Source organism: Parabacteroides chinchillae (assembly GCF_900108035.1).
Taxonomy (GTDB): domain Bacteria; phylum Bacteroidota; class Bacteroidia; order Bacteroidales; family Tannerellaceae; genus Parabacteroides; species Parabacteroides chinchillae.
In genome coordinates this window covers 1-115,343 of the sequence record NZ_FNVS01000004.1, presented here as the reverse complement: position 1 = coordinate 115,343, position 115,343 = coordinate 1, and the positions used below count along the sequence as shown (strand labels likewise).

Below are 115,343 nucleotides of genomic sequence, written 5' to 3'. Positions count from 1 at the left end.
TTATACAACGCTAAAAAGGAAGAGATAAAACCATATTATTATCTCGATTTTCATGGAGATTTTCTAACAAGAGACATGTATCCCGACGGCGGTTTTTCCGATAAAGAGATGTCTGATATTATAACAAAGCGTAAGTACATATACAGTCAATATTGCTTCTATCAAGCATCCGGCAGACTGTTTTTTAAACTTGCCGGGAAACAAGATGATTTTTGTACTATAAAATTAGCAAACAATACGATGCAGTTGTTCAATAGCCTATTTGACGGATATCTGCCAACAACTTATAATCCGTTTATTGGATCAGATGGACAATGCCTGTATTTTATTATTAAAGAAAAAGACCTGGTAAAGCATTATCAAAAAAACAAGTGCACGTATCCGAATATCAAAAGGCTATTGCCCTTCTTGTCCGAAAATAAAAGCAATTGGATAATGCTCTCAATTAAAATAAAAAACAGCTTATGAAAACAATTATCTTATTAGCGTTCGTTTCGTTTTTGCTTATTTCATGTGATAACAATAAACAACAACAGAGCGTCTTGTTAGGGCAGTTTACAACGGCTAAAGAGATGCATCCTGAATGGGAAACACTGTTCACCGAGAAGTATTCCGTCACACCGTTGGAAACAAAAGCTGATTGCCTCATTGGACAAATAGACAAAATAAAAAAACTGAATCGACACTATTATATATTGTCCTCCAATGGTCAGTCGATATTTCATTTTAATGAGCAAGGAAAATTTGTTTCTTCATTAAATAAAATGGGGCAAGGCCCGGAAGAATATCATCATATAGAAGATTTTGATGTTTATGAGATAGATGGACAAATGGAAGTTTGGGTTTCCGATAATACAAGCCTGAAAGTATATGATGCTTCTGACTTTACATTCAAATATAAAATAGCTTATCCGTTTATCATTCACAAGTTCAGAAGGCTTGAGAACTCTCACATTCTTTTGATTACCGGACAAAATGAAAATATTCTCACTCTGACAGATAAGGATGGCAATATAATTTCGGAATACCTCAAAAAAGAAATTCCATTTATCATGTTTCGCCCCGTTCAGTTTGTTGCTTACAAGAATAAATATCTTTTTCAGCTAGGTATTTCTAACTCATTTGTTCTATTTAATCCTCAAACGGAGACTTTCCGGAAGTGCATCCTGACAGAAGAAAAGTCCTATCTTTCGGAGAAGCAATTATTGGATCTGTTTAACAGATTTGGAATAGATTTTATCATGGAAGCAAACAAAGGCTCTTATATCAATAATATCTTGTCGTTAAATGATGTAGTCTGGATACAAACATCCCAGAATGGAGAAAATTACATAACAAAGGTAACTAAGGATCAAATTGTTTCAACCGTATTTTCTTATGGTTCTGTTCTCTCAACAATAACAACAGGTGATAGTGATGATAGCATTTTATTATATATAACTCCTGATCAGATCTCAGATAATACAACAGGTTTCATAAATAGGTTAGGAAGTAAGATTGATTCTCAAACAGAAGACAATCCTTATATCCTTGAATTCTTTAATTAGAATTATATCTTCCGGAAAAATATATTCTAGATAATATATACAAACTTTGGATATTGAACATAAGATTATTCTCGACATGGGTGCACTCTTGGAATAGCGATTTTTGTTTATCTTTAACCTGTGATTATAATTAAGAAAGGTTCGAAAAGTATGCAAATTAGTAATATATACAGATACTTCATTTTTATCATTATTGCGGGTTTGTTGTCTTGTTCTTCTGAAGAAGACAAGCGTTTGGTAGCAGCGTTGAAGTTTGCAGGTGATAATCACATAGAGTTAGAAAAGGTGTTGACACACTATAAAGATGATACTTTAAAGTTGAAAGCTGCCCGTTTCCTTATCGAAAACATGCCGCAGCACTATAGCCTGGAGATTCTGCATGCTGATGAGTTGGAACAGCTGAAAATAAAAACAGTTAGAGAAAACAAGCTGGACCAGGGTGATGCCTATCGCATAGTAGAGATACAGAATAAATTGTCAAAAGCGCGCAAAGTATACGATTGCCAGGTTATTAAAGCCGACTATCTGATTGAAAACATAGACTTTTCTTTCAAAGTCTGGCAGGAACGTCCTTGGGCTAAATATTATTCATTCGATGATTTTTGTCGAATGATTTTGCCTTACCGTATAGAGCATGAACCATTGGCATCGTGGAAGAAAGAGTATTATGAACGTTTTTCGCCTGTACTGGATTCTTTGTACCAGGGCACAGATGTGATAGAGGCAAGTAATGCACTTTCTGCTTTTCTTGGGAAAGAATGGCTTCCTAATAACCTGTTGATGCCTTTTGAGTTGCCTCGTTACCGAGCTTCTTTTTTACTACGAGAACGGTTGGGTGGTTGTAAGGAAGTTGTCGACTTTGCTATTTATGTTTTACGCTCATTAGGAATACCTGCAAATCTAGACATGCTTTATTTCTATTATGATTTGTCTTTTACTCATTATTGGGTGTCTGTTAAGGATACGACCGGCCAATTAGTTACAACTGATTTTGATATTAAAGGCATAAAACGAGGAAGAAATGATGATGATATTCGCCCCAAACGGAAAATATACAGGCAGTGTTATGAAGAACAATCTGCTAGTTCTGCAAAAGGAATCGGATTCCGAGGACTACATAAGATTATAGAGAATAATTTGATTCAGGATGTAACGGCTGAATATTATGGAGAAAATACGCTGTCAATAGAAATTCCTCATATGGAAGGCGAACAGAATCTTTATTTATGTGCTTTTGGGCGTAAAGGTTGGGTTCCGCAGGCGGTTGCTCCTATAGAGAAGGGAAAAGCCGTATTTAAGAATATGGGAACCGGTTTGTTGTATTTTTCGGCAACATATACGAAGGAGGGCCTGAAAACCACAGGCAACCCTTTCTTCTTCAACGGACGCGCTTTGCATTATTATACGCCGGACACTTCGCAGATGCAGACCGTCAGACTCATTCGCAAAACACCTTTGGCAACCCGGATAACGGCTCATCTGGATAATGTGCTCGATGTCTCTATGGTGTGTGCAAGGAATGCAGCGTTTGAGCCTTCTCTCCTGCTTCATAAAATAACGGATACCATCCGGACGAATTATAATGTCGTGCAGATTCCAGACATGAAGTTCAGGTATGTACGCTGCACGGCTTCTCCAGGCAAGAAACTGGAGTTTGCCGAGCTGGCGTTTTATGCCGACGATAAGATGGAGCACGAGTTGCCTTATCTCTTCCCGGATAAGAAGCTCCCCGCTGAGGTTAAGAACATAAAAGACAACGACCCGCTGACATTTTATACGGCAGAGGAAACAGGCAGTTCGCTGTTGCTCGATTTCTCAAAAGAGGTCACGGCAAAGAAACTCATGTTTATTCCCCGGAATGATGACAACTTTATCCGCATAGGAGATGAATATGAGTTATTTTTTTTTAATGGTGATAAAGGCTGGACTTCATTGGGAAAACAAATAGCGGAAACGAATTATTTGTTGTATAATGTTCCTCGAAACGCTGTTCTTTGGTTAAGGGATTTAACGCGGGGACAAGAAGAAAAATTATTTATTTATAAAGACGGGGAACAAAAGTTCTATCTTTAAGTAAAATATAGAATGTTTATAGCTCTTAAAAAGGAGTCTCTTTTTTGTGTGTATTTATAATAGTTAAAATAATACGAATATTTCGAAACTGTAAGAGTAATAATGTTATAATAATTCTTATATTGAACAGCATTATTCAGGTATGAAAGTAAAACTATGATTCTTTTAGAAAAAATATTGTGTTTCTATTTATTCTGATTTGTATTGGCTGTACTCAAATGCGGGATCAATATATTTTGTATCAGCCTCAGGGGAAGTTAAAAGGTGCTGTAATATTATCTTCAAAAGAAAATTTAAATGTTTTTTATGATATAGCTGTAGTTGGAGATTACATAGCCTGTTTGGACTTTTTTAATGATGGTATTTTACAGATATATGATAATAGTTTATTTCCTGAATTTTTATAATCTCATTACATCACGTTCGAATGTTTCTTTGTTATTCAGAGCTTTGTTACGCAATTTACTACGGTAATTATAGATGGTGGCGAGTGAGTAACCAAGAAAGTGAGCGATTTGATTACTATCGGTTATACCAAGGCGGATTAATGCAAAAATGCGAAGTTCGGTTGTGAGCAATTCTCCTGACTTAGGGTATATATGTGCGTCTTTTTCCAGCAGTTGATTAAAGGCCGATATGAAATGAGGGAATAATTCAAGAAACGACTTGTCAAACTCCATATAAAAAGCCTTACGTTCATCCCGCAGGAACTGTTCTGATTTGATGGCTTTAAACAAGTCTTCTATTTTTGATGCCATTGCCAGTTTGGCTAGGGAACGGCGGTAAGATTCCAACTTATCTAAATAAATAACGCAACGGTCTAAATATCGGGCGATGTACATTTCTTTGATTTTTCCGGTTTGTTCTAATTCTTTATTAACAGTTCGCATTTGTTTGTTGGCAATACTTAGGTCCCGACGCATGGCCGACAGCTTTTTCATCCAACGGTATAGATAAAAAATGGCGGCAATCAGGAAAAGTGATAACAAACTCACAGAAATGAGTAATGCACGTGATATGGCACGTTTTTTTTCTTCTTGTAATTTGTAGGCTTTGTCAATAATAGGGAAAAATTTAGTGACTTCAATGAATCTTAAACGTGCGTTGCATGTTACGGCATCTTCCATTGAACAAGTGAGGTATTTGTATGCGCGACTGGTATTATTTTGTTCATATACTTGTAATGCCAGTTTCTGCAAAGATGCATATTCTTTGACGGACGACTGTAAATCTATTATGGCTGTTTGTGCAAGAAACTGAATTGTTTTTTTCGTATCTTTTTTTACTTCAAAGGCTTCGGCCAGCGTATAATATATAAATCCTTTTTGGCGATTGTCGGAAGCTGTATGCAATGCACGTTCCAATACGATAATGGCGGAATCAGGATTTCCGTTTATAATCATTTTCTCCGCTCTTACAATATCCCTGTCTACACCGGGCTTGACTGTGGCTATAATGGAATCCCGGTATAAATCGGTTTTTTGTAAATACTTTATTTTCTCTTGCTGACTGGTTGTATAATCTGCCATCCAACCGTAACAAGCTCTTGATGTATGATAATAATAAATCAACTGAGTGGTATCTAGCTGTAATGGTTTTATCTGGTTTAATTGTGCAAAAGCTTCGTTGTACATTCCCATAACTCCCATAACTTCTGCTTTGTTAATGATGATTTCATTTTCCAATTCGGGATGGTTTAAAAAGGGCAATATATTTGCTTTTTTTTCTACGTAACATAAAGCTGAGTCTGCCTGATAATGTAAGTATGCATTGAATAAAGTACCGTATAGATTGTATTTTTCCATGTTATCGGAAGAACGGAAAAGACGTTCTTTTAAATCCTGAATCTCTTTTTCTTTTTGAATATGATAGGATGATTTATGGATAATAACGCTGTCCATACATCTTAAAATCGGTTCATTTTCATCCACTATGGAAAAAACTGAAATTGGAAATGAGCAGAACAGAAAAATAAGGTAATAGATTGAGTTTTTCATACGGCGTTTGTTTATAATAACACTACTATACAAATATATAGGTTTATGTAATTAAAATGAAATATTTTATACATATTTTTTTTCATTTGTGTTTATATTTTTTATTGGTTTTGTTTACTGTTTTATATTGAATGCCAGATGTATAAATGCTATTTTGATTTATATATTTTTTTTAATTCCCAAAAAATGCATGTCAACCTTCTATTTTTGTCAAAATAAATTCTTTGTTAAATATTTTAATCTATATACACATGAAAAAGACGCCCAGACTTATTTTTACTTTACTATTTATGGGACTGTTTCAGGCACTATCTGCTACAGTTGTTAAAAAAGTAGCTCCAGCCTGTTGGTGGGCTGGGATGAAAAATCCAGAGTTGCAAGTGTTATTGTATGGAGATAATATAGCATCTGCCGATGTCTGTATTTCTTCAAAAGATATTATACTGAAAGAAGTTGTTAAACAGAAAAATCCTAATTATCTACTTCTCTATATGGATTTGGCGGATGCGGTTCCGCAAACTTTTGATATTACGCTGAAACAGGATAAAAAACAAATTGTTGTTCCTTATGAAATCAGGCAACGTAAAACAAAAGCTGCAGAAATAAAAGGCTTTAATAGCAGTGATGTGCTTTATCTGATTATGCCGGATCGTTTTGCCAACGGTAATCCTTCTAATGATATTGTACCGGGAATGTTAGAGTCAGCGGTAGACCGTAAAAATCCATTTGCCCGTCATGGTGGTGATCTGAATGGTATCGAAAAACATCTTGACTATATTTCTAATTTGGGTGTTACAGCAATTTGGCTCAATCCGATACAAGAAAATGATATGAAAGAAGGTTCATATCACGGATATGCCATTACCGATTATTATCAGGTAGACCGTCGCTTAGGAAGTAATGATGAGTTTCGTATATTGGTGGAAAAAGCTCATGCTAAAGGATTGAAAGTGGTTATGGATATGATTTTTAACCATTGTGGCAGTGAGAATTACCTATTTAAAGATATGCCGTCAGAAGATTGGTTTAACTATAAAGGACAATATACGCAAACCTCGTTTCAAACAATAACACAGTCTGACCCGTATGCATCCGACTATAGTAAAAAGCTGGCTATAGACGGTTGGTTTACGGAAGTGATGCCAGACTTGAACCAGCGTAACCGCCATGTTGCAACTTATCTGATCCAAAGTAGTATCTGGTGGATCGAATATGCAGGAATCAATGGTATTCGCCAGGATACGCATCCGTATGCCGATTTTGATATGATGTCTCGCTGGTGTGAAGCTGTAACCCTTGAATATCCCGATTTTAATATTGTAGGTGAAACGTGGCTTGGCAGTAACGTTCTAGTTTCTTATTGGCAAAAAAACAGTAAACTGGCGGCTCCGCGTAATTCAATGCTTCGCACTGTGATGGATTTTCCTTTGATGACGCTGATGAACAGGGCTTTTGATGAAGAGACTACCGATTGGAACGGTGGGCTGTTTCTTCTGTATGAATATCTTTCGCAGGATATTGTCTATGCGAGTCCGATGGATTTGCTGATCTTTCTGGATAACCACGATACCTCTCGTTTCTATCGGAAAGAAGACGATACCAGAAATCTTAACCGGTACAGGCAGGCTCTTACTTTCTTGCTGACAACAAGGGGTATTCCTCAAATCTATTATGGAACAGAGATTTTGATGGCAGCAGATAAAGCAAATGGAGATGGATTATTGCGCTGTGATTATCCCGGTGGTTGGCAAGATGATTCGAAGAACTACTTTGATGCGGCAAGCCGTACCCTGCTTCAAAATACTGCATTTGCTTATATGCAAAAACTGTTGCAATGGAGAAAAGGCAATGAAGCAATTACTAAAGGTTCTCTAAAGCACATAGCTCCTAATAAAGGTATATATGCTTACGAACGGAAATTTGGAGATAAATCGGTGGTTGTATTTCTGAATGGTAACGACCGTAAGCAGACCATTGGCCTTGCTCCTTATCGTGAAATATTGCCAAGGACATCTGCAACCGATATTATTAGCGGAAGAAAAGTGGAATTAGGAGAAGAATTAGATATGGAAAACCGGGGCGTATTGGTTTTGGAGTTCTAAATTATTTCATAGAAACTTATATTTATTGAAATCTTGATTTGATATAATTGATTGTTAAATAGCAAGATGTGATGATGGCCCATTTATATTTTTATTCTTGTCTCTAGTAATAAATAATTAAGCAATTACATTTATAAAATTAGAGAGAAAAAAGATTAGTAGTTGTTGGCTAATTAGTTTAATACAATAAAAAATTATGAAAATAAAAAAGAATCTTTCTCTTTCTGTGTTCTTGTGTATTTCGTTTATAGCAGGTGCACAACAGAAGTTGATTTCGCCGGATGGTAATTTGGAAATGACTTTCCAATTGAATAAAGAAGGCTGTCCGGTCTATGAATTGGTTTACAAACAAAAGCCAGTTATCAAACAAAGTAAATTAGGGTTGGAACTGACGGAACAGGATGGTGATAAGTCTGTTGCCAAAACTAATATGATGAATGCTTTTGAAATAAAGGACATCCAAAACTCCACTTTTGATGAAACCTGGAAACCAGTCTGGGGGGAAGAAAAAGAAATCCGCAACCATTATAATGAGATGGCGATTACACTGGATCAACCAGTAAATGATCGGTGCATGATTGTCCGTTTCCGTTTATTCAATGATGGTTTGGGATTCCGCTATGAGTTTCCTCTGCAAAAAAATCTTAATTACTTTGTAGTTAAGGAAGAACATACACAGTTTGCTATGGCAGGTGACCATACGGCGTTTTGGATTCCGGGTGATTATGATACACAGGAATATGATTACACTACATCCCTTTTGTCTGAAATACCTGGATTGATGCAAAAAGCTGTTACTTTTAATACTTCGCAGACTCCTATTTGGCCAGCTAGTGTGCAAACGGCTCTTATGCTGAAAACCAGCGATGGACTTTATATCAATTTGCATGAAGCAGCTTTGGTTGATTATTCGTGTATGAATTTGACTCTGGACGACAAGAACCTGATATTCGAATCTCATTTGACACCGGACGCACAGGGTAACAAGGGATACCTGCAAACTCCGTGTACTTCTCCCTGGCGTACAATTATAGTAAGTAATGATGCTCGTACTATTTTGGCTTCTCGTATCACACTAAACTTGAATGAACCTTGCAAGCTGACGGATGTATCTTGGATCAGGCCGGTGAAATACATTGGCGTCTGGTGGGATATGATTACAGGCAAAGGAACCTGGGCTTACACAGACGAACTTTCCAGTGTCAAATTGGGGCAAACAGATTATTCCAAAACAAAACCGAATGGTAAGCATTCTGCTAACACTGCCAACGTAAAACGGTATATAGATTTTGCAGCAGCTAATGGATTCGATGCTGTATTGGTTGAAGGTTGGAATGAAGGTTGGGAAGATTGGTTCGCTAAAAGTAAAGATTATGTTTTTGATTTCGTAACCCCTTATCCTGATTTTGATGTAAAGGAAATACATCGCTATGCGGCTTCCAAAGGTGTTAAGATGATGATGCACCACGAGACTTCCGCTTCTGTTCGTAATTACGAACGCCACATGGATAAGGCTTATCAATTTATGGTAGATAACGGGTATAATTCCGTAAAAAGTGGTTATGTAGGAAATATCATCCCACGTGGCGAACATCATTACGGACAATGGATGAACAACCATTACTTGTATGCAGTGAAGAAAGCTGCCGATTATAAAATAATGGTCAACGCACATGAAGCAACCCGGCCGACAGGGCTCTGCCGTACTTATCCCAACTTGATCGGTAATGAGTCGGCTCGTGGAACGGAATACGAATCGTTTGGCGGAAACAATGTAAATCATACAACGATTTTGCCGTTTACCCGCTTGATCGGAGGGCCGATGGACTATACTCCCGGTATCTTTGAAACACATTGTAATAAGATGAACCCAGACAATAATTCACAGGTACGTTCTACATTAGTTCGTCAGTTGGCGCTTTATGTAACAATGTATAGTCCTTTACAGATGGCTGCTGATATCCCTGAAAACTATGAACGCTTTATGGATGCTTTCCAGTTTATTAAGGATGTTGCTATTGATTGGGATGAGACGAAATATCTGGAAGCCGAACCGGGTGATTATATTACCATTGCCCGTAAAGCAAAAAATACAAACGACTGGTATGTGGGATGTACCGCAGGGGAAAACGGACATACATCTAAACTCTCTTTTGATTTTCTGGACCCGGGCAAACAGTATGTTGCAACTGTTTATGCCGATGCAAAAAATGCAGACTGGAAAAACAATCCGCAGGCTTATACTATCACGAAAGGCGTGCTGACAGATAAGAGTAAACTCTCTTTACGTGCTGCCAGTGGAGGAGGTTTTGCCATCAGTATTAAAGAAGCTAAAAGTAAAGCTGAAGCAAAAGGACTGAAAAAATTATAATCGGAGATCTGAAATAATATGTTTAACTTTAAATTCATAAACATGAAAAGTAAAATTCTATTCATGCTAATCATGAGTCTGCTCTTTTCCGTAAGCATGTTTGCCCAGCAAACATTTATTAAGGGGATTGTGAAAGACGCAACCGGCGAACCGGTTATTGGTGCCAACATTGTAGTGAAAGGTACGACCAACGGAACCACAACCGACATGGATGGTAACTTTCAGCTAAACGCAAAGAAAGGCGATATCCTTGTCATCTCTTTCATTGGTTATCAACAGCAGGAACTACCGGCGACAGCTTCGATGATCATTACGTTAAAGGATGATACACAAGTACTGCAGGATGTAGTTGTTATTGGCTACGGACAAGTGAAGAAAAATGATGTTACGGGGTCGGTAATTGCTCTTGATGCTGACAAAATGGTAAAGGGTGCAGCTTCTTCGGCAACAGATATGTTGACTGGTAAGGCTGCCGGTGTCAGTGTTGTCAGCACAGGCGGTGCTCCGGGTGCAGGAGCAACGATTCGTATTCGTGGCGGTTCTTCCATGTCTGCCAGCAATGATCCGTTGATCGTAATTGATGGGGTGCCAGTGGATAATACAGGTATTGACGGTATGTCCAACCCGTTGTTAACGGTTCACCCAAGCGATATTGCTACATTTACGATCTTAAAAGACGCTTCTGCAACGGCTATTTATGGCTCTCGTGCTTCTAACGGTGTTATTTTGATTACTACAAAGACCGGAAAAGAAGGTAAAATAAAAGTAGGCTATAACGGGACATTTTCTGTCAATACCCGTGCCGGGAAAGTGAATGTGATGGGTGCCGACGAATTCCGTGATTTTGTGATCAGTAAATACGGAACTTCAAGCCCTCAGGCTGCTGCCTTGGGTGAGTACAATACGGATTGGCAGGATGAAATATTCCAAACAAGCCTTAGTACAGACCATAACATTAGCGTATCAGGAGCTGTTCCTCACATGCCTTACCGTGTGTCGGTTTCGTATACTACGGATAATGGTATTTTGAAGACTTCTAACATGCAACGTACAACAGGTGCCATTAACCTGAATCCGAACTTCTTCGATAAAAAGTTGAATATTCAGTTAAATGTAAAAGGTATCTATAATAAAAATCGCTTTGCAGATACAGGAGCTATCGGTTCTGCTACTCAGTTTAACCCGACGAAACCGGTTTATGCAACTTCTAATCTTCCATTTGGCTATGGATACTACATGGATTATTCGGAAATAGAGAATCCCGACGGGTCAATGTCTACCACTCCGATCGGTATTGCCATTCCTAACCCATTATCGCAGTTGGAAGAAAAATTTGATGAATCGGACGTATACAGAAGCATTGGTAATGCACAGATAGATTACCGCTTCCACTTCCTCCCTGACTTAAGAGCCAATTTGAACGTAGCTTATGATGTATCTAAGAGTGATGGCAATAAGGTAATCCTCGATAACTCTTCTATCAGCTATAACACTGGCAACTATAAAGCAGGCTGGGGTGAAAATGAACATTATTATCAGTTGAAACGTACGCACCTGTTGGATTTCTATTTGAATTATGCAAAAGAATTCGGCATTAACAATATAGATGTAATGGCCGGTTACTCCTGGCAGCATTTCTATTCGAAGACTGAAAATGCTTATCCCTATTCTGCCGCAATGGCTGAAAAAGAGGGGAAGACGGATTATAAAGACAGTAAAAGCTATGAAACAGAAAGCTATCTGGTATCCTTCTTCGGACGATTGAATTATACATTGCTAGGTCGTTACTTGTTGACATTCACGCTGCGTGATGATGGTTCTTCTCGTTTCAGCCAGGATAATCGTTGGGGTGTTTTCCCTTCTGCTGCTTTAGCCTGGAAAATGAAGGATGAAACTTTCCTGAAAAATGTTTCCGTACTTTCTGACTTGAAGCTTCGTTTAGGTTGGGGTATTACCGGACAGCAAAACCTGGGTAACGGCGATTATCCTTATATGGCCAGATACCAATATAGCAAAGCCGGTGCCAACTACTTCTTTGGCGATACAAAAGTAAATTTGCTTGCTCCGCAAGCCTATGATGCAGACTTGAGATGGGAAGAAACAACAACTTGGAATGCTGGTCTTGACTTTGGTTTCCTGAATGGTCGTGTCACGGGTAGTTTTGATACTTATTTCCGTAAGACCAAAGATTTGCTGAATAAAGTAGCTGTTCCTGCAGGAGCTAACTTTAGCAACGAATTACTGACTAACGTAGGTGAATTGGAAAATAAAGGTTTTGAAATTACCTTGAATACACATCCGATCGTAACGAAGGACTGGAGCTGGGATTTGGGATTCAACCTGTCTTATAACAAAAACAAGATCACGAAACTGACTATTAACGACGATCCGAACTATGTCGGCGTTAAACATTCGGGCATTGACGGTGCAACCGGTTATACGGCGATGATTCATCAGGTAGGTCGTCCGTTCAACTCCTTCTACGTATACGAACAGGTTTACAATGCGGAAGGCAATCCGATCGAAGGTGCTTATGTGGATCAAAACAATGACAATAAGATCGATGAGAAAGACTTGATCTGTTTCAGAAAAGCTGCTCCCGATGTATTTCTGGGTTTGACTTCACAGCTCTCTTATAAGAAATGGGATTTAGGTTTTGGCTTACGTGCCAGTTTCGGCAATTATGTTTATAACAATATCCAGTCCAACCGTGAAGCTTGGGGCGGATCGCAGATGTACGATCAGACCGGCTTCCTGAAGAACCGTATCAAAGGTGCCGATAAGACAAACTTCCAGATTTCACAGCCTTTGTCAAGTTATTATGTACAGAATGCCTCCTTCCTCAGGATGGATAATATAACATTGGGATATACGTTCGATAAAATCTTTAAAGCAGGCCAGACAGCCCGTGTTTATTTAACAGTTCAGAACCCGTTCGTGATCACCAAGTATGACGGCCTGGACCCTGAAATCGGCAAGACAAGCACTACTGAGGATAATACAGGTATGGATAATAACATCTATCCAAGACCCCGCGTATATATGATTGGTTTAAACGTTAACTTTTAAAATATAGGACATCTATGAAAACATTAACATATAAACATATTCTTCCCGTAATGGTATTGGGCTTGACACTGAGCACAAATTCCTGTATAAACGATTTGGATACAATACCTTTGTCAAAGGATGAATTGGTGTCGGAAACGACCTTTGGCAGCGACCTGGCACCTTATACCGGTTCATTGGCTAAAATTTATGCCGGTTTCGTGATTGGCGGTAATTCCGGGGGCGATGCTGATCAGGACGTTGCCGGTATCGATGGCGGAAGCCAGGCTTCATTTCTTCGTTGTACCTGGAATATGCAGGAGCTGACAACGGATGAAGCCCATTGTGCATGGAACGATCCCGGCATTCCTGATTTCAATAATGTGACGTGGGGGGCTTCCAATCCATGGATCAAAGGTTCTTATTACCGTTTGTACTATCAGATCAATGTCGCCAATGCTTTTTTACGTGAAACGACGGAAGATAAACTTAGAGGACGCGGCTGTAGCGATCAGACAATTAACTCAATATTGAGTTATCGTGCTCAAGCCCGTTTTCTTCGGGCTTTAGCGTATGCTTATACTTTGGACTTTTATCGCAATGTTCCGTTTGTGACGGAAGAAGGTAAAATAGGCAATGTCTTGCCCGAACAAATTATGGCGGCCGATCTTTTTAATTATATCGAAAAGGAATTGAAAGAATGCCAAGAAGGACTATCCGAACCTACGGTTGGTTTTAGCACCACTTACGGCGAAGCCAATAAAGCGGCAGCCTGGTCGCTTCTTTCACGCCTTTATCTGAATGCCGAAGTGTATATCGGACAGCCTAAATATACGGAGTGTATCGAGTATTGCAACAAAGTTATCAATGCCGGTTATGCATTAGGCTCAGATTATCTGGAAATATTCAAGGCTGACAACGACCATTCTGCCGAAATGATTTTCCCGCTTCGTTATGAGGGAGACCAGACGATGACTTGGGGTGGCATGACCTTCCTTTTGTGTGGCCTCGAACCAAAAGAACTGATGGACGAAATTAATGCAAAAGACGCCTGGCAGGGTGTTCGTGCCAAATCTTCTTTGTTGGCAACTTTTGAGAAAGAGAAAGCTTCTGACCAGGATTCACGTAAAGCGTTGCTGCATCCTGAACTGACAAGCAGCAACGAAATTGTAGATCCGTTCTCATTTAAAGACAATGGCATACCAACTGTAAAATTCTACAACGTCAATAAAGACGGTTCTCTGCCTCCAAGTAAAGAGGCATGGGTGGACTTCCCGATGTTCCGTCTGGGCGAAATTTATCTGAACTACGCCGAAGCCGTATTGCGTGGCGGTACGGGAGGAGACAAAGCTACAGCCCTGAAATATGTGAATGCCATCCGTGAGCGGGCTTACAAAGACAAATCGGTTGCTCCTATCACACAATCCCAATTGACATTAGACTTCTTGTTAGACGAAAAAGGACGTGAATTTTTCTATGAAGCTCATCGCCGTACCGACTTGATACGCTATGGCAAATTTACGGGAAGCGACTATTTATGGCCTTGGAAGGGAGGCGTTGCTCAGGGAACCAGCGTGAAAGATATGTACAAAGTATTCCCGCTTCCGTCTGACGACATCGGTTCTAACACAAATCTGAAACAAAATGACGGTTATTAATTCACAGTTTTTCAATCTTTAAATACAGATTATAATGAAAAAGATTCAGATATCATTAATTGCGTTTCTTAGTATATGGAGCTTGGCTTTCACTGCCTGTTCAGATACGACAGATCCGGTAATTGGAGCTACGACACCGGCTACTTTGGTAGCTCCTTCGCCCAGCGAGTTTGTGTTGGCACTTGAAAACGCGGATGAAACGATGACGACGTTAACCTGGAACAAAGCCGATTTTGGCGCTCAGGTAGCTATCACTTACGACGTGCAGATGGATATGGCCGGCAATAATTTTGAAAAGATGGTTTCGTTGGGTACGACCAATGAGACAAGTATGGCTATCAAAACAAGCGATATCAACAAGCAACTGCTGAATCGCGACCAGCCGGCCGGAGAACCTGCCTCTGTAGAAATCCGCGTTGTTTCTTCAATCGGAACATTGTCCGGATTGTCTAATTACGAATCGGGTCTGTCCAATGTGGTACAGCTGACTGTTACGCCTTATTCCGGGGAAAAAGTATATCCAATGCTTTATACTCCGGGCAACCACCAGGGATGGAAACCTGAATCGGCCGCTCCTTTGTACTCTTTGAACAGCGATGGCATTTATTCCGGATATGTATATCTGGACGGTGAGTTTAAATTCACCAGCCAGTCTAACTGGGACGGTACCAATTATGGCGCCGGAGCAGCCGCCGGACAGATTTCGGAAACCGGTGGCAATATCACTGTCCCGGCCGCTTATTATTTTGCTAAAGTAAATACCAACGACTTGACGTATTCTCTCAGGCCGATGGCCTGGGGTGTAATAGGCGATGCTACTCCTACAGGTTGGGATAGCGACACGAAGCTTATTTATGATCCGGGCGATATGACCTTGAAGTTGGACATCAAACTGAAGGACGGTACGCTCAAATTCCGTGCAAACGATGACTGGGCAGACAATTTCGGAGGTTCGTTCGATAATCTGGTGGCAGGTGGAGATAATATCACCGTGACGGCCGGTTCATATACCATTGTGCTGGACTTTAGCAAGCCTGTTTATAGTGCCCGGTTGATAGCAAAATAACCCGCAGGGCACCCCGTAGGGGGTGTGCCAAAAGCAGGAGGTAAGGAACGCGTGTTTTACAGTCGTCAGAACACGAAGAAGGCCCTCCGTTTGTGGAGGTAACTCATCCGACAAGCTTTGGAGGAGATACAAAAGAAGGGACTGCCCGGCAAATGGCCGGGCAGTCCCTTCTTTTTTCTTGCGATGTATATTTACTAAAGCGTAATTGGAGTACCGTTGTAGAAGTCGAGAATTTTTGTGCGGAAAATAAAGTCGTACTTAGCCTGCGCCTGTTCGGCAAGGCTTTGGGCATACTTTGTTTTTGCTTCGTTGAATTCGAATACGGTACTTTTTCCGGCATTGTAGCGCTCTGAGGCATATTTGAATGCTTCCTGGGTTGCCAGGACCGACTTGTCCGACGAACGGTATTTCTCCTGAGCGGCAGTGGCGTCATAGAAAGCCTTTTGTATCTCTTTATAAAGTACCTTTTTGGTGCTTTCCATCATTAACTCGCGGTTGCGGATATTGATACGTGCCGAGCGCACATTGTTGCGCACCTGAAAACGGTTGAATAGCGGAATACTTAATGTAAAGCCTACTACTTTCTGTCCGTTTTGCTTCATCTGATCGCCAAAAGAAGGATTGACGATCTGTTCTTCCCCTCCGCTTTTGGTATGATAGTAACCATTGCTGTAGCTGGCTCCAAAGTTTAATTTCGGATAATAACCCGCACGGGCTACGTTGAGCATCTTTTTCTGGCTTTCCAGTAAAAATTCCTGTTGCTTGATCTGGGGCTTGAAGGTAACGGCGTTGGCAAAGATTTGTTCCGGTGGAACAATGCTTGACATGTTTGCTTCGATCACATCGTCTACTAACGGATTGGTGATGTCGAAACTTTTGTCTTCGCGCTCCAGCTCCAGGCTTTGTGCCAGATCGAGCAGTGCCAGGGCTACGTTGTTGCGTGCTTCGGTTAGCGTTACTTCATCTTTTGCAAGCTGTGCTTTGATGTCGTATAGCTGCGAAAGGGGTACCTTCCCGGCATTTACCATGGCTTCTGTTTTATTGATCTGTTCTTTGTCCAGGTCGACCTGCAGCAGGGCTATGTTGAGCAGTTCTTTATTATAGAGCACTTGCACGTAATATGATGCCACCTGTATGGAGATGTCCTCTTTGGCTTTGTTGAGGTCTTCTATGGCAGCTTTCAGATCCAGCTTGCGGGCTGCTATGTCATTGGGTATTTTCAATCCGTCGAAGATCGGCATATCCAGGTTGATCCCAACAGAAGAATTGGCTGCACTCTGGTCTACGATCAATCCTGATTTTGTACTCGAACGGCCAAACTGGAAACTTTGTCCCATATTGGCGTTTACTGCCGGGAGCCAGCTGAATTTACTGGTGTTCAGGTCTACCTTCCGGGCTTCCTGCTCTTCTTCCTTTTGTTTCAGGTCGATATTGTGCTCTATGGCGTACTGGATGCATTCTTCCAGTGTCCATTGCTTTTTAGTTTCTTGCGCTTGTATTCCCGAAGAAAGGAATAATGCGGCAACCAGGGGTATTATTTGTTTCATGTCTTTAGCTGTTTTATTTTTTATCTTCTATAGCAGCACCGCGTATTTTATCCTTTTCAGTCAGCCCCTCCTTAATCTCGATTTTGATACCGTCGGAAAGACCTACTTTGACAGGTTGTTCTTTAAATATTTGTTCCGGCTGTTCCTGCTTTACGATTTGAACGAAAGCAGAGTCTCCTCTGAATTGTACGGTACTTTCCGGTACGGTGACAACGTTTTCGGCACGCTTCAATACGATCTCGGCATTGGCACTGTAGCCTGCACGTATAAACGCGTCTTCGGGGATTTCGGCCGCAGCTTTAATTTCGAACATGATGGCTCCGTTTTCTTCTACTCCTTTAGGCGACACATATTCCAGCATAGCGTCGAACTTGCGGCTCTCCAATGCTCCGACCGTCAGTTTGATAGGCATGCCCTCGTGAATACGTCCTACTTCGGTTTCGTCCACCTTGCCTTTGAAGATCATATCATTCATGTTGGCTACAGATGCGATGGTGGTACCATCGTTAAAGGTGTTGGACTGGATAACGGAGTTTCCCACCTTGATAGGAACATCCAGTATCATACCCGTGATAGTGGATCGTACCTGTGTTGTGCTGGAAGCGGCGAATTTCTTTGAAATACCTTCGCGGATAATGTCCAGGGCATCCTGTGCATTATCAACTTCTTCTTCTGCTTTCTTGTAGTTGGCAAGAGAGGTCTGATAATCTTCTTTGGAAATGACTCCCTGGTCAAATAGTTGTTTATCGCGTTTGTAAGTTTCGTTAATCTGCTCCATGCTGATCTTTGCAACCCGTACGCGTGATTCGGCACTGTTCAGCTGAACCATTTCTGGGATAACCTTGATCTTGGCAATAATCTCACCTTCTTTTACCATCTGTCCGGCTTCCTTTAATACTTCGGAAATGATACCAGACATCTGGGGCTTGATAAGGACTTCGTCACGTGGTTCGACCTTGCCGGTGGCTACGGTTTTTGTCTCGACTGTATCTCTTTGGGGGGTTACTATTTCGTATTTGGTGATAACCGGCCGCGATTTCTGCCATAAGAAATAGAATGTACCGATAACAGCTACTCCAATCAGTACGAGGACTACGATTCTGACAATCTTTTTCATGTGATTTCTTTATTTTATTGTTTTATTTATTTTCAGTTTATTCTTCCCGTATAGCATCTATCGCTTTGATCTGCATTGCACGCCATGCAGGAATCAGTCCTGCCAGCAATCCGCTGAATAAAAGGATAATTGTTGCTGCTATTGCTGTATTGATGTTGATTTCCGGGTTTGTAAAGAATGTATCGCTATTGCTGCCTCCCGATTCCAATACCCGGTTTACCACATCCAGCAGGAACACGCCCAGTGCCAGCCCGATTAATCCTGCTAAAGCTGTCAGTACAAGACTTTCACTCATTACTTGTGTGATAATATTGGCTGGTTTGGCTCCAAGTGCACGCCTCACGCCGATTTCTTTTGTCCGCTCTTTTACCGTTACCATCATGATGTTGCTTACTCCGATGATACCGGCAAGCAGGGTTCCCATACCAACCAGCCATACAAGGATGTCTATACCCAGAAACAACATATTGAATGTTTCCGCCTGTTTGGCTATACTGAAACTACCAACGGCTTGCGGGTCGGTAGGAGAGATTTCGTTTTGAGCCTTTAGCAGTGTTTTTACGTCATCCATGATCTTGTCGCATGAATAGCCGTCTTCGCCGGTGATACACAGAAACCAGAACTTGTCTCCGTTGTTCGTTACTTGCTGCAAGGTGCTGAAAGGAAGCATAACACTTTCTTCTGTGCGGCCTCCGATACTGGCACGTGGCTTGGCTTTTATCACGCCTACTACCTGGTAATAAATTCCGTTTACACGGATATATTGTCCGGTCGGGTCTTCGCCTGGCTTGAATAATACTTCGTAAACGCGGGTACCTATCAGGCAGACTTTGCGTTTTTCCTGAAGGTCTATTTCATTGAGTAAACGTCCGTAATAAATATGTTGTGTTTCGATATTAAAGTAATCCGGATATACGCCGCGTACGTTGTAACTTCCTGCTTTCTGGCCTTTCACTACATTATTGTTTCCCTGAGGCCCCCAGTGCATAGGGGAAATATATTTGATGCCTTGTACCTTTTGCTTGATGGCTTCGAGGTCGCGGTTGCGCATACTCCAGTTACGTCCTTTACGGTATCCTTTGTAAGGTTCGGCTGTACGGTCTGTGTAAAAAAAACAAGAATTGGTAGCGAAACCATTTACGTTTTTGAATATACCATTTTGCATTCCTTTACCTGAACCTAATAGTAATACAAGCATAAGGATTCCCCAGAAGACGCCGAAGCAGGTAAGCAAACTTCTTGTTTTGTTGCGGGTGATGGTGATCCATATCTCTTGCCAGCGGTCTATATCAAACATGATTCTTTCGTATTGAATGATGAATTACTTTATTCTGTTCTCATGGCTTCGATAGCCGTTATTTTAACTGCTTTGCGCGCCGGGAAATATCCGGCCAGTACACCTGCCAGCACAAGCAATCCGGTTGCTGCGCAAGCGATACTCAGGCTTACGGTGGGGTTGCGGAATATACTCATGTCGTCTCCCGAACTGGATCCTCCTATATTCATTGCTTCCATTGCGTAATTAATGCCTTCGGTGACACCGATGCCAAGAACCATGCCGATATAGCCGAATAGGGCTGTGATCAGAATGGACTCTACGATGATAAGCTTCAATATGGAAAAGGGTGTGGCTCCGATAGCTTTACGTATGCCGAACTCTTTTGTCCTTTCACGTACGGTAATCAGCATAATGTTGCTTACGCCTACGATACCGGCAGTTAATGTTCCGATACCTATAATCCATAGGAAAAGAGTTATGCCGTTCATCATACCGTTTAGCATCAGAAATTCTTCTGCTGTATTCCACATGTAGAGCGAACCTTTGTCGTTCGGGTCAAAATGGTGGCGCTTGCCCATGCTTTCACGGAAGCGGGTTTCGAAAGCCTCGTTTTCCTCTTTTGTTTTCAATCCTTTCAAAGAGAAAGAAATTTGTCCGATTCCATAACCGGAATTGTATAACGTTTGTCCGGTGGAAAATGGGATATAAGCTGGCGAATCGTTGCTGTTATTTTCATCTTTATAAACGCCTACCACTTGGTAGACAATCTTTCCGGCATTGATATGTTTGCCCAGCGGATTTTCCGATTTAAACAGAACTTCTTTCATACGAGGACTGATTACGATCACTTTCCGTTTTTGCTTAATGTCTATATCGTTGATAAAACGCCCGTTGCCGGCTAGCATTTGTATGTTGTCGATGATGGAATGCGCTGGGAAGACAGCACGCGTGGAGTATGTCCCATATTCTTCGCCTACCGACAAGGTGTCTGTATGGTAAACAACAGCGCTGACAAGGTCTATTTCCGGATGATCATACCTTATTTGTATCAAGTCTTCGTCTTTGAATTTGATACTCCGGTTTGTTGGCATGCCTTTATAGGGCATAGTGGTGTAGCCTGGCCATACCGAAACTCTGTTGGTAGACATATTCCGGAAGTTATGTAAGATACCGTTCCGAAGCCCGTTTCCGGCACCCAGCAAGATGATAAGCATAAAAATACCCCAGGCGACGGAAAATCCTGTCAGGAAGGTACGCAGCTTATTCTTTTGGATAGTTCCGAATATTTCCCTGAAATTGTCGAAATCAAACATGGGCTTTACCTTTTTCTATTGTTTCTATTAAACCGTCTTTTACGCGGATTATTTTGTTTGTAGCGTCAGCTACGGATTGTTCATGGGTGACAATGATCATGGTCATACCCGAAAGATTAACCTGGCGAAGTAGTTCCATAACTTCTACAGTTGTTTTACTGTCAAGTGCTCCGGTGGGTTCGTCGGCCAATATTACCTGAGGTTTGGCAATAAGAGCACGGGCAATGGCTACACGTTGTTTTTGCCCTCCCGACATTTCATTAGGCATGTGTTCGGCCCAGTCTTTCAAACCTACCATGTCCAGATACTCCATGGCCATTGCATTCCTTTTCTTTCTGTTTATGCCTTGGTAATATAGGGGCAATGCTACGTTTTCCATAGCATTTTTGAAAGATATAAGATTAAACGACTGAAAGATGAATCCTATCATCTGGTTGCGGAGTTCGGCTGCGCGTGTCTCGCTTAGATTTTGGATTAACTGACCGTTCAGGGTATATGTACCGCTATCGTACGTATCTAATATCCCAAGAATATTTAGCAGGGTAGATTTGCCTGATCCGGAAGCTCCCATGATAGACACCATTTCTCCTTTTTCTATATCTAGGTCGATTCCTTTCAAAACGTGCAACGGTGCTCCGTTGAAATACGTTTTGTTAATTCCTTTCAGTTGGATCATCATATTTTGTTATGTAGTTATTTTTATTAGACGTACAGTTGACTGAAAAAGTTACATATCCAGGCAAATATTTTTATTTATGTGAGCAAATATAGAAATCCTTAAAATACCTTGTATCGCAAGGTACTATTAATTATATAATATTAACAAAGCTTTTTGCTTTGTCTCAGAAACATAAAATAATTCATCGGGATGTTTTTTTTATTTCATCCCGATCATTTTATAAAAACATCCCGATGAATTAGAAAAGCTGTTTATAGATATAATTTTTATTTTAGTTAAGTTTGTAGCGATAAGCAACAACAACTAAACAAGTAGTTCTGTTTTCTATAGAAAAAGATCGAAAAGAAATGAGGCTCGTTTATATTTATCATAGCGGCTTTGCTATTTTAGCAGAAGGATTTTCTATTGTAATAGATTATTACCGTGACACATCAAATGATTCTGATGAAGGCTATGTTCATGACTGTTTGTTGCATCGCCCCGGAAAATTATATGTGTTATCGTCCCATTTTCATCCCGATCACTTTAATCCGGAGGTTCTGAAGTGGAAGGAACAGAAAGAGGATATTCAATATATCTTTTCCAAAGATATTTTAAAACGCAGGAGAGCGAAATCTGAGGATGCTTTCTATATCCGGAAAGGAGAAGTTTATCAGGATGATAATTTGACAATTAAAGCTTTTGGGTCTACAGATGTTGGTGTTTCATTTTTGATTAAGGCGCAAGAGCGGATAATCTTTCATGCCGGCGACTTGAATAACTGGCATTGGAAAGATGAATCGACGCCGGTTGAGGCAGGAGAAGCCGAAAAATATTATTTGCAGGAACTGGATATTATCGCAAAAGATACGGATAAGATGGATCTGGTTATGTTTCCGGTTGATCCACGTTTAGGTACCGATTTTATGCGGGGAGCCCAGCAATTCATCGACCGTATACAAACGGATGTATTTGTACCGATGCATTTTTGGGAACGCCCGGCCGAAGTGGAAGTTTTTGCTCCCTATGCCGAATCGAAAGGCGTTCGTTATGTGCTGTTATCCGTTTGTGGAGAAGGAACCGATTTTTAGTTATTTAAAATATGGATATTATGGAAATAAAAGGTAGATTTGATCATTTTAATATCAATGTTCTGGATTTGGACAGAAGTATTTCATTTTATAGTAAAGCATTGGGGTTGAAAGAACATCATCGCAAAGAGGCAGAAGACGGTTCTTTTGTATTGGTCTATATGACCGACGGGCAAACAGGTTTTTCGCTTGAATTGACGTGGTTGCGTGACCGTACGGATCCTTATGAATTGGGAGATAATGAAAGCCATTTATGTTTCCGTGTAGCCGGAAATTATGATGAAGTTCGTAAATATCATAAAGAAATGGATTGCGTATGTTATGAAAATACGAGTATGGGACTGTATTTTATTTGTGACCCAGATGACTATTGGATTGAAATTCTTCCGTTGAAATAATAAACATACAGAGAAGAAAAATGACGGATTTGTCCATTATAATATAACAATGTTACGTAGCATAAGTTTGCTATAAAACACGACAAATATGACATTTGGAGTAAATTTTTTTGAAAAACGTATTGCAGCTTATCATAATCCTCTTATATTTGCTTCCAATAAAAAAAGAAATCATTATTAATCGTAAATATAAAATCATGGAGAAGCCTTATGTAGTAGGTATTGATATAGGTGGTACCAATACAGTTTTCGGTGTAGTAGATGCGAGAGGTACAGTTTTGTACAGTAGTTCAATAAAGACTGGCAAATATGCTGATATTGAAGATTATGTAGCAGCTTTAGGCCAGGGACTTATGCAGGTTATAGAACAAGCCGGCGGTCCTGAAAAGATTAAAGGTATTGGTGTAGGTGCTCCTAATGGTAACTATTTTAATGGCTGTATAGAGTTTGCCCCGAACCTTCCCTGGAAAGGCAAAATTCCTTTGGCTCAGTTAATCAGCGAACAAGTTGGCGGTATACCTGTTGCTTTAACAAACGATGCTAATGCTGCTGCTATCGGAGAAATGACTTATGGTGCAGCCCGTGGTATGAAAGATTTTATCGTGATTACATTAGGTACTGGTGTAGGTAGCGGTATTGTTGTTAACGGAAATCTGGTATATGGCCATGATGGTTTTGCCGGTGAATTAGGCCATGTCATTGTACGTCGTAATGGTCGTCAGTGCGGTTGTGGTCGTCAGGGATGCCTTGAAGCTTATACATCAGCAACAGGTGTTGCCCGTACGGCACGCGAATATCTGGAAATCCGCAAGGATGAAAGTTTATTACGTGAACTCGATCCTTCTGATATTACTTCAAAAGACGTGTATGATGCAGCAATGAAGAATGACAAACTGGTACTTGAAATCTTCGAAACAACAGGCGCTATGTTAGGCGAAGCATTTGCTAATTTTGTTGCATTCTCTAGTCCGGAAGCAATTATCCTGTTTGGTGGTCTTACAAAAGCAGGTGATCTGATTATGGAACCAATCAAACATGCTATGGAAGCAAATATGCTGAAAGTATTTGAAGGTAAAACTAAAATATTATTCTCACAGTTGAAAGAAAGCGATGCTGCTGTATTAGGTGCCAGCGCTTTGGGTTGGGAAGTAAAAACTCAGGATCCTTCATTATAATAATAATTTATATCTGCGTACTGCGCAGATATTACAAAGCAAGCCGCATCTTGTATTTATATAGGGGTGCGGCTTGTTATTTATCATCCGTTTAGTATGAAACATCCGTTAGATAAATTTGCTTATTGTCCGGTTTGCGGAGCAAAAACATTTCTGCAGCATAATGAAAAAGCGAAAAAATGTACGGCCTGTGGTTTTATTTATTATTTCAATCCGTCTGCTGCTGTTGCCTGTTTTATCCGTAATAAAAAAGGTGAGTTGTTATTAGTACGGCGCGCTAAAGAACCTGCAAAAGGAACACTCGATTTGCCCGGAGGTTTTGTTGACTTACATGAAACGGCCGAAGATGCTGCTTGTCGCGAGGTAAAAGAAGAAACCGGATTGACCATAACCAATTGCAAGTATTTGTTTTCATTGCCGAATATTTATCCGTATTGTGGCTTCGATGTGCATACGGTGGATATGTTTTTTGAATGTCATGTCGATAATTTTGAATTGGCCTCTGCCGAAGACGATGCTGCCGAGATTATTATACTTTCCCCGGAGAAGTTAAATCCGGACGATTTTGGACTGTGTTCTATAAAAAAAGGTGTGGATCGTTATATTCATTTTTGTAAATAACTTGCTTCTTATTTGCAGCTTATTCTCTATATTTGCAATTTAGAACAAACAGGTACTATAAGTGTCTGTCCTTAAAAGCAAATGAGTGATGAAGAGAATACTTATTCCGCTATGTCTGGTACTGGGAAGTCACGTGGCAAACGGGCAACGGTCGTATCAGTTCGAAGTGCCCGACCGTTTATTCGTAGAAGGCAAAGAATTGTTTAGTTTAAAAAACTACCCTGGCTGTATTGATAAGCTGGAGGCTTATAAACAGCATTCGACGGATGCCGATTTGATTCAGGAAGCCGATTATATGTTAGTGTATGCCGCTTACGAACAGGGCCGGCCAAATGCCGACGAATTATTAAAAGACTATCTTGAGACCTATCCTTCGTCTCGTCACAGTGATGAAATCAATTATCTGATTGCTTCCGTTCATTTCGGACGCGGAGAGTATCAGAAAGCCATTTTTTGGTTTGGCGAATCCAATATAGACGTATTAAATCCTGAACAACAGGAAACTTATAGTTTTCGTTTAGCTTATTCCTTGTTGCAAATGGGCGATATGGCAAAGGCGCGAGGTTATTTTGCCCGTATCGAACAAGTCGGGGCCAAGTATCGCGAAGCAGCTGCGTATTATATGGCTTATATCGATTATGCAACGGCTAAATACAATACCGCGCTTGCCGAATTTTCACGATTGAAGGAAATTCCTGCCTATCGTGAGCAATCGTTGTATTATATCACACAGATATATTTTATCCAAAGCAAATATGAAAGAGTTGTAAAAGAAGGGGAGCAACTTCTCTCTTCTTATCCGGATAGTAAGAATAATGCGGAAGTATATCGCATGCTTGGTAACTCTTATTACCATATGGGAGACCAAAGCAAAGCCATCGCTATGTTGAGTAAATATGTTTCATCAACCGATGTGCCTTTGCGCGGAGACTTATATATCCTGGGAGTATGTTATTATGATAAAGGCAACTATAGTAGTGCAGTTAATGCTTTGGGACGTACGGTTGGCGAGAATGATGCACTGACTCAGAATGCTTATCTTTATTTAGGTCAGTCTTATCTGAAACTGAATGATAAGAACAATGCCCGTATGGCGTTTGAGGCAGCTGCCACATCTTCTTATGATCAGCAGATTAAGGAAACAGCCATGTATAATTATGCACTGCTGATCCATGAAACAGCCTTTACCGGTTTTGGGGAATCGGTTACGATCTTTGAAGATTTTCTGAACGACTTTCCGAATTCAAGATATGCTGATAAAGTGAACGACTATTTGGTAGAAGTCTATCTTACTACTAAGAATTACCAGGCGGCTCTTACTTCGATTAATAAAATCAAACATCCGAGTATTAAAATATTAGAGGCAAAACAGGATATTCTGTTCCAGTTGGGAACGCAGGCTTTCGCCAATGTGAAATTGGATGAGGCAATAGATCTGTTCAGCCGTGCCATAACATTGGGAGCTTATAATATGGAAGCTCGCAATGATGCTTATTTCTGGCGTGGCGAATGCTATTACCGCCAGGGTGAATATGAAAAAGCCATATCTGATTACAGGACATATTTGAATAATGGCCAACGTAATACGGATATGTATGCTTTGGCTTATTATAACCTGGGATATAGCTATTTCAAATTAAAAGAATATGATAATGCATTGAGCCGTTTCCGTCAGTATGTAGATATGGAAAACAGTAATAATACGGCTTCACTGGCTGATGCGTATAACCGTATTGGAGACTGTTTATTCCATAACCGTCAATTTGCATTAGCCGAGGACAATTATTCCCGTGCGGCCCAGTTGGAACCTTCTGCCGGAGATTATTCAATGTATCAAAAGGCTTTCGTATTGGGTTTGCAGAAAGATTATCAGGGAAAGATTAGTATTCTGGATCGTTTGATACGTGAATTTCCGGAATCACAATATATAGATGATGCTTTGTTTGAAAAAGGACGTTCGTATGTATTGCTGGATAACAATAAGGCAGCTGCACAGACGTTCGAGTCTTTGATTCAAAAGTTTCCGCAGAGCAGCTTGTCACGCAAAGCAGGCGTACAGTTAGGTTTGATTTATTTTAATGACAATCAACCCGAGAAAGCAGCTCAGGCTTATAAGATGGTTATAAGTAACTATCCCGGAAGTGATGAAGCAAAAGTTGCTTTGCAAGATTTGAAATCCGTATATATTGAATTAAACGACATTAATTCGTTTGCCAATTATGCCAATTCTTTGGGAGGTAATGTCCGTTTTGAAGTAAGCGAGCAGGATTCATTGACTTATCTGGCTGCAGAAAAGTTGTTTATGCGTGGTGATAACGAAGGCGCACGCAGAAGCCTTACTAACTATTTACAAACATTCCCGCAAGGCGCATTCAGTTCAAACGCAAACTTCTACCTGGCAAGTATCGCATTTGCAAAGAAAGAATATGACGAAGCAAAACACTTGTTTGGCCTGGTTGTTGAGAGTGGCGATACGAAGTTTATGGAAGAATCGGTTGCCCGTAAGGCTGAGATAGAATATCTGAGTAAAGATTATCCGGCTGCTCTGGAAACTTTCAAACGTTTGCAGAGCATAGCTGAAAATCCGGAAAATAAACAGGCTGCAAAACTTGGAGTTATGCGCTCCGCCCAGTTTACCGGCCAACCGAAAGAAGTTCTTTTGGCTGCAGAAGAATTATTGAAAGAAACCAAGCTTTCGCCGGAAGTGAGCGCAGAAGCCCGTTATGCCCGTGCTAAAGCATACATTTCTTTGAAGCAGGACAGTAAGGCGCTTGCCGACCTGAAAGAGATTAGTAAAGATACACGTACTGTTCATGGTGCGGAAGCTAAATATTTGTTGGCTCAATTATATTATGATACCAATGATGATAAGAATGCGGAAAAGGTTCTTGAAGATTTTGCTAAGAACGGGACACCGCATCAATATTGGTTGGCACGCGGCTTTATCTTGTGGGCTGATATTTATATCCGCCAAGGAGACGATGTACAGGCACGCCAGTATCTGACTAGTTTGCAAAACAACTATAAAGGTAACGACGATATTGCCGGTATGATTGAAGACAGATTGGGTAAATTAAAGAAATAAAAGATTACGATGAAGACGATATATAGTGTAAAAACGTTGTGTGTGCTTGCTATAATGGGTACTGTAACCACAGTCGGCGCACAAGAGAATAAAACGGATAAGGATAAAAATCTGAACCGTGAAATGACATTGGAACGTGAATACGACCCTTCTGTACAGGATGCGAATAAGGTAAACACATTGCCTGTTGTAAAAGAGCCTGTTGTCCGTAAAATACCTATTGATTATGCAACCTTTACGGTCCCGGCCGATCCGGCTAAAGAAATAGGCTTGTTGCCTTCGGGTAATATTATGACGCAAATGGCTTACAACAAACGTCGCGGCTATTTTAATTTTGGCGCCGGGACGTATTTGAATCTGAATGGAGATATAGGCTATCATATATTGAGTACGGATAAAGACAAACTGAACGTTTGGTACTCACATCGTTCGACAAACGGAAAAGTAAAGTATATTCAGGAAGATGAGAAAGTAAAAGCCAAATTGAATGATAACCTGGCAGGCATCAACTTCAGGCATAATTTTGAAAAACTGTCTTTGCTGTTAGGTGCGAAGTATGGTTATTCGGCATTCAACTACTACGGGTTACCTATGATTGACCCTGTTCAATCGATTGCGCCGATAGAAAGATATGAACCCGATCGTACTACCAACCAGGTAAACCAGACCATTCAGTTTAATGCAGGTGTGGAATCGAAGGAAAATGCTCCTTTTGGTTATCTGCTTGATCTGGGTTATACCAATTTTTCTCATAAATATGCACTGAGCAAAGACCAGAAAGGTCCGACAGAGAATACGTTTGACGTGAAATTTGATCTGAATGCCGGTTTTGGAGGTAATCAGAAGATCGGATTAGGCGGTAATTTTGAATACTTTAATTACAGCCTGCCCACGAATGGCACACAGGAATATTTATTCTTCGAAAATCATGCGGAAGGACGTGTCTCTCCTTACTATAAGGTGGAAGGAGACAATTGGAACCTGAAATTGGGAGTGAATGTCATGTTTGTGACCGGCGGCGACAGTAAAATGATGGTTAGCCCGGACGTCGCCTTTGATATGGAGGTGGCGGATAAGACCGTATTATATGCCATAGCCGGCGGAAAGCTATACTCTAACAGTATGTATGATATGTCGTTGATTAACCGTTATATGGATCCTACGGAAGAGGTTACTCCATCCCGTAACTGGCTGGATGCAACGTTAGGTATCAAGAGTGGTGTTGCCAATGGATTTTGGTTTGATGTGTTTGCCGGATATAAAATTACAAGCGATGATGTGTTATTCCTGCCTTCCCGTCTTTACCGTGAGGGTGAGTTCGGCAACTATACGAAGCCGATGGGCGGTATAGACACAAAACATTTCTTTGCAGGAGCAAACCTGAAATATAACTATCAATGGCTGGATGTTTCATTGAAAGGCGTTTATAATAACTGGAAAGCCAAATACGGCAGCAGTTGGGATGGAGCTTCGGGAGATTTGGAACATGCATGGGGTAAACCGGAGATGGAGATTAATGCGGGTGTATCGATTCATCCGTTCAAACCGTTGACTATTGCCTTAGACTATTATTTAGCTACCGGACGTTATGTAGAGCTTTTTGGATACAAGTCTGTAAAGATGGATAATATTAATGAGCTTAATTTGACGGGAACATATAATTTTAATGATACTTTTGGTGTGTATGTTAAGTTGAATAACGTTTTATTCCAGAAATATGAGGTACTTTACGGCTATCCGTTGCAAAGCTTTAGCGCTATGGCTGGCGTAAATATTAATTTCTAGTAAACGGGATAAAACAGGATGGGTGATATAAATATAAAACAGATAGAAAATCTTCGGTTACGCACACGGGTTCTCGAAATCCTTTCTATGATCGGATTGGCAGGAGTTGCTGTTTTGGTGTTTAAGGAGAAGTATGATCTTGCCTATTATTGGATAGGAGCTGTTATAGCGCTTTATATTTATAAATATTTCACGGGAGTTAGTTTGAGGAAAAAAGAATTTCTTTCCAATATTGTGGAAGCCCGGACAAATGAACTCCGTTCCCAGCGGGATACGATACAGGCAGAATCCCAGAAATTGTCGCAAGCATTAACAGCCTTAGCGGATGCACAGGACGAGTTATTGCAAAAAGAGCGGATGGCTTCTATCGGACAATTGACACAAGGGCTGGTAGACCGTATTCTGAATCCGTTGAACTATATTAATAACTTTGCCAGCCTTTCCGTAAATCTGGCAAAGGATATTAAGGCCAATATGGAAAATGACCTGAAGAATGGTAACCACGACAACTTTAATGATTCGGCTGAACTACTTGTCTTATTAGGTAGCAACCTGGATAAAATTTACAAACACGGAGCTAATACTGTACGGATAGTAAAGGCTATGGAAGAGCTTTTGAAAGATCGCTCAGGCAATCGTAAGACTGTGGATGTGAATGAACTTTGTAAAGTTAACCTGGATATATTAAAACGAAACTATAAAGAAGAAATAGAACGTAACCAGATTCTTATTCATTTTTCGGAACTGTCTGCCCCGCTGACTATGGAATTGAATATAGATCAGATAGGAAAATCTTTACAACATATTCTGAATAATAGTATGTATGCTGTAATGAAGAAATCCGGTTCGTCCGAATATATACCGGCTGTTTCGTTATTTATGGGTATTAAGGCCGATAATCTGCAAATAATTATACGTGATAATGGAGTAGGCATAGATGACAATATCAAACCAAAAGTCTTTTCTCCGTTTTTTACAACGAAAACAACGGCGGAAGCTGCCGGGACGGGGTTATATCTCGCCCGTGAAGTTGTATCGAACCATAAGGGTAAGATTGAAATTGCTTCAGAAAAAGATCGTTTCACGGAAGTAACCATCACAATGCCTATTTATCAGTAAAAAAGGAGGGAGCATGGTATGGGAAGCTTAAATGATGAAATAAAGGTACTTCAAGGCAAGATCAAACGGTCGGAACGTTTGACTACTGCAGGACTGGTTGTATTTGCAGCTATTCTGATTGCAGAGACGGCCGGTGTTTTTGAGGTAGGGCATGGCATCATGCCGGCTATTGCCATTGCGCTTGTTATCATACAGATATATAAATCGAACTATCGTAAGAAGTTAAAGCAGAAAGAACAGTTGGCGAAAGAGGTGGAGGTACGTACCCAGGAAATACGCTCGGAACGTGATGCTGTTCAGGAAGAATCCCAGAAGCTGGCGGCTGCCTTATCTGCTTTGGCTGAGGTCCAGGATGAACTGGTGCAGCAGGAGCGGATGGCTACTGTGGGACAGCTCACAAAAGGATTGGTAGACCGTATTCTGAATCCATTGAATTATATCAATAATTTCTCCAGCCTGTCCTCTACATTAATAAAGGATTTGAGGGAAAACCTGGAAAAAGAGAAAGAACGGCTTTCTAAAGATACGTATAACGACTCTTTGGATTTGCTGGATATGATGGAAGGCAATCTGGGTAAAATATCGGAACATGGCTTTAATACAGTACGCATTGTAAAGGCAATGGAAGAGTTGTTGAAAGACCGCCGTGGCAATACAACACAAACGGATATAAACAACTTATGCCGTATTACCCTGGATAAACTGAAGAAATCATATGAAAAAGAAATAGAAGAAAAGAAAATCAATATTATTTTCGACGGTTTGAATTTGTCTTTGATGATGGAGGTTAATATGGAGCAAATGAGCAATGTGCTGTTCGGTTTACTCCAGAATGCTTTATATGCCGTGTTAAAGAAAACTGAAAAGGTGGCTTTTAATCCGGAAATACTTCTGAAACTAAAGGTCGACGGAGACAAATTGCAGATAACCATACGTGACAATGGTATTGGTATTGCAGATAATATAAAAGAACGGATTTATTCGCCGTTTTTTACCACCAAACCTACCAGTGAGGCTGCTGGCATAGGACTTTATATATGCCGAGAAGTGGTGCTGAACCATAAAGGAACGGTAGAAGTAAAAAGCGAACAGGGCGATTACACTGAGTTTTTGATAACAATTCCGGTTTATCAGCCTCGTCCGGCCACACATGATAACGACGAAGACGAATAATAGTATATGGAAGATCAGAGTAAGGAAATAGAACATCTGCGATTGCAGATAAAGAACCTTGAGAAGCTATCTTCTTTAGGCATGTTAAGCGCTGGTATTGCCCATGAAATACAGAATCCGCTTAATTTTGTTATTAATTTCAGCAAACTGTCCGGCAAGCTTGTAGATGACCTGGAAGATATACTGGAAGAAGAAAAAGAGATTCTTTCGCCCGAAATATGGGGGAAGTTGACTTCTATTCATGAAGAGTTTACGGACATATTGAATGATCTGCATGAAAACCTCCATAAGATAGAAGAGCACGGTAATCGCGCTACGAGTATTATACGCGGCATATTGCTTTATTCAAGAGGGAAGGAAGATGAGTATGTGCCAACCAATATCCAGCAGTTGGTGAAGGAGTATGTATGGCTCTCATACCATTCGATGCGTGCCAACTATAAAGGATTTAATATAACGATACGTGAGTCGTATGATGAATCTATTCCGATGATGAACCTTATCCCGCAGGATTTCAGCCGGGCCGTTCTTAATATAATGAATAATGCCTGTTATGCTGTATATAGTAAGTCTAAAATATCCTCGTTGGATTACCAACCTACTATTTCCATAGACCTGAAGAAGGTGGGAGATCAGGTACGCCTTAGTATTGAAGATAATGGAACAGGGGTGCCCGAAAATATTCGCAATGCGGTATTTGAAGCCTTTTTTACAACAAAACCTGCCGGTGAAGGGACAGGGCTAGGTCTTTCCATCACCAAATCTATTATAGAAGAGAAACATCACGGAACTATTCAACTGGAAACGAAAGAGGGCGAGTTTTCCCGTTTTGTCTTCCTTATCCCATTAACGAATAAATAAACTGCGGTATGGCAATTAAGATATTAAGTGTAGACGACGAACTGGACCTGGAGGTTTTGTTAACCCAGTATTTCCGGCGTAAGATACGGAAGGGCGAATATGAGTTCGCTTTTGCCCACAATGGATTGGAAGCACTGAAGTTGATGCTTGACCAACCGGATTTCGATATTATATTAAGTGACATTAATATGCCGGAAATGGATGGTTTGACCCTGTTGACCAAGATTAACGAAATGCGCAATCCGGCTTTGAAATGTATTATGGTTTCAGCTTACGGGGATATGGAAAATATCCGTACTGCAATGAACCGTGGTGCGTTTGACTTTGCAACGAAGCCTATCGATATGGAAGACCTGGAACGTACTATAGAGAAAGCCGTAGAGCAAATCGCCTTTATAAAAGAGGCGCAGAAAGAGCATAATCAGCTGGAAGCTATACAGTATGACCTGACGGTTGCGCGCGATATACAGCAGTCGATTTTACCGAAACAATTCCCTCCGTTTCCACAATATTCGCAGTTTGATATTTATGCTACGATGAATGCGGCGAAAGCCGTAGGAGGGGATTTCTATGATTTCTTTCTGATAGACGACAATCATTTGGGCTTTTCCATAGCGGATGTCTCCGATAAAGGCATTCCTGCTGCCATATTTATGGCTATCAGCCGTACGGTTTTACGGGCTACGGCTTTGCGCCAGTTATCCCCGGCAAGGGTATTGCAGCAATCGAATGAATTGCTTTGCAGGGAAAGTGTCAACAATATGTTTGTGACTGTATTTTATGCCATCCTTAATATTCATACCGGCGAACTTGTTTTCTGCAACGGAGGACATAGCCGTCCGGTATATATTCAACATGAAGGAGACGTTTCGATGTTGCCGCTGACCGGAGGTTTGGCTTTGGGGGTAATGGAGAATGCAACCTATCAGGAGAAGACGATCCGCCTGAAAGCCAACGACAGCCTGTTTTTGTATACGGATGGCATAAGCGAGGCTATGGATGGCGATTATAACCAATATGGCAACGAACGTTTGATTAAGGTATGTCGTTCTATGAAAAATATGTCGGCTAAAGAGATGGTCGAAACTATGAACAAGTCTGTTTGCGAATTTGTGAATGGAGCTTTACAGAGTGACGATATAACCATGCTGGCATTAACGTATAAAGGTGAATAGTTGCCTGTCATTCCAAGGGCAGCCGTAGATCAAAGGCACTGGTAAACCCGGAGATTGAAACGGTTTTCCGGCGAATTGGATCGGGCTAATACTTATTTTAGGGGGTTAATGGTTATACATATCCTTATTGTAAAAGTTCAGAATCTCTATCAGCATATCGTGAGCTTGATGAGCGGGGCTGTCCGGGTTTAATTCCATTGCTGATAAATAGTTGTTGAGTGCTTGTTGGAAATTTCCATTTTTGCGATAGGCGTTTCCCCGAAGATAATAGGCCTCGTCAGACATTGGGTTTGTTGCAATGAATTCATCCAAAAGTCGAAGGGCATCATCTGTTTCACCATTGAATATAAGCTCTTTAATTTTTTTCATCTTCTTTTTAAGTCTTGATAGTTGGGTTTGCAAAACTACGAAAAATTGTTAGTAATGTACTTTTACTGTAATTATTTATGTATGTTTGCACTCGATTTCCAAAAGAAGTGAAGATATTATGCAGAAAAATTTGGTAATAGTGGAGTCACCTGCTAAGGCAAAGACCATTGAAAAGTTCCTTGGTAAGGATTACAAGGTCATGTCTAGCTATGGTCATATCCGCGATTTGAAGACAAAAGAATTTAGTATTGACATTGAACATAACTACACTCCTCAGTATGTTATTCCGGCTGATAAGAAAAAGCTGGTAGCAGAATTGAAGACAGAGGCTAAATCAGCGTCACAAGTATGGCTGGCGTCCGATGAAGACCGCGAGGGGGAAGCTATATCATGGCATTTATATGAGGTGTTGGGACTAAAGCCACAAAATACCAAACGTATCGTTTTTCATGAAATTACCAAAAATGCTATTCTGCATGCTATTGAAACACCACGCGATATAAATATAGATTTGGTAAATGCTCAACAGGCACGCCGTGTGTTAGACCGTATTGTAGGATTCGAACTGTCTCCGATTTTATGGAGAAAGGTGAAACCGGCTTTGTCTGCCGGACGTGTACAGTCTGTGGCTGTCCGTTTGATTGTAGAGCGTGAACGCGAGATTAACGACTTTGTTTCCGAAGCGGCTTTTCGCGTAATAGCAAACTTTATCTTGCCTGACGGGACTACTATCCTTAAAGCTGAACTTAATAAACGCCTGAAAGACAGAGAAGAAGTGAAAGCTTTTCTGGAATCTTGTAAGAGTACTTCTTTCAGTATAGATGATATAACTACCAAGCCGGTAAAAAAATCGCCGGCGCCTCCGTTTACTACTTCCACTTTACAACAGGAAGCAGCCCGTAAATTAGGATACTCCGTATCGCAGACAATGATGATAGCACAGCGTTTGTATGAATCGGGATTGATTACTTACATGCGTACCGACTCCGTGAATTTGAGTGACTTGGCTTTGGGTACTACAAAGGAAGCTATTTTTGATACATATGGCGAAAAATATTATAAGTTCCGCCAATATCATACAAAGAGTAAAGGTGCACAGGAAGCTCACGAAGCTATCCGGCCTACTTATATCAGTAATGAAGATATAAGCGGGACAGCTCAGGAAAAGAAATTATACGAATTGATCCGTAAACGGACTATTGCTTGCCAGATGGCCGATGCAGAATTGGAACGTACCACTATATCTATAGGAATAGGGGATAAGAAGGAAAAGTTTGTTGCAGTAGGCGAGGTAATTGCATTTGATGGTTTTTTGCAAGTGTATCGCGAGAGTTCGGATGACGAAGGCGAAAAAGAACAAGAGAACGGGTTGTTGCCTCCTGTTTCTTTGCATGAGTCATTGGTCTTAAAAGATATGGTTGCTACGGAACGCTTTACCCAGCGTCCTCCCCGTTATACGGAAGCAAGCCTGGTTCGTCGTTTGGAGGAATTGGGCATTGGCCGTCCGTCAACTTATGCTCCGACAATCCAGACGATTCTGAATCGCGAATATGTAGTGAAAGGTGACAAAGAAGGTACACAACGTTCTTACTGTGTCATCTCTCTGTTCGATAATAAAATCAAAGAAGTTGATAAGGTTGAAACTGTAGGGGCTGATCGCAATAAGCTGATGCCTACGGATATAGGGACTGTAGTGAATGATTTTCTGATGGAATATTTCCCCTCTGTTCTCGACTATAACTTTACGGCAAGCGTTGAGAAGGAATTTGATGCTGTTGCGGATGGCGAATTGGATTGGACGAAAGCAATTGATAAATTCTATAAAATGTTCCATCCCATTGTAGAATCTACCTCGGCAGTGAGAACAGAACATAAGGTAGGAGAGCGTGAGTTGGGGATTGATCCGAAGAGTGGTAAGCCTGTCTTTGTTAAGATTGGCCGTTATGGTCCGGTGGTTCAGATCGGACAGGCCCGTACAGATGATAAAGATGCCCCTAAACCTCAATTTGCTACTTTGATGAAAGGGCAATCTATAGAGACTATAACTTTGGAAGAAGCACTGAAACTATTCGATCTTCCTCGTAAGATAGGAGAATATGAAGGAGCAGAAGTTGTTGCGGCAGTGGGACGTTTCGGACCTTTTATCCGTTTTAAAGGTAAGTTTGTATCTATTCCTAAAAATCTGAATCCTCTTACGATTACGATGGATGAATCGATTGAGTTGATAGAAGCCAAACGCAGTAAGGATGAACAACGCTTCATGAAGAAATTTGATGAAGAACCTGATCTGGAAATATTAAATGGCCGTTATGGTCCTTATATCGCTTATAAAGGCTCTAATTACAGGATTCCTAAATCGGTTGAACATCCCGAAGAGCTGACTTTGGAAGAGTGTCAGAAAATTATTGCTGAAGCAGCCGATAAACCTGCTACGACGAAAAGGCGTACGGCAAAGAAGAAGTCTTGAAAAAGCTTACCATACCGCAATACAACTTCTATAAGCATAAATATGGTGATGAATTGCTTATAGATGTTGTGCGTTTGGACTTTATAAAGAAATATATGGTGGAGCACCCTGCTCATACCTTGACATATTTTGATATTACTTTAATAACAAAGGGAGAAGGGGTGTTTTGCGTAAATGGGACAGAAATGCTATTCAGGGAGGTTTTCCCTTTATTTGTTGTCAGTAATCGCCTTGTATTTTCTATTTTTGCCTTCATCAACTTATAAATAAATGTAAAGTTATGAAGAATGAAATACAAAAAGAGGGTATTGCAGAATTGATTATTTCTCTGGAGAAACAGGCTTTAGAGATTTGGAATAACGGTAATCCTGACGCTTATCTGGCACTTTCTGATACGGATGTGGTGTATTTTGATCCGATGTTGGAGCGGAAAATGGAAGGACTGGATCAGTTGACTGCTTATTATGAACGGGCGAGAGGCATGGTACATGTTGACCGTTATGAAATGATCTGCCCGGTTGTTCAGGCAACAGAAGATATGGCTGTCCTGACATTTAACCTTAACTCGTATGAGGGAGATAAAGTTTACAAATGGAATTGTACAGAGGTTTATCGCCGTAATTCTGTCAATGAATGGAAAATAATACAAACCCATTGGTCGCTGGTAAAGCCGTTAGGAGATAGTATGTAAATTGAAATAGGGTTATAGGCGCGGTGTTATGCGTCTATACCCGTAAACTCTTTAAGTGCATACCCTATCAGGAAGCTTAATGCGGCAACACTGAAACTCAAGACGGCCATTTCGGTAAAACGTTTGCGGAAACTTTCACTTCGGGCTACCGAATAGTAGTAGTTAAACAACGCTATGATGGTTAATGCAATGGCTAACATAATACCCAAAGCTATAATAACATGGCTGATAAAAATGAAAGGCGCTACTAATGCTGCGACAGTGAAGATATATGCAATTCCGGTATAAACAGATGCTTTTACCGGATGTTTGCCGTTTCCGTCGGATTTGGTGGACAGGTATTCGGATGAAGCCATTGAAAGGGCTGCGGCAATGCCTGTGATACTACCGGTCAAAGCTATCAATTTTGAGTCACTTAATGCCAGCGTAAAGCCTGCTAAAGCGCCGGTGAATTCAACCAAAGCATCGTTTAATCCCAGTACTACAGATCCCATATACTCCAGGCGTTCTTCGTTGATCAGCCCGATCAGTTGTTGCTCGTGCTCATCTTCATCTTTTGATATTTGTATGAGATCAGGGTAATCCTGAAAAGCAGCATAATTGTCTTTGGCATTTTCTTCTCCCAACTCCATTAGCTTGATGGCAAAAGTGATGCCCAGAATACGTGCCAGCCAATAAAATTTGAAGATTCTCCATTTGTCTGGTTTGACTTCTGTTTCCGTATATTTTTTCAGAATGCTGTAATGTCCGTTTTCTTCGGCAGCAATGCGTAAGAGAATGTTCTTGTTTGCAGCATCTTTTTCTATAGCTGCCAGCCGGGTATAAACAATACTTTCTGTGGCTTCATTTTTCTGAAGCCGCAGAAGTGTTTGTTTGGTATGTGTGCCTATTTCCATAGTCCGGAAATTACATTCTTTCCGGAACATCAATGCCTAGTAATGACATACCTTCTTTTACAATCTTTGCAACATTGGCCGAAAGCATTAGGCGGAAGTTTTTCAGTTCCGCATTCTCTTCGCGAAGGATCGAGAAATCGTGATAGAATTGGTTGTATTCTTTTACTAAATCGTAGGTGTAGTTTGCGATACAAGCCGGACTATATAATTTTCCTGCTTCTTGTACGATGTTTGCAAAGTCTGCAATCATCTGGATCAGATTCTCTTCTTTTTCGGAGATCGTAATGTTGGTAGGCAGTTGAGCCGGCAATACGATACCTTGTTCTGTTGCCTTACGAAGTACGGAACGTATACGTGCGTAAGTATATTGGATAAAAGGACCTGTGTTACCATTGAAGTCAATGGATTCCTTTGGATTGAAGGTCATGTTTTTACGAGGATCAACTTTCAGAATGAAATATTTTAATGAACCTAATCCTACGATACGGGCAATATTTTCAGCTTCTTCGGGTGTCATCTCATCCAGCTTGCCTAGCTCTTTTGAGATTTCGCGGGCTGTATTTATCATTTCCTCCATCAGATCATCGGCATCAACAACGGTACCTTCACGACTTTTCATTTTGCCTTCCGGTAATTCTACCATTCCATAAGAGAAATGAACCAGGCCTTTTCCAAATTCAAATCCTAATTTATCCAATAAGATTGAAAGAACCTGGAAGTGATAATTTTGTTCGTTGCCTACTACATATATCATCTTGTTGATAGGGTAGTCGTCAAAGCGTAGTTTGGCAGTACCAATATCCTGGGTCATATATACGGATGTTCCGTCTGCACGAAGTAATAATTTTTCGTCTAGTCCGTCTTTGGTGAGATCGGCCCATACTGATCCGTCTTCACGACGATAGAAGATACCTTTGTCGAGTCCTTCCATCACTTTGCCTTTGCCTTCGAGATAGGTTTGGGATTCGTAGTATATTTTGTCGAAGTTCACTCCCATCATTTTATATGTTTCATCGAAGCCTGCATAGACCCAGTTGTTCATCATTTCCCACAAGTTACGAACTTCTTTGTCTCCTGCTTCCCATTTACGGAGCATTTTACGGGCTTGAGACAATAGAGATTTATCGAACCATCTAGATAATGTGTTAATAATATTTGTTTTTAAAAGATGATGATTGCTGTTTAAATTTTGATCAAGAAAAATTGTTATTGCTTGTTTGAAATTAGGATTTTCTTCAATGTTATAACTTCTAAAAAAGAAGTAGAGTTTGTTGGATATGTTTTTTATAGTCCTAGGAGAATATATGTCTAGTGTTTTAACACCAGGCATATAATTATTAAGATTGTTAATTTTTTTTTGTATTTGTTGTTTCCATTTTTTTGCAAATAATACATAGAAATCGCCAATCAAGTGGTCGCCTTTCTTTCCGGTGCTTTCGGGTGTTGCCCCATTGCCCCATTTTTGCCAGGCAAGCATTGATTTGCAGATATGGATACCTCTGTCGTTTACGATATTTGTCTTTACAACCTTGTTGCCGTTTGCTTTCATAATTTCAGATAAGCTGAAACCTAACAGATTGTTGCGAACGTGTCCCAGGTGAAGGGGTTTGTTTGTGTTTGGCGAAGAATATTCTATCATTACCAACGGAGACTGTTCTGTAACCGGAACGATGCCGTATGAAGGTTGTCCGTTTATCGTGTTCAACAGGTCAATCCAGCATGAGCAGGCAATTGTCAGATTAAGGAATCCTTTTATTACATTAAATTCATCTATGGCCTTTTCATTCTTTACCAGATATTCACCTATTTCCTGCGCTGTTTGTTCAGGAGATTTTTTAGACATGCGTAGAAATGGAAATACTACTAAGGTAAGATGCCCTTTGAATTCTTTTTTTGTCTTTTGTAATTGCACTTGGCTGGTTGGTACTTCAACACCGTACAGCTCTTTAATGCCGGCTATAACTGCCTCGGTAATCTGTTGTTCGATAGTCATAATCGTATATTACGTATGTTCGGATTTGTTTTTGTTTGCAAAGGTATAAAAAAAAGCCGTCCCTGCTATTGGGTACGGCTTTTTGCTATAAGAAAGGAGATTATTCTTTCTTATTTAATAAGTTCTGAAAGTTCAGCACCTGCTTTGAATTTCACAGTTTTGCGTGCCGGAATGTCAATTGGCTGTTTTGTTTTTGGGTTAACGCCTTTACGTGCAGCTTTTTCACCTACAGAGAATGCACCGAATCCCAGAAGGGCTACTTTACCTCCGGCTTTCAATTCGCCAGATACTGTTTCTACAAAAGCTTCTACAGCTTTTTTTGCATCCACTTTGCTTAAACCAGACTTTTCTGATACAGCATTAATAAATTCTGTTTTGTTCATGATGGTTTGATAGTTAATATATTAAACAAATCTTCCTAATAGTCCAAACTTGCTGCCAAATGTAATTCTAATTTAATATACAACAAAGAAAAATAATGTTTTTTTTATTGATTTACTATGTTTTAGTCGCAAAGACATCGAAATGTAAGTAAAATATATTTACCTTTGCCTTTAAATAGACACATTTTATGATGAATCAAAACGGAACGGGATTTTTTAACAGCATCCCGACAGTAACTAAAAATATTATAATAATTAACCTCCTTTTCTGGGTAGCAAGTCTTGTTTTGCCAAAGGTTGGCATTGATTTAGTTAATTTGTTGGGCTTGCATTTTCCCGGTGCAACCGACTTTAAAGCCTATCAGTTTATTTCATACATGTTCATGCACGATACTCATTCGTTTGCACATGTCTTTTTCAATATGTTTGCTGTGTATATGTTCGGGCGTATATTGGAAAATGTTTGGGGACCGAAACGCTTTCTTGTCTTTTATTTAGTTACGGGAATTGGTGCAGGCCTTATACAGGAACTAGTATGGTTCTATAATTTGCGTGATGTCCTGTTTGCTAGTCAGGATATGATAAATATAGGTGGCGCACAAATCATACCGAAGAGTGAATTCCTGAATTTCTTTGTAACGATTGGTGCTTCCGGTGCAGTGTTTGGTATCTTGCTTGCATTTGCCATGTTATTCCCGAATGTACCATTATATTTGATGTTTATCCCGATACCAATCAAGGCTAAATACTTTGTTGTATTTTATGGTTTAGCCGAATTATTCCTGGGCGTTGCCAGCTTTGGTGGTGATACGGTTGCCCATTTTGCCCATTTGGGAGGTATGTTGTTCGGATATATATTAGTTCGGTATTGGAAGAAGAAAGATGCAGACAATGGACGGTATTTTTACTAATTTGAAGCGTACGTTTCAATCAGGTAATATCCTGGTGAAACTTATATATATAAATATAGGATTGTTTGTCGTTATTCGGCTGGCCAGTGTGTTGTTTATGCTGTTTAATATAGGAAATACTTCTTTCCTGCAGTATTTACAGATGCCGTCATCTCCGGAGCTTTTGCTTTATAGGCCGTGGACAATCATCACATACATGTTTACCCATTTCGATTTCCTGCATATCTTGTTTAATATGCTTTGGCTATATTGGTTTGGGGGATTATTCCTGAATTTTTTTAGCGAACGCCAATTGGGGGGGCTGTATGTCCTGGGAGGTATAGCCGGAGCCATATTCTTTATGATAGCATATAATATTTTTCCTTATTTTCAAACCGTAGCTGCAACCAGCTATCTGATGGGAGCTTCAGCATCGGTTATGGCTATCGTATTTGCCGTTTCGTTTTACAGGAAAGATTTAGAGATAAATTTATTGTTAATAGGTCGTGTACGTCTTATCTATTTAGCTATATTTACATTGGTAATAGACTTTATGGCTATTACGTCTGATAATGCAGGAGGGCATATAGCTCATATTGGCGGAGCTTTGTTTGGTATTTGGTTTGCTTCCCGTATTCGTGTGGGGAAAGATTTGACGGCTCCTATGAATCGTGTAATAGACTGGGTTGTTAATCTTGGCAAACCTAAACCGAGAATGCATGTGACTTATAAACGTTCTGAGACAGATTATGAATATAATGCCCGTAAGCATCAGGAGTCAGTTGATATAGATGCTATACTGGATAAACTGAAACGTTCAGGGTATGAAAGCCTTTCTGCAGACGAAAAGAAAAAGCTTTTTGATGCCAGTAAGAAATAATGAACCGGATGAAAACGCTACGATTGTTTTTGCAATTTTTGTTTGTGATCGCTAATATCATAGTGGTTGTTTTATTTATATTAGCGGCTTATTCGGATAGATTTTCTCCGGAGAAGAGTTTATTGTTTTCTTATTTGGGATTGGCATTTCCTGTACTCTGTGCATTGAATATCTGTTTTATATTATATTGGTTATTCTTATGGGAATGGAAATTCTTATTGATAGGTGTGGTATCTTTCCTTATTTGTTGGACTCCTGTCAAAAATTATTTCCCTTTTCACTCTCCGGTGAAACCTGTTCCGCAGGAAAATGTGTTAAAGGTGTTGACTTATAATGTAATGGGGTTTGGGTATAAAAACCATACCAAATATAGCCCTAATCAGATAATCGAGTACATAGCCAATTCGGATGCCGATATTGTCTGTTTGCAGGAATATGCCGAGCATAAATCGGAGAAATATCTCACTCGTAATAAGATTTTCAGCGCATTAAAAATGTACCCGTACCGTTCTGTTTTTACTTTGAGTAGCAATAAGCTTATGACGTTCGGTATTGCTGTTTTTTCCAAATACCCCATTTCGGAATCACGGCGGATTAAATATGATAGTAATTTCAACGGCTCCTCTGTGCATCAGGTCAAGGTTAAAGATAAAAATATCACATTGATAAATAATCACCTGGAATCATTTAAGCTTACCTCTGAAGATCGTTCCCGTTATTCTGCTTTTATTAAAAATATAGGCTCTGATACTTTTGACGAATTGCGTGGTGCTATTCAGCAAAAGTTAGGCCCTGCATTTATTATTCGGGCTAAGCAGGCTAAAACAGTGGCAAGTGAAGTAGAAAAGGCTAAGAATGGTTACATTGTTGTGTGTGGAGACTTTAATGATACGCCTATTTCATACGCTCACCGTACTGTTCAAGGGCCTTTGGTAGATGCTTTTTCTGAATCGGGAAGAGGTATAGGTGTTTCTTATAATCAAAATTTCTTCTGGTTCCGTATCGATAATATCCTTCATTCATCTAATATGAAGGCAATGAATTGTACGGTTGACAAAGTGAAATATTCAGATCATTATCCGATGTGGTGTTATCTGCAACTTGACAAATAACAGCCACACCGTATTATTTATTCGTCATCTTTTGCTGCATCAAAGACTTCCCCGAACAAGTTCTCTACAAAGAAGAATGTCGCATTGCAGAATAATGACGGATCTTTTATAATTGCAATTTTATTGCTTTTGCCATTGTTTGCAATTACATCTTCTGCTACATACGTCTTGTATTTTTTCTCGTTCTTGGGATCATATTGATATACGATGTTAGATATCACTATTTTGTATTGTTCTTCTTCGCAATTAATGTGCATTCTGTATTTCAGTACCGTTTTATCGTTATCGTTCAGAAGTAGTTCTACTTTAGAACTTACGGATATAGAGCCTTTGCCTTTATTGGAAGATACGTTGGATAAAAACACATCTTTTCCATAGCTCTTTTTGGCCCATTTGTTTATGGCATTGAACAAATCGTCTTTGCTCATTCCTTGCATGTCTACTTTGTCGCTGTAGACAACTTTTCCATCTTTCATGGGTGCGCAATCGCTTACAGAACCTTTATGTCCCTGTGCCATACATAACACAGGGAATAACATACATATAAATAATAATACTTTTCTCATCTTTTATTGTTTATTTGATCCATACATTTGTAATTTCGCCTAAAATGGAAACTTGTTGTCCATCCGGAGTTTCTCCTTGTTTTTTACATTCTATTATCATCCATGCGTTGTCGCTGGCATCATCTTTGTTAAGGAAAGATATCTTGTAGATCCCTTCGTTGCCGATTGCTTTATAAACATGGCTGTTAGGGTCAATGGAGAAAGATGCCACCTTTCTGCCAAATATCGTGCTGATTCCTTTCCATGCGGCATTCGTTTCGGTCAATTCGGTTGCACTCTCCGGCACGATAGTTATTTTGCTGTCTGGGAGTAGCTGAAGTATGGTGCTTGGTATTTGATCCGGTTTTACGGAGATAAAGCCTTTCATAGGTTTGCTGGCAGTTGCTGGCTCTGCAGTCATAGCCGGACTAAGAGGGGTTGCAGGAACTACGGAGGCGGTAGGCGCAGTTGGTGCTACTGGTGTTGTAACTGCAGATGCTATCTGTTGCGGGTTTGTCTGAAGATTGAGTGCAGCCAATGCACTGTCCATTGTTTTGTTTACATAGTCTATTGTTGATTTGCGGAATTTGGCAAATCCCCGTACTAACGTACCTTTCTTGTTGATTGCATTTTTGTCCGTAATTATTTCTTCTGCAGTATATTTCTCAGGTTCCCGTTGATAAGAAACGTCGTAGGTATATCGGATGGCAGTTATTTTCATGATACAATTATGTCCTTTGCATTCGATAGTCATTTGGAAAGACATAAGTGCACGGTCTAGCGAAATGGCTGTACTTGTGAAAATAATGTAATTATTGCCTATTGCAGCTATTTCTCCCTTTCCTTTATTGGTATAAACAACCCGTTCTTTTTCATTGTTAAAATATTCTTGTGCCCATTTTAACAAAGTGTCATATATTTGGTCTTGCGACAGAGAAGGCGCGTTAAACTCTTTCGTGAATACTACTTTGCCGTCTATTTCGGGAACAGCACCAGCCAGATATTGTTGATCTTTCTGGGCTGATAATAAAGCCGGAATAAATAATAATAACAATAATAGTCGTTTCATGGTTCTAATTTTCTTTATATTTTACAGACAAAGATATACATTTGCGTTCGAAATAAACTATGAGAGTGACAAATAATTAATCTAATTGGTCTTTATCAAAGAAAAAAAGTCTATATTTGCACCCTGTGAAAAAACAAAAATAAATAATGTAATAACATAAACATAAGATTCAAATGCAAAACAAAGGATTTGTGAAGGTCTTCGCGGTGTTACTTACGCTTGTTTGCTTGTTCTATTTGTCATTCTCGTTTGTGACAAGATATTACAACAATAAAGCCGCTGAGTATGCAGGTGGAGATCCTGCGAAAGAGACTGCTTATCTGGACTCTTTATCTACTCAGAAGGTATGGCTGGGCTATACATTGAAGCAATGCCGTGAAATGGAAATCAGTTTAGGTCTTGACCTTAAGGGAGGTATGAACGTCGTTCTCGAGTTGAATGTTGCCGATGTTATCCGGTCGCTTTCAAACAATAATCAGGACGAAAACTTCAATAAGGCGTTGGATCTGGCATATGCTCACCAGGCTACCAGCCAGAAAGACTTCATTGATTTATTCGCAGAAGAGTATAAAAAGTTGGACAACGGTGCACGTCTGTCTGCTATTTTCAGTACTTTCGAGTTAAAAGATAAAATCACACCCCAGAGTTCTGATGCTCAGGTAATCGCTGTTTTGAAAAATGAATTGCAGAGTGCTATCGATAACTCATTTAATGTATTACGTACCCGTATAGACCGATTCGGTGTGGTTTCTCCAAACATCCAGCGCCTTGAAACGGCAGGACGTATCCTTGTTGAACTTCCGGGTGTTAAAGAACCGGAACGTGTACGTAAGTTGCTTCAGGGTAGTGCAAACTTGGAATTTTGGGAAACTTACCAGTTGCCTGAAATCTACCAGCAGTTAATTGCTGCCGATAATATATTGGCTACCGTATTAAGTAGCGAAACATCCGATTCTACTGCAGTAGTTGCCGAAACGGCTACCGTTGCAACCGAAGACGCTGCAACAAGTGATGCCGATTCTCTTTTGGCTCAGATTCACCAGGAAAAACCGGACGCTGCAGCTAGTGCCAATATGGAAGAGTTCGCAAAACAACATCCGCTGTTTGCCCTTTTGCAGGTTAACCAGTATAACGGACAGCTTGTTCCGAGCGCTATTGTTGGTATAGCTAACGTAAAAGACATTGACAAAATCAACGAATACCTGAACATGAAACAAGTAAAAGATGTGTTACCTCGTAACCTGTCTTTGAAGTGGGGTGTTAAGGCTATTGATGAAAAAGAACAATATTTCTATTTGTATGCTATCAAACAGACTAACCGTGACGGTTCTCCTGCTTTGGGTGGCGATGTTGTAACGGATGCTAATGCCGATTTCTCTCAGGAGGCAGGCCGTAACGAACAGCTAGTTAGTATGACTATGAATGCCGAAGGCGCAAAGGCTTGGGCGCGTTTGACAAAAGATAATATCGGCAAAGCCGTTGCTATCGTTCTTGACGATATGGTTTATTCAGCTCCGAATGTACAAGTGGAAATTACCGGTGGACGTTCACAAATTACAGGTAATTTTACTCCGGAAGAAGCAAAGGACTTAGCTAATGTGTTGAAATCAGGTAAGATGGCTGCTTCTGTGCAGATCGTACAGGAAGATGTTGTTGGTCCGTCTCTTGGTCAGGAAGCTATCAATTCAGGTGTTATTTCATTTGCATTGGCACTTGTTTTATTGATGATTTATATGTGTGCATTCTACGGAATTATTCCGGGTCTGATTGCCGACGGTGCTTTGATATTGAATATCTTCTTTACGATGGGTATTCTTGCTTCATTCCAGGCTGTCCTTACTTTGCCGGGTATTGCCGGTATGGTGCTTACGTTGGGTATGGCAGTAGATGCTAACGTGTTGATTTATGAGCGTACAAAAGAAGAACTTCGTGCAGGTAAATCGTTAAGCAAAGCTATTGCCGATGGTTATAGCAATGCATTTTCTGCCATCTTCGACTCAAACTTGACATCAATCATCACAGGTGTGGTATTGTTCTACTTCGGTACCGGTCCTATCCGTGGTTTTGCTACCACAATGATTATCGGTCTGTTTGCATCATTCCTTACGGCAGTATTCTTAACACGTATTGTATATGAAGCTCTGTTGGCTAAAGATAAATTGAAGAACGTAACATTTGTTACTTCTATCACGAAAGACTTGTTGACAAATCCGAAGATCAACTTCCTTGCTGCACGTAAGGTGGGTTACCTGATTCCGCTTGTCATCATCGTATTGGGTGGTATCTCAATGGCAACAATCGGTTTGAATAACGGTATCGACTTTACGGGGGGACGCAACTATGTTGTCCGTTTCGACCAGAATGTTAAGACCGATGAAGTACGCAATATGTTGGATGCCCAGTTGGATGGTGCGGTAAGTGTTATTACAATCGGTACACCCAATCAGGTGCGTATCTCTACAAACTATAAGATTGCGGATGCAAATCCTGCGGTAGATCAGGAAATTGAATCCAAATTGTTTGAAGGTGTTAAGCCTTTGCTACCGGAAGGGACAACCTTGGACCAGTTTACTTCTACATATATTCAGAGCTCACAGAAAGTAGGTCCAAGTATGGCAGACGACATTAAGAACAGCGCTATCCTGGCGGTAGTATTCGCTATGTTCTGTATGGCTGTTTATATCCTGCTTCGTTTCCGTGACATATCATTCTCTGTTGGAGCATTCGCTTCTGTAGCCGTAACAACATTGTGTATTATTTCATTCTATACATTGTTATGGAAACTGTTACCGTTCTCAATGGAAGTAGACCAGACGTTTATTGCTGCTATCCTTACCATTATCGGTTACTCTATCAATGATACGGTGGTTGTATTCGACCGTATCCGTGAAACAATCGGTTTATACCCGAAACGTGACCGTTATCAGGTAATCAACGATGCGTTGAATTCTACATTATCCCGTACATTCAATACATCATTAACAACGTTGGTGGTTGTGTTGTGTATCTTCATCCTGGGTGGTAGCACAATTCGTAGCTTTACGTTTGCTATCTTGTTAGGTATTGTTGTCGGTACATATTCTACTCTGTTCGTTGCAACCCCTATCGCATATGAATTACAGAAGAAGAAAATCAATAAGAAAGCAGTAAAAGAAGCTGCAGGGAAGTAAAAGTTTTTAAAAGGCTAATAGATAAAGTGAAAGGAGACAATCTGAAAATTGTCTCCTTTTTTGTATTAAATAAGTAATAAAATGGAAATGGGAGAGAAATCCTTTTCGTTTTTCTGCAATGTTTATGTCAAGCAAGCAGAAAAGTTAGTAACCTTAGATCAGATAAAGGAGTTGATAACCAATGGAGTTTTGCGCCGGAACACCTTCGAGATCCGCTGATTCCGCAAGGAAGGTCGTACGGATGAAGCCGGCCGCCTTAAGCGAAGCCTGCCGGCCATCACCGTCTGTGCACGTTTTGATGGCGAGTGAAAGTCCGACAAGGCTACCGCTTACACCGGATTGTGCTTTGTAGGCATCGACCATGCAAGGCAGTAGCCTGCCGTGCTGATCGACCGTTGCAGGCAATTGCCTTACGTCCTTTTTGCACATGTGAGCGTGAGCGGAGAAGGAGTGCATCTGGTGGTGAGTTGTGATAACGACAGTCCGGACAGTCATGCTTTCTACTTCCAGTCTGTTTGCGATGCTGTGAGTTGGACTCCTTGGCAGCTTCCCAGATGACGTTTATAACCACCTCCCGAGAACACTTTTGGAGTTGATGCCAAACGATTGTAGAAAGGAGGATAAAGACCTCGATTTGCTGTCGGTCCTGACCCTTCTGAGCTTTGCTATGCCGGGAGTATTGGGCAGGCTGAATGGTACTATCTATTTCACGCCCGTTTTTTGTTCTATAGTAGGCGAATCGGCCTCCGGCAAAGGACGTGTGGCATCTATGGTGCATATTCTGGATCGTTGGCGGGAATATAAAGAAAATTAGTAATGAAGACCGTGATAGCGTGGTATTGCGTTACCGTATATCCCTTTCCGTATCTGTATGATACTAACTGCGCTGCGCAAAGCGGAAGCCGGTTGGATGGTTTGCAACATGACGGTAGCGGACGAAGATTTTGAAACGGCATTTGGTATAATCATGACCTGCCTTCGTCATGCCTATATGGTAGGAACGTCGCTCGAACATCGCAAAAAAGAGGTAACTTATACTTTTTCGTATGTACAGTTAAACCTGTTTGCAGACATGCCGAAATGCTTCACAAGAGCACAAATGATAGTGTTCGTGGAGAGCTTAAATGTGAGCGAGAGTAGTGTGGATCGTTTGCTTAAAAAGTCTCTTCGTAAAGGTCTAACTACCTCAGATAGAAACGGTCACTACGAGAAAACTTTGAAAGGCGAAGAAATTACACGATTTGGAACACCCCCCGAAGAAGGTGACAAAGTGAACTTTTATATGACCTATTATTAGACTGCATATTTAATGTTATTTTGGTAGTCATTTTATCGAAAACAAATAGGCAACCAAACCAAACCGGGTAGGCAACCGGTTTCGGGTATAAACAAATGCAATAAATCGCTTCCTTTTATCATTTATATATATATTATGTACGCGCGTACATAATTTTAAGGGGTACTTGCAAAATACATGTATATTGTATATTGGTATTTGATATAAGTGTTTGAGAAACAGGAAGTAAACTTGGTGATGGAATGACTAGGGAAAACGATCGTTTTCATTCGTCATTGCAAAGGTACATCTTTCTTTTTATCGTGCAACCCTTTTCTTAATTTTTTTTCTTCTGTATCTTCTTTCTTATCAACACTATAACTTATCTGTTACAAAACAATCCCTTTCTTAAACAAACCTCCGAAATCAGGCAAAAAAATGACTAGTGAAAACGATCGTTTTCACTAGTCATTTTTGTACGGTATTGATATTTAAAATGGTTGAATCATAGATTTTTATAAACACTATTATTAATATTAAATGAAAAAAAGTATGAACAAAAGATTTTCTACTCTTTTGGCTACCGCTCTGGTAGCCGGTGGACTATCAGCAAATGCGCAGAGTTTGTATTATTCAAGTCTGAATGATTTGAAGGATGGCACACGTGTGCAGTTGGCTGATCCTACTTCTTGCAGCAAAGAATACACAAATGCTTTCGTTGTAGAGTCGAATGATGGTTTGACTTTAGCTTCTAAAAAGCTGAATAGCAGAGCTACTAGTTTTGATTTGACAGCAGATATTGACACTACTAGCTATGCCGGTGTTGATTCTACATTATGGACAGTAAATGTAAAAGTATCGGGAACGGCTCGTTCTTACACATTGAAAAACACACAAGGTGTAAAGCTGATCGTTCCATCTGTTACAAACTCTAAGGACGGAAATAACGGTAAATTAGCAGGTGTGAAATTTGTAGCTTCTGGTATTGACGAATGGGCTTACGATGGTAAATGTTTCTATGCATTTAAGAATGACTCCGTATTTTATTTGACTTATGAATCAGATCAATTGGTGCTTAATTCGGTAAAAGGAACATCCGCATCTGCACTTTCTGGTGTAACAGCTTCTTTAGTCGTTCGTCACCCGCAAGAATCGTTAACATTGACGGCAAAAGACTTTAATGCTTTCATGAAAAAATTTGGTGGTAAAATGTATTTCAACCAGTCTGAAGTGAAAGATGCTCCTCAGGATGTAAATCAAGGTAAGAACATCCTGACAGAAAAAACTTGGACAGCTTATCAGGCTAACGTAAAAAGTACTGCAAATGCAGACTCTATTCCTGCTGTAGGTCAGAAATCTTGGGGCGTTGCCGGTTCTGGTCTTGGCAAATTGGTGCCTTCTGTAGATGATGCAGACTCTTTGTTGGTATTGTGGTCTGCTACAGACAAGAAAGCATTGGTGGTTGATACTACTTACCTGAAAGGCTCTTTTGCTCCGGCAGACACAAACATGGTAATTGATGAAGCAGTAAGAATGCCGGCTTGGACATTGGCTTTGGCCGATACGGTTCCTACATTTGGCGTTAATCCGTTGGCTGGCGAACAAATAGTTGGTGGAAAAGTAAACCGTCCTATCGGTTCTGCTGTGTTCGTTGTAAAGGTCAGCGTTGCAAATGATTCTATTGCTATCCGTCCATACAACTTGCCTAAGTTTGATTCTCAGACAAATGCATTCTCTGATAGCCTGGTTGCCGACTTTACAATGCAAGAAGGTGCAACAAAGATGGTAGCAGGTAACTTTACAGTACCGGCTCCTGCTTTGAGAGTATTAGGTTCTTCTGTTTATCTGGTAATGGATACGGCTAATAATAATACTTCTTTCTATCCGTTGATTCAGCCGTATAAAGCGGGCGATGTTCCTTCTACGGTAGGTGCAAACATCGATGTTAAGAAGGTATATACACTGAAATATCTTGATGGCGACAATAAAGACAAGTATGCTGTAGCTCCGTTTACTGCTGCTGCTTTGACTGGTTCTGCTGCTGCAGTTGTTGCAGATGCTGTTGAAGAAACAGATGTAAATGCTCAGTTTGTTGTTAAGAAATTGGGTGAAGGTATTTATGAAATTATTAACCGTGCAACAGGTAATAAAATTCACTCTGGATTCGTAGGTGCCGTAGAAGGTAAGGACGATACATTTACAATCTCTGCCGGAACAATTCAGTTGACTGATGCAAAAGTATCATTCAGCGGTGATAAAGATTATAGCGGTTATTTGTTCTATGAAGCAGCTAAATTGCCTAACATCATGTTCCAGGTAACTTCTGCTTACGAATATCTTGGTAATATGTATCTTCAGGGTAATAAGGAAGGCAAAGTAATCCTTGCCGATGATGAGAGCGCAATGTATCTTGAAAAAGTAAATGCTGCTGCCTACGGTGCTGCTAAGACAGATGATGTTCCTCAGTTGTATCGTCAGTCATATAAGATGAAAGATAAAGATGGAAAATATCTGGTACGTGTAGAAAATGGTCAGTATACAATGAAAGCAACATCTGCCGATTATAAAGCTACAGACAGTGCTGCTGTATTCTTGATCAAGGCTTGCGCAAAGGATCAATATCAGTTGGTTGATACTGCTGGTTTCGTAGCAATGAAGAACGATACAAAAGCCGGTGTTGCTAAAGCTGCTGATTATGTGGCAACTAATGCTGATTATGGCTATAAGGTAGCTATATTGGATGCCCAGGCTGCTGCTCCTGCATTGGATACAATAGCATTGGCTTCTTCATCAAAAGTTGCTCCGTTTGTATTTAAAGAAATGGCTGCTCCTGCTGTAAACTTCAAGGCTGAAGGCCATCAGGTACTTAAGAGCGGCAACGATATGCTGGCAATCGGTAAGAATAATGTTGCTGTGGTTGCTCAGGAAGGTAATAGTCTAAAGGCTGAAAGCTTTACTAAAGACGACTTTACATTCTATTTTGATACTGTAAACTATAAAGCCGGTGAAACTGCTTCATATTATGTATCAAAAGCAATTGCAACAGAATCTGAAACAAAAGTTCTTTCTGGTGAACGCATGTATATGTGGGCTGCAAAAGATTCGCTTAATAGCGAAAATCCAGTTTACAAATATAGTGGTGCCGCTCGTTTGATGTTCCGTCCGGCAGAACGTTATGGTGTAGATTCATTGTTCGTAACTAATACTGATAGGGATACAGTATCTTTGGTTGCAGGTACTTCTAAAGATGCAACTCAAGGTAAGATACTTCCGGGTATTAATAACTTCCGCTTCATTTTGGAATCAGATCGTGATAATGAAGGTTCATTCTTCTTGAAGACGGCTGATAATAAATATGTTTCTAATATTAATGGCTATCTTGTAGTTGATTCGCCTGATGCAGTAAAGATGTCTACATCTCTTGTTACAGTTGATACTCCAACCGGCAACGAATCAACAGAAGCTAACACTATCAGTGTAGTAGCCGGCGAAGGCAACGTAACAGTTTACGGTGCTGCTGGTAAGAAAGTAATCGTATCTAACGTATTAGGTCAGAAGACTACAATTGTTGCAACTTCAGACAGTGAAGTGATTGCTGCTCCTCAAGGCGTTGTAATCGTAGCTGTAGAAGGTGAAGCAGCAGTTAAAGCTGTTGTGAAGTAAGCAATTGCATAATTGATAAATAATCTAATTAATTATCCGTGAGGCAAAAGGAGTGGTTGTAAGGCCACTCCTTTATAAGCCAATTAGCCTGCGACAGGCGAACAAGCGGATAAATATTAATACTAAAGTAATAAATTAAAAGTTCTGGCTGTTTGTATATCTGTGAGGAACGAAGACAGCTAAAAGGCAAAAGCCTCTCCGAATCAGATCGGGGAGGCTTTTTATTTTATGATAATATTTAATGTACGCGTACATTAATATTTAGTAGTAAAATACAGGAGGATCAAAAAATGGTTTAAATAGCTGATAGTTATTGAAATATGTGGATTTTCGATGACTAGGGAAAACGAACGTTTATATTAGTCATCACAAAGGTACATGTTTCTTTTATTTGTGCAACCCTTTTTGTGTCTTTTTTTTCTTAGCTATCTTCTTTCTTATCAATACTATAAGCTATCTGTTACAAAACAAAGGATTCGGATGACGAATGCCCTGAAAAAAGGTAAAAAAGTGACTAGGGAAAACCTTCGTTTTCCCTAGTCACTTTTTATGTCTTGTTGGAAGCGTAACGGGTTGAAAAACAGATTTTTTAACAAACACTATTATTAATATTAAATTTTAGAAGTATGAACAAGAGATTTTCTACTCTTTTAGCTGCATTTGCAGCATTAACAGTGGTCTCTACAGCTCAGACAAAGTATGTTTTGCTGACAGATGGTGCTGGCAGTGCTTTGTCATGGTCTAAAGATGTTCCTGCTGTAGACTCCGTTAAAATGAAGTCTATTACGGAATTGGAGACTACAAAAGCAATGGCCGACTCTGCTTTGTGGGACATGCAGATTGTAAGAATTGAAACAGGCAACGACACAGTATGTACTTTCACAAACAAGGCTACAAAACAAATGCTTTCTTTTGCGAAGAGTGCAACAGCTACTGCAAAGATTGCTGCCGGTGTAAATGAATTTGTGTTTAAGAGTGGTAAAGCTCTTTATGCAAAAGTGGCGGATAACAAAATTCTTGCTTATAAAATGGGTGCCGGAGCTATGGCTAATTCTGTAGATGATGCTACTCCGTTGACAGATTCTACTGCATTTAATCTTAAGCTGACTACAGTTGAAGAATTGACCGGCTATGCAGAAACATTCCAGTTCGAATTTGCTGGTAAGGAGTCTAACATCTTTACTGAAAGCGAACTGATCCCTACTTTGGTTCCGGGAACTACTAAATTCAAATTCCAACAAAAAGGTAAGGAAACAAGTGCTGCCGGTACTAAACCAGCTCAGTATATCACAATTGATACAGCTAGCTATTCAGGTACTGTGAAAACTCCTAAATTCCAGTTGGATACTGTTGTTGCTGCTAATGATGCTCGTTATATGCAAATGGGTAATGCAGGTTTGCAATCATTCAACGTATGGATGAACTTGGGCAACGACTCTATCTTTATGTTGACTGACAGCCTTGTTACATTTGATATAAATGGCAAGTATAGTATTGTTGAAGCTACTGCAGGTTCTAAATATCTTTTAGGTTACAAGACTTTGGCTAACAGTAATGAAGTATTGACTATTGACTCTGTTCAGGTAATAGCTCCGTTTATCACTATCAAGAAAGGTGATCCTGTTAAATTGGCAGGCGGTACAGGCGTTTACTCTTTGATGTTCAAAGGTACAGGTGGAAATGCTGCTAATGATGGCAAATATCTGACTTATGATGGTTCTTCTTATGTTTACAATGCTCCTGTTGCTACTCCGTATGCTGCTTATACTCAGATGTATGTAAAAGATCATGAAGACGGTACATACTCTATCCAGTCTCGTGAAGCTACAACTGTTGCAACTTCTACAGGTTTAAATGGCGAAACTCTAGGTGAAGCAATAGCTCCTGTATATAAGAATAAAGAAGTTCTTTATGTTGTAAAAGATGCTGCTGCCGGTGTTTATAGATTAGGCACTGACACTGTATTGTTCACTAAGTTGGATGTAGACATGGCTGACAAGAGCACTGGTTACAAGTTCTATACGAAAGAAGAAATGGGTTATGGCTCAATCGCGTTCAGATTGATCTCTAAAGCTGCAGACGATGTTTATATGTCTACAGTACAGGATTCTATCATCAACGGTGCTAAATCTACATTCGAAGATGCATTGCAATTGCGTCTGTCTTCAGATGGTTATAACAACCTGGCTGATACGGTTCTTTATGGTGCTCGTACTTTGGGTGATACTTTGATGCGTGTTTCTTATTCAATGGAAAGACCTTACAAAGCAGATTCTAAGTTCTTTGCTACAAACACAGGCGTTACTAAGATGGCTGTAGATGCAGATAGCGTACAGCGTTATTTCTTCGTAGCTGATATCAACGGTAATGGCTACCAGATTGTAAAATCAAACATCAACCCTGTAAATACTACTACTTGGTTGGCAGATAGCTCTATCGTAATGAATGCTTCTACTCTGGACGTAGCTTATGACAAGTTGGTTGCTGCTAAGCAAACAGTATTCGCTATCGAAGGTGGTCAGGCACCTACTTACGCAAAGGTTGCTCGTGGTCATTATAATATCAGTATGGGATATGACATGTTGACTAATGTGGAAGGTGCTGCTAAGTTCATGCGTGTAAACGATGAATTGAAAGCTGCTTTGACTGCTGACGACTTTGCTTTGTATATCGATACTGCTTATGTAGACAGAGGTAGCGACAATACAAACTATGGATATTATATCTATAAAGGTGCAACTGTAGACAATGACACTGTTATTGGTAATGCGTTGACAATTGGTGGAGCTGCTCAGGGATTATCAGTTGTTGGTGATAGCGCATCATTCGTAGCTACTCGTGTTGTAAAAGATTCTATCTGGTATGCTGCTACAAAGGCTAACGAACCTATCCAGGTAACTAGCGAAAACAACAAATCAGTTATGATGTTCAAGGTTGTAGGTGACGCTTATGTTATCACTCCGATGAATGCTCCTACTCAGACTCTGTCTGTAGTAAACGGAACAGTGATCTTCTCTTCACATGTTGCTGCTCAGCCTATCACATTCGAAACAGCTTCAACTCCAACAGGAAATGAAGGTATCGATGCTGACAACACCATCAGTGTAGTAGCTGGCGAAGGTAACGTAACTGTTTACGGTGCTGCTGGTAAGGCTGTAACTGTATCTAATGTATTAGGTCAGAAGACTACAATCGTTGCAACTTCAGACAGTGAAGTGATTGCTGCTCCTCAGGGTGTTGTAATCGTAGCTGTAGAAGGTGAAGCAGCTGTTAAGGCAGTTGTTAAATAAGAATACAAAGGATTATTCAAATAATCTAATTAATCATTCACGCGGAAAGCGTAGGGGCAATTAAAAATTGCCCCTTGATCTCCAATTACCCTGAGACAGGCGAACAAGTGAATGTTATATTAGTACTAAAGTAATAAAATTAAAAGTTCTGACTGTTTGTAGTTCCGTGAGGAGTGAAGACGGTTAAAAAGTTAAAAGCCTTCCTGGTTCAATTCAGGGAGGCTTTTTTATGATACATAAGAGAATGCTTTATTTTATACGGGCTACAATCATTACATAATCGCGTTCATGCACCTGCGGGTTATCCAGAAAACGGAGCAATTCTTGCTGGCGGGTGGAACCGGTACGTTTGACCGTTTCGCGCATTTCGGTAACACTACGGATCATATAAAGACAATCATCAGTCTGTCCGTCAGGCCAGAATGCCAGTCCGTCGTCTATGTCGTTGATGAAACCACCCGGGTTACGGGGTAAGGCGTACGTTTTTCCATCTTCTTTCAGATATACTATCCGGTGGGTCAGGGCAGGCTTGTATTCGTCGGTATAGCCTAGCCAGTTTGTTATTTCGGGTGCTCCTTTCTGGCGAAGTCCTATACAGACACTTTTCGGGTTTTCGTAGCAAGTACGGAGCCATATTTTGCCATTGGCTACCGGTTGAGTGAGCTGATCGCCGGAAATGCTCTTTTCTCCTAAATTAAGAGCATATAACGGAGAAATGGTGCGACTGTCCAAGAGCCGGTAGATCGTGTCGCAGAAGGGAATTATAAAGGTCATTTTATTTTGTTCGTTATTCCATGAAGATGTCTGGAACGAAGGAATACTGTCGGTTTGCCAACGTTTGGCAGCGGAGGCCGGCTCCTTAAGAATGAACTTGCAGAGCGTATCTCCTTGCAGGTTAAAAGTGATTATGCCGTTAGGCTCTCCTGCATCGCCTTCGTAATGGCAAAGGCTATAGCCGGAGGAGGAGAAACCCAATAAACGGTCTTGTGTCAGGTGTAGAGGATACTTGATTGCTATGTTTTCCGGAAAGATATAGTTTTGTATTTTGAGCAGAGTATCCAGTGGAGGGAGTTCGCCGATGTAAGGAGCGGCTTCTTCTTTATTGTTCTGGTCTAATCCGCTTAAGGCGCAATACATGCGTGTTGTTTTCTTATCGTAGAACAGGTTGATCTTATTCATGTCGTTATTCCATTTATAGGCTAAGGCTTTGAATCCATACCGTTTGCTTGGTACATCCTGCTTGCGATAATAGATGCGCGGATAGTTGAAGGTAATGAAAGCATTGTTGTCCGGTATCTCGATCGCTTGCGTAACCGGAAACCGGGCATCACCTACGGTATAGTATTCCAGTTGGGAGGCAATACGGCTTAGATTCAGGTTGGCAGGACGTTCCAGCGATTGTTCTATCTCTATTTGTAGCGGTGCTGTAGAACGATCATAAACAGCCTCATACTGCGGGGGAGTGGGCTGGTGGTACACTTTGTTGTCTGTCTGCTTGCAACCGACAACGGCGCTTGTAAGCAGAATGGAGATAAGGACGGGTTGGTTTGTTTTCATAATTATATATTTATGGGTTCTTTTTTCGAATAAAAACAAAATTTCACGGGGCAAAGATACGTTTGCAGGGGGAAGGGATTATTTCTCTTCTCCGGTTAAATCTCCAGAGTTATCCCGATGGAGGGAAGTATGGTTCCTCCCAGATCGTTGGGCAAGTCTTGCATCAGGTAATATCCCGGACGGTTAGGATCGGGGATACCCTGGTTGTTTGCGTCGAGCTGCGGGAAGAAATAGTTTTGTCCGCGCGATTTGTAGTTGTATAGGTTCTGTATGTCTACATAGAATCCGAGCCGCCATTTGTTGAAGTACCATACTTTGTCTACACGTACGTCCAGTTGATGATAGGCGGCCGTGCGTTCCGTGTTATACAGGGCATTGTTTGCGTATGGACGGCGGCGAGAGTCCCAGGCATCAATTTGCGATGACAGTTCTTTGTCGTAAGGTGTGTAGGGCATGCCTCCGGTAAGATACCATTTGGCTCCCAGCGTCCAGTTGTGCGGGAACTTGTGGATGGCCGAGATATTCAGGATATGCCGTACATCCCAACTGGATGCCCAATACTCATTCTTTATAGGGCGCAACTCTGCGTCCATCTTGTTTATTTCGGAGCGCAGAAGGGTGTATGAAAGGTTTACAACCGTGTTGAAGAAGTTCAGGTGGCGGTAAGAAAGTTCCATACCATACGCGCGCCCTTTGCCTGCGGATAATGCAGGTGCATTGCCTACAATATAGTCCGTAAGGTCTCCTGTAGAGATCGGCAGCGAGTCATTAAGCGATACAGGCAGATGCCCGTATTGCTTGTAAAAGCCTTCTACAGAAACAGACGATTCCGCACTGGGCGAGAATTTAACTCCTGCTACATACTGGTTCACATTCTGATAGGTCAGACCGTCTTTCTGGTTGAAAGCAGAGCCATCGGCAGGCGTATAACCCAATGTGGTGTATGTGGGTTCCTGATAATAACGGGCTACAGTGGCGTTCACACTCCATTTGTCTGTAAACTTATACGCCATACTCAAACGGGGCGATAGTTGCTTGAGCGGATTACTGGTCTTGCCTGAATAATTCATACCATCCATTCTCAGTCCGAATAATACCGACAGGCGGTTGTCCAGAAAATAGCGGCTCAGCATGGCAAAGGCATCGTAGCGCCACAGGTCTACCTTGCCGTGTGTGGAATGGTCGGCATAGTTGTTGCCTGTATAAACGCGTTGCATGGCTTTGTTGTCATACGAGCCATAACCGCCTCCTATACCAGCACTGAAACGGAATCCTCCCAGGTTCCAAAGATCCACAAGGGCACGGAAACGATAGTTGCCCTCTCGACTGCGGATGTCCAGCGTTTTATCTTTTGATTCGTCATTGCCGGTGTATTTAAACAGATCGTTGCGGAGGTAATCGCGGCTTAATGTCGTTTTAAACTGACCTCCTTTAAATCCGCGACGGTAACCCAAACCAAATACGTAGCTTACCTGATCGTTGTTGGGTAGGTATCCTAATATGTAGCGACGCGATTCTTCGGGGTCTTTTATGCCGAGGTTGAGGCGGTTGTTATCGAACGAACCTAGTCCGATAGCGTATATTTCGTCATCGTCACTCAGGTGCGAACTGATCTTGAATTGATAGTCGTTGTAGGTAGGAAGAAAGGTTAGTCCCAGCATATCAAACAAAAATTGCAGGTAACTATGGCGATAGGAACTGATAAAGGTGGTCTTGCCGTCTTTTGTCAGAGGCGTGTTGATAGTTGCACCTACATCGGAAGCTCCTACTATTACCTTGCCATGAAAACGATCGTCATTGCCATTCTTCATTTTCATATCCATCACTGAGCTTAAACCGTTGGATAAAGCAGCCGGGAATGCGCCTGTGTAAAAATTTACCGAGCGAAGCAGGTCTGTGTTGACCAGTGATGCGTATCCGCCCGAACCTCCTTGAACGGAGAAGTGGTTTAGTACCGGAATTTCAATATCATCCAGAAAGTATTTATTCTCATTCGCACCTCCACCTCGTACCAGCACATCGTTGCGGTTGTTTTGCGATACGGTTACTACGCCGGGGGTGGATTGTATTACTTTGGATATATCGCGGTTGGCTCCGGGCGTGAGGTCTATCTCTTCCCGTTCGATACGGCGTAGGGATACGGGCGACTCTACTGTCGAACGCAATGGTGCGGCAGCCGTTACCGTGACGGCCGATAGTTGTACATCATCCAGTTGTACATTGATAACAGTCGGGATCGAGGCTATTACCTCAAAAGATTCGGAGATGTAGTTCAGGTATTCATCTGCCGATACGTTCAGTGTGCGGTAACCAGCGGCTACTTTGTTGAACTCAAAGCTTCCGTCTGCCGCAGTATAGCGAATAACCGTATCACCCAGTATGATGACTTCGGCACCTGCTACGGGCGTTTTGGCTACCGTTGCGGTAACCACACCACGCACAATTCCCGTCTTTCCTTTTGCCGTCTCCTGGGCATTGATTGCAGCTGATGCAATGAAAAAACAAGCGAACCAAACGGTTGTGATATTATAGGCCCTTATTGTTCCTTGTATTCTGTTTTTTGAATTATCAATTATCATTTTTGTGTGTATTCTGATTTTGAGTATAAATATAGTAATTAAAATGTAGTACATAACTAGGATATTTAAAGTCTGTTTTTTACACTGCTTTCCAAGAGAGAAGGATTGTTATTTTGCCGGCAAAATAACTCAAGAAACAAAACAGCTATAGACGTGGAATTTATATCTTTACAAGATACAGAACAGGAATAAAAAACAAAAATCCCTGAAATATTTAATTTTCAGGGATCTGTTTAATTTTGAAGTCTTTTAAAAGTGGTGCCACCAGGAATTGTGATAAATTCGCAAGCAGCTGTATATCATTACTTTTCAGAAACAGTGCAAGAGTAATCTCCTCCTATTGCTCCACCGTTGGACTTCTGCGTTTTGCGCATCGTTGCAGCGGATGATTTCTTGGGACAAAGGTAGCGAATTAGTTTGAATTATTGTCTTTCAACTTCTTTATTTCTTTATCAAAATCACTTTCCAACAACTCCATTTCACGTTTGCGATAGATTTCAAACTCTTTTTCCGCTTTTTCAATCGCCTGCTTATGCGAAATGTTTCCCTTGCCAATCAAAACCTTCCGTTTATGAGCAATAATCTGGTTATCCAGTGCTTCTATCCAATCTTTCATTGTCATAGGATTCATTTCCAATGCTTGGAACTCCGCAAAATCCAAGAAACCTGAAACAAGCAGATTCAGACGTTGGAGTTCAATCTCAGACAAATAGTTCTTGGCTATCTTGACATCATCTTTGGTCACATAGTTGCCCTTGAAGTTGGTCATTCCGACAAAAGGTTTTTCATTATCCACACGGTTGTATATGATTTCAGCAGCCGTATTCTCGTGAACAGCATAATGTAGTTTGTTTTGTACTGTGGCAAAAAACATTTTTGTCATATTATCGCGTGGGTCGTAGTCTGTCGCAGTGGCATATATATCCGTTACTTGCTGGTAAAAGTTGCGCTCACTACTGCGAATGTCCCTGATGCGCTGCAAAAGTTCACGGAAATATCGGTTCCCTCCCTGCTTCAATCGCTCGTCATCCATCGCAAACCCCTTTTGGATATATTCGTGAAGCCGTTGGGTAGCCCATCTACGAAAACGAGTAGCAACCTGTGATTGAACACGATACCCCAATGCTATAATCATATCAAGATTATAGTGGTCGATGTTACGTTTCACCTGTCGATTGCCTTCCTGACGAACTAACAAGAATTTCTTGTTAGTTGCCTCTATGCTCAGTTCGCCATCTTTATATATGTTGTCCACATGTTGGCTGATGTTCTGTTGCGTAGTACAATATATATCTGCTAACTGATTTTGTGTCAGCCACAAATCTTCATCGGCAAAACGCACGGACACACGAGTTATCTCGTTATCGTCTTGATAGAGTATTATTTTGTTCTCTTCGTTCATTGTCTATTTTTCTTCTTTAAAAAACAACTGATAGTAATACATCTTTCGCTTCTCATCATAGCCTCTTTCAATATATTGCTCTCCACCATGAATGTTTATATCAAAGTTCTTATCAAGCTTGATTGTTGTCATTGTACCAGTCCCTTTGCGTTTTATTGCAGTTGATGCTGTTTCAAAAGTATCATCAATTTCTATATCACGCTCTCTTTGGTAACTTTCTTTGTATTGCTTAAATTCAGAAACTAATTTAGGAGTTTTAAAGACCTGTTCCGCAAAGGAATTTACATTAACAGATTCCTCTTTCAATGCTTCTACACTTCTATTCATATACGTAACTTTCTCAATCTTACCGTTGTTGCTTGGTAATTGAGAAACAAAACTCTTGCATAGAGAAAGCATATTTTGGGTTTGATTGAAGCTGTCTTTCCTTGGGCGTACATGCAGGAAATCATCAGTCCAATATTTAGCTTCCGAACCCTTATTGGTATTATCTACAACAGCAACTATATAGCCATTTTCTTGTTCGATGTTAAAAATCAAACAGCCCTTATCTAGTTTGTTGATGCTTATTCCAGTTTCGCTTTCTATTTCAAAATTTTCTTCTTTAGGATATATTTTTAAAAATATATCCTTATTTTCTGATTTGAAAAGACCAATAGCATTTGTTTTTGTTTTACCAACTATGCAATCTTCAAAATATGCAACATAAAATTCTCCACCTTTAGTTTTAGGATGTACGCTTTGCTCATATAAATGTTTTGCCAATTTTTCTGTATCCGAAATATCCATGAAACCTTTTGTGAATAACTTATCAATAATATCATATACTTCGTTGTATCTGATATCGATTTGATGGAAGAATACATATAGCTCAGCAAAACTAAACCTGGACAGAAAATACCTTGAAAGTATCTCTTTGGTTAAATCATCTGTTTCTATAAATTTTTTAGATAAGACTAAAGGCTCATCTTTATATTTATTCCCAACTTTATGTAAAGCGATGCTTTTTATGTCCGTATTATTAAACTGTATCATTTTTATCTTGTATTAAAATGTAGAATACTATAAGAAAATAAATGATTTCTATTAGAAACCAAATAAATCCACCCCAAAATATGCTTGTAACAACTGATACAATCATATTGTTACTCGGCAATAAATTATCCCAATTAAGATAGCCTATGATGTAAGAATAGACGGTCAATAATAAAGATATAAATACCACTCTCCTATTATAGAAAATAAACCGTCTATACGGAATTTTTCTTTCCCGGATTTCAGTAATAACATCACTATTACTTTGAATAATTAGCCCAAATAAAGTCAGCAAGAATCCAAAAGCGCATGTGCCGATTGTTGTAAATTGCTTTATAAATTCATTACAGTCAGAATAGCTCATAATACTATACTTAAAGAACAAATAGCCAACTAATACTCCTAAAAGTGGTGGACCACATCTTTCAATGATTTTCATTACTTTCTCTGTTAAAGATGTAATTAAGTTCAGGCAAATGTTTTTGATATAATTTTTCTATTTCTTCCTTTCGTTCTATTTCTTGAAGATTAGAAGGTAATGTCTGCACCGTTAATTTGATGTATATAGTAAATACATCACTTACAAGGTTTATTGGCTGTAACGTTTGAGGTTCATTGGGGTCTGCAAAATATCCTTTTACCTGCAATTTTTTTACATTCTTGCGTTGCTCTCCAGCAAGCAAAAATCCAAAGGATTTTGCTAATTCCAAAACAGCTTTAGCAGACAATCCTATTTTGTTAACTTGTTTCCCAAAGGTTGCAAATTTCAACACAAAAACATCGGATTTATTTTTCATTCCTTTTGAGATATAACTCTTTGCCATAGAAAATAAACTAGATGTACTATCTTTATAATCTTGTAATATCTCGGTTGGGTTAGTTAATTCTACATAAAACTCTTTGTAATACCCCATTTTCATTAAACGTTGGTATTCTCCTTTTCGAGAAACTGGCAGGAATGACAATTCTATTTTGTCATCATATCGACTATTCCAATATGTTTGAATATTTTCTGCTAATTTATCAAGATAACACCCATTTATATTTAGTTCATAGAATAAGACGTTAATTCTAACATCATAAAGAAATATATTCCCAAAAGATAATTTTTCTCTATTAACATCAAGGTTTAATTGAGAGAATTCTCCTGTTTGATTGTTTCGTTTTGGAGGTAAATCTTTGTTTTGTCCTGTCATAACTATGCCCACAAGACAATTAGAAAGTGTGGTCGGCATTAATTTGATTTCATGATCCTTAAACTCGTTTTGAAACTTTTCCCCGTTAACGACGTTAAGTATTTGTTCGAATGTTATATCACCACCAAAACATTTAATCTGGGGAGATAAAACTTCTACTCGTTTATTTTTCTTTGTTGCCATATTCCGGTTATTCTATGTTATTTTCCTCCTTTTATTCTATTACAATTTCTACAAAGCATCTGGCAATTCTCTGCCACAGTCGTACCGCCTTCTTTCCAAGGGGTGATGTGGTCGGCTTCCATTTCCTCCAGCTCAAAATGCTTATGGCAGTGTACGCAGATGCCTTTTTGACGCTCGTATGCTTCACGCTTCTGTTTTTTATCGAAAGAACGGAAACAGAGGTCACGTAAATCACCACTTAGAACATAGCGATAGATACCGGATTTTTTCATGATTTCATCGTCCTCCATCAGATCGTGGATTTGTTTTTCCAATGCTTCTGTATCGTAAACACCTTCACCGAATTCATCGAACATCGCACCCCAATCCAAGCCTTTCATTTCACGCCGATATTTAGGAAAAGTGGAACGTATCCATGTAATGATTGATACGAAGTATGCCCATAGCTTGTTGGCATTAGGTTCAAATTGGTGTTGCGCCATATAGTCATCTACTTTAGCAATGCCATCGTGACGCGCAGCCCATTTAAGCACTGTCGCAAGATAAGCTTGTTCTATGGCGGTACCATTCAGAAAATCAGCTCCAAGTTTGTAAGCGGGACAGCCATTCTTTGAAAAATGGCGGCGAGCATCAGTCACGAATGGTCCGGTATATACAGCGTTAAGGAGTTCTTGGTCGAGGAGTTTCTCACCTGCAATATTGATGACTCTGAACCAGTCCAATTTATCTTTATCCGTTCCTTCGCAGAAATAAACCGTCAATTCATAGTTAAGGAATTTTCCCTTTTCCTCATTTGTTAAGGTTGAGAAATAGAGTGTACCACGGTCTTTGTCCTCTATGTTAAAACCATGGGTAAAGAATTCACAGATAGACAGCGTGCGTTGTTGTCCATCTATCATTTCGTAATTGCCATCTTCGCCTACACTCCAATACATGATATTAAGAGGGTATTCATTCAAAATGGTATTAATTACAGCTTGCTGCTGTTTAATATCATATCGGAATTCCCGTTGATAGGGTGGACGAATGTCTAATCTCCCACCATACCCCTTTACTCCGGTGTCTACATCATTGCTGTAACCATTAATTAGGTCAGCAATTTTTATTGATTTCGGTTTTATATCCATGATTGATTATTTTTTAATTTTGCGGATGATTATACGAGCGTAAGGTAAAGTTACAATCCCATCCTTCAATATATAAGGGGAATTCATATTCGCAGTAACATGGGCTTTGTTACCTTGTTTCCTTAATCTGTCAATAGTTTCCTGCCCCATTGCTTTAAATCCTACTGCTCTTATCCAGTCTGTATCACATGTATTACCTATTATTTCAAATTGATCTGGACTATACTTATCCATGAATGTTATTGGCACACCCATTTCTCCGTCATAATCGCAAGGAATTTCTGCCGTTTTTGAAACATCAATGGCATCATAATTCTCATATTTGGGGTACTCATCAGGCGAGTATTTCTTATAAAGAATTATGTTTTCATGCCTCTTAGGTGTTTCTAAATTTGTAAACCAAGTTACTCCAGAAACACGAATCATGCCTTCTCGGTGGTCACCCGCAGTAGCCATATCCTCGTAATGGGAAATAAAGTGCCCCGCACCTCCTTTAAAACCATACCCAAGCCAAAGTTTGTTTTGCTGGATAAGGGGAAAGATTTCTTTATATTTAATGGCATTCTGATGTCCTATAATCAAGAAATTCTTGTCATATTCAATCAATTGAGCTACATATTCCCTAAATAAGGAGAAAGGAGGATTGGTAACAACAATATCAGCTTCTTTCAGAAGTTCAATACATTCTTTGCTTCTGAAATCACCATCCCCTTTTAATGGCATCACACCTATCTCATCTGCATTAGGGATATGGTCTCCGTTCTTGTCCCCTTCATAAACCAAATATACAGCCTGTTCGCTTTTGTTTTGACTGAACAAGTCCATATCTTGATTTTTGTAACAGGTGGTAATCAACTTTTTCAATCCAAGGAACTCAAAGTTGTAGGCAAAATAGGTAAAGAAGTTACTTACACGCGGATCGTCACAATTACATAGAACGGTTTTACCACGAAAATGCTCGCGATAATGTTTAAGCTCATTATTGATATCTTCGAGTTGCGTATAAAACTCGTCTTTCTTCGCTTCTTTCGCCTTATTTAGATTCTTGTTAGCCATGTCATTCTTCGTTATTACCGTGATTAATCAGTTTCCGCACATCTATATTCAAGACATCTGCAATCTTTAAAAGCATTTCTAAGGACGGTTGGGAGGAATTAGAGCACCATCGCGATACAGTCGCTTCATTTTTTTCGAGTTGCTCCGCTAGCCATTTCCCTGTCTTGTTTTGCTCTGCCAATACAATCTTCAATCTGTTTATCCTTGTTGTTTCCATAAGACTTTTTGACTTCCACTTAAAGTATATAAATTGATTCTATTTGCAAATATAATGATAAAATTTGAATTGAGTTGTGGAAATGATATTTTTGCACTTCATTTTTGAGATTTATGATTATAATAACATTTGATTTGGATTAAGTAGAGGAGAAAATGATGCAACAAAGTACATGATGTATTGATAAAGATTTGGTAACTATCGCTTTCAAATGAATAGACTTCAAATCTTTCACAATAGAGGCGTACCAAGAGGACAAATATTCCCTAAGTACCCCCTAAGCACCCCTAAGTACCCCACAAGTGGAATTACTCATTCAGAAAATGAGCGATTCTTATATGTCTATGAGAGATATGGCAAATGTATGTGATATTAAAGACTTAAAGTATTTCCGTGAGAGCTATATCACTCCTGCATTGGAGGAAGAATTACTAACCAACCGAAGCACCCGAAACAACAATATAGGTTGACAGAAATAGCTAAGAGATGGCTAACGGATAATACCAAATAGGATTATTGTCAGTATAGTATACAACCGCAACGGAATAAAACAGCCATTCCGTTGCGGTTTTTAATTGTTGAGATACATGTTTGACAATATCCCAGTTAACAGTTTCCATGTTGTTGTGTCTGTTGTTGCCACTTAGCCTCCATCTCCCTTGAAAGTTCCACAATCTCCTGGCTCAGCTTTACAAGGTCAATGGTACACTTCTCCAACTTGTAGAGCAACGCCATCGCCTTCTTCTCCGAAAAGTGGATGCGCAGTTCCTTGACAACCTGATTGTAGTTCGTGCCTATGCAGCGGAACTGGGCGTGAAAATCTGACAACTTGGTGTAGTATTCCAGCATCGTCTTGTCCACCTTCAGCACCTTGAACTTCTCCCCGAAGAAGTGCGCCTTGAGAAAGACGGCTTTCGCGTACACATTCGATTCCTCGTACATTGTCAGGAACCTGTCCCATTCCACATCATCGAAGCGCACCATCACGCAGTGCGTCTTCGGGTTCAACTTGGGATTTCTCCCGTACTTGCTCTTCTTTTTCATACTTCTTATTTTTTTAATTTTATGGCTTGTCCATTGTTTAATCTTTGATTAATGAATCCCGAAATTATCCGACTGCGGAGGATAATTCTGCCCACGGCAGTGAAGGTGTTTTCAGTTACTTAGAATTATTCGGGTAACTGAAAATATATCTTGCTGTGTCTTTGAAGACACAAAAATCCTCCATCTGTCAGATTTGTTTCCGAGTATAATAACTCATCTTGGGTATCGGTTAAGCCGATGAAGTATATCCACCGACCTAACTGACTTTCCGTAATCCCATCAGAGCTTGCACCACTGCTCAATGTCATCCCGATAGGCATCGAGGTGCAGGCGGACAAGGTTCTCAATCAGCCCTGATGCGCTCATGCCCTTTCCTCCGAGGTAGCGGACAACCTTGTCCAGTTCGTCACGCACCGTCTCACTGACGAACACGGGCTTGCGGTTGACAATCTTGGGGACTTGGAGATAAGTGGTGCGGTATTCCTCCAGCGACAGCTTGCGCTGCTTGCTGCTGACACGTTTCTGCGGCATTGCTGCCTCCTCGACCGCCACACCAGACGGTTCATCCGTCACAGCGGTCTCTGTTTCCTCCGTACGGTATTGCCGGGCTGCCCCGGCTCATCCGGTTCCAGACCGATACGCCTGTAGAGGTCATCCATTGACTTGGGAGTGTAGGATTCCCTGCGTCTCATTTTTTCCGCAATTTCACGAGCCTGCTGCTCTGTAATGTTTGGTTCTCTCTTCATTGTAAATAAATAGATTAAGTTATTGAATGTGGTCTTGGTCAGTACCTCGACCGATTATCGGGAGCAAAGTAAGATGCTTTAGTGCAGTCAGTCAAGCACTTGGATTCTCTTAGGCAATTTTGTGTGATTCTGCTTTATGGCGGTTGACGAAGCGGTGCGGACTTCACCGATTTGCCGGATATATATACCAGAAAGGGCAAAGGCTTAATTACGGGCGACTTTGAATTAAGCCCTTATTGGGTTTGTGACTTCCTTATTATATATGGGAATTAAGGGCTAAGGATTGGAAGAATTAGGCAATCGGTAAGCTATGCCAACCTCTACCACCCTGTTCCACATACTGCCAGTAATCTCAAAAAACATTGCAGGGTGGGAGATTATGTATTTCTTTGCGACAAAAGGAATGATGACTGCTAAAAGAAAAGCGGCATCCCGGACAATGACCACCATATCGGCGCAACACGCTGCCACTTTCGGAGAATCCATTGTCAGGTAACGGATTGTATATTCCTTTGTGACAAAAGAGACAGTAACAACTAAAAGAAAGACTATATGGAAATCGTATCAATCGAGAGAAAGACCTTTGAGGCGATGGTCGCCAAGTTCGACCGCTTCGTCAGTCGTATGGATGCCATCTGCCATCGGCATGGCGAAAAGAAAATGAGTGAGTGGATGGACAATCAGGACGTATGCCGGATGCTCAATATCAGTCCACGCACGTTGCAGACGCTTCGGGACAACGGCACGTTGGCTTATTCACAGATAAACCACAAGACCTATTACCGTCCCGAAGATGTGCAGCGTATCGTTTCCATCGTGGAGGACAGGAGAAAGGAAGCGAAGTTCAAAGGCAGGACAATCTGACAACCGAATAGAGTGATGATAACAATTCCACTAAATCCAAAGTAATATGAACGAACTGATTAACAAAGACAACGAGTGGATAATCCACTTCATGGGCAGCCTCGACCGTCTGCTGGATAACGTAGAGCATCTGACCGCCAACTACCGCCCGACACTGAACGGGGAACGTTTCTTTACCGACAAGGAGGTGTCTGCACGGTTGAAAGTGAGCCGCCGGACACTTCAGGACTACCGCAACGAGGGACGGATAGCCTACATCCAGTTGGGCGGTAAAATCCTATACCGTGAATCCGACATCGAAAGGATGCTGGCTGACAGCTACCGTTCCGCTTACCGACAGACGGTAATCTGATTTTCTTGAAGGAGCGCAGTTTGCCGTCTGCCCATGCTTGCGGCAGCAATGGAATTTCGGCAAAAAGAAGAAAGGAACAGCTTACGGATGAAGCATCAATACTTAGCTTCGTCTGTAAGCTGTTCCTCTATTTCTTCTGATTTCCCATCAGTCGCTTGTTTCCGTTGCCGGATGCCTTTCAAGCGTGTGGCTGGCAGTGGCAAGGTTTTCGGGCGGAATACGCTCAACCCCGTTTGAGGAAGATTCTGCCCGAAACGACTCTGCCGCCTGACCTTGCCAATGCCGTCAAAGTCATACGCTACCTTTGCATCCGATCATCGGGAACAGGTGGCTGACGGGATGAAACTCAACTATACCATAGGTTACTGCCCTTGCCACAAGAGAAGAACAACATTATCGGATTCCCTTTCTTGGCGGCGCAGATTTCACTTATTACAAATTGTCTGAACAGGATACTTTCTTTACTGCATATCCTGAATGCAATGGCTATAATCATTTCAAGGTTATAAACATCATAACTGATGCCGTCCGGTTGCTTGACATGCTTCATCGTATCACATTCGTTCAACTCCTTATTATTATATATAGTATGAATAGCCTTGCGAATGTGGCACGAGAATACCCCGAACAAGTCGGCAATCTCAGATTGGGTCATCCATACAGGTACAGTCGGCATAGTGGTTACACCAGCTTCACTGATTGTAATTATTCCTCTATCCATAATCAAAGACTTTTTGATAAGACACTTCTAACATTCATCATGTCTTTGAGAATAGAGGAATCCAACACACGGGCATAGTGCTGCGTCATTTTGATATTGGAATGACCGAGCATCTTCGCTACATTCTCAATGCTTACGCCATTAGCAAGGCAAACCGAAGTCGCATACGAGTGCCGGGCTGTGTGCGTGGTCAAGCATTTTGAAATACCACACAAATCGGCAATCTCTTTCAGATAGCTGTTCATCTTCTGATTGCAGGGGACAGGGAGCAACACATTTTTCTTTTGGCAAGTAGGATGGCTTTTGTATTTTTCCAAAATCTGCATCGGAATATCAAGCAACGGAATGTTGCACATATTCTTCGTCTTTTGGCGAGGCTTCCGAATCCAATAATTACCGTTGTTGTCTTGAACGATATGTTCAGCGGATAGTTGCTGCACATCTATGAACGCCAGTCCGGTGAACGCTGCAAAGATGAAAACATCTCGTACAACCGCAATCCTGTCAAGTGAAAACTCCTTATTGTAGATACGATGCAGTTCATCTAAGATTAGAAACTCACGGATTACTTCCTTCTCGTGAAACTTGATGCCTGTAAATGGGTCTTTGGTTATCCATTCGTTGGCAAGTGCAAGGTTGGTTATTTTCTTCAGGCACTTCATATAGCGGATGACCGTATTTTGCTGGCACTCCTTTTCCGTCTTGAGATAAAATTCAAAGGCTCGTACCAGTTCACCGTTGACTTCCGACAAGGGTAAATCCTCCTTATCGTATTTCAGTCTGATAAGTTCTGCCAGATAGCGTTTACAGCTTTCGTAACGGCGGACGGTAATCAGCGCATAGTCCTTGCCGACAAGTTCACGGCATTGGTCGTTGTGCTCCTGCATGGTTTTGATGAGCGTGCGGACTTCTTTCACTTCTTCGTTAGCTCCAAAGAACTTTTCTTGCAAGATTCGGGCTGTGACAGGGTGATTCCGTTCCTCCAGTTCATCGAACAACCTGCGCAACTTGATTTTGGCTTGCTCGATGTAGAGGTTCAGTTCACAAGCCTTGCGGCTCTTGCCTTTGGCGCACTCCTTTGCCTGACTCCACAGAGCAGGTTCAATGCTCATGCGGATGTTGTTTTCCACTCGCGCACCGTTCACTGTGATGCGCATACACACGGAGGCTTCCCCGTTTTTCAGCAACTTGGCTTTCTTGATAAAGAAAAGCACATTGAATGAGTTTCGTTTCATGTTCCTACAGTTTTTTCGTTGGACAAAAGTAGGAAACCATACACGCTTTCTTGATACGCAAAATATTGCAAATCAGAGAGAAATAATCTTGTTCGGTGGAGATTCACGCTCCACCTTTCTTGCTCCACCGATAGGAACACCACTAACGGTAATATTCTGCCGCTTTTTGCGTTCCTCCCGAAAACAAAAAATCCCGATTTCGTTTGGAAATCAGGATTTTACTACTTCTTGCTTTTCTTCAAAGTGGTGCCACCAGGAATCGAACCGGGGACACAAGGATTTTCAGTCCTTTGCTCTACCAACTGAGCTATGGCACCTTGTTTTGATTACGGGTGCAAAGATACGGAGTTTTTTGATATATGCAATAGGAGGATGGTTTTTTTTGAAAAATATAGAGAGTAAATGAAAAAAACGTGATGAATATTCTTTTTGCGAAAGGAATCATCACGCTTTTACTATATTAATTTAAGGAATTCCATCCTTGTGCTTTCAGTTCTATTTCTCCGCCGTCGCGCCCGATAAGATAATTGCCTAACTCGGGTTTGGTGATGTGCCCGATTACTTTTATGCCTTTCATCTGTGAAATCTTATCATGTTCGGTTAACGGTACGGTGAATAACAGTTCGTAGTCTTCTCCTCCGTTTAGAGCTGCTGTGACGAGGTTCATGTTGAATTGTTCAGCCATGGCTGCCGTTTGGTAATCGATTGGAATGCGGTCTTCGTAGACCTGGCAGCCTACTTTGCTTTCTTTTGCTATATGCAGCAGTTCGGATGAGAGGCCATCGGAAATATCCATCATGGCAGTGGGTACAATTCCCGCCTGGGCTAGCGCCTTAATGATGTCTTTGCGGGCTTCTGGCTTTAACTGACGTTCCAAAAGATATTCTTTGCCGGCAAAATCGGGCGTGAAATCTTTCTGGCCTTTAAATACGTTTTTCTCACGTTCCAGTAATTGCAAACCCATATAAGCTGCTCCCAGGTCACCTGAAACGCATATCAGGTCGGTTTCTTTGGCACCGTGACGGTAAACCACTTTTCCTTTTTCTCCTTCGCCAATACAGGTGATGCTGATAGCTAACCCGGTCATAGAGGCTGAGGTATCTCCACCAACAAGGTCTACCCCGTAAATGTCGCAAGCCAGTTGGATACCACTGTACAATTCTTCCAGATCTTCTACGCTGAAACGTTTCGAAATGCCGATAGAAACGGTAATTTGCTTGGGTTGCCCGTTCATGGCATATATGTCAGAGAAGTTAACAATGGCAGATTTGTAACCCAGATGTTTGAGGGGTACATAGGTAAGGTCGAAATGGATACCTTCCAACAAAAGGTCGGTAGTTACCAGTGTCTGTTTATCGCCGTATTCTAGTACGGCGGCATCGTCGCCTACTCCTTTTATTGTACTTTCGTTTTTTAACTCGATTTTGTCGGTTAGGTGGCGGATTAAACCGAACTCACCTAAAGAAGATATTTCTGTTTTCTGACTCATATATTATTGTTAACGTAATATGCTGTTTCGTTGAACGGTGATAATGTGTTTTTTTATCATCTCATTAAATACATCCTGTTTGTTTGTACAAAAGTCGATAGTTATGGGCAGGCAATACAAAACTTTTTTCCATTCTTCCGGCAGATGAGGGTTGTTTTGCAAACGGGCCGCATCTTTTTCGGTAACCAGGATAAACTTACCGGCAGATGTCATTTTGTCGAATGCTGCTTTTATCCGTTTAATATCTTTTTTTCTGAAAGAATGATGATCGGCAAACGTCAGTGCAGTTACTTTATCCGAATATTTTTCTGCCTCTTTTATAAAATGTACCGGTGAGGCAATGCCTGCCAGTAATAATATTTCGTCTTCTTTTTGTATGCTGTCTTTGGTTTTCGGCATGGCTTCCGAGGGGAATACCGGTTTGATATCTGCATAATGGATACCGGTGAAGAAAAGCCATTGATGTGCCATCAACTTCATATCTTCTTCAATGATACGAAATTCTATCGGTTTTAATCCTTCGTTGCATTTGGTTACGATAACTACATCGGCACGCCGGATGCTGGTAATAGGTTCACGTAATCGTCCTACAGGCAATAACTTATCGTAATAATACAAACGGTTGTAATCCGTTAATACGATAGATAATGAAGGAGATATGTACCGGTGCTGAAAAGCATCGTCGAGTATTATAACATTAGGCCGCCCTACTTCGGGTAAGGCCAACAGATTCTGTATTCCGCGACGACGATTTGAATCGACAGCTACAAGTATATTGGGAAATTTTGTTTTTATCTGATATGGTTCGTCTCCTATTTCGGCACTGGTGCTTTCCGGTCTGGCCAGTATGTAACCGGACGTTTTCCGTTTATATCCCCGGCTTAGCACTGCCACTTTGTACTGATTGCTGAGTAGTTGGACAAGGTATTCCGTATGCGGGGTTTTTCCCGTACCCCCAGCGGATAGATTGCCGACGCAAATGACAGGTATTGGATATTGTTCTGACGGAAGCAAGCCCCAACTGAATAATTGATTCCTTAATCTTACTCCTAAACCATACAAGAAGGCAAAAGGAGAAAGCAGGTGATTTAGCTTTATTGCATTGTCTGTCGGCATGTTTTAACTATATCGTTTGTATTTTGAGTGTATTTAGGTGCAAATATAGGTAACTTATTATTGATGACCACTTTTTTTACCTGTTATTTGTCTGTTGGGCTATGTTGAAAGCGATTGTTTCAATTTCTTTGTCGTTAAAACATACCTGGTTGAAAACATTGCAAAGCAAATCCGCATTTATCTTATCGAAATCTTTTTTTAAAGGAGTAATGAAAAGTCCGCCTATATCGGCTGCCCCCGGGCTGGACAGAAGATGCTGTTCGCCTTCTGCTTTATATTGCCACGGACGGTGCTGGCGGCGCGGTATGATGATGATAGTCCAGATACCTTTTTCGTAATGGGCGAAAAGATTCATACGCGGTTCTGTTTCATTCGGTTTGATTTCCAGATTACTATATATTTTCCCAAATAAGGATTGGGCGGCATTTAATGTCGCTGCTTTAATAATAAAGCCGTTACGCAGGTAGCCGGATAACAGGAAAAGGGTGCCATCCTTTTCTTCATGGAGTAGGCGGGTAAATTTAATGGGGTAAGCATCCAGTTCGTCGTCCATAGGCATGAAGGAACGGGTGCCTGCCTGAAAATGGGCGTGATCGGGGGCTGAAGCTCCGCATCCCGGACCATTATAAAATACGGTGAAATCATCCAGCCGACGGGCCAATTCCAGAAAATCCAAGAAACGGCATAGAATACTTTGCGGCGTGTGTTCGCGCGAAGGAATAGTGAAATGCTGCGGGAAGATGGGATAAGGATTACTTAATACCAGATAATTGGCGCCGAATGGCAAACGTTCTTGTTCGGCCGGGAGATTATCAGGGCATAAGAAGCATTTGCGCTCTTGTATGGAGGTTGCATCCGTTTTGGCAGCCGATGATACGATACGGGAAGGATTATATTGTACACGTATAGTGAATCCTCCCATGTCGAAAGACTTTATCTGAGCTTTTTCCAGTGCTTTATAGTTGGCTTCAGCCAACGGCCATGTAGCTAATTGTTTAGCCAGTAGTTCGGAGGCCTGCGATGAACTGACCCATGCGTTTGGTTTCATTATTTGCCAGAGTTGAATGTTTCATTATTTGCCAGTTGTAAACGGGCTTCTAATTCCCAGGTTCTTATTTTGTCTTTGTACGTGTTGTAGCTGTTCATCTTCACAATATCGAGGGATGCGTCGGAATTGTCTTCCCAACGGCGGCAAAGGTAAAGGACATCGTAAATCCGTCCTATCTGATATTCCCTGCTTATGCGCAATCCAACGGCATAATCTTCCCCATAACTGGTATTGGGCAGGTTTAGTTTTCGGAGGAGCGGGGTGTAAAAAGCACGTGGTGCACCTAAACCGTTTATACGAAGGGCATTATTGCGCCCGTTTTCCGGTGTCCATTCTTTATGGTCTATGATGCCCGGCGGAATCATTTCCATCCCGAAGTTGGTCATCATATATGTGCCTACTACCATTGCACATTGTTGGGCGTAAAAAGCATCTACTATTTTTTGTAAGGTGTTTTCGTCACTATATACATCATCGCTGTCCAGTTGTACGGCAAACCTGCCGCACAACGGATGATGCACACCCAGATTCCAGCAACCTCCTATGCCCAGGTCATCTCGCCCGGGCAGGATGTGGATTAGCCGTTTGTCGTGCCCGAAACTTCTGATCTTTTCCGTTGTACCATCTGTGGAATGATTGTCTATAACAATGAGGTTGAATGGAAATGATGTCTGTTGTTTTAATACCGAAAGGATCGCATCTTCAATTGTGCGTACCCGGTTGCGTACCGGGATGATAACGGACGCTTCGGTTTCGAAATCGTACTTGCCGAAGTCTATCTTTTTGAAATGTGGCGGCAGATAGGCACCAATCATCTTGAGATGGTCGGTACAGGCTGCTTCCATTTCCAATTGCACGGCTCTGTTTTTCGGATCTACGTAATCAAATATCTTTTCTCCCGATTTACGGAGATCGTTTTCTGCTTCGGTATATAGATATTCGTTGATGTGTACTAACGGGTATTGTTGCGATACTTTGAGGCGCAAGTCATAGAGCCCTGCAAAATGGTAAGTATCGGCCATGCTTGAGACGGAATTTTTTAGCGCGTCGCTTTTGTAGAATAACAGAGAGCCAAAATTAAAATCATCCCGTAAACTTCCCTTTTGGTAGTCGATGACAGGATGAGGTGTCCGTTTGTCTTCCTTTAATTGGTAATAGTCTGAATATACCATACCTGCTCCGGTGTCTTCAGCAATAGCAACGAAACGTTCCAGGGCGAAAAGGCTTGTTTGTAAAGTTCCGGTTTTTGTATAGATCAGCGAATAACCGGTACTGGCATAGCCGGCAATCAGACGTATTGTTTCGGTGCTCCATAATTCGGGAGTAAGTAGGTTATGGCACGGGTGAATCTCTTTTGCATGCGGATCGCTTGTCAATAAATAGATTTTATCTACTAAGGCAGACTGGCTCAATTGGGAAATAGTTTGCCGGGTAGTTTCCGGTTCGCCGTATGGAATAAAGCAGTTAATTTGTGTCATAACCTAATTTTTTCTCTTTACGCAAATATACTTCCTTTCGGAAGAAGTTTCAACCCCTTTCGAAAGAAATTCCATTTTCTTCCGGAAGGGTGTTTTTTTCATCCCGATCATTTTACCAAATCATCCCGATGATTTCAGGAAATGATCGGGATGATTTATTACCTTTGTGAAAAATAGGGTGTGACAGCAAATTAGGTAAAAAAGCTCGTCTTAACCTTCCCTGAATAGTATGGTATGGTATTTAAAAAGAAGAGTTAAGACGAAACTTTTATAAATCTTCAGTTTTAGTTATTGGAAAGGGTAATGTCTTCTACGTGATACACAGCCGACCTGTCAAGCGGCAGATAAACATACATCTTGTTTTTTATATTGATGATAAAGTATTTTTTGTCTTCTATAGCTACGTCTATAATATCTTTGTATATGATCTCTAAACCATTTATTGTGCAACAGGTTGATTTGCAACGTATTTTTACCTGGGGGAAAAAGTTGGTAAAACAAATTTGGTAGTTTTCCAGCATTGTTTTGTAACCCTCTAACGACATAGTTTGCACTGTTTTCATAATTATAGTAATTAAGCGTAAATAAAATTTAGAAAGATTGGTGATTGTCTTGGTTTTCATATGAATATCCAAATCGTCCTTAAGCAACAAAAGGGCGCAGAAACTGAACTTTATCATAGTAAAGGCCTGCAACAGCCCTGGATAAATAAAGTCAGCTCTACACCCCCTTTACTGATTATGTAAACAGGATATGTGTAATAGTTACACATATAACCATTTTGCACGCAAAGGGTTTGCAGAACCTTCTTATATATTCTATCCAAAGTAATGTGTTGCAGTTCTTACCACGAATATATAATATGTTCTACAATCTAAGGTTGTCCGTGTGGCAACCATACCGTTTGCAAAGGTATATAATAATTGCGGATGTGCAAACTTGTCGCTTTTTATATGCTTCTTAACATATAGGTCAGCCTTGTTGTTACCGAAGAAGATAGCTATCTTGATGCCGTCTTTTACAGATATAACCTTACGAACAGTAAGCGCAATTTTAAACTAAAATATTATGAAAGTTCACCTTAGTAATTGCTTGCCGGAGTATCCTTCGTTTGTATCCGGCATTCGTCGGGCACCCGACCGTGGTTATACCTTGACACCTGCACAAACAGAAACAGCATTGAAAAATGCGCTTCGATATATACCGGAGGAATTGCATGCAACGTTGGCCCCCGAGTTTATGGACGAATTGTTGACCCGCGGGCGAATCTATGGTTACCGCTACCGTCCCAAAGGCGATCTGAAAGCTAAACCCGTTGATCAGTATAAAGGCAATTGTCTGGAAGGTAAAGCCTTTCAGGTAATGATTGATAATAACCTCAGTTTTGATATTGCATTGTATCCGTATGAGTTGGTTACTTATGGCGAGACAGGGCAGGTTTGCCAGAACTGGATGCAATATTGTTTGATAAAGCAGTATCTTGAACTTCTTACAACAGAGCAAACTCTGGTTATTGAATCCGGCCATCCGCTGGGGTTATTTAAATCCCGCCCGGATGCACCGCGTGTGGTTATTACCAATGCGATGATGGTTGGCATGTTTGATAACCAAAAAGACTGGCACATTGCCATGCAGATGGGTGTTGCCAATTATGGGCAGATGACGGCCGGAGGCTGGATGTACATCGGGCCGCAAGGCATTGTGCACGGTACATTCAATACATTATTGAATGCAGGACGCCTGAAGCTGAATCTTCCGCCTGCCAAAGATTTACGGGGATATATGTTTGTCTCTTCCGGACTGGGAGGAATGAGCGGTGCACAGCCAAAAGCTGCAGTGATAGCAGGAGCAGCCTGTATTATAGCGGAAGTGGATATATCGCGCATAGAAACCCGCAAAGAGCAAGGCTGGGTAGAGCATGTTACAACAACCCCGAAGGAAGCTTTTCTATTGGCAGGAATGGCTTTGCAGTCTTATAAGCCGGTTTCGGTGGCTTATCATGGAAATATAGTTGATCTGCTGGAATATGCCGAAACTTACCGGTTGCCTATCGACCTGTTGAGTGACCAGACTTCGTGCCATGCCGTTTACGACGGAGGATATTGTCCGGCAGGTATAACGTTTGAAGAGCGTACCTATTTGTTGGCGCATGATCGTGAAAAGTTCCGTTCTTTGGTGGACCAGTCGTTACGCCGTCATTTTGAGGTGATTAAAAAGCTGGTGAGACGAGGTTCCTATTTCTTTGATTATGGAAACTCGTTTATGAAGGCTATTTATGATTCGGGTGTGAAAGAAATTTCCCGGAATGGAGTAGATGAAAAGGGTGGTTTTATCTGGCCTTCATATGTAGAAGACATCATGGGACCTGAATTGTTTGATTATGGTTACGGGCCTTTCCGTTGGGTATGCCTTAGTGGTAAACACGAGGACTTAATCAAAACAGATCAGGCTGCGATGGAATGTATTGATCCTGGCCGGCGAAGCCAGGATATGGATAATTACAATTGGATTCGTGACGCGGAGAAAAATCAATTAGTGGTTGGTACACAGGCGCGTATTTTGTATCAGGATGCAGAAGGCCGCTTGAAAATAGCACTGCGTTTTAATGAAATGGTTCGCGAAGGAGAAATTGGCCCTGTCATGTTGGGGCGGGACCATCACGATGTGAGTGGTACTGATTCACCTTTCCGTGAAACATCAAATATCTATGATGGCAGTAACATAATGGCTGATATGGCTGTGCAATGTTTTGCGGGAAATGCAGCCCGGGGAATGAGCCTGGTTGCTTTGCATAATGGCGGCGGCGTAGGGATCGGTAAAGCTATTAACGGAGGCTTCGGAATGGTTCTTGATGGCAGCAGGCGAGTGGATGAGATACTTCGTTCTGCGATGATCTGGGATGTTATGGGCGGGGTAGCCCGCCGTTCGTGGGCGCGTAATAAGCATGCTGTTTCGACTTGTGCCCTTTTTAATGAAGATCATGAAGACGGCTATCACATAACAATGCCTTATATTCCACAAGATAACTTAATACGCGAAATAGTGAATACATCATTAAACCAAAAGATATGAGTAACTGGAATAAAATTATGGAATGTGTCCCCAACTTCAGTGAGGGCAGGGACATGGCAAAAATAGAAAAGATTGTAGAATCGTTTCGTGCAAAACCGGATGTGAAATTGTTGGATTATAGTAATGATGAAGATCATAACCGTCTGGTTGTAACTGTGGTTGGCGAACCCGAAGCCTTGAAGAAATCTATAATTGAAGCGATTGGTTGTGCTGTTCAACTTATCGACCTGAACAAACATGCCGGACAGCACCCTAGAATGGGGGCGGTGGATGTTGTTCCGTTTATTCCTATTAAAGGTTGCACAATGGAAGATGCCGTTGCTTTATCGAAAGAAGTGGCTCGTGAGGTGTCGTTCCGTTATAACCTGCCTGTCTTTTTATATGAAAAATCGGCTTCGGCTCCGCATCGCGAGAACCTGGCGGCTATTCGTAAAGGTGAATTTGAGGGAATGGCAGAAAAGATAAAACAGCCCGAATGGAAACCTGATTTCGGTCCTGTAGAACGTCATGCTACAGCCGGAGCAGTGGCTATCGGTGCCCGTATGCCGTTGGTTGCCTATAATGTTAATTTAGGGACAAACAAACTGGATATAGCCATCGATATAGCAAAAAAAATTCGTTTTATAGGCGGTGGTCTCCGTTATTGTAAAGCAATGGGGGTGGATCTGCGGGAACGGGGTATCGTACAGGTATCTATAAATATGACAGATTATACCCATACTGCTTTGTATCGTGCCTTTGAACTGGTACGGGTGGAAGCCCGCCGTTATGGTGTACCGGTTATCGGAAGCGAAATTATCGGATTGGTGCCTATGGAGGCATTAATTGATACGGCTTCTTATTACCTGGGATTAGAAAATTTCTCAATAGATCAGGTTCTCGAGTCAAGGATAATGGAATGAGCAGGGAAAGGGAAAAAATACTGATACGGAACGCTTCACAGGTTGTGACCTGTTCCGGTTTTGCCGCTAAAAAAGGAACCGAGATGTCCGATGTCGGTATAATAGAAGATGGTGCGGTTGTGATTGAAAATGGTATTATTACACAGGTAGGGACAACAGAAGAGGTTCTGAAACAATTGGATATTAATGATTACCTGGAGATAGATGCTCGCGGGCGGGCTGTACTTCCCGGTTTTGTGGATAGCCATACCCATTTTGTTTTTGGGGGTTATAGAGAGGAAGAGTTTAGCTGGAGAATGAAGGGAGACAGCTATATGTCGATTATGGAGCGGGGCGGCGGCATTGTAAGTACAATGCAGGCAACGCGCCGTATCCGTTATGATCATTTGTATGATATGGCTTATGACCGCCTTGATACAATGATGGATATGGGAGTGACTACGGTGGAAGGCAAAAGTGGTTACGGGCTGGATTTGTCTACGGAGCTTATTCAGCTGCGGTTGATGAATGAATTGAATGAAGAGCATCCGGTAGATGTGATTCCTACATTTATGGGAGCGCATGCCGTTCCACCCGAATTTAAAGGTAGAACAGACGAATATATAGATTATATAATAGAAACGGTTCTTCCCAGTATTCGGAGTGAGCATTGTGCTGTGTTTTGTGATGTGTTTTGTGAACAAGGCGTTTTCTCGATTGAACAAAGTGAACGGTTGCTGAAGGCAGCCAGAAGTTATCGCCTTAAACTCAAACTTCATGCCGATGAAATAGTTTCTTTAGGTGGTGCCGAACTGGCTGTTAAGATGAAAGCTGTAAGTGCCGATCATCTGTTGCATGTATCTGATGCCGGAATCAAACGCCTGGCCCAGTCGAACACGATTGCTACGTTGTTGCCGTTAACGGCCTTTTCTTTAGGCGAACCTTATGCTCCCGCACGTAAAATGATAGATGCAGGTTGTGCAGTGGCTCTTGCTTCCGATTTTAATCCGGGAAGTTGCTTCTCATGTTCTGTTCCATTGCTGTTTTCTTTAGCCTGCATACAGATGAAAATGTCTCCCGAAGAAGCATTGACGGCTCTGACGATTAATGGAGCTGCTGCCGTAGGCCGTGCTAATAAAATTGGTAGTATTGATGTTGGGAAAAAGGCGGATATGATATTGCTTCAGTTTCCATCGTATAAATTTCTTCCCTATCATGTAGGAATGAATATAGTGGGAACTGTTATTAAAGATGGTATGCTTTATATTGTTTAAAAGCGTGCCTTCTTTGAATCACAATTAAGATTTGACCAGAGATATGTAAGGAGAAGAATAAGATAAATAACTTAAAGATTAAAAGACTATGTTAGCAGACTTGGCAATTAAAGAATTTTTGGCAGAGACGGCCGGTAATGCTCCGGTTCCCGGAGGTGGTAGTATCTCTGCGCTGAACGGAGCTATAGCAACAGCTCTTACGGAAATGGTGGCTAACCTTACGATAGGGAAAAAGAAGTATGCCGAAGTGGAGGGGCAAATGAAAACTATTGCCGTAGAAGCAGCTATGATCCGTGAACGTTTAACTGGTTATATCGATGAAGATAGCGAAGCGTATGACCGTGTTTTTGCCGCCTTTAAACTTCCAAAGGAGACAGAAGCCGAAGTTGCGGAACGTAACCGTGTTATTCAGGACGCGACGAAGGAGGCAGCTCTTGTCCCGATGAAAGTTGCCGAAGAGGTGGGATCGGTGATGGAAACGATAATTTATGTGGCACATAAAGGAAACCGTAATGCGGTAACAGATGCTTGTGTCGCGATGATGACGGCACGCACATGTGTGTTGGGGGCCATATTGAACGTGCGTATTAATCTGTCGTCTATACAGGATGAGGCATTTGTAAAACGAATGACGCAAAAAGCCGATCATCTGGAGGCGGAAGCTATCCGGATTGAAAAGAAGTTGATGGATTGGGTTAAAACGGTATTATGATATGGGGAATGTCTATTATGTGGGTTCGGAGCCGTTGACGTTTGAAGGGATCGAGAAGATACTCACGCAAAATATGAAACTGGAACTATCAGCCGACGTAAAGGATCGCATCCAGCGTTGCCGCGATTATCTGGATCGGAAAATACAACAGGCAGACGAGCCTATTTATGGTATCACGACAGGTTTTGGTTCTTTATGTAATAGGAATATCTCATCAGATGAACTGAGTACGTTGCAGGAGAACCTGGTGAAGAGCCATGCTTGTAGCATAGGCGATGAGGTAAGTCCGGTTATAGTACGCCTGATGATGTTGCTCAAGGCGCATGCCTTGTCGTTGGGGCATAGCGGTGTGCAAGTGATCACGGTACAGCGCATTCTTGATTTCTTCAATAATGATGTTCTGCCTATTGTGTACGACCGCGGATCGCTTGGGGCAAGTGGCGACCTGGCACCGTTGGCGAATTTGTTCCTGCCTCTTATTGGTGTTGGCGATGTCTATTATAAAGGAAGGAAACGTGAAGCAATCAGCGTTTTGGATGAATTTGCCTGGAAGCCTGTCCGTCTGAAAAGCAAGGAGGGGTTGGCGTTACTTAACGGCACGCAGTTTATGAGTGCAAATGGCGTGTTCGCCTTAATGCGTGCCTTCAGTGTTTCCAGGCGCGCCGATTTGATTGCGGCTCTTTCCCTTGAAGCATTCGACGGCAGGATAGATCCTTTTATGGATTGTATTCAGCAGATGCGTCCGCACCAGGGGCAGATCGAGACGGGTACGGCTTTTCGCAAGTTGTTGGAAGGTAGTGAATTGATTAGCCGGAAGAAAGAACATGTACAAGATCCGTATTCGTTCCGTTGTATTCCGCAGGTGCATGGTGCAACAAAAGATGCAATTCGATATGTTTCCGGCGTACTGCTTACCGAAATTAATTCGGTGACGGATAATCCTACTATTTTCCCTGAGGAAGATAAGATCATTTCCGGTGGCAATTTTCACGGACAACCGCTTGCTATCTCTTATGACTTCCTTGCTATAGCATTGGCCGAACTCGGTAATATTTCCGAACGTCGTGTGGCGCAGCTAATTATGGGATTGCGCGGTTTACCCGAATTCCTTGTGGCTAATCCGGGATTGAATTCCGGGTTTATGATTCCGCAATATGCCGCCGCCAGTATGGTGAGCCAGAATAAGATGTATTGTTATGCTGCCAGTAGCGACTCTATTGTTTCCAGTAACGGACAGGAAGACCATGTGAGTATGGGCGCTAATGCAGCCACGAAACTATTCAAAGTTATGGATAACCTCGATCATATTTTGGCTATCGAACTGATGAATGCGGCACAAGGTATCGAGTTTCGTCGTCCGGCTAAAACATCGCCTGTTTTGGAGAAATACTTGAAACAGTACCGTAAGGAGGTTCCCTTTATAGACGAGGATATTATAATGTATACCGAGATACATCGTACGGTGGCGTTTATCCGCCGGAATGATTGTACGTATTGATCCATTCCAAAGAGTTTGGAGTTATGCCTCCAAACTCTTTGGAGTTGTGCTTGCAGAGTGTTGAGAGTTATGCTTCCAAACTCTTTAGAGTTATGCTTGCAGAGTGTTGAGAGTTATAACTCAGGACCCTTTAGAGTTATGCTAGCAAGGTCTTTGAAGTTATAACTCCAAAGTGTTTGGAATTATATATGGGTATTTTTCCTCTTATATCGGGGAAAAGTGCCTGCAAAAGAGGTTATTTCCTTGTAACCTGTACCCGCTGCGTGGGGGCAAGGTTTTCGTTGCGGAAATTGATCTGTTCAACAATATTTTCAGCCAGCCGGCGGAAAGCGTTTCCGGTGATGCTATCCGGGTTCAATGCTACCGGTTCGCCGTTATCTCCGCCTTCGCAGATGCTTTGCACAATAGGTATTTGTCCGAGTAGTGGAACATTCAGTTGTTCGGCCAGGCGTTTGCCGCCTTCTTTGCCAAACAGGTAGTATTTATTTTCCGGCAGTTCGGCCGGCGTAAACCATGACATATTCTCTATCAATCCCAGTACAGGCACATTAATCTTCTCGCCCATGAACATACTGATACCTTTACGTGCATCGGCCAGTGCTACTTCCTGTGGAGTGGAAACAACGACTGCTCCTGTAATAGCCAGTGTTTGCACCATTGTAAGGTGAATATCACTTGTTCCGGGCGGCAGGTCGATTAAAAAATAGTCCAACTCTCCCCAGTTTGCATCTGCAATCAATTGTTTTAAAGCGTTGCTTGCCATGGCACCGCGCCAAAGTACGGCATCCTCCTTGTTTACGAAGAAACCGATTGAAAGAAGCTTGACACCGTAATTCTCTGCCGGCTGGATCAACTCGCGTCCACCTACTTCTTCCAATACCGGGCGGGCGTCTTCAACATGAAACATTTTAGGTTGTGATGGACCGAAAATATCGGCATCCAGCAATCCTACCTTATAGCCAAGTCCGGCTAATGCTACTGCTAAGTTGGCAGCTACCGTACTTTTACCAACGCCACCTTTGCCGGAAGAAACGGCAATGATATTCTTCACCTGCGGTAAAAGCTTGTCCGGTTCGGGACGTGCTACCTGGCGGGTGATAACTTTGATGTTGCCTTTGATGTCTACATCCTTATCTACATAAGTGAGGATTGCTGTCTCGGCTGCTTTTACAACGGATTTGATAAACGGGTCGCTCGGTTTTTCAAACAAAAGTGAAAAGCTCACTTTGTTGCCTTCGATGCGGATGTTGTCTTCCACCATTCCCATATCCACCAGATTCTTTCCGGTTCCGGGATAACGCACGGTGGCGAGTGCGTCCATAATCAGTTTAGGATATATTGCCATAGCTTCTATGTTGTATTTTATTCTTAACTACTTATCTGCTTTTTTTCTTCCTCATTTTCCCGATGCCAGCGCACTGCGTTTACTACGGTTGAAACTGCGGTACGGATCGTATTCGATTTCTACGTCCGGTTCAATGAGATTCGCCCGTTCTTCACAAACAAATTTGATATATTTGATGTTCAGTCCACGATCCAGCCATTGTTGTTCGTAATAAGTCTGGATGGAAAGGATTTCGTCGGCCAGACCGGAATGGTAAAGGTCGTCTGTGGAGAACAATACCGGATAGTGGTTGGCTTTTACCATTTCACAGGTATAGGTATACATAAAGTTGCTGTCCGTTTTGAGGTGAACAATCCCATCGCCTGACAGAATTTCGCGATACATTTTCATGAACCGTGTAGAAGTAAGCCGTTTGTTTACTTTCTTCATTTGCGGATCAGGGAAGGTAAGCCATATCTCTGCTACTTCTCCGGGGGCAAAGAAGTGGGCTATCAGTTCGATGCTGGTGCGTAGAAAAGCTACGTTTGTCATTCCGTCCTCCAGGGATTCCTTTGCGCCGGTCCACATACGTGCCCCTTTTATATCTACACCGATAAAGTTTTTGTTTGGGAAGAGTTTGCCCAAACCAACCGTATATTCGCCTTTGCCGCAACCCAATTCCAGTACAATCGGATTATTATTATTGAAGAACCGCTCATGCCAATGCCCTTTCAGGTCAAATCCTTTTTCCTGAAGCGTGGCAAACGGATATTGAAAGACATGCGGATAACCCGCCATGTCGTCAAACTTTGCTAATTTATTCTTTCCCATGCTGCAAAGATATTACAATCTCTCCATCTTAGCAACGAACTGGCCGAAGAAGATATCCCGGTAATTTCTTTGGATAGAAATGAAAACAGGAAGTAAAGCTATTCTATCGGTTTCCCCGTACTGTCGAAGTTTATTTTTGTTCCATCGCTTAGTTTGAATACAAATCCTTCCCATGATAGATACTGAATGCCTATATCTTTGGGATAGGTATAGCGAACGTATGTATATGCCTTGTCGTAAGGAGCAGGGCTATGTTGTTGTCCGTCGTAGTTACCATCCGCATCATATTGGAGATAGTAATTACCGATGAGGTTTATATAATAACCGTTTTCATCACGGCGAATAGCTGTGATGTATTTCTTGATCCTGCTGTCGGTAAGAATCTTTTCGGGAACAAGTGCAAGCAGTTTTGTTGTGAATGGATAACCGTGTCCGTCTATCAGGTCCCATTGTAATGTTTTGTCCAAACGGAAGTCGAAACCATTCGGGAGCCGAACGTGATAATAAGGGTCTGCTACATGTGCAGGAACGGTGAGCCTGTAGTTGCTTTCTGATTCGAAGTAGGTATCTATGAATTCTTTAACTTCCTTTTGATGCAAGTCGGTAGGAGGTATTACTTCTGTGGTATAAGTTTTGATGTCGGTGCGACTGGTTCCTATCTCGTACAGTGTTTCATTTTTTTTGTAGATAGTGACCAACTTGGTTATACTTGCTACTTCTTTTCGAATTTTTTCCGGTAAAATGTTGATAAGATCAAGTGGAAGCGAATTGTCAGTTTCATTGGAAAGGCTGGTTATGTATTTCCAGTTGCCATCCACATCAAACCATGCTTTGTAACCTTTGTCTAATGATATCCGGTATTTATAGACCGATGTTTCATTAGCTTGCTGGTCTACTGTGACATATTTGTAACCTGCACCTATGAAATATTCTTTGATAAAGGATTGAATGCCTGGGGGAAGAGAAGAATATCCTTCCTGACCTAGTTCTTCTCCAAGATAGAACTCTTCACTGAATGCCACTGTTTTTTCGTTATCTAATGTGGCAAACTGCCCATAATCGGTACGGGTAATGCTTTTTATACGGTTTGTTTGATAAACAGTATTTGTATAGTGTACCATTTCTTGAAAATGCTTACTTATTCCTTCCGGTGTTTGTTCGCCTGGAATATTGATTAGTTTCCACCCACCGTTTTCATCAAAGCAGATTGCAACATCATCGGGATAGGTTACCCGGAAACTGTAATTATTTTCTTCTTTACTTGCTTTTTCTACCAGGACAGGTTCTTGGTTGGGGAAGATATCAAGCAGGAAGTAACCAGCCTTGGAAGGCAGTTCGCTCAGTGAAATTTTGTTTGGGTTTGCTTCGTTGTCTTTTGTACATCCGCTTAAAGTTAACATGGTGAGTGCAGAAAATAAAAGGCACAATATTAAATAGATAGGTTTCATCAAATTCTATTTTAAGATTATTGGCGGTAAAAATATGAATCCTTTTTTTATACATGAAGCTATAATCGTTAATTAAGGCTAACTTAATCGTATTGTAATAAAAAAGAGATACCCCGAATGAAGTATCTCTTTTTCTAAAGCTCTTCCTCTTGGACTTGAACCAAGGACCCTCTGATTAACAGTCAGATGCTCTAACCAACTGAGCTAAGGAAGAAAATATGTCTTTCAGTCTTTCCCGATGTCTTTTTGAGCTCTTCCTCTTGGACTTGAACCAAGGACCCTCTGATTAACAGTCAGATGCTCTAACCAACTGAGCTAAGGAAGAATATGTTTTTCAGTCTTTCCCGATGTCTTTTTGAGCTCTTCCTCTTGGACTTGAACCAAGGACCCTCTGATTAACAGTCAGATGCTCTAACCAACTGAGCTAAGGAAGAATTTTATTGCATCTTCCGGAGTATAACTTGTACCCCTTCTGAAATTGCACTGCAAAAGTAGAGGATGTTTTTGAAATATGCAATATATTTGCAGAAAAAAATGAAAAAATGAATACGATCGGTTTAGGAAATGCATTGGTAGATGTACTGTTGAAATTAGATAATGATAATGTACTCAGTGAAATAGGAATTAAGAAGGGAGCGATGGATATGATAGATCAGCAACAAATGCTTGCTATTCGTAAGGCTCAGGAACACTTGGAAAGAAGCCAGGCTCCCGGCGGTTCGGTTTGCAATACTATGCGTGCCATGGCCTTTTTGGATGCAAAGACTGGTTTTATTGGTAAAATCGGTTCAGACTCCGTAGGTAAATTTTATGAAAAGGCATTGGAAGAAGCCGGTGTAACTCCATACTTTATTAAGGTAGACGGTGTGTCCGGCAGTTGTACTGTTCTGATATCTTCTGATGGCGAACGTACTATGGGTACGTTTCTTGGCCCGGCAGCAACTATTACTCCCGATGAAATCAGTGAAGAAATACTTTCCGGATATCAATGTATATATATAGAAGGCTATTTGTTAGTGAATGAACCTTTGGTTCGCACCACTATGCAAAAGGCAAAAAAGCTAGGTTTAAAGGTCGCTTTGGACTTGTCTAATTTTAATATTGTAAATGCCTTTAAAGGTTTCCTTGAAGATATTATACCTAAATATGTGGACATCCTGTTTTCAAACGAACCGGAGGCTGAAGCTTATACAGGGCTGAAAGCATGTGATGCAGTGAAGGTACTTTCCGAAATGGTAGACGTTTCTATTGTAACTTTAGGTAAAGAAGGCGCTATTGTAGGCTGTAAAGGACAGTTTTTCACAGTTCCGGCCGAAGGAGGAAAGCCGCTTGATACAACGGGAGCCGGTGACAACTTTGCTGCCGGGTTCCTGTATGGTTGTTCTGTTGGGGCAACTTTGGAACAATCCGCACGCATAGGGTCTATGCTGGCCGGATATGTTATTGATGTGGTTGGCCCACAAATACCGATGGATAAATGGGAACAAATAAAGTTAAAAGTAAAAGCAATATTGGCATAAGACGCTGTATTATGCATACATTTACATCGTTAATTAACTAAATAATTCTATGTGTAGACTGATTCAACGAAAGAGAATTATAGGATTGCTAAGCTTGCTACTCATTGCCGGAAGTATATTTCCGGGGCAGGCACAGAATGATAATCGTTTTGAAGTAAGTAAGAATCTTGATATTTTCAATGCTCTTGTGAAAGAGATGGAGATGTTTTATGTAGATTCTGTGGATATAGATAAAACAGTTCGCCGCGGTATAGATGCGATGTTGGGTGGCTTGGATCCATACACCGAGTATATTCCCGAACAGGAAATGGAAGGATTGAAGCTTATTACTACGGGCGAATATGGTGGTATAGGGTCTTATATACGTCAGCGTGATAAAGACGGAGGCGTAATTATTGTTGAGCCGTTTGAAGGAATGCCGGCGGCATTGGCCGGACTGAAAGCGGGCGACCGTATTTTGGCAATAGATACGATAGATGTCTCTAAAGCTACGAATGATAAAGTAAGCGAATTGTTGAAGGGCGTTCCCAATACAAAAATTACATTAACCATTCAGCGTCCGGGCGAAAAGAAACCCCGCAAGATCGATATCGTGCGTAAACAGGTTGTTGTAGACCAGGTTACCTATTATGGAGTTCGCAACGATAGTGTAGGTTATATCTACTTGAAAGGTTTTACAGACAAGAGTGCTCAGGAAGTGAAGGCTGCTTTTGAAGATTTACGGAAGAACCATAACATCAAATCCCTGATAATCGATTTACGTAATAATGGCGGCGGTGTATTGGAATCTGCAGTTCAGATAGTAAGCCTGTTTGTACCGAAAGGCAGCGAAGTAATCTCTACGAAAGGCAAGATAAAACAATGGGATCGTACTTATCGTACTTCGAGCGAGCCTTTGGATACGGTAATGCCTCTGGCTGTTTTGATTAATGGCAACTCGGCTTCGGCATCAGAAATCGTTTCGGGTTCTTTGCAGGATTTGGACCGTGCCGTATTGATTGGTCAGCGCTCTTTTGGAAAAGGTCTGGTTCAGACTACCCGTGATTTGCCTTATGATGGCAAGTTAAAGGTGACTATGAGCAAATATTATATACCAAGCGGCCGTTGTATTCAGCAGTTAGACTATACGCACCGTAAAGAAGACGGTAGTGTGAACGCTATTCCTGATAGTTTGACTTCTGTGTTTTATACATCCAAAGGCCGTCCGGTCCGTGATGGCGGTGGCGTTCGTCCGGAATTTGAAATGAAAGAAAAGAAAATACCTTCATTGATGTATTATCTGGCGGCAGACTATGTTCTGTTTGATTTTATAACAGATTGGGTACAGAAACATAAGACTATTGCACCAGTAGAAGAATTTGTGGTTACGGATGAAGATTATGAAGCTCTGAAGCAATATGCAAAGGAGAAGAATTTTACATACGACCGACAGAGTGAAAAAGCATTGAAGAGTCTGAAAGAAATAGCAGAGTTTGAAGGCTATCTGGATGGCGACTCTACCACTCTTAAAGCGTTGGAAGAGCAGTTGACTCCGAATCTTGATAGGGATTTTGACCGTAACAAGGATGAAATCAAGAAGTTGATGGCAGCAGAGATTGTAAAGCGTTACTATTATCAGAGAGGCGAGTTGCTGCAAAACCTGAAAGAGGATGAAGTCCTGGATAAAGCATTGGAGGTTCTTGCCGATCATGAGTTATATACTAAAACATTGAGTGCTCCGGAGAAGGAGAAAGAAACACCTGCGGAGAAATAAAAGCTGTTCCGTCGGATAACGATATACCGGAGAGGGCTGAATGACAATCAAAGTTATTCAGCCCTCTCTCTTTATGTTTTTCAAAAGTCATAACTATGAGTTTCAGGAATCATAACTATGAGTTCACGAATCGGTAGTTAAAGTAGTTATCAGTCACCTTACGCTGACTTAGCAGTCAGGCAGAAATAGCCTGTTGTTCTTAACTTCAAACCAATACTTGCCTTTATACGACATCGGTTCAAGGGTTATACCCGGATAATAAATTACTTGCTTGATGTTTTAAACTTTACATGTATAACCACCAGTTCCGATTGTGTGCCAACCCGGTAAGGAGGACCGGCTATTCCTATGCCCGAAGATACGTAAAATTGAGTCGGTCCTTTCCGGTAGTAACCGTAAGCACATTCATATACGAATTTCAATACGAGAGGATAAGGCCATAGTTGGCCGTTGTGTGTATGCCCATGTAGTCCCAGGTCGGCTCCATTCATTTCCATTTCTGCAAACGACCAGGGTTGATGGTCTAAGACAATGACAGGTTTATTTTTATCCACTCCTTTTATAAGTGCCTGCAGAGGTTTGCGTTTCTTGTTTATATTGTCATCACGGCCAATCAGATAGAACGAAGAATCGGGCATGGCTATAGAATCGATAAGCAATGTAGCTCCTGTTTTTTTCAGCCAGCGGTATTTGGCATTACGGTTGGCTCGATATTCGTGGTTACCATAAACAATGTAGACTCCTAGTGGAGCTTTTAACTGTTGTAGATCTTCTTCTATATGCGCTTTTTCGGCAAAACGGGATTCGTAGTCTATAACGTCACCCACAATGACGACCATGTCCGGATGTTGGGCATTGCTGAGTGCTACATATTTTTGTACAAGTTTTTTGCCTATTACTTCACCGATATGCAGGTCGCTCATCATAACGATAGTAAGACTGTCCCGGTTATTTCCTGCTTTTTTGTCTAATGTTACATAGACGTTCTTTACAACCGGATTTTGTACTTTATGGTAAGCATGGAACATAAGAGCAGCGACGCCTATAAGTATGATAAAGAAAAGAGAAAGCTTGGTCTGTTTCCAGTATGTTGTAACTATTTTAGGAAACCAATGCCGCCAATGGTTAGAGAGTCGCAAGACTTCCAATGTTAATAAAGATAAGGTGATATAGATCATCGAGATGTACCATGTATTACAATAATATTGAATGGCAATCATCAGATCGTCCGGTAGTTCATTCCGGAAGAAAAAACCGAAAAGGTAAACGGCCAGCTCTATTATGAAGAAGAGGGTATATGGTATCCGCCAACTTTTCCTGGCTGGTATGGCCTGATATCCCCGCCAAAAGATATATGGATTTAGTAATAGCTGTGCTACTATAGACTGGATGAATACTTTCATGTCGTTCTTATTTGAATGTAATATTGAATACTACAAGCTCGCTGTCTGTTCCGATTCTGAAAGGCGGTCCCCAAAGCGATAAACCGGAGGAAACATAAAAATGAGTATTCTTTATCTGTTTGTAACCGTAACTTAATTCAAACAAATGGTCGGTAACAAGGTTCATAGGCCATATTTGCCCCCGGTGTGTATGGCCACTGAATTGCAAATCGACATTAGTGGAAGCTGTTTTGTCCAATTCGTAAGGCTGGTGGTCCAGCAAAAGAACCGGTTTTGTAGGATTGGTTGTGTGAATCAGTTCTTCAATCGGTTTTCTGTTTTTGTTATGCCGGTCGTCTCTTCCTGCAATTTGGATGCCATTGGGTAGTGTGACAATACTATCCTGCAGAAATACGATAGGAGTTGTCTGAACAAATGCTTTACTTTCTGTTATACCGCTTATATATTCATGGTTGCCCGGAACCATATAAATGCCGTAAGGCGCATTTAGCCGGGACAGTTCTTCATGCATTTGTTCGGAATACAGAGGAACTACACTATTATCTATCAAGTCGCCTCCAATTAAAATAAGGTCGGGTTTCTGGTCGTTTATTAACTTTACATATTTTTGAAGCATATCTTTGTCAGTTGCATATCCCAGGTGAATATCGCTGACGGTAACCACTTTTAATTGCTTTTCCTCACTGTTTACCGGTTTGTTGATAATTATGTTGATAACTTTTATATCCGGATGTTGATAATTATAATATCCATATCCCAATAGGCTGAGTGTTAATCCGATTGCTAAATAAAATGCTCCCCGTACCCGGATGTGGAAAAGCCGTAGCAAATCGCAGATTCCTAACAGTATTACCATATATAAGGTAAACACTAACCAGCCGTTTCCTATTTCCTGCATTGTGTGGGCAAGGAAATCCGGCATAGCTACGTTTCGTAACAGGAAGCTGGAGAAAAAGGATAATGCACATCCCCAAAAGATGATGGATAGTAATACTTTAACTCCGGTTGATTGGGCTTTTAACGTATTTTTCCCCCAAGTGAATATATATAGATTACCTAATAGGTATAATGCTATAATAATGATAAAGAAAGTAGGCATCTCGTCTATTTTTCGGCAAAAGTAAGAATTATTACCAGATAGTCTGATATATTATTTACAAAGATGCATTTTGACCTGCCGTATAGGATAACCTACCGGATTGTTCATCATTGGAATTTGATTATCCGATAATTTTAGTAGTTTCGACATTCGTTTCATAAGCCGTATGTGTTGATAATTTGTACAAAAATAAAACAATCGACTGTTTGTCATGTATCTAAATGCTTCTTTTTAGACTTCTTTAAAACAAAATTAGCTGTAGAAAGTTTTTATTACATTATATTTGCCACATTTACGGAAGCATCGTAAATGTAAATTATGTATATATTATATAGTTAGATCAATGAATAGAAAACTTTTATCCTTATTTCTGGTGCTAATCAGTGCACTTCCTTTATGTGCTCAGGTAGATAATACCAGTCCCCTTGTTATTAAAGGGCAGGTGGTGGACACGCTAACGAACGAAACAGTTCCGTACGCCACGCTTAATATTGCTTTACAGAGTGCTCCTCAGAAAGCAGTTAAGATGTTAGCATGTGATGTTGATGGTAAATTTGAGACTACGCTGAAAAGTGCCGGTAAATACATCATCTCTATGCAATCTGTTGGAAAAACTCCGGCACAGAAAACGTTTTCCATATCGGAAAAGAATAGTCCGCTGAACTTGGGTAAACTTTACATGAAAGATGATAACCAACGTTTGGGCGAAGTTACCGTTACGGCACAGAAACCTTTGGTAAAAGTGGAAGTTGACAAGCTTACCTATAGCCTGGAGGATGATCCTGAGGCACAAACCAACAATACCCTGGATATGCTTCGCAAGGTTCCGATGATTACGGTGGATGGCGATGATAAAATACAATTGAAAGGTTCTACCAATTATAAAATTTATATGAACGGAAAGCCTTCTAATCTGTTGAGTGGCGAAAATGCATCGGATGTATTGAAAAGTATGCCGGCCAGTTCTATTAAAAATGTTGAAGTTATAACCGATCCGGGAGCCAAGTATGATGCGGAAGGAGTAGGTGGTATTATTAATATTATTACGACAAAGAATGCTTTACAGGGCTATACCGGAACAATCCGTGCCAATGCCAGCACCTTAGGCAGTTTTGGTGGTGGAGGTTATGTCTCACTGAAAGCCGGTAAATTTGGTATTACAGCCAACTATGGTTATAACAACCGTAATTCTCCATGGAATGATTCTTATGCATTACGTGATAAATCGGGGTATGATTTGGAAATAGACGGTTATGATTCCCGCTTTGAAGAAACAGGCCGCAGTAAGCGCAAAGGTCCTTTTCAATATGGAAATTTGGAAGGCAGTTATGAAATAGATTCGCTGAATTTATTGAGTGTGGGTGTAAACTTGTTCCGGGGCAAATCTAAACGCTTTTCGGAAGTTTCAGGAGTAATGACGGGATTGCCGGAAGCTGAATCTGCTTCTATGGAAAAGTATTACTGGTATGATCGTAACAGTAATACCGAAGGTACTTTTGGCTCTACCGATGTGAATGTGGACTTTCAGCATTCTACCCACAAAAAAGATGAATTGCTGACACTTTCATATCGTTTTAGCCAATCTCCTGATGATAGTGAAAATCATACAGACTTACTGAATGTGGAAAATTATCCTCTTGCCAAAGATTATCCGCAGTGGAATAAAAATAAAGCATCTACAGTAGAGCATACGGCACAGGTGGATTATACAACACCGACGTGGAAAGACCAGACATTGGAGGCTGGTGTAAAATATATCAACCGTCAGAGTAAGAGTGAAACACTAGAGCAGGTTTATCGCGATTCGTTGAATGTCTGGGAAGATGTATCGTCTGAAAATAGCAGGTTCCGTCATATCCAGCATATATATTCGGCTTATCTGAGTTATCAGGTGAAATTTAGCAAGTTTGGAGCAAAAGCCGGTCTTCGTGCGGAAGGAACCAGCTTAAATGCGGAGTTTGCAAAAGTACCGGATATGAACTTCGATGCAAACTATTTTGATCTGGTGCCGAATGCTACGTTAACTTACCAGTTGGATATGTCTACTCCGTTACGTTTAGGGTATAATATGCGCATTCAGCGTCCGGGTATCTGGTATTTGAATCCGTATATAGAAGATTCAAATCCGCAGAATGTTTCCCAGGGGAATCCGAACCTGGACTCAGAGAAGAGTAACAGTGTCAACTTGAATTATAGCAAGTTTGCCCAGAAGTTCAGTGTTAATGCCAGTCTGAGCTACACGTTTGTAAATAATGCGATCGAACGTTATAGCATGATTGCCGATTTTCCGAAGAGTGACCCGCGTTCGCAGTATAATGGTGCGTTATGGAATACGTATGGCAATGTAGGTAAGCGTCAGCAAGTTGGTTTGTTCTTATACGGAAACTGGAATCCGGTTCCTTTGTTCCGTATTTATATGAATGCAGGTCTGGACTATACCGACTTGAAAAGTAAAGCGTTGAATATAGAAAAAGACGGAATAAGCGGCCGTATCTTCATGGGTACGCAGTTTAACCTGCCGAAAGATTTCCGTATTAATGTAAACGGCGGTTATTTCAGTCCGTGGATACAGTTGCAGAGTAAATATAATCCGTTCTATTTTGCAGGTCTGAATGTCAGCAAGGATTTCTTGAAAAAGAAGCTGACTGTTTCTTTGGCTGCGCAGAATCCGTTCTGGAAAACAATGAAAATGGAGACGACAACCGTTGGAAATAATTTCAAGAATGTTTCTACGGTATGGCGGAGTGCCCGTGAGTTCCGTTTAAGTATATCTTATACCTTCGGTAACCTGAAAGGTGGAATTAAGAAAGTACGTCGCGGTATTAATAATGATGATATGAAGGGTAATAATAGCGGTAATAGCGAGGGGGGACAATCCATGTAAATCCAATTTCTCCCGGAAGAAAATTCAAAAGCATTCGGATGAAATCTAAATTTCATCCGAATGCTTTTTTTTATCTCAAAACCTATATCTTTGCTAAAAATAACTCGGTATATAGAGATGGATAAAGAGATAACTCCCGAAGTTGTGCTAGGTGATTTGCGTTATTTGCAATTGCTGTCGCGCAGCTTTCCTAATGTGGCGGAAGCCAGTACAGAAATCATTAATCTGGAAGCTATATTGAATTTACCAAAGGGTACGGAACATTTCCTGACGGATATTCATGGCGAACATCAGGCATTTAACCATGTGCTGAAAAACGCTTCCGGTGCGGTTAAACGTAAAGTGAATGAGATATTCAGCAATACATTACGGGATTATGAGAAGAAAGAGCTTTGTTCTCTTATTTATTATCCGGAAGAAAAACTGGAACTGATTAAATCGAAAGAAACGGATTTGGACGATTGGTACCTTATTACACTAAATCAGTTGGTGAAAGTTTGCCGGAATGTTTCCTCGAAATATACCCGTTCCAAAGTTCGTAAAGCTTTACCGAGAGAGTTTTCATATATTATTCAGGAGTTATTGCATGAGTCGTCGACGGAGCCGAATAAATCGGCTTATATAGATAAAATTATCAGTACGATAATATCTACAGGCCGGGCTAACGATTTTATCGTAGCGATGTGTAACCTGATCCAGCGCCTAACGATTGACCTGTTGCATATTGTGGGCGATATATATGATCGTGGCCCCGGCGCACATATTATAATGGATACGTTATGTGATTATCATAACTTCGATATACAATGGGGCAACCATGACATTCTTTGGATGGGTGCTGCAGCCGGCAATTTGGGAAGTATTGCCAATGTGATACGCATGTCGTTGCGTTATGGTAATCTGGCAACACTGGAAGATGGTTACGGCATCAATCTTTTGCCTTTGGCCACATTTGCAATGGAAGTATATGGAGATGATCCGTGTAAGTTGTTTGTGCCTCGTACCAAGTTTTCGGATAATGTATTTGACGAAAAAACAATCCGGCTGATCTCTCAGATGCATAAAGCGATCACAATCATACAGTTTAAGTTGGAAGGCGAAATAATCCGCCGTCGTCCGGAGTTTGAAATGGATGACCGGATGCTGTTGCATAAGATCGATTTATCGCGTGGAACGGTTCATCTGAATGGTAAAGACTATGAATTAAAAGACAAGAACTGGCCGACAATCGATCCTAAAGATCCGTATGCTCTTTCGGTAGACGAAGAGGATTTGATTCGACGTATCCATCATTCTTTCCAGAGTAGCGAAAAATTGAAGAAGCATATGCGCTGTTTCTTTACGCATGGTAGTATGTATCAGGTATGTAATTCCAACCTGTTGTTTCATGCTTCAGTGCCTTTAAATGAGGACGGTACACTGAAAGAAGTACGTGTGGACGGCAAAATATATAAGGGTAAATTATTGCTTGATAAAGTAGACCAGTTGATCCGCACGGCTTATTTTGATTCCGAAGATACACCCGAGAAGCAGTTTGCCATGGATTATATCTGGTATTTATGGTGTGGAAAAGACTCTCCGTTGTTTGATAAAGGACAGATGGCCACCTTCGAACGCTGCTTTGTGGAAGATAAGGAAATACAAAAGGAAGAAAAAGGAGCTTATTATGTTTTGAGAAAAGAGGAGAAAATATGTGATATGTTGCTGGATGAGTTTGGTGTAACCGGACAGCACAGACATATTATAAACGGACATGTTCCGGTTCGCTCCATCCAGGGAGAGAACCCTATCAAGGCAAATGGTAAGATGCTTGTTATCGATGGTGGTTTCTCAAAAGCTTATCATCCGGAAACAGGTATTGCGGGATATACATTGGTTTATCATTCCCGTGGTTTTCAGTTGGTTCAACACGAACCGTTTGAATCGACTGCAAAAGCGATAGAAGAAGGTCTGGATATTAAATCGACCACTATAGTTGTTGAACTGAGCTCGCATCGCCAGATGGTTCGTGATACGGATAAAGGAATGGAGCTTCAGAAACAGATCTGCGATTTGACGAAATTATTATATGCTTACCGGAATGGATTTATTAAAGAAAGGGAACGGATCGGAAGAAGATCATAATCAGTAAATACACCAGCCCGTTTGTTGTATTTTCCGAAACAGAAACAGGCATTGGTTTGCTTATTTCCGCATATCATGTTTCAGGACACCGGAATCAACAATACTGCCGAAAACGATAACAACCAGAGCTAGCGACGAAAGCAGTATTCGCCAGATACAAGTGTCTGTATTTCAGGATGGAGAATATAGATACAGGTCTGCCGGATTATCGATTCAAAGCAGTGGAACAACAACCAGTTTTAATGCTTTACTGACATCATCGTCTTCACCTTTGAAGCTTTATATTGTGGCGAACGCTACAGATGCAGTTCTTGTAAATGAACCTCAGGCAGGGGATAACGAGGCTTTGGTGAAGGCTAAAATTCTTCAGACTTATGCACAGATGCAGCCAGGCTTATGGCTAATTTGTGGGCATGGATGGTCGAAACAGCACTTTCGAAACCATAAATCAACTGTTTCCGCAAAAAACTTTATATTTTTGCGAGATGAACAGACAGGTGTTGATTTATTATCCATTGTTAAGTACCATTCTGATTTTTCTTTTTATTGGAAGCTTGGTATATGGAGCGGTATCCATACCGGTAGATAGTGTGATGGATATTCTTCTGGGGAAAAATATAGAAAAGATAGCGTGGCAAAATATTGTCTTACAATCTCGCTTACCCCAGGCTTTTACGGCTTTGTTTGCCGGTTCTTCGCTGGCTATAAGCGGATTGTTATTGCAGACGCTTTTCCGCAATCCGTTGGCAGGACCTTCTATATTGGGTATAAGTGATGGCGCAAATCTGGGAGTAGCTGCCGTTATGTTGTATTTTGGGGGTTCCTTAAGCCAGATAACCGATTGGCCGATTAATGGCTATCTGGCTGTCATTCTTGCGGCTTTTCTGGGGGCTTGTGTGATTCTTGGAATCATTATCTATTTTTCTTCTAAGGTGAAAAATAATGTAATGTTGCTGATTATCGGTATTATGATAGGTTACCTGGTCTCTTCGTTTATTTCTATTTTGAATTATTATTCTTCGGCCGACCGTGTGCATGCTTTTGTGATGTGGGGATTAGGCAATTTTTCCGGAGTATCGTTGGAGCAGCTTCCTTTCTTTGGTTGTTGTACATTGTTCGGGTTGTTATTTGCCATTTTGCTGATAAAACCGCTTAATGCGCTTTTGTTAGGAGAATTATATGCGGCTAACTTAGGCATAAAGATAAAACGTACACGTATTTTGATATTATTATGCACAGGTGTATTAACGGCCACAACTACGGCCTTTTGCGGGCCTATTTCTTTTATAGGTCTGGCTGTTCCTCATATTGCGCGTTTAATGCTGGGCACTTCCAATCATAAGATGCTGGTTCCCGTAACAATACTTTCCGGTGCATGTGTAGCTCTGCTTTGCAATATGTTGATGGTGATTCCCGGAAGTAATAATATACTTCCCTTGAATGCCGTTACTCCTATGCTGGGTGCCCCGGTGATCATTTATGTGATTATTAATCGTAAAAATATCCAATACTTTAACTAAATATGGCTGATAATGCAACAATAGAAACAACAAACCTGAGTATTGGATATGTGCTGAAGAACGGGCGGCGAAAAAAGGTACACGAGCAGTTGGATTTAGTCCTGCATCCCGGAGAAGTTACATGCCTACTTGGATTGAATGGGGCAGGCAAGTCAACCTTGTTGCGTACGCTTTGTGGCTTTCAACCGCCATTGGCTGGTTCTATTCGCTTGATGGGTAAACCGTTGGAGGAATATTCCCAACATAAATTTGCTTTAACTGTCGGTGTTGTGCTTACAGAGAAAATGAATGCCGGCGGTATCACTGTATATGAGTTGGTTTCTTTAGGGAGACATCCTTATACAGGTTTTTTCGGACAATTGAAACCTCATGATAAAGAAATAATTTCACAGTCGCTCGAATCTGCCGGTATTGCCCATAAAGCGAATAATTATGTGTCGGAACTGAGCGATGGAGAACGGCAAAAGGCAATGATTGCTAAAGCTTTGGCCCAACAATGTCCGGTTATTTTATTAGATGAACCCACTGCCTTCCTGGATGTGACGAGCCGTATAGAGACGATGGTATTACTTCATAAACTTGCAACAGAACAAAAGAAGACAATTCTATTATCTACGCATGATTTGGATCTGGCTATCCAAATGGGAGATTGCCTTTGGTTGCAGGAAAAAGGACGCCCTATGGCGTGCGGTACACCGGAAGATTTGATTTTGAGCGGAGCTTTTGGAACCTTTTTTGGAAAGGAAGGCATTATATTTGATCCATCTACAGGAAAGTTGAATGTAGAAGCGCCAACTTGCCCGGTTGGGGTCGAAGGGGACTTTCAGACTTCTTATTGGGTCGGAAATGCTTTGGTACGTAATGGGTATCGCCCGGCTCCGGTAAATGAGAAATATGTAAATATTAATTGTAAATCATCGGACTGCATGATGATAAACTGGCCGGATGGAATGCAGAAACAGGCTGGAAGTGTTGCTGAATTGATCAACGAAATCAGAAAATAACAGGTATTATATATGACTAATGAAATTACGTGGCGGCTTGAACATGAAAAGGTAAGCCGGCTCTTATTGCACTATGCTATCCCTGCCGTAATCGGTACGATGGTAAATGCTTTGTATAATATTGTAGACCGGATTTTTATAGGCCAGGGTGTGGGAGCTCTGGCAATTTCGGGCCTTACGCTTACATTTCCTATAATGTTGTTTATGCAGGCCTTTGGGATGTTGGTCGGTATAGGGGCTGCTACGCGGGTCTCCATATTTCTGGGACGGAAAGAACTTGGGCAAGCTGAGCATGTTCTGGGAAATGCCTTGACCATGACTTTGCTGTTTGGTGTGCTGACCATTGTGCCGGCTATGATTTTTATAAAAGACCTTTTGCTTTGGTTTGGTGGCAGCGAACAAACCATTCCTTATGCCGAGGCTTATTTATATATTGCTATTCCGGCTAATTTACTGGCTTCATTAAGCTTTAGCTTTAATGCAGTGATGCGTGCATCGGGCTATCCCAAGAAAGCCATGTTCTATATGTTACTGGGAGCTGTGCTGAACGTAATTTTAGATCCGGTTTTTATTTTTGTATTTGATCTGGGGATTCGCGGAGCTGCAATTGCCACCGTTATTTCTATGGCTATCAGTGCGGCATTCGTATTAAGCCATTTTTTGAGTAAAGAGAGCCTGATTCGTTTCCGGAAGAAGTACATGGCACTGGACTGGAAAACCGTCTGGATTATATTGACAATAGGAGTTTCTCCTTTTGCTATGCAATTGGCAGGAAGTATGGTCAGTGTATTTCTTAATAATGCATTGTTACGTGAAGGTGGAGATTTGGCGATAGGAGCTGTCGGTATTATCAATAGCGTAGGTATGTTGTTGGTTATGCTGATTATCGGTATAGCCCAGGGAACACAACCGATTGTGGGCTTCAATTATGGTGCCGGACTGCACCAGCGTGTTCATGATACGTTACGTTTAGCTATTATTACGGCCACATGTATTACTACTTCGGGCTGGTTGTGCTGCGAGTTGTTTCCGTCAATAATAGTGAAGGGCTTTACCTTGGATCCTGAGTTGATAAAGATTGCCTCTAATGGTTTACGTTTGAACCTGATGGGCTTTTTGGTTGTTGGTTCGCAGATCGTTATTAGCCAGTTCTTTCAAAGTATTGGCTTTGCGTGGAAAGCAATGTTTTTAAGCCTGAGCAGGCAGGTGTTGTTTTTGATTCCTGCCATATTGGTTCTTTCTTCCATATATGGATTAGACGGTGTATGGCTAACAGGCCCTTTTTCAGATATACTGGCTGCAATAGTTGCTTGGGGATTCTTGATTCATCACGTTAAAAATGCAAAAAAGTGAATTGCGGAAATGAACATATATGTTTCTTTACATGTATATTAGTTGAGTGGTAGTTCACTAAATATAAACAATAAAATAATGAGACGTATGAAAAAAGTATTGTTATTACTTGCAGTCTTGATATTCGGGGCAGGTTCAATGATGGCACAACAGGATAAAGCTGCAGAAAGAGCTGCAAAAAAAGCTGAAAAGGAAGCAAAAAAAGCTGCAGAGGAAGCAGAAAATAATGCCTTGTTTGAGCAAGCCATTCAAGCACTAAACGATAAGAATTTTGTATTGGAAGCTGAAAGAGTAGAATTTAAACGCGGCAGCTTTGCTTATGTTACCCCTTCAACTAATTTTGTTTCTTTGAAAGGTAATAAAGCAACAATACAATTGGCATTTAACGGTGCATTTTCCGGACCGAATGGGATAGGTGGTATTACGGTAGATGGAAATGCATCTAACATAGAAATGAAAACAGACAAAAAAGGTAATGTTACTTTTAGCATGATGGTACAGGGGGTTGCCGTTTCTGCTAACGTTACTTTCCGCATGATAAAAGGTTCGAATAAATGTACCGCAACGGTAAGTCCGAACTTTAATAGTAATAGAATATCATTTACCGGTAATTTGTATCCTACCGAACAATCAAATGTATATAAAGGACGTGCTTTATAATCATTTTGATATATAGAATGAAAGAGACGTAGTGTTGCTGCGTCTCTTTTTTTATATCTTTGTACATTATATAAATTTTATACGTTATGCAATTATCCATAGATCAGAAAGACATTGACAAATTCTTAATGATAGGAGATAAGGTGCTTATTAAGCCTAAGAATCCGCAAAGTCAGACCAAAACAGGATTATATTTGCCTCCATCAGTACAAGAAGGCGAAAAAATACAGGTTGGATATATCATCAAAACCGGGCCTGGTTATCCTCTTCCTTCTCAAACAGAGGAACCTGAAGTTTGGCAAAAGAAAAAAGATGAAGAAGTCCATTATTTGCCTTTACAGGCACATGAAGGAGATCTGGCTGTTTATTTGCAAAATGCCGCTTATGAAATCAATTTCAATGAAGAGAAATTTCTTATTGTACCTCATTCCGCTATTTTAATGCTAATGAGAGATGAGGGATTGTTTGAATAATGCCTTTTTGTTTAACAAAATAGTTACAGATTAACTTTTTTGATGTATTTTTGCAACCTAAACAAGATGACAAACTATCAACTGTAACGATTATAATGAATAAAATTGTAAGTAAAGAACATTTCTCTGCAAATGTAGTAAAGTTGGAAGTGGAAGCTCCTCTGATTGCCCGCTCACGTAAAGCAGGCCACTTCGTGATTGTAAAAGTTGGCGAAAAAGGCGAGCGTATTCCTTTAACTATAGCGGGTGCAGACACAGAAAAAGGTACGATAACTCTGGTGATTCAGACGGTGGGTGGTTCTTCCCGAAAGATATGTGACCTGAATGTAGGCGATTATATTACAGATCTTGTGGGTCCGCTTGGACAAGCTACACATGTTGAGAAAGTAGGGACAGTAGTTTGTGCCGGTGGCGGTGTGGGTGTTGCTCCATTGCTTCCTATTGTAGAGGCTTTCCATAAAGCCGGAAATCGTGTGATTGTTGTATTGGCAGCCCGTACGAAAGACTTGGTTATTTTAGAAGAACAGATGCGTGCAAATGCTGATGAAGTTATTATTATGACAGATGACGGGTCTTATGGTGCTAAGGGCTTGGTTACAAACGGTGTTGAAAGTGTCATCAACCGTGAGAAAGTGGATATGTGTGTGACGATAGGTCCGGCTGTTATGATGAAATTTGTTTCTGCTCTTACAAAGAAATATGAAATACCTACAGTAGCCTCTTTAAATACAATCATGGTAGATGGCACAGGAATGTGTGGAGCTTGCCGTATTACAGTTGGAGGAAAAACTAAGTTTGTATGCGTAGACGGTCCTGAATTTGATGCTCATCAGGTCGATTTTGATGAGATGATAATGCGTCTGGGTGCTTATAGAAATATTGAAAAGAAGTAACAAAACGGTTTTATATAGAATCATGACAACAGAAGAAATGATTGCAGCCCGTCGTGCTGAGCCTTGGAGAGAAGCATTGCGTAAAAGCAAAAAAAATAAAGAGCGTGCGGATATTCCCCGCGTAAAAATGAATGAGCTGGATCCTGAATACCGCAGCCATACCCGGTTGGAAGAAGTTAACCTGGGTTTGACAAAAGAACAGGCAATGCAGGAGGCTCAGCGTTGTTTAGACTGCCCAAATCCTACATGTATGCAGGGTTGTCCGGTGAGCATTAATATCCCGACATTTATAAAAAATGTAGAACGTGGCGAATTTCTTGAGGCTGCTAAAGTTTTGAAAGAGACAAGTGCCCTTCCTGCAGTTTGCGGACGTGTTTGTCCACAGGAAAAACAATGTGAAAGCAAATGTATTCATTTAAAGATGGGCAAAGAAGCTGTTGCTATTGGTTATTTGGAACGTTTTGCGGCAGATTATGAACGTGAGAGCGGTAATATATCGGTTCCGGAGATTGCGGAGAAGAAGGATATTAAGATTGCTGTTATCGGTTCTGGCCCTGCCGGTCTTTCTTTTGCCGGAGATATGGCAAAGAGGGGATATGATGTCACCGTGTTTGAAGCATTGCATGAAATAGGAGGCGTATTGAAATATGGTATTCCTGAATTTCGGTTGCCAAATAAAATTGTAGATGTCGAGATTGACGGCCTTCGTAAGATGGGGGTTCATTTTTTCTCTAATTGTATTGTTGGCAAAACAATCAGTTATGAAGATCTGCATGCCGAAGGTTTCAAAGGCGTTTTTGTTGCCAGTGGAGCAGGACTTCCTAATTTTATGAATATTCCGGGCGAGAATTTAGTTGGTGTTATGTCTTCAAATGAATATCTTACTCGCGTAAACCTTATGGATGCAGCTAACCCGGAAAGTGATACGCCTGTGTTGCAAGGGAAGAAGGTTGCTGTTATAGGTGGAGGTAATACTGCAATGGACTCTGTCCGTACAGCCCGCCGCTTGGGTGCCGAACGCGCTATAATTGTATATCGTCGAAGTGAAGATGAGATGCCGGCACGTTTGGAAGAAGTAAAGCATGCCAAGGAAGAAGGTGTAGAGTTTATGACTTTGCATAATCCGGTTGAATATATCGGAGATGATAAAGGATGCGTTAAGCAGATGAAATTACAGAGGATGCAACTTGGCGAACCGGATGCTTCCGGACGCCGTAGTCCGGTTCCTGTAGAAGGGGCTATAGAGACTATTGATGTGGATGAAGTAATTGTAAGCGTTGGTGTTTCACCTAATCCACTTGTTCCTCGTGCCTTTGAAGGTTTAGAGGTTAGCCGTAAGGGAACTATTGTGGTGAATGAAGAATCCATGAAATCTGCTTTAGGCGATGTCTATGCAGGTGGAGATATTGTAAGAGGCGGTGCTACCGTAATATTGGCTATGGGTGACGGACGAAGAGCCGCTGCAGCAATGGACGCTGATTTACAGTCATTGTAATTTATATAATATATGAATGCTTTCCTTAACATAAAGGTTTAGGGAAAGCATTTTTTTTGAGTAAAACCACGTATATGATAAACATAAGCACCAACTACTATGAATCGTCACACATGTTTCATGGAAATATGTCCATTATTATGGGGACGAGATTGGATGTTATTCTTTTAGGGCAGGAGAAATACAGGTTGGAAGCTGCCTGGAATCGAATGCAAGAAGAGGTAATAAGGCTTGACAAGATGCTCAACCGTTTCGATCCGGAGAGTGAAATTTACGTCTTGAACCAAACCGCCTCACATAATCCAGCCAAAGTTAATGATGAATTATGGCATATTCTGCTTCATTGTAAGCAATACTACACTTTGACCGAGGGCTATTTTGATATTAGCTTGAAAGATTATTCGCGTGTTGTGCTGGAGCAAGCAACTCAAACAGTTTTATTTGATATACCGGATATTTATTTGGATTTGGGTGGGTATGCCAAAGGGTATGCACTGAATAAAATGCGTGAAATATTGCAACAAGAAGGCATAACGCAAGCGCTGATTAATTTTGGTAACAGTTCTGTTCTTGGCATAGGAAGCCATCCGTACGGAGACTGTTGGTCTGTGGGAATTGATAATCCGTATTGTCCGGGTGAAATATTAGGTGAAGTGCAGCTAAAAGACAGTGCTATGTCTACTTCGGGAAATATGCCGAGTCATCCGCAACATATTGTAAACCCTATGACGCATGAATATATCACCGAACATAAGTTGGTCACAATTATTGCATCCGATGCCGTGGATGCTGAAGTCCTTTCTACCGTTTTAATGGCTGCGGATACCGAACAAGCCGAACGAATAAAACAAAGATTTACTATAGATTATAGCCGGATATTTATTTTGCCCGGATAATTATTTGTCCTTATGATTTTTTTGAATCATAAGTATGATATTTTAAAACCATAACGATGAACCGGAAAAGAGAAAAGGTTGATTTTTATCCCTGATGAACAATTCAAGTTGAAACTTTTATTGTTTTTTTATGGTTTATATAAAAAAAGGTTTTATTTTGGGGCAGTAAAACCACGTTGAAATTTTTTATGAGTAAAATCAAGCATAATGACATTGATGCGTTCTTGCTGGATCGAATTGCCGATAATGATGAAAAAGCCTTTTCTTCATTATTTTCAGAATATTATGCCGATTTTGTAGTATTTGCCGGTTCATTTTTGGGAAAAAGAGAAGATTCTGAAGAAATTGTACAAGAAGTTTTTGTTGAATTATGGGAATCAAGAAAACGGTTAAAACGCGATCGCTCCTTAAGATCATATTTACTGACCATAATTCATAATAAATGCATGGATGCTCTCCGGCATGATCAGATAAAACAGAATTATGTGGAATATATCATTAAAGAGGATGCAGAGAATCCGTATGATGTGGAGTCTTCCGTTTTTTTATCCGATTTACAATATCGGTTAAAAGAGGCATTTGCTAAATTGCCGGCAGATTTGTTAATCCCTTTTAAAATGAATCGTTTCGATGGAAAGAAGTATCAGGAAATATCTGATGAATTAGGACTTCCCTTGCGTACTATTGAATTTCGTATCTCCAGGGCACTTAAATTGATCCGGATGTATCTGAAAGAATATTTTATATTTTGCCTGCTTTTGGGTCTCATATAACCTGTTTTTCGTAATCATATATATTTTTTGAAAAAAGTGTACATTTTTACTGCGATAAAAATGTGCCCAAACGTATTATATATGTAAAACAGAATCTGATGGAACAAAATAAAGATATAGAATTGCTTTTAAGTAGGCTTTTTGCAAATGAAGAACTTACTTCTGATGAAAAACTGTTCATCGATGAATGGTTTAGTATGTCCGAAGAAAACAGATACTATTATAATGAACTACGGTTAATATGGGGAAATGCGAATCCTGCGTTTCCCAGAGATGAAATAGATGTGGAAAAAGCAAAACGACGTGTGTTGCAAACAATTCGCAAACGGAGAAGTAAAATAAATGTAGTGGTTCATATATTTCGTACGGTGGCGGCTATATTGTTTATTCCTTTGTTGTTAACTCTTGGATATATGTATAATGCGACAGACAAAGAGGAGAATGAACAGGTTGTGTATAATGAAGTTTTTGCTGATTCATTTACACGCTCTGCCGTAATATTGCCTGACGGTTCGAAAATATGGCTGAATTCGAAGAGTTCGTTGATATATCCGCTTAAATTTAAAGATTCTCGGCGTGAAGTGGAGTTAAAAGGTGAAGGTTATTTTGAAGTTCATGCAGATAAAAATTCTCCTTTTATTGTAACCTGTAATTCTCAAAAAATAGTTGCAACAGGAACGAAATTTTCGGTACAAGCCTATAATCCGGAGAATATGATCGTATCATTGGGCGAAGGGGTTGTGACTGTGAAACGGCCGGATGATAGCAATTTAGCCCAATTGAAACCAAACCAAACACTTAAATATAATTCCATACAGGATGCATCGGTGGTTATAACGGAGGATGTTTATAAACGTTATGCATGGAAAGATGCTAAAATAGTATTCCGTAATGACCCCTTGGATGAGGTTATGGAGCGTTTGAGCCGGATATACAATGTGAGAATAATAATCAGTGATCCGGAAATTAAGAAATATACCTTGAGAGCCACGTTTGAAGATGAAACCATTAATGACATTTTATTTCTTATAAAAGCTACTTCTCCTATTATGTATAAGGAGTTACCACGTAGTATAGATGAAAAGACCGGAAATATAAATCAGAAAACCTTTGTGATATCTAAGCGTAAGTAATGTAAAACCACAAAAAAGAATATGTATATGGAGTAAAAGAAAACAGTAAAAAAAGTGGGTAAAAGTATTAGATACCTTTACCCAAAACCAAAGTATTTTAGGAATAACATTCTTCTAAACGCAACCGGCAAGAAGCAAAAAGAAGAATGTAGTTTAAAACTTTAATTCAGTACAAAAATATGAACAAACATGGAAAACCACGAGGAAAAAGATGTTTTTTTTCTCTTGACCGAAAATTGTTGACTATTATGAAGCTTACACTGTTCTTTCTATTTGTTTTTTTGCTTCCTGTTTGGGGAGAAAGCACATATTCTCAGTCCGCCAGAATTTCCTTGGATTTGAATAATGTGTCAGTGGAAGAATGTCTTAACGCGATTGAACAAAAAAGTGAATATTATTTTATGTACAATGGCAAACTAGTTGATGTGTCGCGTAAAATATCTGTAAAAGAGAAAGATGCAAGTATTAAAGATGTTCTTTCTGTCCTGTTTGGAAATACAAATGTTAGTTACCAAATTATTGACCGGCAGATTATTTTGGCTCCTTCGGAAGTTGTAGCTGCTATTCAACAACAATCCAAGAAGATTACAGGCCGGATATTAGATCCTTTAGGTTTGGCTGTTATCGGGGCGAACGTAATTGAAAAAGGTACAAGCAACGGTACTGTTACGGATATAGATGGAAATTATTCGATTACAATCACGGGTGATAATGCAATCCTTCAATTTTCTTCAGTTGGTTATGTTCCCATAGAGAAGCATACGGGTAACCAATCTGTAATAAATGTAACATTGGCAGAAAATGTTGAAAATTTGGATGAAGTAGTCGTTATCGGATATGGCGTACAGAAGAAAAGAGATGTGTCTTCCGCAATTTCATCTGTGGGCTCGGAGGCACTTCAGGATAAACCGATTGCAAACTTTGCCCAGGGTATTGCCGGAAAAATGGCTGGTGTACGCGTCTCAAATACAAATTCGGCTCCTGGAGGAGGACAAAATATAGTGATACGTGGTACAGGTTCTGTAAATGCCAGTAATTCTCCGCTCTATGTGATAGATGGTTTCCCTATGCAGGATGGATTTAATTCAGCTGAATCACCATTGAACTCGATTAATCCTGCGGATATCGAGTCCATAGAGGTACTAAAAGATGCTTCTTCAAGTGCAATTTATGGTACACGTGCTGCTAATGGTGTCGTTTTGATTACTACAAAGAAAGGTAAACAGGGAAAACCGAAAATTAATGTGAATGTGAGCGGTGGCGTACAGAATGCAATGCGTAAAATGAAAGTATTAGGACGGGAAGACTTTTTGACGTTCATGAATGAATCGAGGGCGAATGCTTATCTTGTGGAAGACCCGAATTTTGGAACGGATAATCCCAACCTGCCTCAATGGTCATATTATGATGATTTTAATACAAGAATAGAAAACTGGCGGAAATATTCCCAACATTCGGCTTCAATGGTTCCAGGAGCAAAGCAGGAACGCTGGATAACGGTGATGGATACATGTTATAACTCTCCGTATGATACGGATTGGCAAGATGTATTGCTGGGAGATGGTAGTGTCGTTGATGTTCAATTATCGATGAACGGAGGAACGGATAATATGAATTATATGATTTCCGGCGGTTACTACAACAATCAAGGTATTGTGAAGAATACGGATTATGAACGTTATTCTTTACGTGCTAATGTAGAGGGTAAGGTAAACAATTGGCTTAAAGTAGGTTTAAATATTGCTCCTTCTCTCGAAAATACAAGTGTGTTATCTAATACGAATGTTTCGGGAAGTGCTAGCAACAATCCATTCTTCAATGCATTATCATTGCCTCCTATTTTAACTCCGACAGATGCCGACGGCAATCCTATTTATTATGGAACTGAACTGGATAATCCGTGGGACTGGAACTTTGCACCGTTTGTGAATCCTCTTCAGACAGTAAAAATTACCGATAAAAGACGGACTGCTAAAGTGGTAAGTGCATTATATGCCGAGGTTAAGTTCTATAAAGATTTGACATGGAAAACAGACTTCCATAATGAATACCGTATGTGGGAAAATAATTACTATATGCCTAGCTATATACCTACTACAGCATTGCCAACTTCACGTTCGACAGGAACTTATCAAAATGCAAACCGGATTTATTGGGATGTACAGTCAGTATTGACTTATAATAAGAGGATAAAAGAACATTCACTGACTGCAATGGTTGGTATTTCATTTGAAAAGGTAAATAATAGAAGTGCCTATATAAAGAAATATGATTTTCCTCAGGATTTGATTACAACATTGAATCAGGCAACGACAGTCGCAAATCAGCTGACGGATGCGCGTACGAACCGCTCGGCAGAGAGTATGATCGGAACATTTGCCCGTGTGATGTATAATTACAACAGCAAATACTATTTGACAGCATCTGTCAGACGAGACGGGTCTTCTAAATTTGGAGTCGATAACCGTTGGGCTATATTCCCCTCTTTTTCTTTGGCTTGGCGCGTTTCTGACGAAAAGTTCTTCGATATGTTCAGGCCATATATAAATGATTGGAAACTACGTGGCGGTTGGGGACGTATCGGTAATTCAGGAATTACGAATTATCTTCATTTGGCAACATTAGGTTCCAGTTCCTATGTATTTGGTAGTGGTTCGGATGTTACGGCAGCATATTCGGATAATCGTATTGCTAACAGATTGTTGGGATGGGAGACGACTTCCGATATAAGTGTTGGTACGGATGTTTCATTTTTGCACAACCGTATTGGTTTGTCTGTCGATTATTTTGACCGTAAAACGTCTGATATGCTATTTAATCTGCCATTGCCATCTATAACAGGTTTTGCTAATGTAATGCAAAATATCGGTTCGATGAGAAACCGTGGTTTTGAGTATGCCTTGAATACACAAAACTTTATTGGTGAATTTAACTGGAATACTTCTGTTACATTATCTTATTACCGTAATAGGGTAACGGATATTGGTAATGACAAGCGCCCGTTAATCAGTTATAACTGTTATACTACAGAAGGTAAACCTCTGGCGGGCATTTATGGTATGGTTAGCCTGGGCCCGTATAAAGATTGGGCAGACGTAAAGTCTTCTCCGATATTCAATGCAAACAGAACAGTGTGGAGAGAACGTTCGAATCCGGGAACTCCGAAAGCAGCGGATGTTAATGGTGATGGTATCCTGGATGCTTCCGATAAAACGATTCTGGGAAATGCAATTCCTGATTTTATCTGGAGTATGACAAATAACTTTGCCTATAAAGGCTTTGACCTTTCATTCCAGCTATCAGGTGTTGTAGGTGGCGAAATATCTATGTTCGGATTCCAGGATATGGCTTTCCGCGCTTCGGGTATGAAGAATATTACCCAGGATTATTTTGATAATTATTGGAGACCGGATAATACAGATGCAAAATATCCGGCACCTTCCCGTAAGAACTATGACGGTTCGGTATTGGATGGAGGTTTGACTTATAGCGCTTCCTATGTAAAGATGGATGACATAACGCTGGGATATACCATACCCGGTAAATTGACACGGAAATTTGATGTCGGTTCAATACGTGTTTACCTTAATATCAATAATGCGTTTATGATTACTAAGTTCCCCGGCTATAATCCTGAAACAAATTATCAAGGAGATTCGGCTTTATCTCAGGGCATAGATCAAACAGCATCTTATCCATTGGCAAGAACGATCTCTTTTGGTATAAATCTGGGTATCTAACGAATAAAAACTTAATGTTATGAAGAAGATTCTATATATACTATTATTAGCTTATACATTGACAGGATGTGAAGATTTCCTTAATCAATTACCGGAAGACACCTTGTCGCCCGATGCATATTATAATGATACGAAGGAGCTAATGACTGGATTGTCAGGATGCTATAAGTTGCTTCAGAATATTTATAGCCCAGTCGAAATGACGAAGGTGCTTGAGCTGATGTCCGACGATGCTAAAGACCCTCGTAATACGGATGTTTTCCATGTTTTCCGGAAAACAAATGCTAATTCTCAAACAAACATCTGGACACATAATTACAAAATGATATATAATTGTAATGCCCTTTTGAATATACTTGCTACATATAATGGAGCGACAGAAACCGATCGTCGTGAAGCACAGGCAATAGAGGGAGAGTGCCACTTTTTGAGAGCTTTGGCTTATTTTAATTTAGTTCGTATCTATGGAGATGTACCTATGGTTACGGAATTGTTTGCTAACCCGACTGATGCTTTTGGAATAGGCCGTACACCTGTAAATGAGATTTACACGAAAGTGGTTATTCCTGATTTGGAAAATGCAATAGCTAACTGTTATCCGAAAGGGGCTAAAGAACTTATCGGTTCTGAAGCCAGAGCTACAAAAGGCAGTGCTTTAATGATGTTGGGTAAAGTTTACATGACTATGAATAATTATGCGGAAGCAGAAAAGGTGCTGCAAAGATTAATCATTAATAAAGAAGGTGGAGAATATGGGTTAATGCCAACTATGCATGACGTATTCCAGCCCGAGAACAAATTTAATAAGGAATCTATCTTTGAGGTCAATTTCAATGTATCCGGAGGACAAGCCTGTTATTATTTCCAGATTATGATTAATGACATAGCCATACGTTATGGTACTACTTATAATAGCGCATACCAGGCGGAGCATAACTTGATGCGTGAGTTTGTAAAGTATAATGAAGACGTACGTTATAAATCTACTTTGGATTCCGGCTATGTACCTAATGCATCCCCTTACATCCAGGCTTTCCCTGTAAAGTTTGCTCCTGAAGGTAGTATGAGGGCTGCTGTGAAAAATACAGGTACGGACAATAATTTTATGGTATACCGTTATGCAGATGCTTTGCTTATGTATGCAGAATGCCTGATGAAATCCGGCAATAAAGTGGAAGCTATAAAGTATATCAACATGGTTAGGAATCGTTCGGAAATGGAGTCGTTGCCAAACGATCATCCTCTGGATATCTATTGGATATTGCATGAGAGGAGAATGGAACTGACTTTTGAAGGACATCGTTATTTTGATTTGGTTCGTACGGGTAAAGCCATTGAGATAATATCAAAAGACCTGATGACAGTTTGCGATTTGGACGATAAACCTACTTTGGAACCTATACAGGAATATCAGTTGCTCCTTCCTATACCGACAGCTCAGATAGAGATAGACCAGACATTGGTTCAAAATAAAGGTTACTAATATGTTAAATCAATAAATATACTAAAGATGAAAAGGACTGCATATTTTTTAGTGTTTGTGTTTTTGACGACTGTGCTTATGTCTTCTTGCCTGAATGAAGATGATGTTAAGAATCCAAAGGTCTACAGTTTGAAATTCTATACAGTAAATGAGAATAAAGAATTTGTTGAAGTTGGAGAGCCTGTAAAAGGGGTAACATACACAATCGGAGTAGAAACAGATGCGGATATTTGTTCTGTGTGGCCCGGCGGAATCCGGCAGATAGTAAAGAAAGTTGGTTCGGATGTCGACTCTACCGATATAAATGGAAATGTAGTACTGTCTAAAAGCGACTGTTATCAGGACTATGGACTATTGAAAGCTCAGGGATTGAAGACTTCTTTGAATTCTTCTATTGGCTGGACTACTACTTATCAGTATCCTCAATCAGGAGATTTTGAATTTACAGTTGTCGTGACAAACCATGGCTATGATTCTCCCGAATACAAACAGGTCGCTGTTCCGTTTACGGTGAAAATCAGATGATAAATTAATTGATAGGATATTAAAGTATACACAAATGGGAATAAAAAATATTGGTAGACGAGATTTTATTAAAAGTATGGGTACAATCGGCGGTAGCGGCCTATTGTTGTCTTCATTGCCTCAGTTGCATCTCTTCGCTCAGGAAAGAGCGAAGCAGGTGAAGGGTCAAAAGGC

Annotated in this window: 91 protein-coding genes, 4 tRNA genes and 1 pseudogene (1 of these 96 running past the window's edge); 55 read left to right on the top strand and 41 right to left on the bottom strand. The window is 40.8% G+C overall.

What is annotated here, in order from left to right; translation table 11 throughout:
- From C4S38_RS04545 to C4S38_RS04535, 3 genes are all read left to right on the top strand, one after another.
- A protein-coding gene (locus tag C4S38_RS04545) for a 6-bladed beta-propeller (RefSeq protein ID WP_234999288.1) crosses the window boundary here: on the top strand, positions 1 to 468 show its 3' end. 891 nt of this gene lie to the left of the window's left edge; 468 of the gene's 1,359 nt are visible here — the last part of the coding sequence; its start codon lies off the left edge, out of view; it ends in the stop codon at positions 466 to 468.
- Positions 465 to 1,547: a 6-bladed beta-propeller gene (locus C4S38_RS04540; RefSeq protein ID WP_103982730.1), complete on the top strand. Its 1,083-nt coding sequence runs from the start codon at positions 465 to 467 to the stop codon at positions 1,545 to 1,547. Before C4S38_RS04545 ends, C4S38_RS04540 begins: the two co-directional genes overlap by 4 nt.
- A 150-nt stretch (positions 1,548 to 1,697) precedes the next feature.
- On the top strand, positions 1,698 to 3,620 hold the full coding sequence (locus C4S38_RS04535) for a hypothetical protein (protein WP_103982729.1): 1,923 nt from the start codon (positions 1,698 to 1,700) through the stop codon (positions 3,618 to 3,620).
- 401 nt (positions 3,621 to 4,021) lie between these two features.
- Here the strand turns inward: C4S38_RS04535 and C4S38_RS04525 are convergent, their stop codons facing one another.
- Positions 4,022 to 5,617 (bottom strand): DUF6377 domain-containing protein, encoded by a 1,596-nt coding sequence (locus tag C4S38_RS04525; RefSeq protein WP_103982727.1) that lies wholly within the window; start codon positions 5,615 to 5,617, stop codon positions 4,022 to 4,024.
- A 251-nt stretch (positions 5,618 to 5,868) separates the two neighbouring features.
- On the opposite strand from C4S38_RS04525, the gene C4S38_RS04520 reads away from it, so the two are divergent.
- The 5 genes from C4S38_RS04520 (at position 5,869) to C4S38_RS04500 (ending at position 15,862) form a co-directional block, all read left to right on the top strand.
- On the top strand, positions 5,869 to 7,719 hold the full coding sequence (locus C4S38_RS04520; RefSeq protein WP_103982726.1) for a glycoside hydrolase family 13 protein: 1,851 nt from the start codon (positions 5,869 to 5,871) through the stop codon (positions 7,717 to 7,719).
- 196 nt (positions 7,720 to 7,915) lie between these two features.
- On the top strand, positions 7,916 to 10,090 hold the full coding sequence (locus C4S38_RS04515; protein ID WP_103982725.1) for a glycoside hydrolase family 97 protein: 2,175 nt from the start codon (positions 7,916 to 7,918) through the stop codon (positions 10,088 to 10,090).
- 42 nt (positions 10,091 to 10,132) lie between these two features.
- Positions 10,133 to 13,159 (top strand): SusC/RagA family TonB-linked outer membrane protein, encoded by a 3,027-nt coding sequence (locus C4S38_RS04510; protein WP_234999287.1) that lies wholly within the window; start codon positions 10,133 to 10,135, stop codon positions 13,157 to 13,159.
- A 14-nt stretch (positions 13,160 to 13,173) separates the two neighbouring features.
- Positions 13,174 to 14,796 carry a RagB/SusD family nutrient uptake outer membrane protein gene (locus C4S38_RS04505; RefSeq protein WP_103982723.1) on the top strand — a complete coding sequence of 541 codons (1,623 nt, stop codon included), beginning with the start codon at positions 13,174 to 13,176 and terminating at the stop codon, positions 14,794 to 14,796.
- 34 nt (positions 14,797 to 14,830) lie between these two features.
- Positions 14,831 to 15,862, top strand: a complete 1,032-nt coding sequence (locus C4S38_RS04500; RefSeq protein ID WP_103982722.1) for a SusE domain-containing protein — start codon at positions 14,831 to 14,833, stop codon at positions 15,860 to 15,862.
- Positions 15,863 to 16,056: 194 nt separating this feature from the next.
- Here C4S38_RS04500 and C4S38_RS04495 read toward each other — a convergent pair whose 3' ends face one another.
- Genes C4S38_RS04495 through C4S38_RS04475 form a run of 5 tightly spaced genes read right to left on the bottom strand, consistent with a single transcriptional unit; the run spans position 16,057 to position 21,794 of the window.
- Positions 16,057 to 17,409, bottom strand: coding sequence for a TolC family protein (locus C4S38_RS04495; protein ID WP_103982721.1), 1,353 nt, complete (start codon positions 17,407 to 17,409; stop codon positions 16,057 to 16,059).
- 13 nt (positions 17,410 to 17,422) lie between these two features.
- Positions 17,423 to 18,526, bottom strand: coding sequence for an efflux RND transporter periplasmic adaptor subunit (locus tag C4S38_RS04490; RefSeq protein ID WP_103982720.1), 1,104 nt, complete (start codon positions 18,524 to 18,526; stop codon positions 17,423 to 17,425).
- Between the two features lie 37 nt (positions 18,527 to 18,563).
- Positions 18,564 to 19,823 (bottom strand): ABC transporter permease, encoded by a 1,260-nt coding sequence (locus tag C4S38_RS04485; RefSeq protein WP_103982719.1) that lies wholly within the window; start codon positions 19,821 to 19,823, stop codon positions 18,564 to 18,566.
- A gap of 29 nt (positions 19,824 to 19,852) precedes the next feature.
- Positions 19,853 to 21,118, bottom strand: coding sequence for an ABC transporter permease (locus C4S38_RS04480; RefSeq protein ID WP_099464406.1), 1,266 nt, complete (start codon positions 21,116 to 21,118; stop codon positions 19,853 to 19,855).
- On the bottom strand, positions 21,111 to 21,794 hold the full coding sequence (locus C4S38_RS04475; RefSeq protein WP_099464863.1) for an ABC transporter ATP-binding protein: 684 nt from the start codon (positions 21,792 to 21,794) through the stop codon (positions 21,111 to 21,113). The genes C4S38_RS04480 and C4S38_RS04475 overlap by 8 nt, the downstream gene beginning before the upstream one ends.
- Before the next feature lie 350 nt (positions 21,795 to 22,144).
- Between C4S38_RS04475 and C4S38_RS04470 the strand changes: the two genes are divergently transcribed.
- The 10 genes from C4S38_RS04470 to C4S38_RS04425 all read left to right on the top strand — a co-directional run bounded on the left by C4S38_RS04470 (position 22,145) and on the right by C4S38_RS04425 (position 34,259).
- Positions 22,145 to 22,867 carry an MBL fold metallo-hydrolase gene (locus C4S38_RS04470; protein WP_103982718.1) on the top strand — a complete coding sequence of 241 codons (723 nt, stop codon included), beginning with the start codon at positions 22,145 to 22,147 and terminating at the stop codon, positions 22,865 to 22,867.
- A gap of 20 nt (positions 22,868 to 22,887) precedes the next feature.
- Positions 22,888 to 23,265 (top strand): VOC family protein, encoded by a 378-nt coding sequence (locus C4S38_RS04465; RefSeq protein WP_103982717.1) that lies wholly within the window; start codon positions 22,888 to 22,890, stop codon positions 23,263 to 23,265.
- A 197-nt stretch (positions 23,266 to 23,462) separates the two neighbouring features.
- Positions 23,463 to 24,440 carry an ROK family protein gene (locus tag C4S38_RS04460; RefSeq protein ID WP_103982716.1) on the top strand — a complete coding sequence of 326 codons (978 nt, stop codon included), beginning with the start codon at positions 23,463 to 23,465 and terminating at the stop codon, positions 24,438 to 24,440.
- A gap of 96 nt (positions 24,441 to 24,536) precedes the next feature.
- A complete protein-coding gene (locus C4S38_RS04455) occupies positions 24,537 to 25,061 on the top strand; it encodes an NUDIX domain-containing protein (protein WP_103982715.1) in 525 nt (174 codons plus the stop codon).
- Positions 25,062 to 25,149: 88 nt separating this feature from the next.
- Positions 25,150 to 28,146 (top strand): tetratricopeptide repeat protein, encoded by a 2,997-nt coding sequence (locus C4S38_RS04450; protein ID WP_103982714.1) that lies wholly within the window; start codon positions 25,150 to 25,152, stop codon positions 28,144 to 28,146.
- Positions 28,147 to 28,155: 9 nt separating this feature from the next.
- Positions 28,156 to 29,931: a TonB-dependent receptor gene (locus C4S38_RS04445; RefSeq protein ID WP_103982713.1), complete on the top strand. Its 1,776-nt coding sequence runs from the start codon at positions 28,156 to 28,158 to the stop codon at positions 29,929 to 29,931.
- A gap of 18 nt (positions 29,932 to 29,949) precedes the next feature.
- The gene (locus C4S38_RS04440; RefSeq protein WP_103982712.1) at positions 29,950 to 31,050 is read left to right on the top strand and encodes a sensor histidine kinase; all 1,101 of its coding nucleotides are present in this window, start codon (positions 29,950 to 29,952) and stop codon (positions 31,048 to 31,050) included.
- Positions 31,051 to 31,068: 18 nt separating this feature from the next.
- Positions 31,069 to 32,223, top strand: a complete 1,155-nt coding sequence (locus C4S38_RS04435) for a sensor histidine kinase (protein WP_103982711.1) — start codon at positions 31,069 to 31,071, stop codon at positions 32,221 to 32,223.
- A 6-nt stretch (positions 32,224 to 32,229) separates the two neighbouring features.
- Positions 32,230 to 33,084, top strand: coding sequence for a sensor histidine kinase (locus tag C4S38_RS04430; protein WP_099464398.1), 855 nt, complete (start codon positions 32,230 to 32,232; stop codon positions 33,082 to 33,084).
- An 8-nt stretch (positions 33,085 to 33,092) separates the two neighbouring features.
- Entirely contained in the window at positions 33,093 to 34,259 is a 1,167-nt protein-coding gene (locus C4S38_RS04425) for a PP2C family protein-serine/threonine phosphatase (protein ID WP_103982710.1), read from the top strand.
- Between the two features lie 105 nt (positions 34,260 to 34,364).
- On the opposite strand, the gene C4S38_RS04420 is transcribed toward C4S38_RS04425, so the two are convergent.
- Positions 34,365 to 34,628 (bottom strand): tetratricopeptide repeat protein, encoded by a 264-nt coding sequence (locus C4S38_RS04420; protein WP_099464396.1) that lies wholly within the window; start codon positions 34,626 to 34,628, stop codon positions 34,365 to 34,367.
- A gap of 118 nt (positions 34,629 to 34,746) precedes the next feature.
- On the opposite strand from C4S38_RS04420, the gene topA reads away from it, so the two are divergent.
- Genes topA through C4S38_RS04405 form a run of 3 tightly spaced genes read left to right on the top strand, consistent with a single transcriptional unit; the run spans position 34,747 to position 37,786 of the window.
- A complete protein-coding gene (gene topA, locus C4S38_RS04415; protein WP_103982709.1) occupies positions 34,747 to 37,095 on the top strand; it encodes a type I DNA topoisomerase in 2,349 nt (782 codons plus the stop codon).
- Positions 37,092 to 37,361, top strand: coding sequence for a hypothetical protein (locus C4S38_RS16010; protein WP_234999286.1), 270 nt, complete (start codon positions 37,092 to 37,094; stop codon positions 37,359 to 37,361). The genes topA and C4S38_RS16010 overlap by 4 nt, the downstream gene beginning before the upstream one ends.
- A gap of 14 nt (positions 37,362 to 37,375) precedes the next feature.
- Entirely contained in the window at positions 37,376 to 37,786 is a 411-nt protein-coding gene (locus C4S38_RS04405) for a YybH family protein (protein WP_103982708.1), read from the top strand.
- A 26-nt stretch (positions 37,787 to 37,812) separates the two neighbouring features.
- On the opposite strand, the gene C4S38_RS04400 is transcribed toward C4S38_RS04405, so the two are convergent.
- The 3 genes from C4S38_RS04400 to C4S38_RS04390 all read right to left on the bottom strand — a co-directional run bounded on the left by C4S38_RS04400 (position 37,813) and on the right by C4S38_RS04390 (position 41,058).
- Positions 37,813 to 38,682, bottom strand: coding sequence for a VIT1/CCC1 transporter family protein (locus C4S38_RS04400; protein ID WP_103982783.1), 870 nt, complete (start codon positions 38,680 to 38,682; stop codon positions 37,813 to 37,815).
- Between the two features lie 10 nt (positions 38,683 to 38,692).
- Positions 38,693 to 40,675, bottom strand: coding sequence for an arginine--tRNA ligase (argS, locus tag C4S38_RS04395; RefSeq protein ID WP_103982707.1), 1,983 nt, complete (start codon positions 40,673 to 40,675; stop codon positions 38,693 to 38,695).
- 110 nt (positions 40,676 to 40,785) lie between these two features.
- A complete protein-coding gene (locus tag C4S38_RS04390; protein ID WP_099464393.1) occupies positions 40,786 to 41,058 on the bottom strand; it encodes an HU family DNA-binding protein in 273 nt (90 codons plus the stop codon).
- A 188-nt stretch (positions 41,059 to 41,246) separates the two neighbouring features.
- Between C4S38_RS04390 and C4S38_RS04385 the strand changes: the two genes are divergently transcribed.
- From C4S38_RS04385 to C4S38_RS04375, 3 genes are read left to right on the top strand one after another with little or no spacing between them, the layout of a single operon-like run.
- On the top strand, positions 41,247 to 41,969 hold the full coding sequence (locus C4S38_RS04385; protein ID WP_099464392.1) for a rhomboid family intramembrane serine protease: 723 nt from the start codon (positions 41,247 to 41,249) through the stop codon (positions 41,967 to 41,969).
- Complete coding sequence (locus C4S38_RS04380; protein WP_103982706.1) at positions 41,950 to 42,828, top strand: rhomboid family protein; 879 nt, start codon at positions 41,950 to 41,952, stop codon at positions 42,826 to 42,828. The genes C4S38_RS04385 and C4S38_RS04380 overlap by 20 nt, the downstream gene beginning before the upstream one ends.
- Positions 42,829 to 42,836: 8 nt before the next feature.
- Positions 42,837 to 43,940, top strand: coding sequence for an endonuclease/exonuclease/phosphatase family protein (locus C4S38_RS04375; protein ID WP_103982782.1), 1,104 nt, complete (start codon positions 42,837 to 42,839; stop codon positions 43,938 to 43,940).
- A gap of 17 nt (positions 43,941 to 43,957) precedes the next feature.
- On the opposite strand, the gene C4S38_RS04370 is transcribed toward C4S38_RS04375, so the two are convergent.
- Together C4S38_RS04370 and C4S38_RS04365 are read right to left on the bottom strand one after the other, a co-directional pair.
- The gene (locus tag C4S38_RS04370) at positions 43,958 to 44,506 is read right to left on the bottom strand and encodes a DUF4468 domain-containing protein (protein ID WP_103982705.1); all 549 of its coding nucleotides are present in this window, start codon (positions 44,504 to 44,506) and stop codon (positions 43,958 to 43,960) included.
- A 10-nt stretch (positions 44,507 to 44,516) separates the two neighbouring features.
- Positions 44,517 to 45,554: a DUF4468 domain-containing protein gene (locus tag C4S38_RS04365; RefSeq protein ID WP_103982704.1), complete on the bottom strand. Its 1,038-nt coding sequence runs from the start codon at positions 45,552 to 45,554 to the stop codon at positions 44,517 to 44,519.
- Positions 45,555 to 45,727: 173 nt separating this feature from the next.
- On the opposite strand from C4S38_RS04365, the gene secDF reads away from it, so the two are divergent.
- Positions 45,728 to 48,724: a protein translocase subunit SecDF gene (secDF, locus tag C4S38_RS04360; RefSeq protein WP_103982703.1), complete on the top strand. Its 2,997-nt coding sequence runs from the start codon at positions 45,728 to 45,730 to the stop codon at positions 48,722 to 48,724.
- Between the two features lie 153 nt (positions 48,725 to 48,877).
- On the opposite strand, the gene C4S38_RS15705 is transcribed toward secDF, so the two are convergent.
- Positions 48,878 to 49,087 (bottom strand): hypothetical protein, encoded by a 210-nt coding sequence (locus tag C4S38_RS15705; protein ID WP_146059449.1) that lies wholly within the window; start codon positions 49,085 to 49,087, stop codon positions 48,878 to 48,880.
- An 18-nt stretch (positions 49,088 to 49,105) separates the two neighbouring features.
- Between C4S38_RS15705 and C4S38_RS15700 the strand changes: the two genes are divergently transcribed.
- From C4S38_RS15700 to C4S38_RS16265, 5 genes are all read left to right on the top strand, one after another.
- The gene (locus C4S38_RS15700; protein WP_146059448.1) at positions 49,106 to 49,282 is read left to right on the top strand and encodes a BT4734/BF3469 family protein; all 177 of its coding nucleotides are present in this window, start codon (positions 49,106 to 49,108) and stop codon (positions 49,280 to 49,282) included.
- A gap of 37 nt (positions 49,283 to 49,319) precedes the next feature.
- Positions 49,320 to 49,538, top strand: coding sequence for a hypothetical protein (locus C4S38_RS04350; protein WP_103982701.1), 219 nt, complete (start codon positions 49,320 to 49,322; stop codon positions 49,536 to 49,538).
- 57 nt (positions 49,539 to 49,595) lie between these two features.
- Complete coding sequence (locus C4S38_RS04345; RefSeq protein WP_103982700.1) at positions 49,596 to 50,021, top strand: hypothetical protein; 426 nt, start codon at positions 49,596 to 49,598, stop codon at positions 50,019 to 50,021.
- Between the two features lie 531 nt (positions 50,022 to 50,552).
- Positions 50,553 to 53,663, top strand: coding sequence for a DUF6383 domain-containing protein (locus C4S38_RS16270; RefSeq protein ID WP_103982699.1), 3,111 nt, complete (start codon positions 50,553 to 50,555; stop codon positions 53,661 to 53,663).
- A 626-nt stretch (positions 53,664 to 54,289) separates the two neighbouring features.
- Complete coding sequence (locus tag C4S38_RS16265) at positions 54,290 to 56,953, top strand: DUF6383 domain-containing protein (protein ID WP_103982698.1); 2,664 nt, start codon at positions 54,290 to 54,292, stop codon at positions 56,951 to 56,953.
- Positions 56,954 to 57,202: 249 nt separating this feature from the next.
- On the opposite strand, the gene C4S38_RS04330 is transcribed toward C4S38_RS16265, so the two are convergent.
- The 9 genes from C4S38_RS04330 to C4S38_RS04290 form a co-directional block, all read right to left on the bottom strand.
- A complete protein-coding gene (locus C4S38_RS04330) occupies positions 57,203 to 58,510 on the bottom strand; it encodes a DUF4933 domain-containing protein (protein WP_103982697.1) in 1,308 nt (435 codons plus the stop codon).
- 95 nt (positions 58,511 to 58,605) lie between these two features.
- Entirely contained in the window at positions 58,606 to 61,089 is a 2,484-nt protein-coding gene (locus tag C4S38_RS04325; RefSeq protein ID WP_146059447.1) for a TonB-dependent receptor, read from the bottom strand.
- A 412-nt stretch (positions 61,090 to 61,501) separates the two neighbouring features.
- A complete protein-coding gene (locus tag C4S38_RS04320) occupies positions 61,502 to 62,491 on the bottom strand; it encodes a virulence RhuM family protein (RefSeq protein ID WP_103982695.1) in 990 nt (329 codons plus the stop codon).
- A 3-nt stretch (positions 62,492 to 62,494) separates the two neighbouring features.
- Positions 62,495 to 63,526 carry a nucleoid-associated protein gene (locus tag C4S38_RS04315; protein ID WP_103982694.1) on the bottom strand — a complete coding sequence of 344 codons (1,032 nt, stop codon included), beginning with the start codon at positions 63,524 to 63,526 and terminating at the stop codon, positions 62,495 to 62,497.
- On the bottom strand, positions 63,513 to 63,965 hold the full coding sequence (locus C4S38_RS04310) for a hypothetical protein (RefSeq protein WP_103982693.1): 453 nt from the start codon (positions 63,963 to 63,965) through the stop codon (positions 63,513 to 63,515). The genes C4S38_RS04315 and C4S38_RS04310 overlap by 14 nt, the downstream gene beginning before the upstream one ends.
- The gene (locus tag C4S38_RS04305; RefSeq protein WP_103982692.1) at positions 63,952 to 64,905 is read right to left on the bottom strand and encodes a hypothetical protein; all 954 of its coding nucleotides are present in this window, start codon (positions 64,903 to 64,905) and stop codon (positions 63,952 to 63,954) included. Before C4S38_RS04305 ends, C4S38_RS04310 begins: the two co-directional genes overlap by 14 nt.
- 17 nt (positions 64,906 to 64,922) lie before the next feature.
- Entirely contained in the window at positions 64,923 to 66,032 is a 1,110-nt protein-coding gene (locus C4S38_RS04300; RefSeq protein WP_103982691.1) for an HNH endonuclease family protein, read from the bottom strand.
- 6 nt (positions 66,033 to 66,038) lie between these two features.
- The gene (locus tag C4S38_RS04295; RefSeq protein ID WP_103982690.1) at positions 66,039 to 67,088 is read right to left on the bottom strand and encodes an adenine-specific methyltransferase EcoRI family protein; all 1,050 of its coding nucleotides are present in this window, start codon (positions 67,086 to 67,088) and stop codon (positions 66,039 to 66,041) included.
- 1 nt (position 67,089) lies between these two features.
- A complete protein-coding gene (locus C4S38_RS04290; protein WP_103982689.1) occupies positions 67,090 to 67,305 on the bottom strand; it encodes a helix-turn-helix transcriptional regulator in 216 nt (71 codons plus the stop codon).
- A gap of 302 nt (positions 67,306 to 67,607) precedes the next feature.
- Between C4S38_RS04290 and C4S38_RS15775 the strand changes: the two genes are divergently transcribed.
- Positions 67,608 to 67,775 carry a Fic family protein gene (locus tag C4S38_RS15775; RefSeq protein ID WP_160034632.1) on the top strand — a complete coding sequence of 56 codons (168 nt, stop codon included), beginning with the start codon at positions 67,608 to 67,610 and terminating at the stop codon, positions 67,773 to 67,775.
- Between the two features lie 136 nt (positions 67,776 to 67,911).
- Here C4S38_RS15775 and mobA read toward each other — a convergent pair whose 3' ends face one another.
- The 3 genes and pseudogenes from mobA to C4S38_RS04270 all read right to left on the bottom strand — a co-directional run bounded on the left by mobA (position 67,912) and on the right by C4S38_RS04270 (position 69,581).
- Positions 67,912 to 68,349, bottom strand: a complete 438-nt coding sequence (mobA, locus tag C4S38_RS04285) for a conjugal transfer protein MobA (RefSeq protein WP_103982688.1) — start codon at positions 68,347 to 68,349, stop codon at positions 67,912 to 67,914.
- 279 nt (positions 68,350 to 68,628) lie between these two features.
- Positions 68,629 to 69,095, bottom strand: a pseudogene (locus tag C4S38_RS04275) (DUF3408 domain-containing protein).
- A gap of 276 nt (positions 69,096 to 69,371) precedes the next feature.
- A complete protein-coding gene (locus C4S38_RS04270) occupies positions 69,372 to 69,581 on the bottom strand; it encodes a hypothetical protein (protein ID WP_103982687.1) in 210 nt (69 codons plus the stop codon).
- A 66-nt stretch (positions 69,582 to 69,647) separates the two neighbouring features.
- Here C4S38_RS04270 and C4S38_RS04265 point away from each other — a divergent pair, with 66 nt between their 5' ends.
- Both C4S38_RS04265 and C4S38_RS04260 read left to right on the top strand, forming a co-directional pair.
- On the top strand, positions 69,648 to 69,959 hold the full coding sequence (locus tag C4S38_RS04265) for a helix-turn-helix domain-containing protein (protein WP_008622952.1): 312 nt from the start codon (positions 69,648 to 69,650) through the stop codon (positions 69,957 to 69,959).
- 46 nt (positions 69,960 to 70,005) lie between these two features.
- Positions 70,006 to 70,311, top strand: coding sequence for a helix-turn-helix domain-containing protein (locus C4S38_RS04260; RefSeq protein ID WP_103982686.1), 306 nt, complete (start codon positions 70,006 to 70,008; stop codon positions 70,309 to 70,311).
- A gap of 346 nt (positions 70,312 to 70,657) precedes the next feature.
- On the opposite strand, the gene C4S38_RS04250 is transcribed toward C4S38_RS04260, so the two are convergent.
- The 8 genes from C4S38_RS04250 to C4S38_RS04215 all read right to left on the bottom strand — a co-directional run bounded on the left by C4S38_RS04250 (position 70,658) and on the right by C4S38_RS04215 (position 77,961).
- Positions 70,658 to 71,032: a hypothetical protein gene (locus C4S38_RS04250; RefSeq protein WP_103982685.1), complete on the bottom strand. Its 375-nt coding sequence runs from the start codon at positions 71,030 to 71,032 to the stop codon at positions 70,658 to 70,660.
- 2 nt (positions 71,033 to 71,034) lie between these two features.
- On the bottom strand, positions 71,035 to 72,267 hold the full coding sequence (locus C4S38_RS04245) for a site-specific integrase (RefSeq protein WP_103982684.1): 1,233 nt from the start codon (positions 72,265 to 72,267) through the stop codon (positions 71,035 to 71,037).
- 244 nt (positions 72,268 to 72,511) lie between these two features.
- A tRNA-Phe gene (locus C4S38_RS04240) sits at positions 72,512 to 72,584 on the bottom strand.
- 143 nt (positions 72,585 to 72,727) lie between these two features.
- Positions 72,728 to 73,756, bottom strand: coding sequence for a thiamine-phosphate kinase (gene thiL, locus C4S38_RS04235; protein WP_099464371.1), 1,029 nt, complete (start codon positions 73,754 to 73,756; stop codon positions 72,728 to 72,730).
- Positions 73,757 to 73,765: 9 nt separating this feature from the next.
- The gene (lpxK, locus tag C4S38_RS04230) at positions 73,766 to 74,872 is read right to left on the bottom strand and encodes a tetraacyldisaccharide 4'-kinase (RefSeq protein ID WP_099464370.1); all 1,107 of its coding nucleotides are present in this window, start codon (positions 74,870 to 74,872) and stop codon (positions 73,766 to 73,768) included.
- A 76-nt stretch (positions 74,873 to 74,948) separates the two neighbouring features.
- Positions 74,949 to 75,920, bottom strand: a complete 972-nt coding sequence (locus tag C4S38_RS04225) for a DUF4922 domain-containing protein (RefSeq protein ID WP_103982683.1) — start codon at positions 75,918 to 75,920, stop codon at positions 74,949 to 74,951.
- Positions 75,920 to 77,398: a glycosyltransferase family 2 protein gene (locus C4S38_RS04220; protein WP_103982682.1), complete on the bottom strand. Its 1,479-nt coding sequence runs from the start codon at positions 77,396 to 77,398 to the stop codon at positions 75,920 to 75,922. Before C4S38_RS04220 ends, C4S38_RS04225 begins: the two co-directional genes overlap by 1 nt.
- Positions 77,399 to 77,682: 284 nt before the next feature.
- On the bottom strand, positions 77,683 to 77,961 hold the full coding sequence (locus C4S38_RS04215; protein ID WP_146059446.1) for a hypothetical protein: 279 nt from the start codon (positions 77,959 to 77,961) through the stop codon (positions 77,683 to 77,685).
- Positions 77,962 to 78,466: 505 nt separating this feature from the next.
- Between C4S38_RS04215 and C4S38_RS04210 the strand changes: the two genes are divergently transcribed.
- The 5 genes from C4S38_RS04210 to hutH all read left to right on the top strand — a co-directional run bounded on the left by C4S38_RS04210 (position 78,467) and on the right by hutH (position 84,835).
- Complete coding sequence (locus tag C4S38_RS04210; protein WP_103982680.1) at positions 78,467 to 80,470, top strand: urocanate hydratase; 2,004 nt, start codon at positions 78,467 to 78,469, stop codon at positions 80,468 to 80,470.
- Positions 80,467 to 81,372, top strand: coding sequence for a glutamate formimidoyltransferase (gene ftcD / locus C4S38_RS04205; RefSeq protein ID WP_103982679.1), 906 nt, complete (start codon positions 80,467 to 80,469; stop codon positions 81,370 to 81,372). Before C4S38_RS04210 ends, ftcD begins: the two co-directional genes overlap by 4 nt.
- Positions 81,369 to 82,625 carry an imidazolonepropionase gene (gene hutI / locus C4S38_RS04200; protein WP_103982678.1) on the top strand — a complete coding sequence of 419 codons (1,257 nt, stop codon included), beginning with the start codon at positions 81,369 to 81,371 and terminating at the stop codon, positions 82,623 to 82,625. The genes ftcD and hutI overlap by 4 nt, the downstream gene beginning before the upstream one ends.
- 88 nt (positions 82,626 to 82,713) lie before the next feature.
- The gene (locus C4S38_RS04195; RefSeq protein ID WP_103982677.1) at positions 82,714 to 83,337 is read left to right on the top strand and encodes a cyclodeaminase/cyclohydrolase family protein; all 624 of its coding nucleotides are present in this window, start codon (positions 82,714 to 82,716) and stop codon (positions 83,335 to 83,337) included.
- A gap of 1 nt (position 83,338) precedes the next feature.
- Positions 83,339 to 84,835: a histidine ammonia-lyase gene (hutH, locus tag C4S38_RS04190; RefSeq protein ID WP_103982676.1), complete on the top strand. Its 1,497-nt coding sequence runs from the start codon at positions 83,339 to 83,341 to the stop codon at positions 84,833 to 84,835.
- Between the two features lie 235 nt (positions 84,836 to 85,070).
- Here the strand turns inward: hutH and C4S38_RS04185 are convergent, their stop codons facing one another.
- The 6 genes from C4S38_RS04185 to C4S38_RS04160 all read right to left on the bottom strand — a co-directional run bounded on the left by C4S38_RS04185 (position 85,071) and on the right by C4S38_RS04160 (position 88,872).
- A complete protein-coding gene (locus C4S38_RS04185; RefSeq protein ID WP_103982675.1) occupies positions 85,071 to 86,180 on the bottom strand; it encodes an Mrp/NBP35 family ATP-binding protein in 1,110 nt (369 codons plus the stop codon).
- 51 nt (positions 86,181 to 86,231) lie between these two features.
- A complete protein-coding gene (trmB, locus tag C4S38_RS04180) occupies positions 86,232 to 86,990 on the bottom strand; it encodes a tRNA (guanosine(46)-N7)-methyltransferase TrmB (protein ID WP_103982674.1) in 759 nt (252 codons plus the stop codon).
- A 98-nt stretch (positions 86,991 to 87,088) separates the two neighbouring features.
- The gene (locus C4S38_RS04175) at positions 87,089 to 88,438 is read right to left on the bottom strand and encodes a PepSY-like domain-containing protein (RefSeq protein ID WP_103982673.1); all 1,350 of its coding nucleotides are present in this window, start codon (positions 88,436 to 88,438) and stop codon (positions 87,089 to 87,091) included.
- Positions 88,439 to 88,578: 140 nt separating this feature from the next.
- Positions 88,579 to 88,652, bottom strand: a tRNA-Asn gene (locus C4S38_RS04170).
- Between the two features lie 37 nt (positions 88,653 to 88,689).
- A tRNA-Asn gene (locus C4S38_RS04165) sits at positions 88,690 to 88,763 on the bottom strand.
- 35 nt (positions 88,764 to 88,798) lie between these two features.
- Positions 88,799 to 88,872, bottom strand: a tRNA-Asn gene (locus tag C4S38_RS04160).
- Between the two features lie 108 nt (positions 88,873 to 88,980).
- Between C4S38_RS04160 and C4S38_RS04155 the strand changes: the two genes are divergently transcribed.
- Both C4S38_RS04155 and C4S38_RS04150 read left to right on the top strand, forming a co-directional pair.
- Positions 88,981 to 89,958, top strand: coding sequence for an adenosine kinase (locus C4S38_RS04155; RefSeq protein ID WP_103982672.1), 978 nt, complete (start codon positions 88,981 to 88,983; stop codon positions 89,956 to 89,958).
- A gap of 49 nt (positions 89,959 to 90,007) precedes the next feature.
- Positions 90,008 to 91,711, top strand: coding sequence for a S41 family peptidase (locus tag C4S38_RS04150; RefSeq protein ID WP_103982671.1), 1,704 nt, complete (start codon positions 90,008 to 90,010; stop codon positions 91,709 to 91,711).
- Between the two features lie 263 nt (positions 91,712 to 91,974).
- Here the strand turns inward: C4S38_RS04150 and C4S38_RS04145 are convergent, their stop codons facing one another.
- Both C4S38_RS04145 and C4S38_RS04140 read right to left on the bottom strand, forming a co-directional pair.
- Positions 91,975 to 93,114, bottom strand: coding sequence for a metallophosphoesterase (locus C4S38_RS04145; RefSeq protein ID WP_103982670.1), 1,140 nt, complete (start codon positions 93,112 to 93,114; stop codon positions 91,975 to 91,977).
- A gap of 7 nt (positions 93,115 to 93,121) precedes the next feature.
- Positions 93,122 to 94,213, bottom strand: a complete 1,092-nt coding sequence (locus tag C4S38_RS04140) for a metallophosphoesterase (RefSeq protein WP_103982669.1) — start codon at positions 94,211 to 94,213, stop codon at positions 93,122 to 93,124.
- Between the two features lie 343 nt (positions 94,214 to 94,556).
- Here C4S38_RS04140 and C4S38_RS04135 point away from each other — a divergent pair, with 343 nt between their 5' ends.
- The 15 genes from C4S38_RS04135 to C4S38_RS04065 all read left to right on the top strand — a co-directional run bounded on the left by C4S38_RS04135 (position 94,557) and on the right by C4S38_RS04065 (position 115,169).
- Positions 94,557 to 97,097 carry an outer membrane beta-barrel family protein gene (locus C4S38_RS04135; protein WP_103982668.1) on the top strand — a complete coding sequence of 847 codons (2,541 nt, stop codon included), beginning with the start codon at positions 94,557 to 94,559 and terminating at the stop codon, positions 97,095 to 97,097.
- 117 nt (positions 97,098 to 97,214) lie between these two features.
- Positions 97,215 to 99,221: a fructose-1,6-bisphosphatase gene (locus C4S38_RS04130; protein ID WP_103982667.1), complete on the top strand. Its 2,007-nt coding sequence runs from the start codon at positions 97,215 to 97,217 to the stop codon at positions 99,219 to 99,221.
- Between the two features lie 485 nt (positions 99,222 to 99,706).
- On the top strand, positions 99,707 to 100,741 hold the full coding sequence (locus C4S38_RS04125; protein ID WP_103982666.1) for an iron ABC transporter permease: 1,035 nt from the start codon (positions 99,707 to 99,709) through the stop codon (positions 100,739 to 100,741).
- A gap of 2 nt (positions 100,742 to 100,743) precedes the next feature.
- Complete coding sequence (locus tag C4S38_RS04120) at positions 100,744 to 101,745, top strand: ABC transporter ATP-binding protein (protein WP_103982665.1); 1,002 nt, start codon at positions 100,744 to 100,746, stop codon at positions 101,743 to 101,745.
- A 12-nt stretch (positions 101,746 to 101,757) separates the two neighbouring features.
- Positions 101,758 to 103,098, top strand: a complete 1,341-nt coding sequence (locus C4S38_RS04115) for an MATE family efflux transporter (RefSeq protein WP_103982664.1) — start codon at positions 101,758 to 101,760, stop codon at positions 103,096 to 103,098.
- A gap of 87 nt (positions 103,099 to 103,185) precedes the next feature.
- Complete coding sequence (locus tag C4S38_RS04110) at positions 103,186 to 103,758, top strand: DUF4251 domain-containing protein (protein ID WP_103982781.1); 573 nt, start codon at positions 103,186 to 103,188, stop codon at positions 103,756 to 103,758.
- An 86-nt stretch (positions 103,759 to 103,844) separates the two neighbouring features.
- Entirely contained in the window at positions 103,845 to 104,231 is a 387-nt protein-coding gene (locus C4S38_RS04105; protein WP_103982663.1) for a co-chaperone GroES, read from the top strand.
- A gap of 95 nt (positions 104,232 to 104,326) precedes the next feature.
- Positions 104,327 to 105,124 (top strand): sulfide/dihydroorotate dehydrogenase-like FAD/NAD-binding protein, encoded by a 798-nt coding sequence (locus C4S38_RS04100; protein WP_103982662.1) that lies wholly within the window; start codon positions 104,327 to 104,329, stop codon positions 105,122 to 105,124.
- A gap of 22 nt (positions 105,125 to 105,146) precedes the next feature.
- Positions 105,147 to 106,619 carry an NADPH-dependent glutamate synthase gene (gene gltA, locus C4S38_RS04095; RefSeq protein WP_099464346.1) on the top strand — a complete coding sequence of 491 codons (1,473 nt, stop codon included), beginning with the start codon at positions 105,147 to 105,149 and terminating at the stop codon, positions 106,617 to 106,619.
- A 74-nt stretch (positions 106,620 to 106,693) separates the two neighbouring features.
- Complete coding sequence (locus C4S38_RS04090; RefSeq protein ID WP_103982661.1) at positions 106,694 to 107,515, top strand: FAD:protein FMN transferase; 822 nt, start codon at positions 106,694 to 106,696, stop codon at positions 107,513 to 107,515.
- Positions 107,516 to 107,703: 188 nt separating this feature from the next.
- A complete protein-coding gene (locus C4S38_RS04085; RefSeq protein WP_103982660.1) occupies positions 107,704 to 108,288 on the top strand; it encodes an RNA polymerase sigma-70 factor in 585 nt (194 codons plus the stop codon).
- Between the two features lie 98 nt (positions 108,289 to 108,386).
- Positions 108,387 to 109,421 (top strand): FecR family protein, encoded by a 1,035-nt coding sequence (locus C4S38_RS04080; protein WP_103982659.1) that lies wholly within the window; start codon positions 108,387 to 108,389, stop codon positions 109,419 to 109,421.
- Between the two features lie 248 nt (positions 109,422 to 109,669).
- A complete protein-coding gene (locus tag C4S38_RS04075) occupies positions 109,670 to 113,161 on the top strand; it encodes a TonB-dependent receptor (protein WP_160034630.1) in 3,492 nt (1,163 codons plus the stop codon).
- Positions 113,162 to 113,180: 19 nt separating this feature from the next.
- On the top strand, positions 113,181 to 114,644 hold the full coding sequence (locus tag C4S38_RS04070) for a RagB/SusD family nutrient uptake outer membrane protein (RefSeq protein WP_099464341.1): 1,464 nt from the start codon (positions 113,181 to 113,183) through the stop codon (positions 114,642 to 114,644).
- Positions 114,645 to 114,671: 27 nt separating this feature from the next.
- Positions 114,672 to 115,169, top strand: a complete 498-nt coding sequence (locus C4S38_RS04065) for a hypothetical protein (protein WP_103982657.1) — start codon at positions 114,672 to 114,674, stop codon at positions 115,167 to 115,169.
- The last annotated feature ends 174 nt before the right edge of the window (positions 115,170 to 115,343 follow it).

Bases quoted from the DNA above. Each gene is read 5' to 3' on its own strand.
- C4S38_RS04445 (WP_103982713.1), top strand. From the start codon at position 28,156: ATGAAGACGATATATAGTGTAAAAACGTTGTGTGTGCTTGCTATAATG.
- C4S38_RS04465 (WP_103982717.1), top strand. From the start codon at position 22,888: ATGGAAATAAAAGGTAGATTTGATCATTTTAATATCAATGTTCTGGAT.
- C4S38_RS04435 (WP_103982711.1), top strand. From the start codon at position 31,069: ATGGGAAGCTTAAATGATGAAATAAAGGTACTTCAAGGCAAGATCAAA.
- C4S38_RS04475 (WP_099464863.1), bottom strand. From the start codon at position 21,794: ATGATCCAACTGAAAGGAATTAACAAAACGTATTTCAACGGAGCACCG.
- C4S38_RS04135 (WP_103982668.1), top strand. From the start codon at position 94,557: ATGAATAGAAAACTTTTATCCTTATTTCTGGTGCTAATCAGTGCACTT.
- hutH (WP_103982676.1), top strand. From the start codon at position 83,339: ATGGGGAATGTCTATTATGTGGGTTCGGAGCCGTTGACGTTTGAAGGG.
- C4S38_RS16270 (WP_103982699.1), top strand. From the start codon at position 50,553: ATGAACAAAAGATTTTCTACTCTTTTGGCTACCGCTCTGGTAGCCGGT.
- C4S38_RS04495 (WP_103982721.1), bottom strand. From the start codon at position 17,409: ATGAAACAAATAATACCCCTGGTTGCCGCATTATTCCTTTCTTCGGGA.
- C4S38_RS04145 (WP_103982670.1), bottom strand. From the start codon at position 93,114: ATGAAAGTATTCATCCAGTCTATAGTAGCACAGCTATTACTAAATCCA.
- C4S38_RS04310 (WP_103982693.1), bottom strand. From the start codon at position 63,965: ATGAAAATCATTGAAAGATGTGGTCCACCACTTTTAGGAGTATTAGTT.
- C4S38_RS04270 (WP_103982687.1), bottom strand. From the start codon at position 69,581: ATGGATTCTCCGAAAGTGGCAGCGTGTTGCGCCGATATGGTGGTCATT.
- C4S38_RS04375 (WP_103982782.1), top strand. From the start codon at position 42,837: ATGAAAACGCTACGATTGTTTTTGCAATTTTTGTTTGTGATCGCTAAT.
- C4S38_RS04175 (WP_103982673.1), bottom strand. From the start codon at position 88,438: ATGAAACCTATCTATTTAATATTGTGCCTTTTATTTTCTGCACTCACC.
- C4S38_RS04290 (WP_103982689.1), bottom strand. From the start codon at position 67,305: ATGGAAACAACAAGGATAAACAGATTGAAGATTGTATTGGCAGAGCAA.
- argS (WP_103982707.1), bottom strand. From the start codon at position 40,675: ATGACTATCGAACAACAGATTACCGAGGCAGTTATAGCCGGCATTAAA.
- C4S38_RS04470 (WP_103982718.1), top strand. From the start codon at position 22,145: ATGAGGCTCGTTTATATTTATCATAGCGGCTTTGCTATTTTAGCAGAA.
- C4S38_RS04450 (WP_103982714.1), top strand. From the start codon at position 25,150: ATGAAGAGAATACTTATTCCGCTATGTCTGGTACTGGGAAGTCACGTG.
- C4S38_RS04440 (WP_103982712.1), top strand. From the start codon at position 29,950: ATGGGTGATATAAATATAAAACAGATAGAAAATCTTCGGTTACGCACA.
- C4S38_RS04350 (WP_103982701.1), top strand. From the start codon at position 49,320: ATGCCAAACGATTGTAGAAAGGAGGATAAAGACCTCGATTTGCTGTCG.
- C4S38_RS04250 (WP_103982685.1), bottom strand. From the start codon at position 71,032: ATGGATAGAGGAATAATTACAATCAGTGAAGCTGGTGTAACCACTATG.
- thiL (WP_099464371.1), bottom strand. From the start codon at position 73,756: ATGAGTCAGAAAACAGAAATATCTTCTTTAGGTGAGTTCGGTTTAATC.
- C4S38_RS15705 (WP_146059449.1), bottom strand. From the start codon at position 49,087: ATGGTCGATGCCTACAAAGCACAATCCGGTGTAAGCGGTAGCCTTGTC.
- C4S38_RS04535 (WP_103982729.1), top strand. From the start codon at position 1,698: ATGCAAATTAGTAATATATACAGATACTTCATTTTTATCATTATTGCG.
- C4S38_RS04460 (WP_103982716.1), top strand. From the start codon at position 23,463: ATGGAGAAGCCTTATGTAGTAGGTATTGATATAGGTGGTACCAATACA.
- C4S38_RS04325 (WP_146059447.1), bottom strand. From the start codon at position 61,089: ATGATAATTGATAATTCAAAAAACAGAATACAAGGAACAATAAGGGCC.
- C4S38_RS04260 (WP_103982686.1), top strand. From the start codon at position 70,006: ATGAACGAACTGATTAACAAAGACAACGAGTGGATAATCCACTTCATG.
- C4S38_RS04505 (WP_103982723.1), top strand. From the start codon at position 13,174: ATGAAAACATTAACATATAAACATATTCTTCCCGTAATGGTATTGGGC.
- C4S38_RS04305 (WP_103982692.1), bottom strand. From the start codon at position 64,905: ATGGCAACAAAGAAAAATAAACGAGTAGAAGTTTTATCTCCCCAGATT.
- C4S38_RS04140 (WP_103982669.1), bottom strand. From the start codon at position 94,213: ATGCCTACTTTCTTTATCATTATTATAGCATTATACCTATTAGGTAAT.
- C4S38_RS04265 (WP_008622952.1), top strand. From the start codon at position 69,648: ATGGAAATCGTATCAATCGAGAGAAAGACCTTTGAGGCGATGGTCGCC.
- gltA (WP_099464346.1), top strand. From the start codon at position 105,147: ATGACAACAGAAGAAATGATTGCAGCCCGTCGTGCTGAGCCTTGGAGA.
- C4S38_RS04215 (WP_146059446.1), bottom strand. From the start codon at position 77,961: ATGAAAACAGTGCAAACTATGTCGTTAGAGGGTTACAAAACAATGCTG.
- C4S38_RS04520 (WP_103982726.1), top strand. From the start codon at position 5,869: ATGAAAAAGACGCCCAGACTTATTTTTACTTTACTATTTATGGGACTG.
- C4S38_RS04380 (WP_103982706.1), top strand. From the start codon at position 41,950: ATGGACGGTATTTTTACTAATTTGAAGCGTACGTTTCAATCAGGTAAT.
- C4S38_RS04075 (WP_160034630.1), top strand. From the start codon at position 109,670: ATGAAGCTTACACTGTTCTTTCTATTTGTTTTTTTGCTTCCTGTTTGG.
- C4S38_RS04090 (WP_103982661.1), top strand. From the start codon at position 106,694: ATGATAAACATAAGCACCAACTACTATGAATCGTCACACATGTTTCAT.
- C4S38_RS04100 (WP_103982662.1), top strand. From the start codon at position 104,327: ATGAATAAAATTGTAAGTAAAGAACATTTCTCTGCAAATGTAGTAAAG.
- C4S38_RS04155 (WP_103982672.1), top strand. From the start codon at position 88,981: ATGAATACGATCGGTTTAGGAAATGCATTGGTAGATGTACTGTTGAAA.
- C4S38_RS04195 (WP_103982677.1), top strand. From the start codon at position 82,714: ATGTTAGCAGACTTGGCAATTAAAGAATTTTTGGCAGAGACGGCCGGT.
- C4S38_RS04485 (WP_103982719.1), bottom strand. From the start codon at position 19,823: ATGTTTGATATAGACCGCTGGCAAGAGATATGGATCACCATCACCCGC.
- C4S38_RS04430 (WP_099464398.1), top strand. From the start codon at position 32,230: ATGGAAGATCAGAGTAAGGAAATAGAACATCTGCGATTGCAGATAAAG.
- C4S38_RS04370 (WP_103982705.1), bottom strand. From the start codon at position 44,506: ATGAGAAAAGTATTATTATTTATATGTATGTTATTCCCTGTGTTATGT.
- topA (WP_103982709.1), top strand. From the start codon at position 34,747: ATGCAGAAAAATTTGGTAATAGTGGAGTCACCTGCTAAGGCAAAGACC.
- C4S38_RS04525 (WP_103982727.1), bottom strand. From the start codon at position 5,617: ATGAAAAACTCAATCTATTACCTTATTTTTCTGTTCTGCTCATTTCCA.
- C4S38_RS04540 (WP_103982730.1), top strand. From the start codon at position 465: ATGAAAACAATTATCTTATTAGCGTTCGTTTCGTTTTTGCTTATTTCA.
- C4S38_RS04210 (WP_103982680.1), top strand. From the start codon at position 78,467: ATGAAAGTTCACCTTAGTAATTGCTTGCCGGAGTATCCTTCGTTTGTA.
- C4S38_RS04345 (WP_103982700.1), top strand. From the start codon at position 49,596: ATGATACTAACTGCGCTGCGCAAAGCGGAAGCCGGTTGGATGGTTTGC.
- C4S38_RS04330 (WP_103982697.1), bottom strand. From the start codon at position 58,510: ATGAAAACAAACCAACCCGTCCTTATCTCCATTCTGCTTACAAGCGCC.
- ftcD (WP_103982679.1), top strand. From the start codon at position 80,467: ATGAGTAACTGGAATAAAATTATGGAATGTGTCCCCAACTTCAGTGAG.
- C4S38_RS04405 (WP_103982708.1), top strand. From the start codon at position 37,376: ATGAAGAATGAAATACAAAAAGAGGGTATTGCAGAATTGATTATTTCT.
- C4S38_RS04150 (WP_103982671.1), top strand. From the start codon at position 90,008: ATGTGTAGACTGATTCAACGAAAGAGAATTATAGGATTGCTAAGCTTG.
- C4S38_RS04245 (WP_103982684.1), bottom strand. From the start codon at position 72,267: ATGAAACGAAACTCATTCAATGTGCTTTTCTTTATCAAGAAAGCCAAG.
- C4S38_RS04130 (WP_103982667.1), top strand. From the start codon at position 97,215: ATGGATAAAGAGATAACTCCCGAAGTTGTGCTAGGTGATTTGCGTTAT.
- C4S38_RS16265 (WP_103982698.1), top strand. From the start codon at position 54,290: ATGAACAAGAGATTTTCTACTCTTTTAGCTGCATTTGCAGCATTAACA.
- C4S38_RS04120 (WP_103982665.1), top strand. From the start codon at position 100,744: ATGGCTGATAATGCAACAATAGAAACAACAAACCTGAGTATTGGATAT.
- C4S38_RS04125 (WP_103982666.1), top strand. From the start codon at position 99,707: ATGAACAGACAGGTGTTGATTTATTATCCATTGTTAAGTACCATTCTG.
- C4S38_RS04105 (WP_103982663.1), top strand. From the start codon at position 103,845: ATGCAATTATCCATAGATCAGAAAGACATTGACAAATTCTTAATGATA.
- C4S38_RS04510 (WP_234999287.1), top strand. From the start codon at position 10,133: ATGAAAAGTAAAATTCTATTCATGCTAATCATGAGTCTGCTCTTTTCC.
- C4S38_RS04185 (WP_103982675.1), bottom strand. From the start codon at position 86,180: ATGGCAATATATCCTAAACTGATTATGGACGCACTCGCCACCGTGCGT.
- C4S38_RS04315 (WP_103982694.1), bottom strand. From the start codon at position 63,526: ATGATACAGTTTAATAATACGGACATAAAAAGCATCGCTTTACATAAA.
- C4S38_RS04480 (WP_099464406.1), bottom strand. From the start codon at position 21,118: ATGTTTGATTTCGACAATTTCAGGGAAATATTCGGAACTATCCAAAAG.
- C4S38_RS04115 (WP_103982664.1), top strand. From the start codon at position 101,758: ATGACTAATGAAATTACGTGGCGGCTTGAACATGAAAAGGTAAGCCGG.
- C4S38_RS04070 (WP_099464341.1), top strand. From the start codon at position 113,181: ATGAAGAAGATTCTATATATACTATTATTAGCTTATACATTGACAGGA.
- mobA (WP_103982688.1), bottom strand. From the start codon at position 68,349: ATGAAAAAGAAGAGCAAGTACGGGAGAAATCCCAAGTTGAACCCGAAG.
- C4S38_RS04295 (WP_103982690.1), bottom strand. From the start codon at position 67,088: ATGGCTAACAAGAATCTAAATAAGGCGAAAGAAGCGAAGAAAGACGAG.
- C4S38_RS04425 (WP_103982710.1), top strand. From the start codon at position 33,093: ATGGCAATTAAGATATTAAGTGTAGACGACGAACTGGACCTGGAGGTT.
- C4S38_RS04365 (WP_103982704.1), bottom strand. From the start codon at position 45,554: ATGAAACGACTATTATTGTTATTATTATTTATTCCGGCTTTATTATCA.
- C4S38_RS04500 (WP_103982722.1), top strand. From the start codon at position 14,831: ATGAAAAAGATTCAGATATCATTAATTGCGTTTCTTAGTATATGGAGC.
- hutI (WP_103982678.1), top strand. From the start codon at position 81,369: ATGAGCAGGGAAAGGGAAAAAATACTGATACGGAACGCTTCACAGGTT.
- C4S38_RS04320 (WP_103982695.1), bottom strand. From the start codon at position 62,491: ATGAACGAAGAGAACAAAATAATACTCTATCAAGACGATAACGAGATA.
- C4S38_RS04385 (WP_099464392.1), top strand. From the start codon at position 41,247: ATGATGAATCAAAACGGAACGGGATTTTTTAACAGCATCCCGACAGTA.
- C4S38_RS04085 (WP_103982660.1), top strand. From the start codon at position 107,704: ATGAGTAAAATCAAGCATAATGACATTGATGCGTTCTTGCTGGATCGA.
- trmB (WP_103982674.1), bottom strand. From the start codon at position 86,990: ATGGGAAAGAATAAATTAGCAAAGTTTGACGACATGGCGGGTTATCCG.
- C4S38_RS04390 (WP_099464393.1), bottom strand. From the start codon at position 41,058: ATGAACAAAACAGAATTTATTAATGCTGTATCAGAAAAGTCTGGTTTA.
- C4S38_RS04515 (WP_103982725.1), top strand. From the start codon at position 7,916: ATGAAAATAAAAAAGAATCTTTCTCTTTCTGTGTTCTTGTGTATTTCG.
- C4S38_RS04220 (WP_103982682.1), bottom strand. From the start codon at position 77,398: ATGACACAAATTAACTGCTTTATTCCATACGGCGAACCGGAAACTACC.
- C4S38_RS04300 (WP_103982691.1), bottom strand. From the start codon at position 66,032: ATGGATATAAAACCGAAATCAATAAAAATTGCTGACCTAATTAATGGT.
- C4S38_RS04400 (WP_103982783.1), bottom strand. From the start codon at position 38,682: ATGGAAATAGGCACACATACCAAACAAACACTTCTGCGGCTTCAGAAA.
- C4S38_RS04225 (WP_103982683.1), bottom strand. From the start codon at position 75,920: ATGAAACCAAACGCATGGGTCAGTTCATCGCAGGCCTCCGAACTACTG.
- C4S38_RS04490 (WP_103982720.1), bottom strand. From the start codon at position 18,526: ATGAAAAAGATTGTCAGAATCGTAGTCCTCGTACTGATTGGAGTAGCT.
- lpxK (WP_099464370.1), bottom strand. From the start codon at position 74,872: ATGCCGACAGACAATGCAATAAAGCTAAATCACCTGCTTTCTCCTTTT.
- C4S38_RS04110 (WP_103982781.1), top strand. From the start codon at position 103,186: ATGAAAAAAGTATTGTTATTACTTGCAGTCTTGATATTCGGGGCAGGT.
- C4S38_RS04080 (WP_103982659.1), top strand. From the start codon at position 108,387: ATGGAACAAAATAAAGATATAGAATTGCTTTTAAGTAGGCTTTTTGCA.
- secDF (WP_103982703.1), top strand. From the start codon at position 45,728: ATGCAAAACAAAGGATTTGTGAAGGTCTTCGCGGTGTTACTTACGCTT.
- C4S38_RS04455 (WP_103982715.1), top strand. From the start codon at position 24,537: ATGAAACATCCGTTAGATAAATTTGCTTATTGTCCGGTTTGCGGAGCA.
- C4S38_RS04065 (WP_103982657.1), top strand. From the start codon at position 114,672: ATGAAAAGGACTGCATATTTTTTAGTGTTTGTGTTTTTGACGACTGTG.
- C4S38_RS04420 (WP_099464396.1), bottom strand. From the start codon at position 34,628: ATGAAAAAAATTAAAGAGCTTATATTCAATGGTGAAACAGATGATGCC.